We start from the raw sequence: 115343 nt of genomic DNA, 5'->3' as shown, positions 1-115343 counted from the left end.
GCGATGGTTGCAGGTATTCATGCTGTGAAGCAAGGTGCGACGCTTGGTGATATTGGTTATGCCATTCAAACTGTTGCGCACCGTGAAGGTTATAGTGTGGTACGCGAGTATTGTGGTCATGGTATTGGCAAAGTTTATCACGAACAGCCAAGCGTATTGCACTATGGTCAACCAGGTAAGGGGATGCAGCTTAAAGCGGGCATGGTGTTCACAATTGAACCGATGATTAATATGGGCAAAGCGCATGTCAAAGAACTTAAGGATGGTTGGACAGTCGTGACTGCCGATAAGTCTTTAACTGCGCAGTGGGAGCATATGGTACTCGTGACTGAAACCGGTTTTGAGTTACTATCACCTTGGCCTGAAGGTACGGGCAGTTATCCAGAAATTTAAGTTGATGTTTTGTCGGTGATTAAATTTTAGACTTTGGTCTAGCTTTGTGGCCTAAAAGCTAAATTAAGTCTTAAAAGCAATCACTGATATTTCTGAAACCCTTTATTTGTCGTGTTTTTGATATTTTTTGATTAAAACTTATACATGTAAGCTATTGGTCTAGACTTTATTTTGTCACTAAAATTGTTTCCAAGATACTCGCTGTAGTTTCTTATTTTGAAAGTTTATGAGCTTATCCACCTCGGTTAAGCTCTTTTTTTTGTCTCATGGATTGGCTCAATGTGATTGAGCATGTGTAGGGTTTAAAGTGATTTATTTGCGCTGAGGTGTTCAATTAAATAGTCAATAAACACACGGACAGCAGGCAGTAAACCACGACGTGAAGGATAGACCGCATGAAAAATACCGTGTGGTGCTTTCCAGTCGGGTAGTACGCGAACCAGTTCACCACTTTTCACCATATCTTGTACGATGCTGTCTGGAAGTAAGGCAATACCGCAGTTTTTACGCACCAGTTGAGCCAACATACTCAAATCAGAGCCCATCACCACAGGGTTTACACGTATTTTCTTTTGTTGCTGCGCATCATTATGCACGATGATATGTTGATCTAAATGCTCATCAACCATACTCAGTATATGATGTTGGCTTAAATCTTCAGGTTGTTTTAGTTCGCCAAATTCATTCAAGTAGGCTTGGCTGGCAAATAAATGCTGCTCGATATTTTCAAATTTACGAATTACCAAACTTGGATCATCGTCTAGATTGGAGCGAACCCGCAGCGCGATATCAAAACCTTCGTTAATAATATCTACACGGCGATTGGTCACCATCATTTGTACTTTAATTTCGGGATAGGTTTTTAAGAAGCTCGGTAAAATACGTGCAATTTCGTTTTGTGCAATCGATACAGGCAGGCTGAGTTTAATGACACCACGCGGTTGTAAACTGAGATGATCGACCAAATCGTGTGCGGCTTGTGCAGCATTCATCATCACTTGCGCATGACGGTAAATGTTCATACCAATATCGGTCACTGCGAAATGGCGAGAGCTGCGTTGAATTAGGCGTACACCTAAGCGCTCTTCGAGGTTATACACGCGTCGACTAAGTTTGGATTTGGGAATATCTGTTGCGCGTTCGGCTGCGCTAAAACCACCATGTTCAACCACTTGAGCAAAACAATAAAAATCATCTAAATCGCTTAACATTCACGATGTCCATTTGTGCAACGATAGACTTAATTAAAAAGTGATCGTTGCAGTTTGTCAATTTTGAAATTGTAGAGATTTAGTGGAAAATACTCAGTTATTCAAAGGGTTTAACGTTTTTTGCCTGTTTAATTATTTCAAGCACCTCTTTATATTCTTCAAGCCGTGCAAAGTCACGTGCTGTTGGGTTGTTTATGCGCGTAAGGTTCATATTATCGGCTACATCAACATATTTCACTTGGGTTGCAAGAGGGTTTAATGCAGTGCGCTTGGCCGCTTCCAAACGTGATTCACCTGTTTGTTTGGTCAGTGCTTGTATGGATTGAATGATCTCGGCACTAAAGCCAAGCGCTTTTAAGTCTTCAGCAGTCGTTGAGGTGTCTTCCAAAATGTCATGCAACACCGCAATGATTTGTAGGGTAGGATTGGAAAATTGCAACATTAGGCGAAGTGGATGCAAGATGTAAGGTTGTCCGCCCTTATCGAGTTGCCCCGCATGTTGGGTTGCAGCCAGTGCAATGGCTTTTTCTAAAGTCGACATGATTATTCTAGGTACTTTATCCTATGCTAAACTTCGCAGCATCTTTGTTTAAAAGCTAAATTATGACTTATCAATTAATCCCACTAGACTGTGAAGCGACAGATCCTGTAGCGTGTCCACACTGCCAACAACAGGTAATTGATTGGTCTCAGGAACAATACGTTCAGCCTTGTGAGCATACCTTATTTATTGCGATGGACATTGGTTTTGAATATATCACAGATGAATTTGAAGCGACCATGCAGCGCAGTGTTGATGATCTCCATGCACATGATGATCAAGTGATTATGTTTGAAGAGTTAACTCAAGCCAGTTACCCAAAATTTATCATGTTAAAAGCACCACTTGGTGTTGAAGGCTATTCACGCTATTTAGGCTTTACGGCTTAATAAATAAAAGCGCCATTGCGGCGCTTTTATTTGAATCTGTCTTAGTTTTCTAAAGCTTCTTCTTCACTTTCATCATCTGCGGTATCCATACCTAGCTCTTTAAGTTTACGCGTAAGGGTGTTGCGCCCCCAACCGAGTAACTCAGCCGCATGCCGTTTACGGCCACGGGTTTGTTGCAGCGCAGCAATGATCAATGTGCGTTCGAACATTGGGGTGGCGATATCGAGAATTTTCATCTCGCCATTTTTTAGTTTCTGCACAGCCCATTGACCTAATAACTCATCCCAATGGTGGACTGCAATACGATCTAAGTTTTGCGCGGCTTGTGCATCTTCAGCTGAGCGGATAATTGGAATTTGCTTCAGCTCTGATGGTAAGTCTTCAGGATAAACTTCACGTCCTGTAATCATGACCGTTAACCAGCGGCAAGTGTTCTCGAGCTGACGTACGTTGCCTTGCCAAGGCAGCTGTTGCATATATTCTTGCGTTTCAGGGCGAAGGATTTTAGGGCTTACACCTAATTCTTTGCCTGCGCGTGCCAAGAAGTGCTGCGCCAACATCGGGATGTCTTCGCTACGATGCGCCAGTTTTGGAATGTGAATGCGAATCACGTTTAGACGGTGATATAAGTCTTCACGGAAGCGACCATCATGTACCAATTTTTCTAAGTCTTGGTGCGTTGCCGCGACAATACGTACATCTACTTTTACCGGGATATGCCCGCCGACGCGATAGAACTCGCCATCAGCCAGCACACGCAGTAAACGTGTTTGCGTTTCAAACGGCATATCGCCAATTTCATCTAAAAACAGCGTTCCACCATTGGCCTGTTCAAAGCGACCTTGGCGCTGTGTATTGGCGCCAGTAAATGCACCTTTCTCATGACCAAAAAGCTCTGTTTCAATTAGGTCTTTGGGAATCGCGGCCATGTTGAGTGCAATAAAAGGTTTGCTGCTCCGTGGTGAGTGGCGGTGTAGCGCATGCGCAACTAACTCTTTACCTGTACCAGATTCACCATTAATTAACACTGTAATGTGTGATTGAGACAAACGACCAATCGCGCGGAAGACTTCCTGCATAGCAGGAGACTCGCCAATGATTTCGGTCGATTGAATCGGTGGTACCGTTTTTGCCGATTCTTGCTGCTGCATTTTGGTGATGTGCAAAATCGCACGATTCACTAAAGCCAAGGCTTCATCAATATCAAAAGGCTTAGGTAAATATTCAAATGCACCTGTTTGATAACTTGAAACAGCAGACTCTAGGTCAGAGTGAGCTGTCATAATAATGACAGGTAGATCAGGATAGTTGGCTTTAACTTTTGCTAAGAAAGTTAAGCCATCTATACCGGGCATACGAATATCGGTCAAGATCACATCGGGTGCATCTAAACTGAGCTGGTCTAAAGCGGATTGAGCTTCTTCAAAACTTGTGACGTCGAAACCTTCTTCTTTGAATGTTTTTTCCAGCACCCAGCGCATGGCGCGATCGTCATCAATTACCCATATTTTATTTCGCGACATGGTTTAACTCCCAAGGTATATATAAGCTAAAAGTTGTTTTTCCGGGAACAGATTGACATTCAATCATTCCGTTATGTTGATGCATAATATTTTGCGCAATACTTAAACCCAGTCCTGTGCCTTTAGCACGACCCGTGACCAGTGGGTAAAATACGGATTCTAAAATTTCTTCTGGAACGCCTGGACCATTGTCTTCGATATCAATCCGCACCACGGAGCGTTGCAGTACACCATTGATGGTCACTAAACGTTGAATACGGGTGCGTAACATTAGTTCAGGTTGGTGGTCGACAAAGAACTCTTTATTTTCAGTCATGGCTTGCACTGCATTGACGCTAATGTTCAACATGACTTGTATCAGTTGATCACGATCGGCCATCACTTCAGGTAATGACAAATCATAATCACGGGTGATCTTAATTTTCTTTTTGGTTTGGTTGGTAATGAGTGAGCGAACACGCTCTAAAGGCTCATGTACATTGACCAACTCATAACTGGGTAGCTGACGAGAACCAAGCATGGTGTCTGCTAAATTACGTAAGCGATCGACTTCACTGATAATAATGTCGGTGAACTCGCTATATTGAGGATCATTGAGGCTACGCGCTAACAGTTGTGTAGCGCCGCGAATTCCGCCCAACGGATTTTTAATTTCATGTGCAACACCACGAATCAGTTGGCGTGCGACCTGATGCTGTTGTAAGAAGTTTTCTTCCTTGGAAATTTTGAGCATCCGATCAATCGGATTGATCTCAATTAAAAGCAAAGGATGATAGGGTTTATTTGAATTTAGCTGTGACACGGTATAGTCAACATGAATATCTTTAAAGTTGACCTTTATAATGGCTTCACGACGGGTGTAGTGTTGTCCCGAGTTTAGAGTATTGAGGAGTGCTTCTTCTGTATTAAACTCATCATTGGGTGCATGGAGTAAATTAAGCGCAGGTTGGCCAGAGGCACGTAAAAGACTGATATCAAATAATGCTTCGCAAGAGGAATTTAAGTAAAAAATATTTAATTTACTGTCGACCAATAAAATCGCAGTGGTCAAATTGTCCACTAAAAGGCGATAGTCGATAGAAATAGGGTGATCCATTAGCGAATGTATCCTGTATTAAAATAGCGCAATGGCATCTTGATAAAGCATTAACCGTTCCAAATAGCGGACTGAATTGATGCAAATAAAGCAAAATGCACGCCAACTTTGATTTTGTATAGTGAAATGAGCACACTTTTTTTGCGGAATGCGCTGTAAATGAACGATTAGCTAAAGATATAGCGGATTCTAAAAATCAAGTAAACTGAAAGTGACTTAAAATGGTGCGTTATACTGATTCTACTACAGTGTTGGTTTTATTTTGGTGCATTAAACAAAGAGTGTGGAATCGATCTGTTTTTATAAACAGAAAAGACATACAATACGCGCATTCTAGTGGAGCGCAGATTCATGAAATCCCCCAAAGTCGGTTTTGTTTCTTTAGGTTGTCCTAAGGCATTGGTTGATTCCGAACGAATTTTAACTCAGTTGAAGACTGAAGGTTATGATGTAGCATCAGATTATGATGGTGCGGATTTAGTTGTTGTAAATACCTGTGGTTTTATTGAATCTGCAGTGCAAGAGTCTTTAGATGCCATTGGCGAAGCCATGAGTGCGAACGGTCGTGTAATCGTTACGGGCTGCCTAGGTAAAGACGAAGACAAAATTCGCCAAATGCACCCAAATGTCTTAAAAGTGACAGGGGCAGCTGCATATCAAGAAGTGATGGAAGCCGTGCACCAATACGTGCCTGAGCCACCAAAACACAACCCATTTATTGACCTTGTTCCAGAACAAGGGATTCGTTTAACGCCGAAGCATTATGCGTACTTAAAAATCTCAGAAGGGTGCAACCACCGTTGTACCTTCTGCATTATTCCAAGTATGCGTGGTGACTTAGTGTCTCGCCCAGTCGGTTCTGTTTTAGAAGAAGCGGCTGCGCTTAAACGTGCCGGTGTAAAAGAAGTACTCGTTATCTCCCAAGATACTTCTGCTTACGGCCTCGATACCAAATACAAATTAGACTTTTGGAATGGTCAACCTGTTAAGACGAAGTTCTATGACATGTGTGAGGCCTTAGGTCAACTGGGTATTTGGGTGCGTTTGCACTATGTCTATCCATATCCACATGTGGATGCAGTGATTGACTTGATGGCACAAGGCAAAATTTTGCCTTATTTGGATATTCCATTCCAACATGCAAGTCCAAAAGTTTTAAAACTGATGAAACGCCCTGCGCATAGTGAAAATACACTTGAGCGTTTAAAGCTGTGGCGTGAAAAATGTCCTGAATTGGTGATTCGTTCAACCTTCGTTGTGGGTTTCCCGGGCGAAACTGAAGAAGATTTTGAGATCTTGCTTGAGTGGTTGAAAGAAGCACAACTTGATCGCGTAGGCTGCTTTACCTATTCACCTGTTGAAGGTGCGACAGCAAACGACTTGCCAGATCACGTGCCAGAAGAGATTAAGCAACAGCGTTATGAGCGCTTTATGGAAGTGCAACAGGCGATTTCTGCTGCAAAACTTCAAAAGCGTGTTGGTCAGAAAATGACGGTGCTGGTCGATGAACTGGATGAAGAATTCCCAGTTGCGATTGCACGTTCATACGCAGATGCTCCTGAAATTGATGGCAATGTCTTTGTGGAAGATATTGATAAAAGCCAGATCAAATCAGGCGATTTGTTAGAAGTCGAAATTACCGATGCAGATGAATATGATCTGTATGCACAATTGATTTCGATTAAATCGAATTAAGACACAAATAAAATTTTAAAATTTAGATATTGGAGTTATTGCGATGTTGGATTCTAAAAAACCACGTTTTGAACGCATCTTACTGAAACTTTCTGGCGAAGCATTGGCTGGAAATAAAGATATGGGCATTGATGCTCAAGTACTTGATCAAATGTCTTTGGCTATTGCGCACTTAGTAGGTTTGGGTGTGCAAGTCGGGATTGTTGTGGGTGGTGGTAACTTATATCGCGGTAGTCAATTACAAAAAGATGGTTTGGTTGGTCGCGTAACGGGTGACCAAATGGGTATGCTTGCAACCGTGATGAATGGTTTGGCATTACGTGATGCTTTGGTACGCCGGAATATCAAAACGCGTTTGATGTCAGCATTGCCAATTGGTGCTGTAGTTGAATCATACTCAAGCCGTGATGCGATTCGTCACCTAACACAAGGTGAAGTTTGTGTGTTTGTCGCAGGTACAGGTAACCCGTTCTTTACCACAGATACAGCAGCATGCTTACGTGGTATCGAGATTGAAGCCAACCTGATCCTAAAAGCAACGAAAGTTGATGGTGTCTACAACAAAGACCCAAGCAAATACGATGATGCTGTTAAATATGACACCTTAACTTTTGACCAAGTGTTAGATGAGAAATTGGGTGTGATGGATTTAACCGCGATTTGTTTGTGTCGTGACCATAATGTGCCGCTTCAAGTCTTTGACATGAATAAAGCAGGTTCATTGCTTTCAGTGGTTATGGGCGAAAAAGAGGGTACTCACGTAACGAACTAATGTACGTGACCTCGAAAGCTCTTTATACTACACGCTATTTTAGAATTTATATCTTTTCGAATTAAGTAAGGAAGATCACATGATTAACGATCTTAAAAAAGACGCAGAAGACCGTATGAACAAGTCACTTGACTCGTTAGAACACGGTTTTGCCAAGGTTCGTACAGGACGTGCGCATCCATCTATCTTAAACGGGGTAATGGTTCCTTACTATGGCTCAGATGTGCCATTAAACCAAGTGGCAAACGTGGGTGTTGAAGACTCGCGTACATTGTTGATTCAGCCATTTGAGCGCACCATGGTTGCGGCAATTGATAAAGCGATTCGTGAATCAGATTTGGGTTTAAATCCGATTACGGCTGATGCGATTCGTGTTCCAATGGCTGCATTGACGGAAGAAACACGTCGTGACATGCAAAAAGTTGCGCGTAACGAAGCTGAAAATGCAAAAGTTGCAGTACGTAATATTCGCCGTGATGTACTGGGCGACATCAAAGCATTGTTGAAAGAAAAAGAAATTTCTGAAGATGATGAGCGTCGTGCATCTGATGAAATTCAAAAAATCACAGATAAGTTTGTTGCTGAAATCGACAAACGTCTTGCGAATAAAGAAGCTGAGTTGTTGAAGGTCTAACTTGTATAATGACCGATTCAGAAGATAAGCTTACTCTTCCAAAACATGTTGCCATCATCATGGATGGCAACAATCGTTTTGCCAAAAAAAATGCAATGCAAAAGGGCGATGGTCACCGTGAAGGAAAAAATGTCCTTGACCCGATTGTAGAGCATTGTCGAAAAAGAAATATTCAAGCATTAACCGTTTTTGCTTTTTCGAGTGAAAATTGGAAGCGCCCTCAAGCTGAAGTTGATTTGCTCATGAAATTGTTGGAAGACACGATTCATGAACAGTTGCCTCGTATGCATCAATACCAAATGTCTTTACGTTTTATTGGTGATCGTTCTAAATTATCTCCGCAATTGCGTGACTTAATGTTGCATGCCGAACAAGACACTGTTAATTTCGACAAGATGACTTTGACCATCGCAATTAGTTACGGTGGAATGTGGGATATGGCTCATGCGGCTAAGCAGATTGCACTTGCTGTTCAATCTCAAGCATTAGATCCTGAGCAAATTAATGAACATGTTTTTGGCCAATACGTTAGTTTGAGCGATTTACCCGCTGTGGATCTATTGATTCGTACTGGTGGGGATTTTCGTTTATCGAACTTTATGTTGTGGCAAGCAGCTTATGCAGAGCTTTACTTCACTCCAACTCTTTGGCCTGAGTTTAGTGTAGAAGAGTTTGATGACGCCTTGGCTGTATTTGGTGGGCGTGAACGTCGTTTCGGGAAAACGACGGAACAAATTCTACAAGATAAAATTGAGAACTAATAAATGTTAGAGCGGATTATAACCGCATTGGTTTTGGTGGCCGTTGTACTGAGTTGTATGTTTGCAACCCAGTCACACTATCCAATGTTTGTGCTGATGATTATTGCGGCAGGGGTTGCAGGCTATGAGTGGTTTAAACTCATGCCCCGTACAACAAAAAATGTTAATAAACCTCTAGCATGGGGTTTTGGTTTATTAAGTGCTGGCCTTGCTACACTTGCCTTATACTTTAACGATATTGCACTTCTACTTTGGGCTGCCTCTATCCTATGTTGGTTGCTAAGTCTGTATTGGGTTAAATCCTATCCGAATTATGATGCTTGGTATAATTCAACCCTTAAGGTGGTTGGGATTGTTCTGATATCTTCAGCTGTGACCGCTATTTTTGCACTCTGGAAGATGTCTCCATGGTGGCTGATGTACCTGTTTTTATTGGTTTGGGGTGCTGACAGCGGGGCATATTTTGTTGGGCGTAAACTGGGTAAGCGTAAACTTGCACCTGAAGTGAGTCCAAATAAATCGTTGGAAGGTCTCTATGGTGGTGTGATTACGGCCATGATCATCGTGGTCGCTGTTGAAATCCTCTATTTAGACCTAACGTACGCACAGCATTTATTATTTCTTATTTTATCTATAGTGACTGTATTTAGCTCGGTGCTCGGTGATTTGTTTGAGTCTATGATTAAACGTCGGGCTGGAATTAAAGACTCGGGTCGTATTTTGCCAGGGCATGGTGGGGTACTGGATCGCATTGACTCGCTACTGGCTGCTGCACCTATCTTTGCTGCGGGTGTATATGTGTTAAAACTTATTGGCGTAGATTTGTAAATGTCTCAATCTGTTTGTATTTTGGGTGTTACGGGTTCGATTGGGCAGAGCACCTTAAAAATATTGCAACAACATGCTGGACGCTACTCTGTGTTTGCTGTTACGGCGCATAGTCGGATGCAAGAACTTGTTGATATCTGTCAGCAGTTTCAACCGAAAATTGCAGTTGTACCTCAAGCAAAAGTAGATGAACTACGCCAGCTACTAGTCGCAGCCAATTTGCAAAGCATTGAAATTTTGGCGGATGAGGTAGGCCTCATCGCAGTTGCTGAGCATCCGGAAGTGGATGTGGTGATGGCGGCTATTGTTGGCGCGGCAGGTTTAATGCCGACGCTAGCAGCGGTAAAAGCAGGAAAGCGTGTCCTTTTGGCAAATAAAGAAGCGTTGGTGATGTCGGGTGACATTATGATGCAGGCTGCTCACGACCATCAGGCTCTTTTGCTTCCTGTGGACTCTGAACATAATGCAATCTTCCAATGCTTACCGCAGACCTATTTACAAGCTGAGCGTCACGGACAGCCGAAACTTGGAGTTTCTGGTATTCTTTTGACTGCATCAGGCGGGCCATTTCTAAAACATAGTTTAGATGAATTACACAATGTAACGCCTGCACAGGCGTGCAAACACCCGAATTGGTCCATGGGACAGAAGATTTCGGTTGATTCGGCGACCCTTATGAACAAAGGGTTAGAGCTAATTGAAGCTTGTCATCTTTTTTCAATCGAAGAACATTTTGTTACAGTAGTTGTGCATCCGCAGAGTATTATTCATTCCATGGTGCAATATGTGGATGGTTCAACATTGGCGCAAATGGGAAATCCTGATATGTGTACGCCGATTGCACATGCTTTGGCATGGCCTGAGCGTATTCAAACCCATGTTCCAGCTTTAGATTTATTTAAAAATCATCAGTTGGATTTTCAAGCGCCAGATACGCATAGATTCCCTGCATTAAGCTTGGCACGTCAAGCGATGAAAACTGGGGGTACAGCCCCTGCGATTTTAAATGCTGCCAATGAAATTGCGGTTGCTGCATTTTTAAATCAACAGGTGGGGTTTATGGATATTCCTGCTATTGTTGAACACACTTTGAATACCATCCCACATCAAGCAGCAACACAACTTGATGTTATTTTAGAAGCCGATCAAAACGCACGTCATGTTGCTCAGCAATATGTGGTGAATATAGGAATTTAAGCATGAGCGCCTTGTTTATGATTGTTGCGGCAATTTTGCTTTTGGGCCCACTTATTGCAATACATGAGTTTGGGCACTATTTTGTTGCGCGTAAATTGGGTGTAAAAGTTTTAGTTTATTCCATTGGTTTTGGACCGACGGTTTTAAAGTGGACCTCTAAAAAGTCAGGTATTCAATATCAGCTTTCGGCATTGCCCTTGGGTGGTTATGTTAAAATGCTGGATGAACGTGAAGGTGATGTTGCTGAAGAGGATGCGCCCAAAGCATTTAATCGTCAGTCACCTTGGAAGCGTATCGCAATTGTTGCAGCTGGCCCATTGATTAACTTGGTATTTGCAATCTTTCTGTTTTGGATTTTGTTTTTGCCTGCACAAGAGCAGTTGAATACTCGTGTGGGTAAAGTGTTACCTAATACACCTGCCGCACAAGTTCAAATGCAAGTGGGCGATAAAATTACCGCTGTTGATGGCTTAACGACACCGACTTGGGAAAAGTTGAATTTCGCCTTGGTTGACCGTGTGGGTGAAACGGGATCAATCCAAATTCAGGCCGAACGTGCGGGGCAAGTTAAGACGTTTAGTTTACCTATTCAAAACTTCTTGAAAGATCAAACACAGTCTCCGCTTGATGTTTTGGGTTTTACGCCTTATCGGCCAAAAATTCCTGCGGTCGTGACTAAGTTGAGCGAAGATGGTGCAGCCATTCGTCAGGGTATGCAACAAGGTGACAAAATTGTCGCGATTGGTGGCATCAAGATGAATGATTGGTTTGATGTGGTACAAGTGGTTCAAGCCTCGCCTGAGAAATTGTTAAAAATTGATGTACTTCGTCAAAATCAATTGGTACAACTTGAGGTGATGCCGCAAGGTAAACGTGACAACATGGGCAAGGTTTCTGGTGTCTTAGGTGTACAAAGTGACCCTGGGAAAATCAGTATTCCTACAGAATATAAACAAACGATACAATATAATCCTGCCGAAGCCTTCATGATGGCGGTGGATAAAACCGGTCAACTGTCGAGTATGATTTTGAACTCGATTGTAAAAATGGTGCGCGGTTTGATTGGTCTAGACAACCTATCAGGACCGATCACGATTGCCAAAGTCGCAGGACAAAGTGCGGAAATGGGTTGGCAAACTTTTATTTCATTTATGGCATTGATGAGTGTAAGTTTAGGGATATTAAATTTATTGCCTATTCCTATGCTTGATGGTGGACATTTGGTCTATTATTTTATAGAACTAATACGTGGTAAACCTGTTTCTGAACAAATACAATTGGTTGGTTTAAAAATTGGTATGGTATTGCTCGGAAGTATGATGCTTTTGGCACTATTCAATGATTTTATGCGTTTGTAAAAAAGCGTAGATACGGAATTAAATTTTACATCGGAAAAAACTGGCATGCAGCACACACATTTATTTATGCCTTTGGCGCTCATCAGTGCTATGGCAACAGTACAACAAGTATATGCAGCAGAAGATTATATAGTACGTGATATTAAGGTTGATGGACTTGTTCGTTTAACGCCAGCAAATGTCTATGGAATGATTCCGTTGAATAGTGGGGATCGTGTGAGCGATGCAGCACTTGCCAATGCCATTCGTAGTTTATATGCAACAGGTTTGTTTGATGACATTAAAACAGAAAAGCAGGGTGATACGCTGGTTTTCAAAGTTGTCGAACGTCCACTAATTTCTAAAGTTGAATTTAAAGGTAATAAACTCATTCCTAAAGAGGCCTTGGAAGAAGGCTTGAAGAAGATGGGGATTACCGAAGGTGAAGTGCTGAAAAAATCAGCGCTACAGACGGTTGAGTCTGAGCTTGAGCAACAGTACATGCAGCAAGGTCGTTATGATGCTGATGTTAAAGTTGTGACAACAGCGAAGCCGAATAACCGTGTAGATCTTACTATTGAATTTGTTGAAGGTAAGGCTGCAAAAGTTGTAGATATTAATATTATTGGTAATACCGTATTTAAAGAAAGCGAAATTGAACAAGCGTTTGCGGTAAAAGAAAGTGGTTGGACGTCCATTATTTCACGTAATGACCGTTATGCACGTGAAAAGATGGCTGCAAGCTTAGAGTCTTTACGTGCACTTTATTTAAACAAAGGCTATATCAACTTTAATATTAATCACTCAAGCTTAAATTTAAGTGAAGATAAAAAGAATATTTTTGTTGAAGTTTCAGTGGATGAAGGCGAACAGTTTAAATTTGGCGAAACCAAATTTTTGGGCGATGCTTTATACACGCCAGCAGAGCTGAAAGCGTTACAAATATATAAAGATGGCGATATCTATTCACAAGAAAAAGTGAATGCGGTTAAACAGTTGCTTCTACGTAAATACGGTAATGCAGGTTATTACTATGCAGAAGTGAACGTCGTGCCTCAGATTGATAAAGAAACTCATCTGGTGGATTTAAATTATTATGTGAATCCAGGTCAGCAAGTAACTGTGCGTCGTATTAACTTTACCGGCAACACGAAAACTGCGGATGAAGTATTACGTCGTGAAATGCGCCAAATGGAAGGTGCACTCGCAAGTAATGAGAAAATTGATTTATCTAAAGTTCGTTTAGAGCGTACAGGCTTCTTTAAGACTGTAGATATCAAGCCTGCACGTGTTCCGAACACAGCCGACCAGGTTGATTTAAACATTAATGTTGAAGAGCAGCACTCAGGTACCAGTACTTTAGCAGTTGGTTTCTCGCAAAGCGGCGGTATAACCTTCCAAGCGGGTCTAAGTCAAACTAATTTCATGGGTACAGGTAACTCTGTTGCTATTGATTTATCACGCTCAGAAACACAAGATTACTACAACCTAAGTGTGACTGATCCGTACTTTACGATTGATGGTGTACGTCGTGGTTATAACATGTACTACCGTAAAACCAAGTTGGATGAAGACTATAACGTCAACAACTATGTGACGGATAGTTTTGGTGGTGGTATCAATTTCGGTTATCCAATTGATGAAAACCAAAGTGTCAGTGCGGGTTTAAACATCGACCAAACTGAAGTCACCACAGGTCCGTATGTATCGACCTATGTACGTGATTACTTGTTGGCGCATGGCGGTAAGGCAACTGGCAAAGCTGAAGATGTTTGTATTGGTACTATAGAAAACTTGTATGAGGATACTGCTAATCCAACAAAAATAACTGGTACGAAATGTAATGGTCAGACTGTTGATTATGATAATGAATTTAACGGTGATTTCCTAACGTATAACTTAAACTTGGGTTGGTCATATAACACCTTAAACCGTCCGGTGTTCCCGACATCTGGTATGTCGCATCGTATTAATGGTGAAATTGCATTACCCGGTAGTGATGTTGAATATCAAAAGCTGACATATGATGCTCAGGCATACTTCCCATTAGGCAAAGACTTCGTACTTCGTGGCTATGGTAAGTTGGGTTATGGTAATGACTTACCATTCTATAAAAACTTCTATGCTGGTGGTTTTGGTTCGGTACGTGGTTATGACAACAGTACCTTAGGTCCGAAATATCCAGGCGTAACTTATAGTGAATCAAGATCTAAAGATAATGACTATGAGGAAGTGGGTGGTAACGCACTGATCCAATTTGGTACAGAATTGGCTTTGCCTTTGCCATTTAAAGGCGATTGGACGCGTCAGGTTCGCCCAGTTATCTTTGCCGAAGGCGCGCAAGTATTTGATACGCAGTGTGATGTTCCATCTGGTCAGTTATATATGACTGGAAGTAAAACTGATGCAGGTATAGATGCGAAACAATACTGTAAAGACAACTTTGGTTTTGATGTTTCAAACATGCGTTATAGCGTGGGTGTAGGCTTTACTTGGATTACGATGATTGGTCCATTGTCTCTCAGCTATGCATATCCATTGAATGATAAAGATGGCGATGAAACAAAGAACATTCAATTTGAAATCGGTCGTACCTTCTAAGGTCGACCGTTTCTCTACATGAAAGATATAAATATGAAAAAATTTCTTACAGCTTTAACACTTACAGCATTAACTTCTACAGTGGTGAATGCTGCTGGCTATGGTGTAGTGGATCTTGAGCGTGTTGTTGAAAATAGTAGCTATTTAAAACAGCAAAATTCGAGTTTTCAACAGAAAATTCAACCGCAAAGTACGAAGCTTGATCAACTTAGTAAAGAGCTTCAAGACTTACAACAGCGTTTACAAACAGGTGATAAGCTGAGCGCTGCGGATAAGCAAAAAATGGTGACTCAGTATCAAACCAAAATGAACGAGTTCAATACTTTACAACAGACCATGCAAAACAGTGTGCAAAGCTCGATTCAGCAAGTACGTACTGTATTTGATGGTCGTGTGAAGCAAGTTGCTGAACAATTGCGTAAAGAAAATCAATTAGATGTTGTTTTGAATAAAAACTCAGCACTTGCCTATGACGCTAAGTATGATTTAACTGATAAAATGATTCAAAAGGTTAACGCAATTAAGTAATCAATGAATCCTCAACAGTACCGCTTAGAAGATCTTGCTCGTCTAGTCCAAGGTGAGTGTGTAGGTCAAGCTGATTTAATCCTTAAGGGATTAGCAAGTCTAGATTCGGCAGAATCTAGACATCTTGCATTTGTAAATGGTGAAAAGTACTTAGAGCAAGCACAGCAGTCTAAAGCTGGAGCATTTATTGTTACAGCTGATCTGAAAGATCGATTGGTTGAACATCAAAACTTTATTGTTGTTGCCAATCCTTATTTAGCCTTTGCTATTTTGACCCATGCTTTTGAGGTTAAACACACTGAGCAGGGCATTGAAAGCACTGCACAGATACATCCATCAGCAATCATCTCAGATACTGCTTATATTGGTCATTATGTGGTCATTGGTGAAAATTGCGTTGTTGGCGATGATACGATTATCCATTCACATGTCAGCATACATGATGGGGTTGAAATTGGCCGCGGTGGTTTAATTGAATCGCATGTAAATCTGATGTCATGCAAAATTGGTGATCGTGTCCGTATTCATGCCAATACTGTGATTGGTAGTGAAGGTTTTGGTTTTGCCCCTTATCAAGGGAAATGGCATCGAATTGCTCAATTGGGTTCGGTCATCATTGGAAATGATGTACGGATTGGTTCAAATTGTAGTATTGATCGCGGTGCATTGGATGACACAATTTTGGAAGATGGTGTCATTATTGATAACCTTGTGCAAATCGCCCATAACGCTAAAATTGGTGCCAATTCGGCTTTTGCTGCCAATACTGCAATAGCCGGTAGTACAACCATTGGCAAAAATTGCATCGTAGGTGGTGGGTCTGCAATTGCAGGGCACTTAAATATTGTTGATAATGTCACTTTAACTGGAATGTCAATGGTCACAAATAATATTTCTGTGGCTGGAACGTATTCTTCAGGAATTGGGCTGTTTGAAAATCAAAAGTGGAAACGCACCGTTGTTCGTTTAAGACAATTAGCAGATGTGCCATTGACCCAATTGGTAAAAAAACTTGATCATATGCAGGCTCAAATCGAGTCCCTTGAATCAACAATTAAATTGCGTAAATAGAAATATGATGACTGAGTCGAATTCTACTAGTTTCACGAAACCTGAATTGCCAATGACGATTCAAACTATTCGTGAGTACTTACCACACCGCTATCCTTTTTTATTGGTCGATCGTGTTGTTGATGTGACTGAAAATGGAATTGTGGCGTATAAAAATGTGTCTATTAATGAAGAGTTTCTTCAAGGCCATTTCCCTAATTATCCAATTATGCCTGGTGTTTTGATTGTCGAAGCATTAGCGCAAGTTTCAGGTATTCTTGGTTTCATCATGAACGATGAGAAACCAAGTGAAGGTTCTTTGTTCTTGTTTGCAGGTGCAGAGAAAGTTCGCTTTAAAAAGCAAGTCGTTGCAGGCGACCAATTGGTGTTAAAATCAGAATTGGTCATGCAGAAACGTGGTATTTACAAATATAATTGTATTGCCACCGTTGACGGTGTAGTAGCAGCATCTGCGGAAATTATGGTTTCGCATCAGAAAATAGAGCAATCATGAGCAATAACGAATTTATTCACCCAACAGCAATCATCGATGCATCTGCCGTGATTGCAGCAGATGCAAAGATTGGACCATATTGTATTATTGGTCCAAATGTCACTATTGGTGCAGGTACGCAGTTACATTCGCATGTGGTGGTCGGTGGTTATACACGTATTGGAGAACACAATGAAATTTTCCAATTCGCAAGCGTGGGTGAGGTCTGCCAAGATCTAAAATACGCAGGTGAAGAAACCTGGTTAGAAATTGGTGACCATAATAAAATTCGTGAACATTGTAGTTTACACCGTGGTACGGTTCAGGATCACGGTATAACCAAGATTGGTAGCCATAATTTATTGATGGTGAATACACATATTGCGCACGACTGTGTGGTCGGTGATCATAATATTTTTGCAAACAATGTCGGCGTAGCTGGTCATGTTCATGTTGGTGACTATGTAATTGTCGGCGGTAACTCGGGTATACACCAATTCTGTAAGATTGACTCTTATAGCATGATTGGTGGTGCATCATTGATTGTGAAAGATGTACCTGCTTATGTGATGGTTTCTGGTAATCCTGCACATGCTTTTGCAATGAATGTTGAAGGCATGCGTCGTAAAGGTTGGTCCAAAAATGTGATTCAAGGTTTACGTACTGCATTTAAACTGATCTATAAAGAAGGTCTGACGACAGAGCAAGCTTTAGAACGTATCCGTGCAGAAATTTTGCCTGAAGTTGCTGAGGCACAGCTGCTCATTGACTCCTTAGAACAGTCAGAGCGCGGCATTGTGCGTTAAGCTTATTCCAAATATAAAAAAAAGACACTTCGCGTGTCTTTTTTTATATCTATAGGAAAATTACTTTTTAAAGAAAGAGGCTTCTTCAGACTTGGGATATTGTTTAAGGAGTTTGGCTTTGTATTGGTTGGCCTGAGCCGTATTTTTATCCACTTCTTTGGCAATATTGTAGAGTTGATAGACGGCTCGAGGCGCACGCGAAGAGTTTGGATATTGGTTTGCCACAATCCCGTAGTTCTTTTTCGCTTCTGCATAGTTGGTGGGTTCAATCGCTAAATTAAATTCAGCTAACCAGAAATATGCATTGCTGATGTAAACACTGTTGGGGTTGTTTTTAATAAAATTTTGCATGGGTGCAATCGCTTTCTTCGCACCACCTTGCTTATAGGCATCCAATGCGACAGTATACGCGGCTTTTTCTAGCCCAGATGGCTCTGATGTGTTTTGCGTACTGACCACTACAGGTGCTTTGTTTACTGCGGCCGCGGTTGTGCTACTGCTGGCGTTGGTGATTGTGGTGTTACTGGGAGGAGTATCCTGTTGGTTATCCTCCGTTGTATTCCTCGCTTCAGGGTCTATTTTTTGCTGAAGTAACTCTAAGCGTTGATCTAGGTCAGCGTAACGGTTTTCCAACTCATGTTTGAGTTGAGCGATCTCGTTGTCTTGCTCTTCAAGTTTACCGCGTAAGCTACGCAAATCATTTTCTAATTGTTGGTTCTTTTGCATGATTTGCCAATTAATATTGGTTGCTGTTGCACTCGCACCTGTGTCTACTGCGACGCTGGTTGGATTGACACTATTGTTCGTTGCTTGGCTTAAGCCGCGAGATTCAATTGGAATATTGGCGAAAACAGGCGTTGTGCAAAGTAGGGTGAGGGCACATAGGCTATGCTTCTTTAGCATCATAAAATATCCGTGTTATAAGGCTTTGATGGGGGACACATCAAACAAAATTCATTTCCCTCATTAAAAACGGCAACGTTATGAATTGCAATAACCTTTTACATTGTTGTCGTATATTTAGGTAAATGAATGTAGCCTAGTCGTTACCAATAATTGAGCGATTTTTCTTAAGTTTGTTTTATAAATAGTCAATTGAATGAAATGCTTATTGAAAAGTCGTTTATAGGCTTGCAACTTAGGGAAAAATCTCTATACTCTGTTCTTGCAATGGTAGCCCTGCCGGTTACTTCGCAATTGTACTCTACGAACCCCGCCAGGACCGGAAGGTAGCAACGGTAGTAGAAATATGATGTGCCGAAGTCTTGCTGGTAGGGTTGCCACCATATTCATTTATTAAAAATATAATAATCAATACACAAATACATTGTATGTAGACCAAATTTAAAAATATCTTGTCCATTGACTGTTATTACATTTGTAATATTTCCTATTATCTTTACCCTTAACTTTTATTTTAAAATTCATTTACTCTATTCCTCACCTCTTTTTGCTCTCTACCATGTGTATTTTTTCTTTTGGGCGTGATGTATTTCAAGCATTAGAAATCATTGCATTATTTTTTATCTTACACGTCTTGTATATATTTAAGCTTTTCTGAGTTTGGTTTGATTTATACTTATTTAAGAGTGCTATAATTTTATAATTCATTAACGATTACATGTAGTTAATGTTGGGTGTGAATATAAGATCAATATTTATAAAGGTGATTTGGGTATAGCTTGGTCAAGAGCGAATGGTGATTAGTCATCAACCCTGCGATTAATCGCTTTCATAATCGCGTCCATTTCAAAGCCACGATACATTAAAAAACGGATTTGTTTGGCTTTTAGTTTTGGATCTGTTGCGACCTCAGTTCCATACTTTCTAACTTTGAGTTGATAGGCTTGTTCGACCCAATCTGTTTCTTTCAGTTCTTCTAAAATTAAACCAGTGTCAATCTTTTTAGTTTTAAGCGCCATTTTAATGCGATTAGGGCCTTTGCCTTTGCGCTTTTGGCTCGATAAAGTGATCTCAGCCACACGTTGATCACTCTGATAGTTTTGTGCTGAAAGCTCTTCAACCAGTTTAATCACTTCTTCGCGGTGCATCGCCCATGTAGCCAGTTTCTCAATCAATTCTGCTTTTGAATATTCCTTACGTGTTAATACAGCAAAGGCATAAGAGCGTAGACGGGAACCTGTTAAACCTGTGGGTTTGGGTTGATTCTCTTCATCAAAATCTAAAGCAGCAGCAGTTTCTTGTGTTACCTGCGTGTGGCAGTATTGAGTAGCAGGGGATTCTTCCTCACCAAATTGTTGTTTGAGAGCATCATAGTCAAGAAGTTTGGGGAATTTTGAATTAGGCATAATCGGCTATGAAATAGATCTGAATAAACAAAACGCCCCGTAGGGCGTTTCTTAGTGTAAGCCTAAATGTCGTGTAAGAACATTTAATCTTTTTAGATACTTTTAATTAAGCATCTAAAAAGTCCGGCTCTTCTTCATTCTCTTCTACAGGCGCAGCGTTTGCAGTCGTCAGTAGTTTTTCTCGAATGATTTTCTCAATGGTTTCAGCCAACTGAGGGTTTTCTTCAAGGTGACGGATCACATTGTTTTTACCTTGACCAATTTTATCACCTTGGTATGAATACCAAGCACCTGCTTTTTGTACGATTTCTTGTTGAACAGCTAAGTCTACGAGTTCGCCCAAGTGGTTGACGCCTTTACCATATAAAATTTGGAAGAGCGCTTCGCGGAATGGAGGTGCCATTTTGTTTTTGACAACTTTCACTTTGGTTTCAGAACCAACGATTTCATCGCCTTCTTTGACCTGACCTACGCGACGAATGTCTAAACGCACAGACGCATAGAATTTCAACGCATTACCACCAGTCGTGGTTTCAGGGCTACCAAACATTACACCAATTTTCATACGAATTTGGTTAATGAAAATTACCATACAGTTTGAACGTTTTGCATTACCTGTAATTTTACGTAATGCTTGGCTCATTAAACGTGCTTGGAGGCCCATGTGTGAGTCGCCCATTTCACCTTCAATTTCTGCACGTGGTGTCAATGCTGCAACAGAGTCGACAACGATGAGGTCAATGGCACCAGAGCGAACCAGCATGTCTGCAATTTCAAGTGCTTGCTCACCATGGTCAGGCTGAGAAACCAGTAGATTGTCAATATCTACGCCAAGTTTACGCGCATACTGTGGGTCTAAAGCGTGTTCTGCATCAATAAATGCACATGTACCACCTGCTTTTTGACATTCGGCAATCGCTTGTAAAGTCATGGTTGTTTTACCTGAAGATTCAGGACCATAAATCTCAACGATACGACCTTTTGGTAAGCCGCCAATGCCTAGAGCAATATCAAGTGTCAAAGAACCCGTTGATACCGCTTCAACAGCTTGTACGGTGTTATCGCCAAGACGCATTACTGTGTTTTTACCAAACTGCTTTTCAATTTGGCTTAGCGCAGCATTGAGCGCCTTGCTTTTATTATCATCCATCTTACAACCTCAAAACGATGTCACGGATATTTACTGAATATGCTCAGTATAGTGACAGATTTAGTCTGTATCTTCTATAAAAGTCAGATCGTGTGCGACACAATATGACGCATGTCATTCATCATCATTATAAGACCAATATTGGTCAAATTGTTGATCATTTTCTTGTCTAAACTTACTGATATCGCGTCGGTCTTTTTTACTTGGACGATGATCAGGTCGAGCTAGATTATGCAACTTTCTTTGGCTTGCAATCAATTCCCGTCGTGTAATACTGACTTCAGTTTCTTCATATAATTTTTGTGCAACAGGAGCGGGGCCACGCACGTCAGAGAGTTCTTTGATCACTACGGTTTTCTTGTCAATACCTTGTTGTATGGTGAGTTCCATTCCAACCCGAACTTCTCTCGACACTTTGACACGTTCGCCATTGTGGTGAACTTTGCCCCCCTCAATTGCATTTTTGGCAATGGAGCGCGTTTTAAAAAAACGTGCTGCCCATAACCATTTGTCAATGCGCATGCCTACAGCATCTTCCGCTAAAGTGGATTTACGCATATTTGGCCGTGACCTCAGCTTGCTCTAAATAAGGAATTAAATCGGTGAGCTGATTTAAGATCGGATAAGGGCTGGATGTCTTGCTTTGACCTAGTGATGAGGGTTGAGCAATGGTAAATAGGTTTTGAATACCATAACTTTCAGCACCTTTTAATACTTTTTCAGTGTCATCGATAAAGTAACACTGTGTGGCTGCAAAAGGATGGCGTTCATGGAGATGTTGCCAAAACTCAGTAAACTCTTTGGCATGACCGAGGGTTTCGCTGCTAATAATGACATCGAAATATGAGGCTAGTTTCGTGTGTTCGAGTTTGAACTTGAGTCCCTCACAGTCCGCATTAGTGGCAAGCCAGCAAGGGTAGCCGTTACTTTTTAAATAGTCGAGAAGTTCAAGACAGCCTTCACGTAGGCTAACTTTATGCTTAAATTCCTGCTGCAAAGCGAGCGTATCTACGCCAACTTTAGCTGTCCAAAAGCGCGTAGAATACCAATTGAGTGTATGATTATGGGTTTGATAAAACTGAAACAGGGCCTGAGTACTTTGTTCTAAAGAGCACTGGTGTTGTTCAGCATAACGGATAGGAAGCTGATGATTCCAAATAAAATCATCATAGGCAAGATCCAGTAATGTACCGTCCATATCAAAAATGATAATTGGCTTTTCCACTCAAAAAATCTCCAATATTTCAAAGTTCAGCAATGGCTATAGAAAACAGTTAGCAACTGATTTAGCAGTTTTGCTTTATGCAAATATGACGTAATTATAGCGTATAGATGCATAAGATGACGGATTTGCATAGCCCATTGTCAAAAATTGAAGAATATGGGATCTCAATTTTTTTAAGTAAGAGCATATAAGATGTGTTAATCGCACATTGATCCACAACAATATTGAACTTCAGCATAAGAAATGATTCACCTTATGGAGAAGGAAGAGTTTTTGTAAACATCCGATGAGAACACTTAGAGCTGTCATTATTATCGAAAACCTCTACTGTTGCTGCTGACCTAAATCAGCCATGGATTACAACGGACAGCATCATTGGTTTTGTCAGCTTTTCAATACTACTTAGCTATTCGGCTCTCATGTCTATCTAATCTGTTTCATCAAATGTTCATTTTAAATCGATAACATTAAAACCACCTGAGGGTGGTTTTAATGTTTGAGGCTAAATTTAAACCCCTTCAGCTGACGGAGAAAGGTTCGTCGTATCCAGCGCAATAACACAATAAAAGTAAGTTTTCTGACAAAAATGAAAATAAAGTGGTTTTGCTGGTTATTTACACGAGAATCGGTTAAAAAAGATGTGGCGAATGACAATAAAATAGAGAGGAATGGATGAGTGAATTAAATTTAGATTTTTTAGATGAAACCTTAGATAAATATGAAGCAAAAGGTAAGAAAAAGGCCATTAAAAAAATCCGTATTGGTTATATGCTCTATGCAAAATTTATGTCGAATAAAAAATTTGCAGAAAATGTAATGAGTTCATCTTTAGATCCAAATAAGCGGACTTATCGTAATACCAAGATTAAAATTACGCACGATGAATATGAGTTAACCTTTTTACGTAATGATGATTAAATATTCAATTGTGTAAAAAACCTAAAGTTTCATTTGTTTGAAATATTTGGGCTGTAAAGTGTGCGACATAAAGCAATGAAAATATAATGATTAGATGATGTTTGTGCAGTTAAGCCTGTTTATTTGGAGAGAGGTAAACAGGTTTTTTATTATAATAACTTTCTGGTCTAAGTGATTACAGACAAAAAGCCCGATTTGTTTTGATACTGATCGGGCTTTCATTTTGCTATTGAAATGAAAATAGTGAGAAAGATGATTTCTGACATCTTTTGATCATATTGTTCATGGATAATCTTTTTTATTTTGAGTTGCTTCGATATGTCAATTGTTACTGCAAATGAACTAGACGATATTCTAAAAGAATTAGTTTCCAAAAATAAAAAGCCTGAAAAGATTATGATTGGTTATAAAGCATATAGCGAGCTTATGAATGATCGTAAATTTTTGCATGAAGTCGCTAGTTCGGCTATGGATCCGAATAAAAGAAAGTATCAAAGGATTAAGATCAAAGTGACGCAGGATGAGTATCAATTAGAAGTGAAGTGTTCAGATAAAAACGAGTAGCTGTAAAGTAATTTAAAAAATTGCAGGTATACCGCATTTTTTAATTGATGTATTTGAAATACAGGTTTATACTATACTTGAAATTAAAGCGCTGTAGCTTTTCTTGTTTTATATCCCACGCTCCCATGCGTGGGATTTTTTTGCGCGATGATTTTTCCTAAAGAAATCACTTGGATGTATAAAGCTGAAAAGAAGTTAAGAGTAAGCACAAATTAGAAACGGTCAGCTTGAGACTTTCTATAGTCTCAATATTTAAGGTGTTGTAAAGGTAAAGTCAGGTTGATTGGACTACTCAACCTAAAGTCAAAAGAAGAATTGGAATTGAGTGATATTTCCTGAGTGTCTTAGGCGTATAATATTTTTAAGGCAGTGTTGAAAAGTGTTCGCGTGTTCTCACTCTGAGGTGACAGCATACCGTTGAATACGAGGCGATCAGCATGCTGCTATCCCAATAGATGAACTTCTCGATCTATAACTTAATGAATAAAAAGGCGGTCTCATGTTTAAGCCCACAACTGCACCTCAAGATGCACTGATATTGCAACTTGTACCGATTGTGACTCAAGCGTGCGAGATTTTACGAGCAGAGTATCAAGCTTATGTTGCAGGTGGTGATTTTACAGTTGAACGAAAATCCGATCATTCACCCGTCACGCAAGCGGACTATCGTGTCAATCAATTTATTACTGATGCTTTGAACAATACCTTTCCTCATTTGCCTGTTCTTTCTGAAGAAGGGCAGCATGCGCATAGACAGCAGTGGCAGTCTTTTTGGATGCTTGATCCTTTAGATGGTACCAAAGAATTTTTGCATCAACGTCCAGAATTCACCATTAATCTCAGTCTTATTGAGGGTGAGCATACAACCTTTGCTGTGTTGGCTATTCCTTGTGAACAGCAAATTTACTTCTGTCCACTACAAGGTCAGCCTTTAAAATACAATATTGAAAAAGACGTATGGTCTGAATATGTTCCAGTTGAAAACCACAGTGCTGTTCAAGTCGGCTTAAGCCAAAGTAGTCAGAATAAGCCGCAGTATCAAGTATATTTAGAGCAGTTAGAAAAACTTACGCCTATTCAAGAGTATCGCGCAGGGAGTGCATATAAGTTCTGCATGGTGTTGGAAGACCGAGTCGATATTTACCCGCGCTTTCACCCAACGAGTGAGTGGGATACCAGTGCTGGACAGTGTTTATTGGAGCGGATAGGTGGTGGTTTAGTTGATTTTCAGGGACGACCATTCGTATATAACCAAAGATTGAGTTTACTGAATGGCGGTTTTATTGCATATCGAAATAACGATATGAAAAAACTGGCATTACAAGCACTTGAACTAATGCCTTCGTCGGCTTGAGCTAAAAACTGAGCGTGCTATAGTGTTTTTTGAATTATTGAGTTGCTAGTGATTATGGCCTTAGAGTTACTCCCGCCTAGTATGTTGAAGGCAATCGATTTATTGCCAGATGCAAAAACACCAGTGACGTTGTTTACACGTCATTCCATTCGTGAAGTTGTTACGGGTCAGGGGCTTGCAGGCTATGATTTACAGTTGACGCATCAAGGGCGCGATTTGGCACAGGCATGGGGTTCCTATCTGATCGATAATACGGATCGAGTGATACAACACTGTATTTCTAGCCCAATTCAACGTTGTATTGATACCGCTGCATTAATGATTCAAGGGGCAGATGGACAAACCCTTGAGCCGAATACCCACCGTATTGAAATTATCGAACAAGGTTTATTGGTTGAGCCAGGCAGTTTTGTTTTGGATATTAAGCAAGCCGGCCCTTATTTTCAGCGTCAAGGCGCTCTAGGATTTATTAATAGCTTTGTTAATAATGCCTTACCCGGTATGAAGCATCCGATTCATGGCGTAGTAGATGTATTGGAACTCATATATAACACGCATCCGAACAATCCTTATGGTTTGAGCCTTGCGGTCAGTCATGACACGATTTTAGCTGCGATTTTGGCGGTTATTTCAGGGCGTACGATTGTGACCAAAGAAGACTGGCCGAAAATGATGGAAGGTCTTTTTGTGTGGTTTGAGGGGGATGTGTTTTTGGAATCAAAATTGAAATGGATTTGGCGCGGGGAAATGAATGAGCTGAATATTCATGAGTTTCAAAATCTGTAAGTGCTTTGTTTATTAATAAAAAATCAGCTATAAATCTCGTTCATTCATTTAGGCGTTCGTTTGAACGAGAAAAAGAATATACGAGATTTATAGATCGATCATTCGTCAACCTTATTAAATGCTATATCGCATAAGTTTAAATTTTGGCTTTGAGTCGATTGGGAAAATCGAGCAAGTCGATACTCAGGCCTTCATCATTTAAAGGCCATAATGAGGTATTCACTGCTACGCTGTGCTGATGAATGCGATTGTATTTATCTGCAGCAATTAACGTGGCAATCTCATGATTCGAAAGAGTATATGCATTGACAACATCGGCTGGATATTGAGTACGGTCATAAAACTCAGCTTCCGTTTCCCCTTGGTGCAGTGCAAAAATACGTTCAATTGCAGGCAAGTAAACGCCATAACCTAACCATGCATCAACGCCCTGAGAGGCCTGAATTTCTGCGGTTCCGCGCATATTTGAGATGACTTTGGCGAGTATGTCTTTTTCACCTTTGGCATGAAAATACTCAATATATTGTTGTTCTGTCGGTTGGAATTTTTCAAGTGTTGGAAGAAATTTATTAATCATGCTATTCCCCAGTAGAACATTCTATGTGGTTTCATTATAAGAAAACAGAATACCATAATTTATTTATGGGATTTTAATCATTTTGGATCTAAAAATTAAAATAAGCTACGTGCTTATAAAGAAAATTAATTGAAATATCTATTTTTTAAAAAATTGACTGACAAATATTGGCACTATATTGGTGCAAATTCAAAAGTATAACTCATCATTATTTTTCATAAATTCAAGCCCTGTCACAGAACTTTTACTTTTCGGACTTTAGTTTTAAGGTTTATAAAAAATATGTTCTGAAGTGACAAATTATGTAAATTGAATATGAATAGAAAATAGTGTTAAATAATTAAGCTTTTGATTTATATAAATTATTAATGATTTTTTAATTTTATTTGTGACTATTTTGGGGGAAGATGTGAAAAGTGTGAATGAGTTCTTGTATTGCAAGCTAAGTCTTTGTGTTGTAACGCTGATGCTTGCTGCGTGTGGAGGTGGAGAGAGTGGAACCGAAAACTCTACAACGCCTGTAGTGAAAACCTATGCGGAGCCTACACAGGATGTGGCTGATGTAAATACATTGGGTTATTTTGATTACGATGCAAATTCCAATAGGCGTGTGATACGAAATGACTTAACTGGTAACTTCGAAGCAATGCTGCAATTTGGTCAGAGTCATGTGGTTGATCCAAATGGTAATGAAAGTAAAAAAATGCCGCGTCTGACGATGGAAAAAGAAGCGCTATTGTTAGTTACGCCAACTGATAGCATGGGGAAAATTGATGGTCTGAGTGCTGATATTTACATGAATAATCAGTTGCTCCGCACAGTTACATTTAACGATCCAACTCAGATTCCTCAGTCTGATCAAACCAATACCGATGAGCGTGCGCGTGTGCAATATAGTCAGCGTGCGTGGAGTGCTCGACTCAATTGGGATGAAATACGTCCAGGTTTGCGTATTCAGCTCAAAGATTTTCTTGGACGTCAGGGACAAATTACGGAAGATAAAATTGATTTTGCCTCTCCGGGAGAGTTGGTCTTAAATAATATTCGTATCAGTATGTTAACGGCTCCTCCTATTTCCAATGGTCACTATATGCTGAATGATCCTGTTCGGGCAGGTTCAGATTACTTTCAAACGATTCCAGCTGCTGAAATGATCGTTGCAAAATATGATGATATTCAGTTAGATCGCGTCATGATTGCCGACGGGACGATTTACGATACGGCAAGTGCCAGCCAAGGCGGGGTTTATGAGGGTGACATGCGTGAAAACGTGGGTAAGTCGACATTTAGCGTGGGCATTAATCTAGCAAACTGGGGCATTACCAGTGCTTCGATGGTAAATCAAGATCAACCACAATTAACCCAAACCGTAGTTGCACACCATAGTCGTGGAAAATATGCCAATGGCGAAAGTAATCATGGCTTAAGTGGTGGTAACGGCATGCTAACTTTGTATGATTCGGTTGGGAATGAATTTAGTCATGAAATTGGACACCACTATGGATTGGGGCATTATCCTGGGCAGGAGAAGGGTAATGATTTCTGGACGTCACATCATGCGGACAGTGGTTGGGGTTATATTCCGTATCGTAATATGATGCGGGGTAATTTGATTTGGAATAATAAGGATTTATGGGCTGCTTCTACAGGAATTGCAAATTTCTTGAGTTTATATCCACATAGCCGAGATGCAATGTCTGGTGGTTATGCATCAAGCTCAGTTTCACGTTATACCCACTATACGGGTTACAGCACCTTCGAAAAAATTCAACCTCAATTTAATAAACTCTTAGTGTGGGACAAGACTTCACCAACGGGTTATAAAAAGTGGAATGCTAAGACTAGGCAAATGGAAGTGTTTCAAGAGAAGATGCCCAATTCTTCAGCACCTGTCTGGTATCTGCCTAATCAAAACTATCTACGCCCACGTGTTTTTGGTGAGCCTGTAGTGACCATTTTAGGTGGCTATGACCCTGTTGCGCAGGTTGGGTTACTCCATCCTGCGGCACGTTCAAACTGGGGCAATGTTTATGATTTACCCGCTGCAAATACGGCGTTAAATCAGGCTGCATGTTGGTTAAATGTACAGTATCCAAATACAGTGACCAATATTGCACTGGCTCCGACACGATTAGGTAGTAATGCCAATAAATTACATGTCAATTTAGCACTTGCAGATCACCCTCAAAAAGTTGATTTATATTGTAAGCAGGCCAATGCTGTTGCCAAATTATTATCAACTACAGTGATTCCCCAATATGCTACGGCTATTACACCTGCCGTTAAGATTGGTAAAGCACAGGGTTATAAAGCCTTACGCTATGTAGAGTTGCCTCTACTTGAGCGAGAGCTACTGAATCAGGCGGCGAACAATCTTATTGTTTTGTCACCAAACGGTTTAATGCTTTATCAGGCTTATAAATCGTATAAAAATGAGATGAGTTTAGCTGCACAGCAGGTACTTGAGCGTTATGAAGAGCAAGAAACTAGGTGGATGCGTTTAAATCGTTGGGTAGATAGTAATTATGATGGTTTAGCTAAAGAGCTTGTAGATGCGAAGCATGAACTCTTTGCTTTGTTAAATGAGTTAGGGTTACAGAGTGATGATCCACTTGCACAAAGTACTTTGTTAAAAAACAACAAAAACTTTGTAAAAACAGAGCTGGCATCTAACCAGAAAATGGATGTTTACATTAGTGGCCCGTCGGCTTGTGCTGCTGATGAGACCGAGCAGTGGGTTTATGACAGTTTAGGACGTATCCATAGCAAAGCGGCTATGGGACAATGTTTAACGGGTAATGGAGGAAGTGCTAAAGTTACCTTGACTGACTGTGTGGCGAATAATGCAGCACAAGTGTGGTCAATGGATGCCACGACGTCTGCTATTAAACAATCGGGACAGTGCTTAGATCTAAACTCGGGTAATTTGGTAAATAACCGTCAGATTGCAATTCGATATAGTTGCTCTGGAAATAACAATCAAAGATGGACAATGCTGAATCAAAATACGAGCTTGATTTTGGCTGGGGCAACCTCAAAAAACATGGGTATTTTAGTGAAAAACTTGAAAGCTCAATCTTTGAATTAAACCACTGCTCATCTGGCAAATGATTCAACATAGAATGAAAAGAGCTCCCTAAAGGGGGCTTTTTTTGTAAGTAGATGTTCTTATGGGTGCTAGAGAGCGCTTGCTAGATTTTATTTGGGTTTTAAACCGTATTGTTAAGTATAGATGTACTGAAAAGGGTGTGCGCCTTGTGAAGGTTCAAAAAATAGATACAAAAAAAGCCCTTTAAAAAGGGCTTTTTTTAATGCATAAATTAGTTAGCTAAAGCTTTAACTTGTGCATTTAAACGGCTCTTATGACGAGCAGCTTTGTTCTTATGGATGATGCCTTTATCAGCCATACGGTCGATTACTGGTACAGCAGTTTTGTATGCTTCAGAAGCAACTGCGTAATCACCAGCAGCGATAGCAGCTACTGTACGTTTGATGTAAGTACGAACCATAGAACGTAAGCTTGCGTTGTGTTTGCGTGCTTTAACGTTTTGACGAGCACGTTTTTTAGCTTGAGCAGAGTTTGCCACTCGTGCACTCCTTGAAATAGATTGGTCTGGGCGGGCTGAAATTCAAACTGAAAACCACATCAGAAGAACAATCACCAGCCCGTAAACAAGTGGCATATTTTGATTAATATACGCAGTGAAGTCAAGTCTTGACATGCTTTGACTATATTTAAGATACATAAAAATTCTAAAGAAAAGGTAAGATTAGCCATCTGCATGGGAGTTTGTATAAAAATGACACAAAATATAGAACAAGCCATTGTGATTGGAGCAACGGGTTTGGTGGGCTTAAACCTGATTCAACAATTACAACAACTGCCAAGTTGTAGCAAAATACTGGCTGTGGTCAGAAAGCATAATGTGCAGCTCGATCGGTATGACAAAGTTCAGCAACTGGAGCTGGATGATTTTTTATTACTTAACCATGAAGATGTTCAGGGCTACAGTCATGCTTTTAGTTGTTTGGGGACGACTTTAAAGAAAGCTGGCTCAAAAGAGCAGTTTTATGCCATCGACTATGTGGTGAATGCACATTTTGCTGAGTTGTTTGTTTTGACCAAAACCCATTATGTGTTGATCAGTGCCTTGGGTGCGCAAGCCAATTCAAAAATTTTCTATAATCGCGTCAAAGGTGAGCTTGAAGAGACTATTCGAGGACTCGATTTATATAAGGTCAGTATTTTGCAGCCATCCTTACTGATCGGACAGCGTAATGAAGGTCGCATGTTGGAAGATATATTCCAAAAGGCTTATACCAAACTATCGCATTTTATACCAAAGCATTTTAAATATAAGCCAGTGACAGCAGAACAAGTGGCTCATACTATGGTCGAGGCTGCCCAAACGCAGACCGAGAAATTTGAAATATATGATAATTTACGCATACAAAAGACAAAATGAGGGGAAGTGTGGTGACGACAGCATTTGTGACATGCGATTTATTGGATGATCATCCTGAACTTGATTTACAAGTGGTCAGTCCATCGATGGATGGTAAGTTTTTTAGGAGCTATGGTGCGCGTAAAACCTTTGGTGGTCAGGTGGTTACGGTTAAATGCTTTGAAGATAACTCTCGGGTGAAAGAGCTGTTAGCAACAGATGGTACGGGTAAAGTATTAGTTGTGGATGGTGGTGCTTCGATGCGCTGTGCCTTGATGGGAGACTTAATTGCAGAGTCAGCAGTCAAAAATCACTGGAATGGTGTGGTGATTTATGGCTGTGTCCGTGATGTAGATGCCATTGCTGAACTGGATTTAGGGGTGCATGCTTTAGCCGCCATTCCACAAAAAAGTAATCGTAAGGGTGTAGGAGAAGTTGATATCAGCCTGCATTTTGGTGGTGTCACCATTCAATCAGGTCATTATCTCTATGCGGATAATAACGGCATTGTCATTGCAAAAGAAAAACTGGTTGATGAATAAGCACCAACCAGACTCATAACAACATCAACAAAAGATATGGACGTGTAATATGGTGAAGCATCAAATTAAAGTGATTCAGGCTCTTTTTTCGGGGCTTGCGCAAGGTGGGCGTGGTGTAACTGGAACGCCGCATCCTAAACAACCTGAGCAACCTTTAAAGCTCTATGAGTTTGAAGGCTCGCCATACTGTCGTCGTGTGCGTGAAGTATTGACTTTGTTGAACTTAGATTATGAAGTGTATCCATGTCCTAAGGGTGGAACTAAATATCGTCCTTTGGTGAAACAGTTGGGTGGGAAAACCCAATTTCCTTTTTTACTCGATGAAAATACAGACACTAGGCTATACGAGTCTGAAGATATTATTCACTACCTGTTTGAACAGTATGGCCGCAGTGGTAAAACACCGAAAAAGTATGCACATTATCCCAAAACACCTTATGTTGCTTATGTCGGGACATTGGTAAATGGTGCGAGTGGAGTGTGGATCAACAAGAGTATTAAAGATCGCGTAGCGCCAGAACAGCTGTTACAACTTTGGGGATTTGAAGCCAGTCCTTATACTCGGATTGTCCGTGGTTTACTTACCGAGTTGGAACTGCCTTTTAAGTTTCATAATGTGCCTAAAGAACGTTGGCAAGATCAAGGCCCAGCAGTACTGCGTTTAAAGCCGGGCAAATATGTACCTTTGGCAGGTGGAAAGCGTGAGCAAGTCATGCAGGTGATGGGGCGCGATATTCAAGTGCCATATTTGGTTGATCCGAACACTGAAACGGCTTTATTTGAGTCGGCGGATATTGTTGCTTATCTCAAGCAGACCTATGCAGCATAAGAAAAAGGCATCTCTTAGAGATGCCTTTTTTAATTCCTAAACATTGGTGTTTTATCGGGTTGCTCTGATTTTTTGTCATTACAATGGAATGATTAAGTGTATATATATTTAGTTTTTATAAAAATATTCATTATTTGATTGATAATACGACACACATTCAAACATCCGTAGCGTTGAGGAAACGTGTAATTTCTTGGGAGAATTTGCGCGGTTCACTCAATAAAGGCGTATGCCCAGATTTTTTAAAGATCACCGTTTTGGCATGCGGTACGCTTGAGGCAATCAGCTTTTGTCCTTGAGCAGGATAAAGTTTTGAATCTTCACCAATAAAAAATGTAGCTGGTCGGTCAATCTGACTGAGCGCACTGCGATAGTCTTCTTGATGGTCAAGATAATTTTGAATATACCAAGCCATATAGTCTAAACGCTGGATTGGGAGCATGAACTTTTGCAAGTATGGCTGTTGAAATGCTTTTTGAAATAAGGCCGCAGTTCGAGATGGTGTGGCTTGCAGTTGAATAAAAGCCAACCATTGCTTAACCAGTTCTGTACGCATAGATGCTGTTAAGTCTGAGACCAAACGGTACTGTGCATTTTGGGCCAATAAGTCTGTAATGTTTTGTAGGATGACTTTGAAGTCAGCATGCTTTTCAGCAAATAAACCATGTAGCCAGTCTGCATCGACGCTAATCTTGGGGGTTTGGTCAATGTGTAAATAGCTGCGGATATGGTCTTTAAAGTGACCATATTGTATACCATGCATGGCTGTCGTGGCGCCCATAGAGTAGGCAATCACATGGAATGCTGTATCAGCATATTGATTTAGAAAGCAGTTTAAATCTTGCCAGTGGCTGGAAATCGCATCCAGTGTAGGAATTTTGCACTGTGCTGAACCACCAAAACCCCGCCAGTCAGGAATGTAAAAGCGGTACTTTTTACGGTGTTGATATAAAAAAGGCAACCATTGCCAACTTTGCATCCCTAAGCCAGATAAAACCAGTACAGGTGTGCCTTGTCCAAATTCTCGAACATAGAGTTTTTCGCCATCTGGCATTAAATAATGTGGCATGATTAATCCTTTGCGTGGTTTTTTATTTTTCGAAGTTTTTAAGTGCTGGAATCATGGTCTCTAGCCACTCAATCCAACCACATTCTAAATTAATTCCAAGTTGTAAAATCATTCTATGAATATATAAGGTACGATCATTTTCTTCAGCATGACCAAAGTCTTTGGCAAAAATGCTTTGGTAAATTTGTAGTTTTTCTTTGTGTAAGATGAGATGTCGTTCAAGTTCAGGCAAAACCGTGTTGCCGCCAAGCTGAGCTTCAACACGCAGTCTCACCATCAGTTCTTCACGGAGCTGGGCAGGTGGGCTTTGTTTTACCAGCCAGTCGGCAAGTTCTGTACGTCCGAGCTGTTCTGCCTGATAGGTTTTTTTACGCGAGGTTGCACCATCGTCTTCTATCGTTGAAATCCAGCCTTTGCTCTGCATAGCGCTGAGTTCTCTATATATCTGTTGATGTGTTGCATTCCAAAAGAAGCCCATTGAACGGTCAAAACGACGCGCTAACTCAATGCCTGTGCTTGGTTTTTCAATCAAACTGGTCAATAAAACATGAGCTAATGACATTTCGGTAATATTTCACAATTAAAATGGACGTAGAGTCATTATGCAACATGTTGCATAAAAAACAAATCTCGATTATAAAGATAAACATTATGCAACTTGTTGCATTAAATAATTTGATCTAACCTTGTATTTAAAATACCAGCCAGCGAAAGCACGCCAAGGAGTACACATGTCTAATTATCCGCATTTACTTGCGCCTTTAGATTTAGGCTTTACCACATTAAAAAACCGCGTATTAATGGGATCTATGCACGTTGGACTTGAAGAAGTTGAAGGTGGTTATGATCGCATGGCGGCATTTTATGCAGAGCGTGCCGCTGGTGGTGTAGGGCTCATTGTAACAGGTGGTATTTCACCGAATGATCATGGTGTGACTTTTCACGGTGGTTCTAAGTTAGATACTTTAGAAGAAGCGGAAAAGCATAAAGTCATCACACAAGCCGTACATAATGCGGGTGGTAAAATCGCATTACAGATTTTGCATACCGGTCGTTATTCGTATCAGGCTGAAAACGTTGCACCTTCTGCAATTCAAGCGCCGATTAACCCTGTAAAACCCCATGCTTTGACTTCTGCTGAAGTGAATCAGACTATTGCGGACTTTGTGAATTGTGCAAAATTGTCGCAAATCGCTGGCTATGATGGCGTTGAAATCATGGGTTCAGAAGGCTACTTAATCAATGAATTTATCGCGGCACGTACCAACCATCGTGATGATGAATGGGGTGGAAGTTATGAAAACCGTATCCGTTTTCCGATTGAAATCGTAAAACGGACTCGTGCAGAAGTGGGTGAAAACTTTATTATTATTTACCGTCTTTCAATGTTGGATTTGGTTGAAGGTGGTTCGACTTTAGAAGAAGTGATTCAGCTTGCCAAAGAAATTGAAAAGGCAGGTGCAACCATTATCAACACAGGTATTGGTTGGCATGAAGCGCGTATTCCAACGATTGCAACCAAAGTGCCACGTGCGGCATTTACATGGGTGACCAAGAAGCTAAAAGGTTCGGTTCAGATACCTTTAGTGACATCTAACCGTATTAATACCCCTGAAATGGCTGAACATGTTTTAGCTCAGGGTGATGCAGATATGGTGTCGATGGCACGCCCAATGCTTGCAGATGCTGAGTTTGTACTCAAAGCAGAACAAGGCCGTAGTGATGAAATCAATACTTGTATTGGTTGTAACCAAGCCTGTTTAGATCAAATTTTCTCCATGCAAATTGCGACGTGTTTAGTCAACCCGCGTGCATGCTATGAAACTGAACTGATTTTTAAAGAAAGTGCAGTTAAGAAAAATATTGCGGTGATTGGTGCTGGGCCTGCAGGTTTGAGTTTTGCGACTTATGCCGCTGACCGAGGACATCAAGTGACTGTTTTTGATGCAGCCAGTCAGATTGGTGGGCAGTTTAATATTGCGAAAACTATTCCTGGTAAAGAAGAGTTTTACGAAACACTGCGTTATTTCAAACGTAAAATTGAATTACAACCGAATATCAAGTTGGTGCTGAATCATACCGCAACTTATGAGGAACTGAGCGCTGAGAACTATGATGACATCGTGGTTGCAACAGGCGTTACTCCACGTGAGCTAACTATAGAAGGGATTGATCACCCGAAAGTGTTGAGTTATATCGAAGTTCTACGTGAGCGTAAGCCTGTCGGTAAAAAAGTCGCGATTATTGGTGCGGGTGGTATTGGTTTCGATACAGCAGAATACTTAAGCCATGAAGGTGAAAGCGGTAGTTTAAACCCACAAAAATTCTATGATGAATGGGGAATTGATACCAGCTATGCGCATGTCGGTGGCTTAAAACAGCCAGTCTTGGAGCAATCGGATCGTGAAATTTACCTTCTACAGCGTAAAGCGAAGGCAGTCGGTGCAAGCTTAGGTAAAACCACGGGCTGGATTCACCGTACAGGGCTAAAACATCGCGATGTAAAAATGATTGCAGGCGCAAGCTACGACAAAATTGATGATCAAGGTCTCCACATTACAGTGAATGATCAGCCAACGGTTTTAGAGGTTGATCACGTGATTATCTGTGCAGGACAAGAGTCTTATACTGCAATGTATGATCAGTTAAAAGCCGATGGTAAAAATGTGCATTTGATTGGTGGTGCGAAAGAAGCAGGTGAGTTGGATGCGAAGCGTGCGATTCGTCAAGGTGCGGAATTGGCTGCGACCATTTAATCGATAACAATCATTTATCAGCTTAAAATTTGTAATAAAGCTCCCTCTCCTACACGGCATAGGTATCTACACATCTTGATGTACCTAATGCAATTGTTGCGATTTCATTCAGTTCATCTATTGAATATTCTGAGAGCAGTTGAAGAGTGTTCAGTAAAATCGAAAGTCCTGCCAATATTGCAGGTGCACTTTCCAACTTACCTCTCTTCTGCTGTCGGCCTGAAAGACGGGCCAGAAATATACGAATTTTCTGATTTTGTTCATCTTCAGAACGCTGTATTCGCCAAGTCAGTACACACGCCATACTGCTGATCAGGAGCCGTCTTAAAATCGCTGCAGGTGTGGTCTGAAGCCATGATTCAACGTTATGGCCTGCCTGCTTCAGAAGCTTGAAATAGCACTCAATTGTCCAGCGCCAGTAATACCAGGTGGTTAATTCTACCGCATCAATCTCTGAAGAAACATTGCTGATCAGCGACCATCTCGCGACTGTTTTACCTTGAGCATCTTTCACCACAGCAACAATTAATCTGGCTGTAACTGCCTTGCCTGGCTGGGGAGCAACCCGTTGGCCTAAATCATCTTTTCTCTTCGGTTTTGCTGCACGCGTTATCCGAATATCGGTTTCTCCAACATGCAGCATATGCCTGTTTCCTTTATAAGCAATCGGCTTAACTTGCTGAGTTACTACTTTTTCTGCGACTTCTGCAACTTTGTAGGTTTCCCCTTGATGCTCAATCCGATGGCTTTCTTTGGCCCGAATCAACCATTTGAAACCATGGCTGCTGATTTCCCTCAAGTGGGCAATCGAGTCTCCTTCACGGTCAATGATATGGACTTTTGTTTTCTCAATCGGATACTGTTCAATCGTTTTGATTTGTTCTGCGAGTGAGTCCAAATGGGACTTGCGCTCGCTGTATTGTTCACTGAATGTGGAATAACAGCCGGATGCATCTGTTAGCGTCTGAGCTAATGGCGCAATTGGGAGCCCTGATGACGCATCGACAAGTAAACTGCTTTGCAATTCATAGCCTGAATTCGCCTCTGTTCTTTGAAGACGCTGAACCTTATGACTGTGCTTCACATACTGCAGTTGAGACCAGTCATGAACGATTAATGCATACTGATGCGGTGATGTCTTGATCTGTTCGCATGCAAGAAGCTTAATCGGCTGGTTTAATTGACTAAAAGAGATTTTATTATTATTCAGGAATCGCCAAACAGCCTGTGTAGTTGAGAAACTCGACTTTTGGGTAGAGGCCAGGTCTTTGATTGCGGGAGCAAGTGAAGCAAGAGGATTCATATAGAGTTTTACAAGGCTGTTATAACGTTTGACAAGACGCTGATCCAGACCAGAGATGTTAAATTGAAGAGCATGCTCTTCAATTTAACGCAAAGCTCGGAAATTGTGTAGATACCTATGCCTACACGGAGAGGGTTTGGGAGAGGTATTTTCTAAAATCTTATCTTTTCCCTCGTGTTGCCTTTTCCATGAAACGTATGTGGTGCAAGAGAAGGTGCCTTTATTGCAGATTTGAGTGGATTCACTTTCATAAGGACATAAGAATGAGTTTAGCAACAACAAAACAAGCCTTGGTACGCTGGCATGATATGGTCACGACACGTGATATGAGCATCTTAAATGAGCTTTTAGCAGAAGATGTCGTGTTCCGTTCACCGGTGGCGTTTAATCCTTATCCGGGTAAGCAAGTGGTTTTTTTTATTTTAAGTAATGTGATTCAGGTTTTTGAAAACTTTACTTACCATCGTGAGTTTTTTACAGAAGATGGTTTAAGTGTTGTCCTTGAGTTTTCTGCCAATGTCGGCGAAAAGAAACTCAAAGGGATTGACATGATTCGTTTTAATGAGCAAGGTCAAATTGTAGATTTTGAAGTGATGATCCGTCCTAAATCTGGGCTAGAGGCCTTAGCTGTACAAATGGGACAGCGAATGGCAGCTTTTGCACCTCAAGTTGGATGATAAACGTGTGACTTGTTATTTATAATTAGGCACGAAAATTGATGCATCACCAAGAAAGATAGGAAAAAGAAGTTACTGATATGAATGCTGTGTTCAGTTTGCTAAACCAATTAAGCCAAACGGCGTGGGATCGAGTGACTGGTGCGGAACAACCGAAGCTCTATATTAACCCACAAGGGCAAATTCAAGAGACTGTTGGGGCGCTTACACAGCTTCAAGAAAAGTACCGACCAACACCGTGGTTATCCAACACGCATGCCCATCTTTTGTATTTTGATGTGATTCGAAAGCGTCGGATTCAATTGGAATACGATCATTTTGATCAATTAGAGATGCAAGACGGTGGGGTCACTGGCATTATGTGGTTCGGTTATGACTTGCCTGAAGCGACGCCAACGGTTGTGGTTATGCATACGATTACGGGCTCTCCTGAAAGTATGCGTGAAGTGGTGCGTGACTTAAATCGTTATACGGGTTGGCGCGTTGCACTGTGCTTACGCCGTGGACATGCAGACCTTCCAATGCCTGTACCCAAAATGAATCTTTTCGGTTCAACCGATGATTTACGTGAGCAAATTGCCTTTATTCAAAGCACATTTCCAAGTTCAACGTTGTATGCGGTTGGCTCTTCTGCAGGAACGGGGCTTTTGGTGCGTTACTTAGGCGAAGAAGGGAGTCAAACCCCTTTTAAGGCGGCTTTTGCGCTGTGTCCGGGCTATAACACTGAGTTGGGTTTTGTAAATGTGCATCCCTTTTATAGTAAGGTCATGACTAAAAAGCTATTTAAGAAATTTATTTTTCCTTACCCGCAAACATGGCAACAAACAGCATCTGTGTCGCAAGTTTTAATGACCAAAACCTTGGCTGAGTTTGAGTCGAGTTATTATGAAATGGGGGGTTATGTGGACTATGACAGTTATAACCAAGCCACAAATCCAATTTATGTATTTGAAAATGTCACCATTCCATTGCTGATTTTAAATGCAGAGGATGATCCCGTTTGTCACATTAAAAATTTTGAACCGTATAAAGACATGATCCGTCAAATGCCGAATATTGCCGTTGTGACCACCAAAAAAGGCAGCCATTGTGGTTTCTATGAAGGGGCGCTCAATACCGAGTCTTGGGCAACTAAGCTGATTGCGAACTTTTTGAAACTGGAACAACAAAAACACTAAGTATAAAAAAGACCTACAGCAGTGTAGGTCTTTTTTTGATTGGTTCAGTAGTGTACGGCTTAAACGGCTTCACAAGCTTTCTTGCTGAGGCCAAATTTCATCTGCAGTAAGACCAAGATCAAGGCCATAAAGCTGAGTGTGGCACCTGCATATGAAACCGCTGCATAGCTGAGTTGCATACTCAGTACCGTTGCACCTGCAAAGGCACCTAAGGCATTGCCTAAGTTAAACGCGCCAATGTTAACGGAAGAGGCGAGACCAGGCGCATCTGCTGCAACTGACATGACGCGCATTTGCAGTGGCGGTACTACCGCAAATGCTGCCGCACCCCAAATCACTAAGCCAATCGCTGCACCAACGGTTGTTTGCGCTAATACTGGGAAAACAAGCATCATCACCATCAAAAGTACAAGGAAGCCTATCAGGGTTTTCTCTAGGGATAGATCGGCAAACTTTCCACCAAAATGGTTACCAATGGAGAAGCCAATCCCGATTAACACCAACATCAAGGTAATGGTTTGCGGTGATGCCTGCATAAATACGTGTAGGCTCGGAGCAATGTAGGTATATAACGCAAACATTGCGCCGCGCTCATGACTGTGGTTAATAAAGCAAGGACGACAGGCGCACGTGTTAAAACGCGCAATCCTTTTGCTACATTCGGTTTAACCACATCGTGATCTTGCGGGAGTGCTTTCCATAGTGCCAACATGGTCATAATGCCTAAGATTGAAATCGCAGCAAAAGCCATGCGCCAACTGGTATTCTGACTGAGCCACGTTGCAAGTGGCACACCGCCAATATTGGCAATGGTGAGACCCATAAACATCATGGCGACCGCACTGGCTTGTTTATCTTTAGGCACAACACTGGCTGCCACCACCGAACCTAAGCCAAAGAATGCACCATGGTTTAAACTGGTAATTAAACGTGCCCCCATGAGACTCATATAATCAGGTGCAACGGTTGCCAACACATTCCCAATCGTGAAAATAGCCATCAATAGGATTAAAGCTGTTTTCTTAGGAAAGCGTGCCAGCCATAAGGTCATGAGCGGAGCTCCAATCATGACGCCTACTGCATAGGCACTAATCAGCAGTCCAGCTTGTGGAATTGAAACGGACAAATCATTGGCAATTTCAGGCAAAAAGCCCATGGGTGAAAACTCGGTGGTTCCAATGGCAAAAGCACCCACCGCAAGCGCCAAAAGTGGAAAATTAATTTTCATAGCGATGCTCAATCCCAAATTGGTGCTAATCCCTCAGGATTAACTTCACGTTGATTTCGGTCTAATTGCGTAATTGCCATCATTTCTTCAGTCGACAATTGAATCTCTTGAGCCTTTAAGTTGGACATCAAGTGTGCACGTTTGGTTGAAGAGGGTATGACTGCAAAACCACGTTGTAATGCCCAAGCCAAACTAATTTGTGCAGTCGATACCTGATGTTGCTGTGCGATGTGCATTAAAACAGGATCATTCAAAACCTTACCGTAAGCCAGTGTCATATATGAAGTGACATCAATGTTTTGAGCTTGGAGGAAATCAACCAGTTGATGGTTTTGTAGGTAAGGACTGAGTTCAATTTGGTTGGTTGCGATGTTTTCCAGCCCAATACTCTCAATTGCCTGTTGAGTCAGCTCAATATTGAAGTTAGAAATACCAATGTGTTCGGTCAAACCTTGTTGTTTTGCCTCCAATAAGTTCTGCATGAGTTCTGTAATGTTCACACCTGTACTTGGGGCAGGCCAGTGGATCAAGGTTAGATTCACGGTATCGGTTTTTAGTTTATGCAAACTTTCTTTTAAGCTTGGAATCAATTTTTCTGCTGAATAATTTTCCGTCCAAATTTTTGTGGTGAGAAAAAGATCGTGACGATTGATACCACTGAGTTCAATGGCTTGACCAACTTCGGTTTCATTACCATAGATTTGAGCAGTATCGACCGCACGATAACCGACTTCTAGTGCAGTTTTCACAGACTCAATGACAGTGTCACCTGTTAAACGGAAAGTACCTAGGCCGAATTGAGGAACGATATTCATTTTTTACTCGATAACTTGTTTTATGGAATGAGGCTATTTTGTAGAAAAAAGACTTGCTTAAAAACTGGGTAATTTGCAAAATATTATTGACTATTAATCAATAATTACACATGAAATCAACCATAGAAGAATTAACGGCTTTTGTGAGCATTGTTGATAGTGGCTCTATCGTCAAAGCTGCGCAGCAGTTGGGTCAAACCACATCGGGTGTCAGCCGTGCCTTGCAACGTTTAGAGTCGAAGTTGAATGTGACTTTGCTGGAGCGAACGACACGGAAGCTCAAGTTGACCTATGAAGGGCAGCAGTTTTTGGCAAAGGCACGTAAAATTTTACTCGACCTGACCGAAGCTGAAGAAAGTCTGCAAAATACTGATGCAGAGTCATCTGGTTTAATTCGGATTGATTCGGCAACGCCTTTTGTACTGCATGTGATAGTGCCGTTGATTGAAGAGTTTATGCAGCGCTACCCAAAAATTGATATAGAAATTACCAATCACGATCAGGTTATAGACTTACTTGAACATAAAACCGATGTCGCGATTCGGTTTGGTGAGTTAGCGGATTCCAGCTTACATGCCAAGCTGCTTTGTAAAAGTCGGTTATATATTGTGGCTAGTCCTGTTTATGCGCAAAAACATGGTCTACCTAAAAATGCAGCAGAATTAAGCTCACATACTTTGCTTGGTTTTAGTCAGCCTGCACATTTAAATACGTGGCCTATTCAGTTGGAGGATGAGCCTTTAATTATTCAGGCCAAAATTAAATGTTCAAATGGAGAAACGGTTCGTCAGTTGGCATTGCAAGGGGCAGGGATTGCGTGTTTGTCACGTTTTATGGTCGAGCAAGATATTCAAGATGGGCAGTTCATTGCTTTGTTGGAAGATCAAATTCAGATCAAAGAGCAGAAAATACATGCGGTTTACTATCAACAAAACTATGTGCCAAAGCGTATTCGCTTATTTATTGACTTTCTTGCCGAAAAATTAAAAGCCTACTTATAAATCAGCAATAAAAAACCCGATATCAATCGGGTTTTTTTTTAATCATTTAAATAGTGATAATTAGTTTTCTAAAGCTGGTGTTGCTGCTGCAATTGCTGCTGCAACGGCATCGTCTTCAGTTTGTGTATTTGGGTTTGTATTACTTGGACGTGCTTGCGTTGGTTTTTCTTCAGCTTTTGGTGCTTCTGCTTTAGGTGCAGGCTGAGCTGCTGGAGCAGGTGCTGGCGTTTCACGGCGGATTTCAGTAGTTGTATTCGGCGTTTCTTCGCGAATCACTTCAACTTGCGCTGGAATCTCAGGCTCAGACGCTGCTAAAGGTTGAAGTTCAACAGTTTGTTGTTGCTCTGTAGTAACGACTTCAACTTGTTCTTGTTCATCTTCTTTAGGTGCTTCTTTCTTTACACATGCTGTTAATAGTAAGCCTGCTGCAATGGCACCACAAATTAAAAGTTTTTTATTCATAATTACATAAAATCGAGTGTTTGAAGGATCGCGCCATTATAACAGCAAAATGCAAGATGAAAATCCTATGAACTTAGCTTAATTTTATCTGCCAAATGCTGATAGAATATCCAATTGTTTATTGTTCTATGAATTGATGCGGATTGACTTTGCTTTATTGGTACAAGGTAAAGTAAAATTGCGCAACATTGCAGGCCGAATTAGGCTCGATTGTACGAGAAACCCAATGACCCATTTTATTTTCGTGACTGGTGGTGTAGTTTCATCACTAGGTAAAGGTATTTCAGCTGCTTCAGTTGCTGCGCTTTTAGAAGCCCGTGGATTAAAAGTAACCATGGTAAAAATGGATCCATACATTAATGTCGATCCAGGGACTATGAGCCCGTTCCAACATGGTGAAGTTTTTGTCACAGAGGATGGTGCAGAAACCGATTTAGACTTGGGTTATTACGAACGTTTCTTGCGTCGTGCGAAAATGACCAAGTTAAATAACTTTACTTCTGGTCGCGTATACCAAGACGTTTTAAATAAAGAACGCCGTGGTGACTACCTTGGTGGAACTGTTCAAGTTATTCCACATATTACAGACAACATCAAAGAACGTGTACTTCGCGCAGGCGAAGGTTATGACGTTGCGATTGTTGAAATTGGCGGTACAGTAGGTGACATCGAATCTCTCCCATTCATGGAATCTGTACGTCAACTTATGGTTGAACTAGGTCATAAGCGCACTATGCTTATGCACTTAACTTTGCTTCCATATATCAAATCTGCGGCAGAGTTGAAAACTAAACCAACTCAGCACTCGGTAAAAGAATTGTTATCGATTGGTATTCAGCCAGACATTTTAATTTGTCGTACTGAATATGATGTTGATGCAGACACGACCCGTAAAATTGCCTTGTTCACAAACGTTGAAGCACGTGCAGTTGTGGTGTGTAAAGATGCACGCAGCATTTACCAAATTCCGCGTACCTTCTATGAACAAAATGTTGACGATTTAATCTGTGAACGTTTTGGTTTCAATGACTTGCCTGAAGCTGATTTAACGGATTGGGACAATGTTGTAGAAGCACTGCTAAACCCTGAATACACGGTTCGTGTTGCAATGGTTGGTAAGTATGTTGAACTTCCAGATGCGTATAAGTCTGTGAATGAAGCGCTTTTACATGCGGGCATTCAGAATCGCGTTAAAGTTCAAATTGATTATGTCAATGCTGAAGAACTTGAAAGCCAAGATGTCAATGAAGTATTGAAAGATATGGATGCAATCTTGGTACCAGGTGGTTTTGGTGAACGTGGTACTGAAGGCAAAATGCAGGCGATTAAATTCGCACGTGAAAACGGTGTTCCATTCTTGGGTATCTGTTTAGGTATGCAGTTGGCTGTAATCGAATATGCACGTAATGTCGTGGGTATTAGTGACGCGAGTTCGACTGAATTCAACCGTTCGACTAAGTCTCCATTGATTGGTCTAATCACTGAATGGTTAGATGAGCGTGGTGAAGTTCAACAGCGTAATGTTGACTCTGATCTTGGCGGTACGATGCGTTTGGGTGCTCAAAAATCAGAATTGGTTGAAGGGACTAAAACACGTGAAGTGTATGGTTCAGCAGATATTATTGAACGTCACCGTCACCGTTATGAGATGAATAACCGTTTTATTCCAGCGCTTGAAGAAGCTGGCATGAAAATTTCAGGTTATTCACCTGTACAGCACTTAGTAGAAACAGTTGAAATTCCTCAACATCCTTGGTTTATTGCTGTACAATTCCACCCGGAATTTACAAGTTCACCACGTGATGGACACCCATTATTTGCTAGTTTTATTGATGCTGCGAAAGCACAGTACAAAAAAGCGAAGTAATTGGGGTTAAGCAATAAACTAGGAAGTTTAAATGTCACAATTAAAACCACAAGAAATTGTACGTTTAGGCGATATACAAATGGCAAACCACTTGCCATTTGTACTATTCGGCGGCATGAACGTACTTGAGTCTAAAGATTTGGCTTTTGAAATTGCAGAGACTTATGTCGATATCTGCAAGCGTTTGGAGATTCCTTACGTATTTAAAGCCAGTTTTGATAAAGCCAACCGTTCAAGCTTGAACTCGTTTCGAGGGCCAGGCCTAGAAAAAGGGATTGAGTGGTTAGCTGACATTAAAAAACATTTTAATGTACCCATCATTACTGATGTACATGAACCTTACCAAGCTGCACCTGTAGCGGAAGTTGCGGATATTATCCAACTTCCCGCTTTCCTAAGTCGTCAGACTGATTTGGTTGAAGCGATGGCAAAAACTGATGCCATCATTAACATCAAAAAAGCACAATTCCTTGCACCACATGAAATGCGCCATATTTTGCATAAGTGTTTAGAGGCCGGGAATGACAAGCTCATTATTTGTGAGCGTGGTTCGGCATTTGGTTACAACAATTTGGTTGTAGATATGTTGGGCTTCGACATCATGAAAGAAATGAATGTTCCTGTGTTTTTTGATGTGACCCATGCGCTTCAAACTCCGGGTGGTCGTGCTGATTCTGCGGGCGGTCGCCGTGCGCAAATCACGACACTTGCTCGCGCGGGAATGGCAACAGGTCTAGCAGGTCTATTCTTAGAAGCGCATCCAGACCCAGAAAAAGCCAAGTGTGATGGGCCATGCGCATTGCGTATGTCTCAACTTGAGCCTTTCTTGGCACAGCTAAAAGAATTGGACACCTTGGTTAAAGGTTTCAAAAAGTTAGATACACACTAAATTATAAACTCATTGATGCCATCTAAAGCATCTCGTTATTAATCAACTGAGGAATTGTTCATGAGCCAAATCGTTGACATTCGTGCACGTGAAATTTTGGACTCTCGTGGTAACCCAACCATCGAAGCAGACGTAATCTTAGCATCTGGCGTAGTTGGCCGTGCATGTGCACCATCTGGTGCTTCAACTGGTTCTCGTGAAGCTTTAGAACTTCGTGATGGTGACAAAGCACGCTATTTGGGTAAAGGTGTTAAAACTGCGGTTAACAACGTAAACACGATTATCCGTGATGCTTTAGTGGGCAAATCAGTATTTGAACAAAAAGACATCGATAACACGATGATCGAACTTGATGGTACTGAAAACAAAGAAAAATTGGGTGCGAATGCAACTTTAGCTGTTTCGCTCGCTGCTGCACGTGCTGCTGCTGATGAAAAGAAAATTCCTCTTTTCCAATACATCGCAGACTTACGTGGTCAAACCATTTTGACTATGCCTGTACCAATGATGAACATCATCAATGGTGGTTCACATGCAGACAACAATGTGGATATTCAAGAGTTTATGATTGAACCTGTAGGCTTCACTTCATTCTCTGAAGCATTACGTGCGGGTGCTGAAATCTTCCATTCTCTAAAATCAGTTTTAAACAAAAAAGGTTTAAACACTGCTGTAGGTGATGAAGGTGGTTTTGCGCCGAACTTACGTTCAAACGAAGAAGCAATCACAGTTATTCTTGAAGCGATTGGTCAAACTGGCTACAAAGCGGGTTCTGACATTATGCTTGCGCTTGACTGTGCATCTTCAGAATTTTACAAAAATGGTCAATACATTCTTGCTGGTGAAGGTAATAAAGAATTCACAAGCAACCAGTTCTCTGACTATTTAGCGGGCCTTGTAAACCAATATCCAATTATCTCAATTGAAGATGGTTTAGATGAGTCGGATTGGGAAGGTTGGTCTTACTTGACATCTATCCTTGGCGACAAAATCCAATTGGTAGGTGATGACTTATTCGTTACAAACCCGAAAATCCTTCAACGTGGTATTAATGAGAAAGTAGGTAACTCTATCTTAATTAAATACAACCAAATTGGTACGTTGACTGAAACTTTAGATGCAATCTATCTTGCGAAAGAAAGTGGTTATTCTACAGTAATTTCACACCGTTCTGGCGAAACTGAAGATTCTACGATTGCGGATCTTGCGGTAGGTACTGCTGCTGGTCAAATTAAGACAGGTTCACTGTGCCGTTCTGACCGCGTAGCGAAATACAACCAATTGCTTCGTATTGAAGAATTGACAAATGCTGCTTACCGCGGTAAAGCTGAGTTTAAAGGTTTAAACTAAGCGACTGATGTCAATGTTCAATGTATTCGACTCGTTGATGAGTAAAGTACTACTAGGCCTTGCGATCATTTTGATCGCAGGGTTTCAGTATTTATACTGGTTTGGTGAGGGTGGTTATCAAGACCATTTACAACTCACACAAAAAATCCAACAACAAACTGAAATTAATAACGACTTAAAAGAACGTAATCGTGTCTTGGCGGCAGAAGTGTATGATTTGAAAAATGGTATTGAAGCCATTGAAGAGCATGCGCGCTTAGACTTGGGTTTAATCAAACCTCGAGAAACGTTTATTCAAATGAGTACTATCAGTACTCAATATAAGCCTGTTTATATTGATCCTAACGCCCAAATTGATTTGCGAACCAATGAAGACGATGAGCCTGAAACCCCTCCAGCTACCCCATAAATTGTGGGCTATTATTCCTGCTGCTGGCTCGGGTAGTCGCTTTTCTCAAACAGAACTAAAACAATATCAAATGATTGGACAAAAGACCGTACTTGAACATACGGTTTTACGTCTTAATCAATTGCCCTTGCAGGGCTATGTTTTGGCGATTGGTTTAGATGATGATGTTGCTCAAAGTTTGCCTTTTACCAACATGGAAAAAGCACATTTCTGTGAAGGTGGTGCTGAGCGTGTAGACTCAGTGCTCAATGCGCTCAATTATCTTTCCATAATCGCTGATGCTGATGACTGGGTCTTTGTGCATGATGCAGCTCGTCCATGTGTCACGCAGGATTGTTTGGTGAGACTGGTTGATACTGCTATTCAGTCCAATACAGGGGCAATTTTAGCTATTCCTGTTAGAGACACTTTAAAGCGTGTAGCCTCAGCACAAGATATTCAAGAAACCGTTGACCGTTCACAGCTTTGGCAGGCACAAACCCCGCAGATTGCTAAACTGGGGGTACTGAAGAAAGCAATTGAGCATGCACTAGAGGCACAAGCTTTAATTACAGATGAAGCCAGTGCTTTAGAGTTTGTAGGTGAAAAGGTTCAAGTCGTACAAGGGCGCTCCGATAATATTAAAATTACCTATCCAGATGACCTTGAGCTTGTACGCCTGATTTTGGCGGCACAATAAAAAATTAGGTGGTGTATCAAAAAGTATGCTAAAAAAAAGCAGGTTGAATTTTGATAAAATAGAGAAATGCAAATAACTCTAGAAATCAAATGTCCAACCTGCCTCAGTGACAGTATAAAGAAAAATGGCATCAAAGTAGATGGGAAACAAAACTACCAATGCAAAGACTGCAAACGTCAGTTTATTGGTGACCATGCTCTGAGCTATCTAGGATGTAATTCTGGCATTACTCGTAAAATATTACAGTTAATGGTCAGAGGCAGCGGTATACGAGATATCGCTGAAGTTGATCGCATTAGTATCGGTAAAGTCTTCCGGACTTTAACTGAATCGGCCTATCAAATTCAGCCTAAACAAAGTCATTATGAATCTCTCGAAGTAGATGAATTCTGGACTTTTGTTGGAAATAAAAATAATAAACAATGGCTTATTTACGCCTACCATCGAGAAACAGGTGAGATTGTTGCTTATGTTTGGGGTAAGAGAGATTTAGCTACAGTCCAAAGGTTGAAGACAAAGCTTAAACAATTAGGTATTCACTACACCCGAATTGCAAGTGATCATTGGGACAGTTTCATCACTGCTTTTAAAAACTGCAAGCAAAGTATTGGTAAGTTGTTTACTGTAGGAATTGAAGGTAATAATTGCAAAATAAGGCATCGAATAAGGCGTGGTTTTAGAAGAAGTTGCAATTTCTCCAAAAAGCTTGAAAACCATTTTAAAGCCTTCGACTTAACCTTCTTTTACATCAATAATGGCTTCATTTAATGTCAGCATACTTTTTAAAACACCACCAAAAATTATTTGGATTTATTGAGCTAAAACTACAGAAATATGGGTTTGAATGATGTTATCTAAAACACTTTGAACTTATAATTTGCCCTGTCTTTAGCTCATTCAATTTACGCAAATGATACCATCACAGCAGTATCGTTTTTTACGTCAGTCTTTACGTGACGGTAGAAGCATTAAACATGACTCATCTCGCTGGGCTAAATTGCATTTAGATCCATGGCTTTTATGCTTTCTGATTTTAAATGCCGTGTTGGGATTGTTGGTCATTTATAGTGCTTCAGCGCAAGATATGGGTATGGTGTTTCGCCAAGCCACAAGCTTTGCTGTGGGCTTCATTGTGATGATTATCTGTGCGCAAATCCCTCCCAAAGTCTATCAGGCCATTAGTCCTTATTTTTTCATCTTTGCTGTGATTTTAATGGTATTGGTCTTGGTGGTGGGCGAAACCCGCATGGGAGCCAGACGTTGGATTAGTCTACCGGGTATTGGGAGTATGCAGCCTTCTGAGTTTATGAAGTTTGCCATGCCTTTGATGATGGCGTGGTACTTTGCAGGCCGCGCATTCCCGCCTAAGTTTATGCATATTGTGATTTCGTTGGGCATTATGATGTTGCCGTTTTTATTGGCAGCTTTACAGCCTGACTTAAACCTAGGTCTCTTGATCCCTGGTGTGTGTGTCATTTTCCTTAGCGGGATCTCTTGGCGGCTCATTGCGTTGGCCTGTGGTGCATTGGCAGTTGTCGCTCCCTTACTTTGGATGTTCTTTTTGCAAGAGTACCAAAAAAAGCGAGTGCTCACTTTATTTGACCCAGAGTCAGATGCATTGGGTGCGGGTTGGAATATTATCCAATCCAAGATTGCCATTGGTTCAGGTGGTTTAATGGGGAAGGGTTTTACAGAGGGCACACAGTCACATTTGGGGTATTTGCCTGAGCACCATACCGACTTCATTATGTCTACGTATGCGGAAGAGTTTGGCTTTATTGGGGTGTTCTTGCTGTTTAGTTTGTTTGCGGCCATTATCATTCGTTGTTTGATTATTGGTATGAACAGCTTTCATAATTTTGGGCGTTTATACGCGGGTGCTGTGGGCTTAACATTCTTCTTCTTTGTGTTGTTAAACTCGGGGATGGTCAGTGGGATTTTACCTGTAACAGGTGATCCATTGCCACTGATGAGTTATGGTGGAACCGCGGTGATTACCATGCTAGCGAGCATGGGCATCGTGATGTCGATTCATACTCATCGCTAAAGTCTAGAAGAATCAAGCCAGCGATATTGCTGGCTTTTTGTGCTTAAAATAAGAAGAAAAGTCTAACGGTTTTTTTGATCTTTATAAAGCACCATATTGCTGCCATGTTTCACCTGTATGCAGGCTATTATAATAGTTTTGTAGAGTATTCAAGTCATGGTATTGCGTATAGGCTAATACTAAAAGCCCAAAAATTAAAGCCGCCTTCAATAGATTTAAACGCGAATGTTGCTGTGAAAAATAGCCTAAGCTAAGTAAGGTGAGTATGACTGAGGGAAGAATGGCAATACTTTCAGTCTGAGAAAGAAACATCCAATGATTGAGATAAACCAGACTTAAAATGAGTCCAATCAATCCCATATAGTTATAGATCTTTTTATTTACAGATGCTTTAAAAACAGTAATTGTTTGAAATATTAAAATCAGACTACTGAAAAGGTATACGCTTTTTCCACCAATAATCACACTATAGATTGCATTGAATAGGCAATAAGCTAATAACACGGATAGTACGAGAGAATAGAGTTTGGCATAGAGTGTGTGTGAAAAGGGGAGTATCTGTTTCATAATTTGCTCTATTGAAAACTCACATCATATTAAAAGAAGATTTGAAGCTTAACATGCTATTCGATTCTTGTGACGGTGGTATGTTTTTGTTGTGTTGGAGGTGGTTTGAATAAATGTCGAGTACGAGTAGAGCTTAGACCGCAGATTATTAAACACAGCGTCCCTCCAATAAGTACTGCTGGCACTACCGAAAAATAGCGCGTCATTAGGCTCATGTGTAGGGCACCGAGCTGATTGCCTGAAGTGACTAAGATGCCATTTAAAGCGGCTACACGTCCTAATAGTGCTTTGGGGGGGATTTGCTGTAATAAAGTTTGTCGAATGATCATACTGATGCTATCAAAGGCGCCAATCAAAACAAGGAAGAACACTGAGAGCCAAATATGGGAGGATAGTGCGAAAGCTAAAGTACACAAAGCAATTGCAAAACTACTATAGAGCATGTTTCTCCATGCATTTTGCATCGGAGAATAACAGGTCAACATCAACATCATGATACAGGCGCCAATGGCTGGAGCCGCTCTGAGTATACCTAAGCCTTCAACACCTAGATGCAGGATCTCGTGTGCAAAAATAGGCAGTAAGATAATGACACTACAAAAAAGCATGGCGCTGAGGTCAAGTAACATACTCCAAAACATCAGTGGATGTTTAAAAATAAACAAATAGGCTTCTTTCAAACTTTTGCTTAAATGCTGTTTATGTGGGCTAGGGAAGTCGCGAGGACTTAATCCGAATAAGCAGATGCTACCCATGCAACATAACAGAAAAACAATAAAGAGGGTTTTTTCAAGCCCAAGTTGGCTGAGTAAAAGTCCTGCGCATAAAGGCGCTAAAATGCCGCCCATTTGCCAAATGAGGGCAGTCCATGTGGCTGCATTGCTATAGGCTGACTCTGGGGTTAGAAAAGGGCGTAATGAATTAAAAGATGGGCTGTAAATACCTCTAAGTACGCCTAAGCAAAAAATGAGGCTATAAATGCCGCATAAAAGTGTATTTTGTTGAATGTGCTGTTGTTGGTACTGAGAAAAAAGAACAATAAATAATAATGGAATTAGAGTGCTACAGCTAAAACTCCACTGCACAATTTTTTGTCGGTTATAGCGGTCAGCCCAATCGCCACTGATCAGGGAGAGGCAAATAAAGGGGAGTAACTCAATTAAGGCAATCATGCCAAGGCTGAGTGGATTCTGAGTGAGTTGGTAGACGCTATAGGCAATGACGACTTCTTGAATCATGATGGCTAGAATTAAGCACAACTGATTGACACTCAGAAGTGAAAAATCACGTGAACGAAAAGCCAAAAAAGCATCGGAATGGAAAAGCGACATACACAGAATAGTTTCAAATATGAATTAAAAAAGGATGGCGAAAAGTCCATCCTTTTTAGTGTTTAAAGCAGATTACTGTGCTTTTGCTACCGCAATAGTTTCGTCATTTGCAGCTTTAGCCATAGGTGTATATTTCAAACCAAGGGTTGTGCTGGTGTATTGGCGAACTTGGTCAAGAAGCACAGGATTAGTGCTGAGTTCTTGTTGGTACGATTTTACAATTTCATGTAATTTCGGATTCCATTTACCTTCTACTTGTTGTGGGAATGCTTTCTCAAGCAAGCTCAACATAATATAAGGAGAGGTCGAAGCACCTGGTGAAGCACCTAATAGGGCAGTCACAGCACCGTCTTGTGATGCAAAAATCTCGGTACCAAATTGCAAGCTTGCAGGTTTTCCTGGTTCTTTCTTAATGATTTGAACACGTTGACCACCTTGATTCATGCGCCAGTCTTCTGGTTTTGCATCAGGGTAGTATTTTTTCAATTCATTAAAACGGTCTTCATCGGTCATCATGACTTGGCTAACTAAGTATTTCACCAAATCAAGATTTTCCATACCAACAGCAGTCATTGGTAAAACGTTGTTCTTCGTGGTTGATTTCAATAAATCAAGCTGAGAACCTTGTTTTAAGAACTTGTTTGAATAAGTCGCAAATGGACCAAATAATACATATTTTTTACCGTCGATATAACGTGTATCAATATGTGGAACAGACATTGGAGGTGCGCCTAATTCAGCACGACCATAAACTTTTGCAGTATGACCTTCAGTGACTTTCGGGTTGTCGGTCATTAAGAATACGCCACCTACAGGGAAGCCAGCATATTGCTTCGCTTCTGGTAAGCCTGTCATTTGTAAAAGCTTAACCGCTGCACCGCCTGCACCAATAAAGACAAAGCGCGTTTTCACGTGATCTGTTTTACCTGTAGTGAGGTTTTTAAATGCAACAGTCCAAGTTTTATCATCGTTTTGGCTAATGCCAGTCACTTCAGTCGATGTTTGTAGTTTGAAGTTAGATTGTTTTTTAAGGTGATCGACCAATTGAGTGGTGATCGAACCATAGTTCACATCCGAACCTACATCCATGCGTGTTGCAGCTACTTTCTGTGCAGCATCACGGCCATTCATTACCAATGGTGCCCATTGTTTAATTTCAGCAGGATTCTCAGAGAATTTCATGCCATAGAACATTGGGTTTTTAACCATTGCAGCATAACGTTTTTCTAGGAAATTCACGTTATCGCCCCAAACGAAGGCAATGTGCGGTACAGGATTGATAAAGCTATTTGGTTGACCCAAAACGCCTTCTTTCACCTGATAAGACCAGAACTGTTTTGCAACTTCAAATTGTTCCGCAACGTTCACAGCTTTAGAAATGTCCATTTTTCCATCTTTTTCAGAGGTATAGTTCATTTCCATAAAGCCAGAGTGGCCTGTACCAGCATTGTTGAAGCCGTTTGAGCTTTCTTGGGCAACATTGTCTAGGCGTTCATACATGCGAATTTGCCAGTTTGGCTCAAGCTCGCTTAGATATGTGCCTAAAGTTGCACTCATGATCCCACCGCCAACTAAGACTGCGTCAACAACAGGCTCATTGCTGGTGGTTTGAATTTTTTTAGACGTGATGGGTCTAAATAAGAAAATTACGACTGCAATAATAAGCAGTACGATTAATACCAAAAGGTATTTTAAAAATTTGTTCATGCGATTATGACCTTGGGGAGCAGGTTTTGGATCGCTTTATAGCGAATAGAATAAAAATAAGAAGAATGATAGAGCTGCTTATAAATGATCAGCTTGGTATAGTTGAAGTAATACTTAAAAGCTGAAAAGCGCACAAAAAATATAAGTTTTGAGCCTATCACACAGTTCTGATTTATGAATATTTTAGACTAAATATGTATTGACTTAGTAATTTTTATTGTAAATGAGTTGAGTTAAACTATAAATATGAGTGATGTGTAATATTAAGCATTGTTTTTATTGATGTTTATTTTTGTTAAGATTTGATAATTAAGATGCTGATGTTGAATATATATACAGGCATTCAATTTTTTAAAAGCTAAAATGTATAAATTGGATGCTAATAGAAATAGCACTGTTTATACAAAACTCAGCATTGTTGTTTAAAAAAAATGAATAATCACCTGACCTTATTATTTTAAAGCTAATTAAAGTCAGGTGTTGAACTATTAAAACTTATTCAGTTTCAGCTTGATAGAAAGGTGCACGAGAACGAGGTAGGGCTGTGCGGCCACGGATTTGATCCGCGATTTTTTCAGCCATCATAATGGTGGTTGCATTTAAGTTACCCGTGATAATCAGCGGCATAATTGATGCATCCACCACACGTAAACTTTGCAGGCCATGCACGCGACCTTGTCCATCAACTACCGCCATATCATCTTCACCCATTTTACAACTACAGGATGGATGATAAGCCGTTTCAGCGTGATTACGCACAAATTCGTCTAATTCAGCATCGCTACTCACATCTTTTCCGGGACTGATTTCTTCGCCACGGTAAGGATCAAGCGCAGGTTGCTGCATAATTTCGCGGGTGATTCGAATCGCGTCACGAAGTTCCTGCCAGTCTTGTTCTGTCGACATGTAGTTAAATAAAATACTTGGATGGTCGAAAGGGTTTTTAGATGTCACCTGTACTCGACCGCGTGAAGGTGAGCGCATCGAACCGACATGGGCTTGGAATCCATGCTCTTTGACGGCATTGCTGCCATTATAGTTAATTGCAACAGGCAAGAAGTGGTATTGAATATTTGGCCAAGCAAACTCTTTAGATGATCGAATAAAGCCGCCTGCTTCAAACTGGTTGCTTGCTCCAACCCCTGTTCCGTTAAATAACCACTCCGCACCAATTGCAGGTTGATTTTGCCATTTTAAAGCAGGGTAGAGAGAAACAGATTGTTTGCACTTATATTGTAAGTACATTTCTAAATGGTCTTGCAGGTTTTCACCGACACCCGCTAAGTCATGCACGACTGGAATGTCGAGAGACTGAAGTAAAGTACTTGAACCAACACCTGAACGTTGCAAAATTTGCGGTGATGCTATCGCCCCTGCACAGAGTAGGACTTCTTTATTGGCATAGACCTGAAGCAAGTTGTTTTGATTAGCACCTTGAATATATTCAACACCAATCGCTTGTTTGCCACTAAACAAAATTTGATTGGTCATGGCATGGGTAATAATGGTTAGATTCGCTCGACCTTTGGCCATATCCAAATAACCACGTGCAGTGCTTGAGCGTCGACCTTTGGGGGTCACGGTTCGATCCATTGGGCCGAAACCTTCTTGTTGATAACCATTTAAGTCATCGGTGCGTGGATAGCCTGCTTGCACACCCGCTTCAACCATGGCGTGGAATAAAACATTATTGTTTGCTTTAGGTGTGGCGACAGAAACAGGACCAGCATCGCCATGATAGTCATTGCCACCAATATCACGGGTTTCAGCCTTTTTGTAGTAAGGCAGACAGTCCGCATAGCTCCAGTCTTCAAGACCTTTAAGGGTTGCCCATTGTTCTAAATCCATGGCATTTCCACGGATATAACACATGCCATTAATGAGGGACGAACCGCCTAAGCCTTTGCCGCGACCACATTCCATACGGCGGTTGTTCATATGGGGTTCTGGGTCGGTTAAATATGCCCAGTTATAACGACGGCCTTGCAGAGGATAAGCCAAAGCCGCAGGCATTTGAGTACGAAAATCGAGACGATAATCAGGTCCACCCGCTTCGAGTAAGAGCACCGAAACATCTGGATCTTCGGTTAAACGAGCAGCCAGTACATTACCTGCTGAACCTGCGCCAATAATAATATAATCGTAGTGTTGAGAATGCATAATGATCCTTTTTCTATGGCAGGGCCACGTTGCATGAGAACGTGGCCACATGTTGAGTTGAGGATGAAAAAGAGAATAATCGATAGGGGGAATTGAATTAGATAGTTAAAATTGAGACTTTAAAAAATACTTTGGTATTCACCCAGTTCAACTTGAACCGATTTGATGCGGGTATAGTGTTCAAGTGTGGTGATGCCATTTTCACGTCCAACGCCCGACTGTTTATAACCACCCACAGGCATTTCAGCAGGGGATTCGCCCCATGTATTGATCCAGCAAATACCTGCCTCAAGCTGATGAATAATGCGATGCGCTTGGGAAATATCTTGTGTTACGACACCCGCAGCTAAACCATAACTGGTCTTGTTGGCACGTTGAACGGCTTCTTCAATACTGTCATAGCTTAAAATGCTCATGACAGGACCAAAGATTTCATCTTGCACAATGTGCATGTCGTCATGACAGTCGGTGAACACGGTTGGTAATACATATGCACCGTGAGCAAGTGCTGCTTCGGTGGCACGTTGTCCACCAATCAATAAGGTCGCACCTTGTTGTTTTCCCGACTCAATATAAGACAAGACTTTTTCCATATGGGGAAAGCTGACTAAAGGTCCAAAGTTGGTTTCAGCCTGCATAGGGTCACCTATGCGGATACGTTTTACACGCTCAATCACTGCTTGTTCAAATGCAGCCTTGAGGGTTTGTGGTACAAACACACGGGTGCCATTGGTACATACTTGACCTGAGCTAAAGAAGTTCGCCATTACTGCGATATCGGCTGCACGGTCAAGGTTGGCATCGGCACAAATAATCAGAGGTGATTTGCCACCGAGCTCCATGGTGACTTCTTTGAGACTAGAAGCCGCAGCACTGGCCATGACCTTTTTACCCGTTGCCACACCACCTGTGAACGAAATTTTTTGGATATCTGGGTGTTCAGTCAACCATTGACCCACTTCAGCACCAAAACCTTGTACTACGTTGAAAACCCCAGCAGGTACGCCTGCTTCAGTGTAGATCTCTGCCAATTTTAAGGCAGTAAGAGGGGTCACTTCGCTGGGTTTAAAAATCATGGCATTCCCAGCAGCGAGGGCTGGAGCTGATTTCCAAAGTGCAATTTGGATGGGATAATTCCAAGCACCAATGCCTGCCACCACACCTAAAGGTTCACGGCGCGTGTAGAAAAAACTACTTTCACGTAGCGGCACTTGTTCACCTTGAATGGCCGTTGCAAGTCCTGCGTAGTACTCTAAAACGTCTGCACCAGTGACAATATCGACGGTAGAGGTTTCACTGAACGCTTTACCTGTATCCAGTGTTTCTAGGCGTGCTAATTCGTCATTACGAGCGCGTAAAATATCGACTGCACGACGTAAAATACGGGCACGTTCGACCGCTGTTTTGGCAGCCCATTCACGTTGCCCTTGTACAGCACTGTGTACGGCTGCATCGACGTCGGCTTTAGAGGCTTGTTGAATGGTAGTAATGACCTGTCCTGTGGCAGGATTGATACTGTCAAAGGTTTGACCACTGGTGGCATTGAAATATTGTCCGTGAATATAAAGCGAGTGAAGCTGTACATTATTCATTTTGTTGTTCCTGCCGTATCTGTTGAATTAAGCGAAGTTGCATATCGACATAGTCGTATGCAATAGAACGTGCCAAATCACGATCAAATGCTTGATGACCACTTAAACTTCCACGTAACCATAATCCATCAATCAGTGCTGCTAGCCCTTTAGCGGCTTGGCTTGCTTGAGACTTTGGCATGAGCTGCAAGAAGTGAAACTTCAAATTTGAATAAAGACGTTGGTCATTGATTCGTTGCAGTCGACCTAAGTCGGGTAGGTGCATACTGGCAGACCAAAAATCCAGCCAAACCCGCATAGCAGTGTTGTTGACCTGACTGATGTCAAAGTTGGCATCAATAATGGCTTTGAGCGAATGTTCCGGACTGGGCTGCACTACCTTTGCCTTATAGCTTGCCGTGGTCTCGGCTAAGACATTGAGCATTTGGCGCATGCAACTGTGAATGAGGCCTTGTTTATCGCCAAAATAATGACTCACAATGCCCGTAGAAAGCTGTGCTTTTTTCGCAATTTGAGCAATGGTGGTGTTGGATAAGCCCACTTCATAAATGACTGCATAGGCAGCATTAATGATTTCTTCACGGCGCTCATGCTCAGGTTTTACTCTACGTTTATTCATGACAATCCAGAACAATTTGCCTTAAATTTAAAGGCGTTAGATTCAATAACTTACATGGAAAGCATCATAGCATTTTTTTATGATACTTTTTATTGATTGAACGTTCAATCAATAAAAAGTACACTTATGGTTAAATTCAAAGCAAAATACTGCTAAATTGCTTTGAGTATTCAACATAACTTTTTATTTATCAAAAGGATGTGCCATAAGGGTTTAATTGCAGAACATCATTCAGAAAAGTGAGCTGATGAGCTATGGGCTTACGGTTTTATACTTTTTTCGAGTTGAGAAAGCTCTTATAGTCATGTTGAAGGGAGATATGTGTAGGATTCCTATCGGAATATCGATGAACAAGGGGGGCTCACATTTTAAGCCTGTGTAGCAAATGCACCTCATAAATGATTTAAACCTTCAGGTTTAAAGAAGATAGCGTTTTTATTTCTGATAAAAATACTGTCGATTTCGTTAGTCGATTTTTAAGCTCTCGACCACGAGAAGTTTAAAAATTGGCTTTTGTCTTTTTTTATTTACTTTCTTGAGGATTGTATGGCAACAGATAATCCAAGAGCAGTTGATGATCAAACATTAGCGCCTAAAGACCGTTTAAATGGTGTGGTCTTTTATATTTCAGCTCTCATTATTTTAATTTTTTCTATTACCACCATTTTGTTTAATGACTTTGCTAATAGGACCTTAAATACAGTCTTGGCGTGGGTGAGTTCAACTTTTAGTTGGTATTACTTACTCGCAGCGACTCTGTATATGGTCTTTGTCATTTTTATTGCCTGTTCTCGCTACGGCAACATTAAATTAGGCCCCAAACATTCCAAGCCAGAATTTAGCCTTTTAAGTTGGTCTGCAATGTTGTTCTCAGCTGGGATAGGCATCGATTTGATGTTTTTCTCGGTAGCGGAACCTTTATCTCACTATATGCATCCACCCGTGGGTGAGGGGCAGACCCTAGAGGCTGCACGTCAAGGCATGGTGTGGACCCTGTTTCACTATGGATTAACGGGATGGTGTATGTATGCCTTGATTGGCATGGCATTGGGATATTTTAGTTATCGCTATAACTTACCACTGACTATTCGCTCTGCTTTATATCCGATCTTTGGCAATAAGATTCATGGGCCGATCGGTCATAGTGTCGATACGGCTGCGGTCATCGGGACTATTTTTGGTATTGCGACAACCTGCGGGATTGGGGTAGTACAGCTGAACTATGGCTTACACGTGTTGTTCGATTTACCCGAAAACCTCTGGATGCAAACCGCATTAATTGTGGTTGCGGTGGCAATGACCATTATTTCAGTGACTTCAGGGGTGAATAAGGGACTGCGAGTTCTCTCTGAGATCAATATTTATGTTTCTGTCGGGTTGATGCTGTTTATTTTGTTTTTAGGCAATACCGAATTTTTACTGAATGCTTTTGTGCAAAATATTGGAGACTACATTAACCGTTTTCCAAGCATGACTTTAGAAAGTTTTGCCTTTCAACAACCGAAAGAATGGATGAACAGTTGGACTTTGTTCTTTTGGGCATGGTGGGTGGCTTGGTCGCCATTTGTAGGTTTGTTTTTAGCACGGATTTCACGAGGTCGAACTATTCGTGAGTTTGTTAGTGGGACCCTTATTATTCCTCTGTTTTTCACACTTACGTGGTTATCAATATTTGGAAATAGTGCACTACATAGTGTGATTTTTGATGGTAATTTAGCCCTTGCACAAAGTGTCATTGCCAACCCAGCGCATGGTTTTTATGACTTACTGGCTCAGTATCCGTGGTTTCCGTTTATTGCAGGTGTAGCCACAATCACAGGTTTACTTTTTTATGTGACCTCGGCGGACTCTGGTGCACTGGTGTTGGGTAATTTCACCACTCAATTTACCAATGTCGATCATGATGCACCGCGATGGTTGAGCGTGTTCTGGGCCGTAGCGATTGGTTTGTTGACCCTTGCAATGTTGATGGCTAACGGGATTACGGCACTACAAAATGCCACGATTATTATGGGGTTGCCGTTTAGTTTTGTGATGTTCTTGGTGATGGCAGGTTTGTATAAATCACTGCGGTTAGAAGACTACCGACAAGCCAGTAGCAGTTTAAATGCCGCACCCGTGGTGGGCAATGTCGACATCCTCAACTGGAAAAAACGGTTGTCCCGAGTCATGCACCATCCAGGAACAACTGATACTCGGCGTATGCTCGATGACATCTGCCGACCTGCGGTAATGGCGGTTGCAGAGGAAATGCAAAAACGAGGTATCGACATCAGTGTTCAAGAGAGTGCGCTAGAAGAAGACCCAAATCTGTATCACTTAGATTTGATGATTCATTTGGAAGAAGAACAAAACTTTGTCTATCAAATTTGGCCAGTTCGCTATATTGCACCGACCTTTAGTGAACGTGGCAAACTGGGTAAACGCTTCTATTACCGTCTTGAAACTTATTTGTATGAAGGTTCTCAAGGCAACGACCTTGTTGGTTATACCAAAGAGCAAGTGATTAATGATGTGCTGGATCGTTATGAACGTCACATGACCTTCTTACATATCAATCGAATCAGTCCGGGGAATCGTCCCTTATTTCCAGACCCTCAAGGATAATTAGGAGGAACCATGTTGACTTCATATTTACATGCTTTTGCTTTGTTTTTCTCATTGCTGAATCCGTTTTTAATGAGTATTTACATGATTGGCATGATTCGGAACTCCGAAGCTAAAGTGTTTAATAAGGCCTTGATTCAGGGCTGTCTCATTGCTTTTATAGTATTTATGCTGTTTGCATGGGGTGGGGAAGCGATTTTTAGTAAATATTTAAATGTACGTTTTGAAGCCTTTCAAATATTTGGTGGTCTGATCTTCTTGGTGATTGGTTATCGTTACGTATTTCAGGGGGCAGATACCATTGGTGAAATGCGTGGTGCGCCTGAGCATTTGGCAGGAACCATTGCGATGCCTTTTATGATTGGTCCAGGAACCATCAGTGCTGCTGTGGTGACAGGTATGGCACTGCCAATCAGTGGCGCGGCCATGATTATTTTCCTGACTTTGGCGTTGACCTGTGGCTTGATGATTTTAATGAAATTTGCACATGATCATTTACGCTATAAGCATGCCAAATATATTGACCGTTATGTTGATATTGTTGGGAGACTGTCGGCCTTACTGATTGGAACCATTGCGGTAGATATGATTATTAATGGCATTATTGGTGTCATGGCTGAAATGTAGAATCCACGAATAGCGGACCATAAAAAAGCCCTCAGTCAATGAGGGCTTTTTCATTTAACTGAAGAACCAAGTGTAATAACCCCAGATCATCAGTGGCCACGATAGAAACGGGCTAAACAGCCATTTCCAAATCCAGTGGCGTGGCACGAACCCGACGCCGTGGATAAAGCCGCCTGAGATACCAATCATGATATACATCAGCGCACTGTGGCTATAGTGACCATTGTCATCCAACATAGCAGCTGGATGCACTAACAACACCGCTGCAAGTGGAAAGGCCAATAGGCAGGAAATTAGCATCGCAAATTTGTTCGGCTTTTTATCTACAGTTTGGTTTTCCATAGCAACGTCTGTCATGGTTTATTCCTCATCAAGGTCTTGATGATGTTCGATATACAAAGCACTGAGTACACCTGCAAAGCAAGCCATCAAAATGCCGAGAATCCATGCAAAATACCACATAATTTGATCTCCTTAGACACAGCCTTAGTAAAGGCTGTGTGAATTCTCTTTAATGTGTGTGTTGGTAATAACACCCCACATTTTGTAGTAACACCAAGTGGTATAGCACAAAATGAGTGGGACAAAGATACATGCCGCAACTGTCATTACAGTTAACGTCGTTTTACTTGAAACGGCATCCCACATAGTCAAGCTTGCAACAGGTTGAATGCTTGATGGCATTAAGAATGGGAACAGCGCAAAACCAGCAGTTAAAATTGCACCCACGACCGCTAAACTCGAACCTAAGAAGCTAAAGCCCGCTTTGTTTTTGCCAGCTGCAAGCACCACAATCAAACCACCTAAGATACCTGCGATAGGCGCAATCATGGTAATTGGGTAAGTCGAGTAGTTGTTCATCCAGCCATGGTTCGCATTGGTCAACACTTCTTTCGCCAATGGGTTAGCAACACCGTTGGTATCAAATGGAGTCACTAAGGTATAACCTTCGATTCCACCAAAGTACAACCAAGCACCAGCACCTAAGAAACAGATGAGATAAATAATGCCCATAAGTTTCGTTGCTTGTGCTGAGCGTCTGCGTAAGTCACCATCGGTACGAAGCATGAGCCATGCACCGCCGTGTGCGCACAGCATCGATAAACTAACTAGGCCGCAGACTAAAGCAAATGGGTTGAGTAGAGCAAAGAAGCTCCCTGTATAAGTTGAACGGACAGTGTCATCTAAGCTAAATGGTACGCCTAAGAACATGTTCCCAAAAGCCACACCGAAGACCAGTGCAGGCACAGCACCACCGACTGCTAAACCCCAGTCCCATGACGTACGCCATTTGGTATTTTGCAGTTTAGAGCGGTAGTCAAAGCCGACAGGTCGTAAGAATAGGGCAAACAGTACCAACAGTAGCGCCCAATACATGCCTGAGAATGCTGTTGCATAAACCATTGGCCATGCGGCAAACAATGCGCCGCCAGCAGTAATGAACCAAACTTGGTTACCGTCCCAGTGCGGAGCGATAGTGTTGATGGCTGCGCGACGTTCTTCGTCCGTTTTACCTACAAATGGCATGATCGCCATAGAGCCCATATCGAAGCCATCAGTGAGGGCAAAGCCAATCAATAAGACCCCGACCAAAACCCACCAGATAATTTTGAGTAATTCATATTCGATCATGCTTGAGTCTCCTCGTTGCGAGCTGCTTCAAGTTTTTCAAAATGGTATTTGCCTGTATGAAGTGAACTTGGGCCAAGGCGTGAGAACTTGATCATCAAATACATTTCAATAATCAAAAGTACGGTATAAAACGCAGCCAATGCAGCGATAGAACCCCAAACATCACCTGTGCTTAAGCTCGATGCTGACAAGTGTGTCGGTAAAACTTCACCAATGGTCCACGGTTGACGACCCACTTCAGCCACATACCAACCTGTTTGCGCTGCAATCCACGGTAGAGGCAGAGCGAAAAGTGCAAATTTCAGTAACCAAGGTTTGTTTTCTGCATTGCGCTTTGCCACCGCAAAGGTTGCTAAAGCGAATAGCAATAACATTAAGAAACCAGATGCAACCATGGCACGGAAGGCCCAGAACAAGCTTGGTACGTGTGGAATGGTGTCTTTAGCTGCAGCTTTAATCTGATCTTCAGAGGCATCGACCACATTTTCTGTGTACTTTTTCAAAAGTAAGCCATAACCTAAGTCTTTTTGAGTTTCAGCAAAAGCAGCTTTGAGCTCTGGAGAGGTATCACCAGCACGGAGTTTTTCCAGTTGTGAATAAGCGACCATACCGTTACGAATACGTGCTTCGTGCTGGACAATCAAATCTTTAATGCCAGTCACTTCTTTGTCTAAAGAACGTGTTGCGATAATCCCCATCAGGTACGGCACTTTCACTGCATAATCTGTGGTCATGGTTTCTTTATTTGGAATACCAAACAAAGTAAAGGGTGCAGGTGCAGGGTGAGTATCCCATTCTGCTTCAATCGCTGCAAGTTTGGTTTTTTGAACATCACCGAGCTCATAGCCTGACTCATCACCAAGTAAAATCACAGAGAGGGTTGAAGCCAAACCGAAGATAGCAGCGATAGCAAACGAACGACGTGCAAACGGTAAGTCACGTTTTTTCAGCAAGTAATAACTTGAAATCGCCAGTACAAAAATAGCACCCGTGACATAACCTGCCGACACAGTGTGTACAAACTTTACCTGAGCAACGGGGTTAAAAATAAGTGCCCCAAAGTCGACCAACTCCATGCGCATGGTTTCATAGTTAAATACAGAACCGACAGGGTTTTGCATCCAACCATTTGCAACCAAAATCCATAAGGCAGACATATTAGAACCGAGTGCAACCAGCCATGTCACACATAAGTGCTGCACTTTGGATAAGCGATCCCATCCAAAGAAGAACAGACCGATGAATGTCGATTCTAAGAAGAATGCCATTAATCCTTCAATGGCTAATGGAGCACCGAAAATATCCCCCACATAGTGTGAGTAATATGCCCAGTTAGTCCCGAACTGGAACTCCATGGTTAAGCCAGTAGTGACCCCTAAAGCGAAGTTAATACCGAAGAGTTTCCCCCAAAACTTGGTCATGTCTTTATAAATTTCTTTACCTGAAATCACATAGGTGGTTTCCATAATGGCAAGAATAAAAGCAAGACCCAGTGTAAGTGGAACAAAAATAAAGTGATACATCGCGGTCATAGCGAACTGGAACCGCGAAAGATCGACCACGCTTTCAGATATCATCAACGTGTCTCCTTGATTGGGGATGGATTGCCTGCAATACGCTCAGCAACTTGATTGTCAAAATTTTTAGGAATAGTCGGGGCGTCAAACCAGATGTTCTTAATGACCATTAAAATAATCACCTTAATGATTAAAATGGCCACAATTTCTCTGGTGACTTTTTGATTGAGATTTTTGGGGACTAAGCTCATTTCACAAAGCCTATTTTTTAACTTGCTTTATATTATTAAACAAAAACATACAAAAGATAAATAGTCTTTAAACTTAAATAAAAAATATATTATTAAGTCATTTAAATACAGATACTTAAAAAAATGGTGTGATGAAAAATAAACTAATATTTTTGTATTTTAAAGTTGACCAAATTACTTATGTTTATATTTAAATACCTGACTAAAATACTTGTATATATTTATTTTAAATCCGACTAAAACGCTTATATTTAACGTTCATCGTTATTTTATTGATAATTCGTCTTAAGATGATAAAAGTGATAGGGCTTTTAAATGATAGATTTTAACGGATATGAATCATGGATGATTTGATCTGTCGCATACATCACAAGGAAATTAGGAGTTGAAAATCGAATTCATATTAAAAAGTCTTTTATTGTGTCATATAAGCTTGAAGGCAGAGGCGGGGAGTAAAATTCTCATTCTGAGCTTATTTTTGCGCAAATATTTTAAATTGTAGAAAGCTGGATTGTGACTGACTGATTCCTTTAAAAAGATTGAGCAAGAAGATGATGCAAGGCTTTGATTTAAACAGCGCGTTGTGAGGCGTTTGTTGGAGACTGACGCAGTAAGTAGGTATGGCAAAGGATAGACATGCTTATATAGACGTGCAACGTTGAAATAGGATTGGATTTGGTGTTTGTTTAGCGCGTACTTTCACCACTAAAAAGTTGATTGGATTTTGAAATTTTCTTTGCTATGTAATGCGACTTTTTTAGACGAATGAGAATAATTTGTGACTGAAATTCAAGTTCACCAAACTCAGGTTCAACTTGGACATAGTGTAGCTGACCATATTCATCGCGAACGCGAGCTTGAGCCGAAAAACCAGGACGTGCATTCCCGCTGGAGATAGTCGCCAGACGACCCAGTAAGTTGGTTTGTTTTTTATCTGGTCTGGGTTTAATAACTTGATCCAAACAGTGGATCATAAAAACGGTAAAGAAAATTGCAATAATCAGCGCAGGCAAAATCAGGTAGTAAGCCGAAGTAAAGGCCTGTTCTTTGGCGTAGATGCAGAACTGAAGGAAATAACCTGCAACACTAAAATTAAGTAAGAGAAAAACTACAATCAGTACTTTAGAAAACTTAACGTCCAGCAGCGGAGATTCAGTCAGTTTTTGTGGCGAGAGCCTTTTAAGGAAATGACTTGGGCGAGATTTAAAAAAGTAGCCTAAGGTTTCCACCATGCTGAGTATGACTAAAGTCAATAAGCTGAAATGAAAGAGCATCAAGTCAGGGTGATGTAGCAACTCATACATGGTGAACGTCCAATTTCATTATTCTTCTGTGAGATAAATCCCGCCGTCAGAATGCACGGTAATCGCTACTTTTTCAAGTGCTTCACCTTGGCATGGGCCAGAAATGCATTCACCTGTTTCCACCATAAACAACGCACCATGGGTCGAACATTCAATAAATTCTTGGTCGCGGTCTAAAAACTGGTTTTCCAAAAATTCAAGTTCAACTTGCAAATGCGGGCAAATGTTTTGGTAAGCAAAGAAGGCACCGTCACGTTGGGTGATAAAAATCGTATCCCCTTTAGGTGTTTCAAAAGAGCGCGCTTCGCGTTCTGGGATGTCTTCCGTCATGCAAATTTTTTGCATCATGCACATTCCTTTTGCAGTTGTTGGAACAATTCAGCGTAATTTGCCACAGCCAAACGAGGGCCAAACTGTGACACCACTTCACTTGAAATCAAAATTGCAAGTTGCGCAGCTGTATGTAAGCCTAAGCCCGCATTCACTGCATAAAGGAAGGCACCAGCAAAGGCATCACCTGCACCATTGGCATCGATAGCGTGTACTTTACGACCCACGACATTAAATGTTTCCTGTGCATTTGAAATAAGTGCACCTTCAGCGGAAAGCGTAATCACCACATGCTGGCTCAGTGTTTTAAGTTTTGCTAAAGCCGCCTCAACTGTTTCAGTTTCAGTGTACATCATGGCTTCTTGCTGATTACAGAACAATAAGTCCACACCATCCGCAATCATTTCATCTAGACCATGACGCGCGTATTGCACCATCGCAGGGTCAGATAGGGTTAGTGCAATTTTAACACCATGAGCTTTGGCAATTTCACGGGCCTGCTTAACAGCCAAACGTGCGCTATCGCTGGTTGAAAGATAACCTTCGATATAGAGCCATTTCGCGGTTTTTAAGGGTTCAAAGTCAATCTGTTGTTCAGTTAACTCGGCCGTGATCCCCAAATAGGTATGCATAGTGCGTTCAGAGTCTTCACTGACTAAAACCATACACGTGCCTGTTACGCCTTCACTGATTGATTTTTCAGTGTTTTTAATGCCTGCTTCGTGTAAACCATTGAGGTAAGTTTGCCCTAGTTCATCATTACCCACGCGGCATGCATAAAATGCTGAACCACCCAAGGCACTAAAAGCAACGGTGGTGTTGGCTGCTGAACCACCTGAAGCTTGACCTTTATAGCTTTGCGTTTCTTTTAATTTTTTATAAAGATCTGCTTGTGTTTCACCATCAGTTAACTGCATAGTGCCTTTTTGCAAATGTTGTTGAATAAGGAAGTCGTCAGAGACTTTAAATTCTTGGTCGATTAGTGCATTACCAATTGCAAAAAGATCAACAGTTGCCATGTCTTTTTTCGTCACGTATTGAAAATAAAGCGACATTTTACACCAATGCTCAAGATTGCTGTAGTTTGTTGAGGAAAATTCATTTTATTTACGCGGCAAATGTAGTGAAATGGCTTTGCTCATATTCAAGGAAGTTTAGATGGAAATTTTAATTCAAGCGGCAGAACAATTACCTCCTCAAATACAAGCTTTAGCACAACTTGCGGCAAAAGAAGGATATGAACCGTTGACCCGCTTGATCGAAGAATATCAAAGTGGAAAAAATCGTTTTGATCAAAAGGGTGAAGTGTTGTTATTGGCCTATGATCAAGACCAATTGATTGCCTGTGGTGGTTTAAATCAACAATGGGGTGAAAATGAAATCGAGGCGCGGATTGGGCGTGTACGTCGTTTTTATGTGCACCCTAAATACCGTAAGAGCGGTGTGGGTCGTCAGTTGTTGGTGCATCTAGAAAAATGTGCGCGTCCAAACTTTTCTGCACTGTGTTTAAATACCGCAGACTTATCCGCAGCCAGTTTTTATCAAAAGCAAAACTATGTTTTTGTGGAAAATCACCCGAACTATAATTATTTTAAATATCTCATCTAGTTTTACTTTTTGAGAACGCTTCCCTCAAAAAGACTGAAATTTGGAAAGCAGTGAGATGCTTTTCAAATTTCCAGCAAATTACTCGGGTTTTCAGCGTGAAATCTTTTGACAACTAAAGCTATAATGCAGGCAGTGTATTAATTATTGTTAGGAGATCACATGACTGTAGATGTCACTGAAACCATTTCTCAAACTGTACATCCTGCGTTTCAGTTGGTACGTCAACACCATGTTGAAGCTTTAGACATTTTAGTGTCTGAATATAAACATAAAGTCACTGGGGCAGTGCATTATCACTTGGCCACCAATCATGATGAAAATGTATTCTTGGTTGCATTTCGCACCCAACCTATGGATTCAAAAGGCGAAGCGCATATTTTAGAGCACACAGCACTGTGTGGTTCGGAAAAATTTCCTGTTCGTGATCCGTTCTTCTTAATGATTCGTCGTTCACTGAATACGTTTATGAACGCCTTTACTGCGGCGGACTGGACAGCGTATCCATTTGCGACTCAGAATAAAAAAGATTTCCAAAACTTACTTGAAGTATATTTAGATGCGGCTTTTGCAGCCAATTTGAATCCGCTGGATTTTGCCCAAGAAGGAATCCGCATTGAGCTTGAAAACGGTGAGCCTGTTTATAAAGGTGTGGTTTTCAACGAAATGAAAGGGGCAATGAGTTCTCCTTCAGACCAGTTGTATCATCAGTTAGCCCATCACTTATTCCCTGAAACCACTTATCACTACAACTCAGGTGGCGACCCTAAAGATATTCCGGACTTGACTTACCCTGAGTTGGTGGATTTCTACAAGTCACATTATCACCCAAGTAACGCAGTTTTCATGACCTTTGGTAATGAACCTGCTTACAATCTACAAGAGCAGTTTGAAACTTTAGCCTTGGCCAAGTTTTCAAAAGGTGAAACGCTATTCTCTAAAGAAGAGCGTCGTTTGACTGCGCCACTAGAAGTGACTGAAACCTATGCGGTAGATGCGGAAGATTTAAAAGACAAAACTTATCACATTATTTCGTGGTTATTGCCTAAAGCCAGCGAGATCAAACTACGCTTAGGTATGCGCCTTGTAGAAGGTGTACTGTTAGAAGATTCAGCTTCTCCATTGCGTCATTATTTAGAGACGTGTGGTTATGCACAGTCTACTGGCCCGATTATGGGGGTAGATGATTCAAACTACGAAATGACCTTCTACTGTGGCGTACAAGGTTCAAACCCTGAACATACAGCTGAGTTTAAAGCAGGTGTGTTTAAGGTTTTAGAAGACGTCGCTTCAAAACCTGTCGATCAAAATATGGTAGATGCGATTTTACATCAAATTGAATTGCACCAACGTGAAATCAATGGTGATGGCATGCCTTATGGTCTAAGCCTGATTTTAAATGGTTTGGGGAGTGCCATTCACCACAGTGACCCAGTCACTGTATGGGATGTAGACTCAGCCATTGCTGCGGTGAAAGAAGAACTGAAAGATCCAATGTGGTTGTCAAACTTAATCAAAACCTATTTGATTGATAACCCGCACCGTGTACAAATGACGTTGGTGCCTGATGCCAATAAATCTGCGGTGGAAGCGGCGGCAGAAAAAGCACGTTTAGCCGAAATTGGTGCGCAGCTAACAGAAGCTGAAAAAGCAGAAATTGAAGCACAAACTGAAGCACTTAAAGTCCGTCAAGATACCCCTGATGACCTTAATCTTTTGCCAAAAGTGGGCTTGGAAGATGTGCCTGCTGAACTGCAAATTGTACAAGGGCAGTTGCGCGAGATTATTTCAAATCGTATCGATTATCCGTTGAATCTTTATCATGCAGGTACCAACGGTATTTACTACAACCAAGTGCTGATCCAGATTCCGCAAGATGTAGTGCAATCGCCATACTTTAACTTGCTGTCCATTTTGATGGGTGAAGTCGGTGCAGGTCAATATGACTATCTTGAACTACAACAACTGCAAACAGCGGTGAGTGGTGGTTTAGGTATGGGCGCCTCTTTGCGCTCTCAAGTGAATGATAAAAATCAAATCAGTGCATGGTTAACGCTGACCACAAAATCGTTGGTGAGTAATTTTGACAGTATCGCTTTGTTGAAACTGGCATTTGAACAACTGCGTTTTGACGAAAAAGATCGCATTGTTGAGTTATTGCAACAACGTAAAACCCGTTGGGCATCACGTCTTTCAGGTTCAGGTCACAGTTATGCCATGCAAATTGCAGGACGTAACCACAGTGCTTTGGCAAAACGTGATTATCACAACACGGGCTTGGGTGCATTAAACTGGTTAGGCGATTTAGTCAGCCGTATTGAAAATGATGCAGCAGCTTATGATGATTTGATCAATGAATTAAAAGCGATTCATTTGAAACTTTTACAAGCACCAAAACAGTTCTTACTAGTGTGTGAAGAACATCAGTCAGACCGTTTGGTTGAAGAAGTTCAAAATGTGTGGGACAAGTTAGCTATTCCTGAGCAAACTGTGACTTTAAAAGCTACTGAGCAGGTTGATACCGATGCCGATGAAGCATGGCTAATTCAAGCCAATGTTCAATTCTGTTCATCGGCTTATCAAGCCGTTGAGGTGTCACATCCAGATGCTGCACCGCTGATGGTGCTGGCAGCGTACTTGCGTAATGGTTTCTTACACAGTGCAATTCGTGAAAAAGGTGGGGCTTATGGTGGTGGCGCAAGCTATGACGGCAATGCATGTTCATTCCGTTTCTATAGCTACCGTGACCCGCGTTTGGCTGAAACCTTCAATGACTTTGAAGCCAGTGTGCAATGGTTGCTAAATACTGAGCAAAAACCACATCAGCTTGAAGAAGCAATTTTAGGTTTGATTGCGGGTATGGACAAACCAGGTTCACCAGCGGGTGAAGCGATTACGGCATGTTATGCACTTTTACATGCACGTACACCAGCCTTCCGTAAGCAGTTACGTAGCCGTCTTTTGGCTGTGGGTTTAGAGGACTTGCAACGTGTGGCGGTACAATACTTGCTTGAACAAAAACCAACGAAAGCCGTAGTTGCACCTATGGCGAAGCGTGATACTTTAATTGAGTTAGGTTTTAGTATTCAACAAGTTCAGTAAAACAATAAGAGGGTCGTATGGCGTTCAAATCATTTGAGCGTTCAACTTTAGTACTGAGCATGACTGTGCTCAGTACTTTGGGTGTCGCTAAAACACATGCACAAATTTCCGAAGTACCTGCAACTCCTGCAACAGCCGAGGCATGTGTTGCATTAGCATCGAATGCAGACCGTTTGGCTTGTTATGATGCATTATTCAAAATTCCTGAAGCAGTAAAGCCGCGCATTGTTTCTGAGCAACGTGCAGCCATGGAAATTGCGCCAGAACCTGAAAATATCACAGGGAAGATTGCTCAAGGTGTGAGCTCTGTTTTCGCTTCTGAAGGTCCTAAAATATCCCCAAATTTATCTTTAATGGGTAGCCGTTGGGAGCTTTCACCCGAAAGCAAACTGGGAACTTGGAATATTCGTGCCTACCAACCAGTGTATTTAATGCCTGGTTTTTGGACGACAGATAAAAATGAACGTCCATCGAGCCCAAATGAAAACAATACTGTAAATGCCGATCGAGAGCAAAACCTGAAGTCGATGGAAGCGAAATTTCAACTGTCTTTAAAAACTAAAGCTGTGGAAAACCTATTTGGGGACAATGGTGATGTTTGGTTGGGTTATACCCAGTCTTCTCGTTGGCAAGTGTATAACAGCGAAGAATCCCGTCCGTTCCGTGAAACCAACTATGAGCCTGAAGCCAGTTTAGTTTTCCGCACCAATTATGAATTGTTAGGTTTAAATGGGCGCTTATTAGGATTAACTTTCAACCACCAGTCTAATGGTCGTTCCGATCCGCTGTCGCGTAGTTGGAACCGTATCATGTTGAATGTGGGTTTTGAAAGAGACAACTTTGCGCTCATGCTGCGCCCTTGGTACCGTCTAGATGAAGATGCAGGTGATGATAATAACCCTGATATTAAGGATTATGTCGGACGGGGTGATTTAACAGCATTCTACCGTTGGAATGAACATGATTTTTCACTCATGCTACGTCATAGCTTAAAAGGTGGCGATGATTCGCGCGGTGCTGCACAGTTTGACTGGGCTTTCCCTATTTCAGGGAAGTTGCGTGGTCATTTCCAGTTGTTTGATGGTTATGGCGAAAGCTTAATAGATTATAACCACCGAGCGACTTATGTGGGCTTGGGCGTGTCCTTAATGAATTGGTACTAATTTAGAAACATAAAAAAACCACGTTTGATACGTGGTTTTTTTATGTTTAAGTGTTAGGTGTTTTAACCAATTTGAATATCGGCAGCTGGGTGTTTTAGGCGGCTCTTTTTCGGCGTCGCTATCAGGTAGGCCAGCGTTAAAGGACCTAAACGACCTGCAAACATCAAGAGCATCAAGATAAATAAACTTGCAGGTTGAAGTTCACCCGTGATGCCGCGTGACAAACCGACAGTACAAGCAGCGGAAATGGCTTCAAATAACAAATCCATAAACTGATGATTAGGTTCGATTAAAGATAAACTAAAGATGCCTAAGAAAATAAGTGCTGCGGTAATAGAGACGACAGCCATTGCCTTAAAAGAGGTTTTTTGAGAAACAGAGTGATTGAACACACGAATTTCATCTTCACGTCTAAGGAAGCTAATCACGCTGAGTAAAACAATAATAAAAGTACCTACTTTAATCCCGCCTGCGGTACTCATCGAGCCGCCTCCAATGAACATCAGTAACATGGTCACGAGGGTCGAGGCATCTTTCATTTGTGCCAAATCAAGACTGTTAAAGCCCGATGAACGAGGTACGGTGGCATGGAACCATGCATTTAAAGCTTGGTCACCTAAGCTCATTGGCGCTAAGGTGAGGGGATTATTCGATTCAATCGCCCATAAAAGAACAAAAGCGATGAGGTTCAAGCCTGCAATGGTGGATAAAATCAGTTTGCTATTGGTACTTAAGCCTTTCCAACGTTTGCTGCGTTTAATATCCATTAACACTACAAAACCTGTCCCACCAATGATGTATAGCATACTGATGGTAAAGGTAATGAGATACTGACCCGAGAAGCTCATTAGACTGTTGGGAAACAGTGAAAAGCCGCCATTGTTAAATGCGGATACACTATAAAAAGCCGCATAGAACAAAGCTTGATTGAAGTTGTAATCCTCTAACCATGCAATGGTCAAAATAACCGTGCCGATCGCTTCAAAAAATAAGGAATACAGCAGTACCCCTTTAATGGTGAAGGATACTTTGGATAAGCTGGTTTGACCAATGGTCTCTTGCGCCATGATTTGTTGCTTTAAACCCAGTTTAGTCGACAGACTTAGTGCTGCTAAAATTGCGAAAGTCATAAAACCTAAGCCACCAATTTGAATCAGTAGCATGATGATGATTTTACCTGTTACGGTAAAAGTTTCACCGACATTCACCACAGACAGTCCCGTAATGGTGACTGCTGAGCTGGCGGTGAACAAAGAGTGAATCCAACTGAGTTCACCGTGGTGCGAAATGGGTAACTTTAATAATAGAGTCCCAATAATAATAAAGCTCAAAAAACCCAAAGCCAGCAGGCTGGGCGGGCTTAAATTAATGGTGCTGTTTTTTGGGGTTTGCCAGTCTTTGACTTTTTTCATGATTTGAACCGTGCTGAAAGACGACGTAATGTTTCAACTAAACCTTCAACAACAAGAATATCACCCACTTGTAAAATTAAATTGGGGTCAATGCTGTACAAAACGTCTTTGCCGCGTTTATGGAGTAATGTTTTCACATCAGGTGCTTGATCCATCAATTGGCGGAAGCGAGTCCCTTGTAGTTTTTCATCAATTTCAATTTTGACAATATAGTGGTTATCTTCAAGCGCCATATAGCGACTGACCATGGGATAGCATAAAGACTGCGCAATCCGCACGCCCATGTCTTCTTCAGGGTGAATAATTTTACTAATCCCTAAATGGCTTAAAATCATATGGTGCGACTTTGATTTGGCTTTGACCCAAATTTTTTCAACCCCAATATTTTTGAGGTGCAGCACACACAAAATACTGGCTTCAATATTTTCACCAATTGCGACCACCACGGCATCGCAGTTTTTAATATTGAGTTCATCGAGAACATGTTCATCTGTTGCGTCGGCGATGACAGCATGGGTCACCTGCTCAGAAATATTTTCAACATATTTTTTTTCACTATCGATACCAATGACATCATGTCCCAGTTCAATGAGTTGAGTTGCAACTGTGGCTCCAAAGCTTCCTAAACCAATCACTGCAAATTGTGCCATGTCATCTTTCCTTTAAATTTTTTTATACGTCGATTGTTAACGAATGTTGTGCCAAATTTCACAAGATGTCATCTTTATACAGACACGCTTTTTTCGATCAACCGCGCTTTGCCTTATACCAATATATCACTCATCCAAAGGAGTATATAAATGCGGAAGACACTGTATGAATCCCTGAGGATCGCGTTTCCAGAATTGAATGATACCGCAATTCCAGAAGAACAAGATGAGTTCGAGCACTTTGTACGTTGGTTGAATAGCTATTATTCAAACATTCAAAAAATAGAACTCGATGATTTTCGACAAAATGGTATTGATGAATGCCATCGACTTCAACAATTAGGTATTGATTTAGACGAGCTGAAAAACCAAATTAATGATGATATGGCGTCTTTTTATCAAATGTATGACAGTGAGGAAGAAGAAACCTCAGACATGCATGGTTATGACTTTGAGTTTAGTTTTGATGTTATTTTTAATCACATTAAAATTTTTATTGAGCCTTATGAACTCAGTTTATTGGTTATTGAGCGGGAAAACCCTTATTGGCTATTGGTACCGCATAATGATGAGCTGATCGATAGAATTATTGTTACGTATAACCACACGTTTGGTGATGAAGAGCCGATGCAGCTCATAGAATAAAACCGCCTCGAAGGGCGGTTTTATGTATGTATTGAATCTTTTATTTTAAGAAACGTTGATAACCTAGGTTATTGGTAATTTCTTCATATGGATACGAAATACTTTCTAAAGTTTCAATCAAACCATCTGGGTTTTGTTTCGCATCACTTGCTTCTAAACCAACGAGGACACGACCTTCAGCCGCGCCGTGGTTACGGTAGTGGAACAGGGTAATGTTATGGGTAGGGCCAAGGCGCTCGAGGAACATTAACAGTGCACCTGGACGTTCAGGGAACTCAACACGGAACAGACGCTCATTTTCAAGGTCTGCATGACCACCAATCAGGTAGCGAATATGCAGTTTTGCCACTTCATCATCAGATAAGTCATCGACATCGAACTGAGTTTTGAGTGCTTCAAAAATATCGTGACGCTCTTTTTCACCGCCTTTTAAGCTAATCCCGACAAAGACTTGCGCTGCACTGGCATCGCTCGCACGATAGTTAAACTCGGTGATATTACGGCCTTGTAGCGCTCGGCAGAAATTCAGGAATGAACCTTTTTTCTCTGGAATGGTCACAGCAAAAATAGCTTCTTTACGTTCACCTAATTCAGTACGTTCTGCAATATAACGTAAACGGTCAAAGTTCATGTTTGCACCACATACAATTGAGACGATGTTTTGCCCAATCAGCTCGTGTTTTTCAATATAATTTTTAATCCCTGCCAAGGCCATTGCACCTGATGGTTCAACGATGCTACGACATTCATCATAGGTGTCTTTAATGGCGGCACAAATTTCATCGGTATTGACTAAAACCACTTCACGCTCAACGATCGGGCCTGAGTTATCCGACTTCTGTAGTTGAATCACTTCAAATGGTTTTTCACCAATTTGTGCTACAGCTGTGCCATCAGCAAATAGACCAACTTGAGGCAGTACTACGCGTTCGCCTGCTTCAAATGCGGCTTTTAAACAAGCAGATTCGTCATATTCAACAGGAATGACTTTGACATGTGGTGCAACATCGCCTAAGTAGGCTGCTACACCAGCAATTAAACCGCCGCCGCCAACAGCGACGAAAACGTAGTCGACATCGCGCCATTGGCGCAAAATTTCATTGCCAATCGTGCCTTGACCTGCCATGACCAGTTCATCGTCATAGGGTGGAATAAAGCTCATACCATCTTCTGCAGCACGTTGAATTGCGTATTTGTTTGCAACATCAAAAGAGTCACCGTGGAGAACCACTTCACCGCCTAAGCGTTTGACTGCCTGAACTTTAATATCTGGGGTGGTTTTTGGCATCACAATAATGGCACGAATCCCTAGTTTTTTACCTGACAGTGCTACGCCTTGGGCATGGTTGCCAGCAGATGCAGTAATCACGCCACGTTCAAGTTGAGCTCTAGGAAGTTGGCTAATGCGGTTATAGGCACCGCGTAGCTTAAATGAAAAGACTGGTTGTAAGTCTTCACGTTTAAAACGAATGTTGTTATTGAGTTTCTCACTAATTCGAGGTGCCGCTTCGAGTGGAGTTTCGATTGCAACATCGTAGACTGTTGCTTGTAATATTTGTCGAACCAAACGAGACAGCATGTTAATTTCCCATTTAACAGTTTAAAATAGAGGATCATTGTAACAAACCCCTGTACATTTGGGCTGTAAAATCAGCAACAAATGTCAAAAAATAGTTGAGCCAAATTATGAGTCTGTATGCTACCCAAGATGAAAAAAAGCAAGCTGCTGCAAAAGCTGCCTTAAAGCACTTACCTAAAGGTGGCATTTTAGGGGTGGGTACAGGCAGCACCGTAAATTTCTTAATTGAACTTTTACCAGAGCTTCAGCTTGAAGCAGCTGTGGCAAGTTCAGAAGCAACGGCTGAGCGTTTAAAGAAATTAGGCATTGAAGTGGTTGATATGAACTCTGTCGGCGGTTTAGATGCCTATGTCGATGGTGCAGACGAAATTGACCGTCATATGCATATGATCAAAGGCGGTGGCGCCGCACTTACTCGCGAGAAAATTGTGGCTTCAATTGCGAGAAAATTTGTTTGTATCGTTGATGATTCTAAGTGGGTTGATCAATTGGGGCGTGACTTCCCACTTCCGATTGAAGTGATTCCAATGGCTCGTTCAGCTGTGGCACGTAAAATTGTAGCGCTCGGTGGTGATCCTGCTTACCGTGAAGGCGTGGTGACGGATAACGGTAACGTGATTTTAGACGTCTATAACCTGAACATCTTAAATGCGCTTGAGCTTGAAAAAACCATTAACGACATTCCAGGTGTGGTGTGTAATGGTATTTTTGCAATCAATAAAGCAGATGTGGCAGTTGTTGCAACAGACAGTGGTATTGAAGAGCGTACCGCTGTTTAATTTTAAATCTTCCCTGAGCTCTTCTTTGAAAAAGAGGGGCTAAAAGCAAAAACATTTTTATCTTATGTTTTTCTCCCTCCTTTCAAAAGGAGGGTCGGGAGGATGATTCAATAAAAGAATAATATTAATGACCTTAGCAGACCTACCTGAAATTCAAATCACCCATCATGCACGTGCGACTCGGTTACGACTTCGTGTTGAACCGACTCAAATTCGTTTAACCGTGCCTAAATTTTGTAGTAAACGGCAAATTCAGGATTTTTTAAATCAATCTGAACAGTGGATGGTTGAAACGTGGCAGAAGCAGCAAGCCAATCTGGTACAGATAGATCAAACCCTTCCCATAGATTTATGGTTGTTTAATCGCCAAAATGCTTTAACGGTGAGCTATAAAACACAAAAAAATGCGTATATTTTGGATGAGGATAATCACCAGCTTTGGATCAGTGACCGTCAGCCCGAAAGTTATTTAAAATCTTTTGTAATTGCATATGCCAAACAGCACTTGCCTGTTTATTTGCAACAGATTAGTCATGAAACTGGTTTAAAATTTGCACAATGCTCAATTCGTCAGCCCAAGACCCGCTGGGGGAGTTGTAGTGCCAAACATGACATCATGCTTAACAGTGCTTTAGTGTTGTTTCCTGAAGTCATTACCCGTTATGTCTGTGTGCATGAACTCGCACATACGCAACATTTTGATCATAGTGCACGTTTCTGGGCGGAAGTTGCTAAATATGATGCCGCTTTTCAGCAGCATCAAAGAACCTTAAAAACAACCGCATTGCCGTATTGGTGGGCAAGCGCTTAAAGTTAATTTTACGTACAAAATTGAAAAATAATTTCTTCTGATTGATTGAGCGTTAGTCAAAAAATGCTCTAAACTTCATGATCTAAGGTAAACATTCCTCAATTTCAGTCCAAAGACCTCAAATGTAAATTTTACAGATATCCACTATTTTATATTAATCGTTCCAGCTTGCCTGATTTTAATGGGAAGCTTGCTTTTAATATGTCATTTTGCTTTTAGAGCTCCCTCATATTTATTGTGGCTCGGGCTTGGATATATTGTGCCTTCGTTTTCTGTGGCGGCACAAAGTTTTATGTCGAATAAGCAGTTGGCTTTGTCGGCACCCATTTTAGGTAGTATGTATTTGTTTGGCGCATGGGCCAGCGCCTACGCCATGGGCTTAAGAAAGAATGCCAATGCACGTCCATATTGGTGTTTGGCCTTGATCATCATGGCTTTATTTTCACTCAGTTATTATTCCTATGTAGATGATCAACTGTGGATCAGGATGCTGATTCTGAACATTTCAATTGCATTGGTTGAGTCTTTGGTTTTGTTTTCAATGTTTAAACATTATCAAGGGATTGATTTGCTCAATAAAATAGTCGACTTTTCCTACTTGTTTATTGTGCTGTATACCTTTGTTCGCGGAATCATTATTTTTCTTTTTTTAAGAAATATCGAAGCAGACATGCTGGCAAATTCAGTTTGGTGGCTGATGATGCTTGCTGCGAGCATTATCTTAAGTATGTGGTTTGCAATAGTGCTGCTCGGAACCTTGGTACGCGATATTATCCATCAACTCAACGATGAGCGGCTAAGAGATCCGCTAACGCATTTATTCAATCGACGTGGCTTTAACGAAGCCGCTAAACGAAAGTTGCATCAGCTCTCTAAACAGTCTTATTTCTTGCTTATGTGTGATATTGACCATTTTAAGAAAATTAATGACACCTATGGGCATTTGGTGGGTGATCAAATTTTACAACAAGTCGGTCAAATTATTGGGCAAAACGTCCGTGATCATGACTTGGTAGGGCGTTTTGGCGGGGAAGAGTTCATTGTCTTATTGCAAATTGATGACCCCACGCTGGCTTATAACATTGCCAATCGTATTCGTTTAGGTATTGCCGATGCACGATTATCCTCAAAAAGTATTGCCGTGACAGCAAGTTTTGGACTGGCTGCAGTACATCAACCCAACTTAAAATATGCCATACATACTGCCGATCAATTGTTATATCAGGCGAAACATTCGGGACGAAATCAGATTGGTTTTGAGCCTGCACAGAGTATATTGGATGTGTCTCATTAGGTGTCGATAGCACTAAAAATGCATAAATTCCAAGTAAAACAGTTTAGAAAGCAGAAACTTCCTGTCATACTAGGCAGTTACGAAATGGACAGTTTAAGTTTGAGGTAATACACGTGATTTCAGTTGGTATTGTCGGCGGTACAGGTTATACAGGCGTTGAATTGTTGCGTCTTTTACTACGACACCCAAATGTGCAAGTAAGCGTATTAACATCGCGTACAGAAGACGGTCGCCGTGTAGATGATATGTTCCCAAGCCTACGTGGACATACCGAACTTAAATATTCAGATTTGAATATTGATGAACTGAAAAAATGTGATGTGGTGTTCTTTGCGACACCGCATGGCGTTGCCATGAAGCATGCCGAAGAGTTGGTGGCTGCAAATACTAAAGTGATTGACCTTGCCGCAGACTTCCGTTTACAAGATTTAGAACAGTTTGAAAAATGGTATGGTATGCAACATGCGTGCCCTGAACTACTGAAAGACTCGGTTTATGGTTTGTCAGAATTAAACCGTGAGCAGATTAAACAAGCCAATGTCATTGGTAACCCTGGTTGTTATCCAACAACAGTACAACTGGGTTTAGCGCCGTTATTTAAGCAAAACGACACATTAGTTAAACCTGAAAGCATTATTATTGATGCAAAATCGGGTGTGTCTGGTGCAGGTCGTAAAGCCAGCCTTGGTATGATCTATTCTGAAAATGCTGATAATTTCAAAGCTTATGGCGTTGCAGGTCACCGTCATCATCCTGAAATTGTGGAAGCATTGGAAAATATTTCAGGCTTAAAAGAGGTGTTTAACCACATTTTGTTTGTTCCGCATTTGGTGCCCATGATTCGTGGCATGCTGAGCACGATTTATGTGGACTTAACCGATGCGGGTGAAGCTGCTGATGTGCAAAGTTTATATGAACAGTTTTATGCCAATGAAGCTTTTGTCGATGTGATGCCTGCTGGAAGCTCACCAGAGACACGTTCTGTGCGGGGTGCAAATCAACTTCGTATTGCGTTGTATAAACCGCAACCGAAAAAGTTGGTGGTCATTTCAGTACAAGACAATTTGGTTAAAGGGGCAGCAGGTCAGGCCGTTCAAAATATGAACTTAATGTTTGGATTTGCTGAAACTGCAGGCCTAGACGGAATTGGTTTATTACCATAAAAAACGTTTTAGAACTTCACACACATTTAGATTTCGATTTAAATGTGTGTTTTGAATTGAATCAAAATAAGAGATGACGATGCCGAACACTGACACAAATATGACGTCACAACAGCCTGAACCTGCAAAGCCGTTTTTACAGACCAATAAGCCCTTGGCAATTGGTGCTGCAATATTGATGGTTGCAAGTGGGGTATTGGGCTATACCGTCGGACATCGTCAAGGTTTAACGGTAGTAGGTTTTGATGCAGATGCTGAGCAACTGGTGGAAGTGGTACAAAAGCAAAAGACCAGTTTGGATGCTTTAAATAAAAATTATAATGCTGCTGTTCAGGAGCGTGACGTTGCTGTAACCAATTCAAATGAGCTGTATTTGTCATTGCAAAAAGCGCTGGATCAACAAGCGCAATCTGAAACCACTGCTGTGATTTACCGTGAGGTTTTGCGTCAACGCGGTGGTATTCCACTGGCTGTGCAGCATATTGCGATTAAACCTTTGCCTGAAAATGCATTTGAATATCAACTTGACTTGGTTCAAGTCAGTCCATCTAAACGTGCAGCTTCAGGTACAGTTGAACTCCGACTCATTCGTGGTACAGAGGTTTTAGTTGTGCCTCTTGAAGACAAAAATTTTAACTTTGAAAACTATGAGCGTTTAACAGGTCGTTGGACAATGCCTAAAGGCTTTACGCCACAGTTTATCGAAGTCCGTTTAACAGGTAGCACACCAGTGACACGACGCTTTAGTTGGTCACGTGGTGAAGCCGTAGAAAGTCAATCAGCATTTGTCTCTGAAATTCCTCAGGCTGAGGCGAATGCACAATAATTGTGAATTGTAAGTTTATGGGTATTTCTAAGCGTTCAACGTGTTTAATTGAAATCAAGCAGTCTTTTCATGAATCTGGCTATGTCGACTGGCATATCAGCCCGCGCTTGAGCAATGATGAACCGCATGAAGAAGAAAATGGGGATGTCGCTGTCCAAACCGCACCACCTGAACTTAAGCGTCCTCCACTCTATGCTGTCGTTTTAATGAACGATGACTATACCCCAATGGACTTTGTTATTGAAATTTTACAACAATACTTTGCTTTGAATCTTGACCAAGCCACTCAAGTAATGCTAACTGTACATTATGAAGGAAAAGGTGTTGCAGGCGTTTACCCGAGAGACATCGCGGAAACAAAAGCAAACCAAGTCAATAATTACGCTCGGTCTCAAGGTCATCCTTTACTTTGTCAGATTGAGCCGAAAGATTAAGGGGGTTCCATGCTCAGTCGTCAATTAGAAGTATCCTTACGTTTGGCTGTTAGTATGGCTCGACAAAAGAGACATGAATTCCTAACCGTTGAACATTTATTATTGGCTTTACTCGATAATGATTCGGCCGTAAATGCATTGAAAGCCTGTGGTGCAGATATTATTGTGCTTCGCAAAGAGCTTGAAGAATATGTAGAGCAGCACACCCCTAAGCTGGGCGAAAACAGTGACCAAGCTCCGCATCCAACCGAAAGTTTTGACCGTATCTTACAACGTGCAATTTTCCATGTGCAATCAAGTGGTGGTGATCGTACAGTTGAAGGTGCAGACATTTTAGTGGCGATGTACTCTGAGCGTGACTCTTTTGCAGTCTACCTCTTGAAACGCCATCAAATTAACCGTTTAACACTGACACAATACTTGGCCCACGGCACACGTAAAGACGAAGTGCAAGTGGAAGAAGAAATTGAAGATCTTGATGGTGAATCTGCTAGTTCAAGCAACGCAGGCCCTTTAGAGCTGTATACAACCAACTTAAATGTTGAGGCACAAAAGGGTAAAACAGATCCTTTAATTGGTCGTGAAAAAGAAATTGAGCGCGCAGCACAAATTCTATGCCGTCGCCGTAAAAATAACCCGTTATTGGTCGGTGATCCTGGCGTCGGTAAAACATCGATTGCTGAAGGTTTAGCTTGGCTCATTGTTAATGGTAAAGCACCGAAACCATTGGCAAATGCTGAAGTGTATAGTTTGGACATTGGGGCTTTGGTGGCAGGAACCAAATATCGTGGTGACTTTGAAAAACGTTTAAAACAGCTTTTGAACGCGTTGAAAAAGAAACCAGAAGCAGTTTTGTTTATTGACGAAATCCACATGATTATTGGTGCTGGCTCAAGTATGGGCAGCACAATGGATGCGTCAAACTTGATTAAACCTGCGTTGGCAAATGGCACTCTACGCTGTATTGGCTCGACTACATTCCAAGAATATCGTCAGGTATTTGAAAAAGATCATGCGCTGTCACGCCGTTTCCAAAAAATTGATGTCAATGAACCTTCAATTTCAGAAACGGTTGATATTTTACGTGGTTTAAAATCGAAATTTGAAGAATTTCACCATGTAAAATATGACGATAAAGCCTTGGTATCTGCGGTAGAGCTATCGGCTAAATTTATCAATGACCGTTTCTTGCCAGACAAAGCCATTGATGTGATTGATGAAGCGGGCGCACAGCGCCGTTTAAGAGCCGAGCAGGATGACACCTTAATCACAGTTGAAAACATTGAAGATATAGTGTCGAAAATTGCACGTATTCCACCAAAAACCGTATCTAAAGATGATAAGACCGTGCTTGAAAATCTTGAACGTGATTTAAAACGTGTGGTCTTTGGTCAAGATGAAGCCATTGAAGCTTTAGGCTCAGCAATTAAACTGTCGCGTGCAGGTTTAAAATCGCCAGATAAACCTGTGGGTAGTTTCGTTTTTGCAGGCCCAACTGGGGTAGGTAAAACAGAAGTCACCAAGCAGCTTGCGAAATTACTGGGTGTTGAGCTGGTTCGCTTCGATATGTCGGAGTACATGGAGCGCCATGCGGTTTCACGTTTGATCGGTGCGCCTCCAGGTTATGTGGGCTTTGACCAAGGTGGTCTGTTGACTGATGCGATTCATAAAAATCCGCACTGTGTATTATTGCTAGATGAGATTGAAAAAGCGCATCCAGACGTGTTCAACTTATTGCTACAAATCATGGATCATGGTTCATTGACCGATAACAATGGTCGTAAATCAGACTTCCGTAATGTGGTGTTGGTCTTGACCACAAATATTGGTGCGGAAAGTATTTCTCGCGTGAGTATTGGCTTCATGGACCAAGACAACAGTAATGATAACCAAGATGCGATGAAAAAAGCGTTTTCTCCAGAGTTCCGTAACCGTTTAGACAGCGTGATTCAGTTTAAAGCTTTACCAACGACAGTAATTGAAAATGTAGTGGATAAGTTCTTAACTGAACTACAAGCGCAACTGGATGAGAAAAAAGTCATTCTAGAAGTGGATCAAAGTGCGCGTGAGTGGATGGCTGAAAATGGCTATGACCGTTTAATGGGCGCTCGCCCAATGCAACGACTCATTCAAGAGCATTTGAAAAAACCACTGGCTGAAATGATTCTATTTGGTGAGCTTGCAGAACATGGTGGCAATGTTGCGGTCTCTGTGAAGAACGAAAATGGTAAAGCGGTGGGTCTAAAACTTGAAGTTTTTGAAGACCAAACGGCTGAACCTGCTTAAATATTGCTACATAATTTAAAACCCGTGTTCACACGGGTTTTTTATTGAAGAAAGTATTTAACAGTTAGAACTAATAAAAGTAGGTTGCATGGATTTTCAATTGACGAAAGTTTTAAGTACATTTGTACTGTTTTTGGTAACCGCTGTGATGGAAATATTAGGCTGTTATTTCCCTTATTTGATTTTAAATCAGGGAAGAAGTCATTGGTTGTGGTTTCCTACAGCTTTAGCACTAGGTGCTTTTGTGTGGTTGTTGACTTTACATCCGGCTGCGTCAGGACGTATTTATGCCGCTTATGGCGGAATTTATATTTTTACCGCATTGCTATGGTTGCGTTATGTCGATCAAGTATATTTGACACGTTGGGACATAATGGGTGGGGCAGTGGTCTTGATTGGTGCGGCCATGATTATCTTACAACCGCAAGGATTTGTTCGCTAAAGTAGAGAACCAATCGCTAGAAAGGTACTATTTGATACCACAATCTTTTTGCTTTAATTCTAAATCGTAGCTATTTTTCTCAGAGCTGAGCTGTAATTTTACAATGTAGGGGTTATGGCGTTGATATTGATGCTCGAAGAAAATATTGCAGTTTTGCACAACATTCTTTTTAATCACTTTTTGAACTTCTTTCGTACCTAAATCCTGTTCAAACTGCGCAAAATCAGGGGTAATGATCAAGCCTTTAAGCTCGGTACGGTCTGCATATAGATTAAATTGTTCAATGATAGTGTTGTTATCAATTTCAATTGGGAGGGTTCGAGAGTCTTCTGCAGTTAATACCGTTAAGATCTCGTTCAACGTTTCTGGTTGTTTAATTTTAAAATTCTGATCAATGATTTGTTTGGACTGTAAGTAGTCATCAAATTCTGAGGCTTGGACCTGAAAAAAAGTAGAGCTTAGGATTGTAGCAAGGCACAGGCCTGTTTTTTTGAAATGCATGGAAAGTGTCGCTTATAAAAATTATGTTCTGATTATAGCTTTGCCCGTATAAAAAAAGCACCCTTAGGTGCTTTTCGTTGGGAAAATTAATCAATCTTTCTTGGTATTTTCATTGATTAAAAACTCAATCAATGCTTTTTGTGCATGTAAGCGGTTTTCAGCTTCATCCCAAACCACGGCATTTTTATGGTCGAGCATCTTTTCAGAAATTTCTTCGCCGCGATGTGCTGGTAAACAATGCATAAATAAACAATCAGGATGAGCAAGATCCATAAGACGTTCATTTACTTGATAGTCTGCAAACGCAGCTTCACGAATTTTTTGCTCTTCTTCTTGGCCCATGCTTGCCCATACATCGGTCACGATAAGGTCTGCATTTACGGCAGCATCTTCAGCTGAGTTAACTAGTTCAGCACAATGCGCAAATTCACTTAAAAATTCTGCTTTGGGTTCATAACCTTTAGGCGCAGCAATTTTTAACTTAAAGCCCCACATATGTGCAGCTTCAATATATGAATTACACATATTGTTGCCATCACCAATCCACGCGACCGTTTTGCCTGCAATGGGTCCACGGTGTTCAACAAAAGTTTGAACATCTGCAAGTAGTTGGCAAGGGTGGTGATCATCAGTCAAGGCATTAATCACAGGAACTTTTGAATAAGAGGCAAAACGTTCAACAATGTCATGTCCAAAAGTACGGATCATCACAATATCCAACATGCTTGAAATCACGCGTGCTGAATCTTCAATCGGTTCACCACGACCCAATTGGGTGTCTCGTGGAGAGAGGAAAATTGCACTGCCACCAAACTGGCTCATGCCTGCTTCGAACGATACACGGGTACGGGTGCTCGATTTTTCAAAAATCATACCCATGACTTTACCAACAAACGGTTGGAATACTTCGCTGTTGTGCTGTTTACGCTTTAGTTCGATACCGCGTTGCACAACTTGGTTCAGTTCTAAAGTAGATAAATCGCGTAAGGTAAGAAAGTGACGTAGAGCCATTGTTACTCCACAATAATTGCTGAAAACCGAAATAGGTACAGAACAACAATTAGTTGTTGGTTGGTGGAAAGAAAAAGAGAGTCGATTAATATACTATATGCAAAGGAAATTGCAAAAAAACTAGACTTTTTGATGACCTGCTAAGAAACGATCTACACAATAATGAACATATTCTAGATTTTCTTTTTCATTTTCTTCAACATAGATGTTCATGAGTACTCGCCACTCTAATTCACGCACAATACCAAAAAAAAGCTGCGCAGAGTAATTTGGATGTTCACATCGAATAATGCCTATTTCATCTGCTTTGCTTAAAACACAAGCCACGGCATCTTCAATATGTTTAGGCCCTTGTTTGTGAATATGAAAGGCTAACTGTGGATTACGTTGTACTTGTTCCATAATGAGTCTTAAAAAAGAAGCATTTTCTGGAAGCACAAGATGCGTTTGAATATTTAAAATGGTTTGTATTAAATAAACGCGCAAATTGTCCTTAGTAAAATCAAAAGGCATACAAATATCTTTAAAAAACAGCTCACGACGGTAGTCACAAATGGCTGTAAAAAGACCGTCTTTATTTCCAAAATATTTGTAAATCGATGCTTTTGAACCACCCGCATGATTGACAATATCATCAAGTGAAACTGCATCGTAGCCATGTTGCAAAAACAACTCGTTTGCACTTAATAAAAATGCAAGACAGCGTTCATGACCTCGTTTTGTGTGAGGTATGTCACGTGTAAGGGGTTCTAGTTGAACTGAGTCGTGCATATAACTAACAACAGCCTAATAAATGTGGATCTCTGGTTGCTATCATAGCAAAAATATGCATACATTGTTGTTTTGGGGCTTATCTGTTTACCACTAAACCCCAATGCATGGAAGAAAATTACACAATAAAAACGTGAACCATGGGACTAAAGTTTTAGAGTGATCATTCTAAAATGTCATAGCCAATTCAGTCATTATGGCTATACTCAAAACTCGAAAATTAAAGCAAATGCCGTGGAAAGGACGATGACAGAACAAAGATCTGCAGGCTTAAGATTTAGACAAGCACTGGAAGTGGAAAAACCATTACAAATTATCGGTACAGTCAATGCTTATGCAGCAATGATGGCGAAACAGGTGGGCTACAAGGCCATCTACCTTTCGGGTGCTGGTGTAGCCAACTACTCTTATGGATTGCCTGACTTAGGCATGACCAGTCTGGATAATGTTTTGGAAGATGTACGCCGCATTACCGAACGTGTAGACACTCCGTTACTGGTCGATATCGACACGGGTTGGGGTGGGGCATTTAACATTGCGCGTAGCGTTAAACAAATGATTGCCGCAGGTGCAGCCGCAGTGCACATCGAAGACCAAGTGGCGCAAAAACGCTGTGGCCACCGCCCCAACAAAGAAATCGTCACCCAACAAGAAATGGTCGACCGCGTCAAAGCAGCTGTTGATGCTAAAACCGATGCAAACTTTGTGGTGATGGCACGTACCGATGCCTTACAAAAAGAAGGCCTACAAGCGGTAATTGATCGTGCCTGTGCTTGTGTCGAAGCGGGTGCCGATGCGATCTTTGCCGAAGCAATGACTGACATTACCATGTACAAAACCGTCTGTGATGCAGTCGGTGTTCCAGTACTGGCCAACATTACCGAATTTGGCGATACCCCATACTACAGCAAAGAACAACTGGCAGAACAAGGCATCTCGATGGTGCTGTATCCACTGTCACCGACCCGTGCCATGCAAAAGGCAGCACTGGAAGTCATGCATGCCATTCGCAATGACGGTACCCAAGTCAACGTCCTCGACAAAATGCAACAGCGCAAAGAACTCTACGAATTTCTGGATTACCACACCTTTGAAAACACATTAGACAAGCTGTTTAAACAGGAGAATTAAAAATGGCTGAAGGAAAAGTCCTCACAGGCGCAGGATTGCGCGGACAAGTCGCAGGAAAGACAGCACTATCAACCGTAGGCAAAAGCGGAGCAGGTCTCACCTACCGTGGTTATGACGTCCAAGACTTAGCAGAAAACTGCCAATTCGAAGAAGTGGCTTACCTGATCTTCTTTGGTGAACTACCAACAGCAGTACAGCTCACCGCTTACAAAGCTAAACTCAAATCACTGCGTCAACTGCCACAAGCACTTAAAGAAGTCCTTGAGCGTATCCCAGCAGATTCACACCCAATGGATGTGATGCGCACAGGCGTATCAATGCTGGGCAACCTAGAAACAGAACAATCTTTTGCAGAACAGCAAGATGTTGCAGACCGCATTCTCGCAACTCTTCCAGCAATCATTTGCTACTGGTACCGTTTTAGCCATGATGGCGTACGTATTGAAGAAAATACCGATGACGACTCAATCGGTGCTCAATTCTTACACCTGCTGCGTGGTGAAAAGCCAAATGAACTGCATGAACAAGTGATGAACGTATCACTGATCCTTTATGCAGAGCATGAATTCAACGCATCGACTTTCACCGCACGTGTATGCGCATCCACCTTATCCGATATGCATTCATGCATTACCGGTGCAATTGGTTCACTGCGTGGTCCATTACACGGTGGAGCAAACGAAGCAGCGATGGAAATGATTGAAAACTGGACGTCACCTGAAGAAGCTGAGCGAGAAATGCTGGGTAAATTGGAACGTAAAGAAAAGATCATGGGCTTTGGTCATGCAATCTACAAAGACAACGACCCACGTAATGGCATCATCAAAATCTGGTCAGAGCGCTTAGCCAAAGATGTCGGTGACACGGTCCTGTACCCAGTATCAGTACGTTGTGAAGAAGTGATGTGGCGTGAGAAGAAACTGTTCTGTAACGCAGACTTCTTCCATGCATCGGCATACCACTTCATGGATATTGCGACTAAGTTATTCACACCAATCTTCGTGATGAGCCGTGTCACGGGTTGGGCAGCGCATGTGATGGAACAACGTGCGGACAACCGTATTATTCGCCCAAGTGCGGATTATACGGGGCCTGAACTGCGTAAAGTGGTGCCAATTGAAGAACGTTCAGCGACTTAATATAAAGCTCTGATACATTATTAAAAAAAGCCTCTTCGGAGGCTTTTTTTATATGCAATTTTTTTGTTGATTTTTCTCAGGGGTTAATTCATATAAATATTTAATTTTAATGAAATAATAGATAATTAAAAGAAAAGAATTGCTATAATCGCGACCGTTTATTTCTTCATTTTTTATTGTAATTTACTTTATGAAACATAAGTTTTTGTGTGCATCAGCACTGTTTTTGGGGTTGTCTCATTCTGCTTTCGCCATGCCATTTGACCCACTTATTGGAACATGGAAAGTGATTGATGATCGGACAGGGTATTATATTTCAGATATTGTGATTCGTAAGAATTCTAAAACATCGCAATATAGCGCAGTGGTGACCAAGTACTATCCTTTGGCTGGAGCGCCTGTGAGTGATGTATGTAGTAAGTGTCAGGGTGGGCTTAAGGATAAACCGATTTTTGGTATGCAAGTGCTGAATGGCTTAATGGGTGATGCAACAGGTCAAAAATTCGCAAAAGGCCAATGGCTGAATCCTCAAGATGGTCGTGTGTATAACATCAATACTGCGCAGTTAAATGCTGGTAAAAATCAGATGAAGGTACAAGCCACAGCAAAAGATGCGAAAGGTTTGAGCAACATGACATGGAAAAAGCTTTAAGTTTTTTGATTGTGTCGATAAAGCCATTGCACTTTCATAGTGCGGTGGCTTTTTTTAGGGATAAAAAAGCTGGAAGGGTATTTGCTAGACTTGTTGAATCCGTATAAAAAGGAAAAATCATCTTTCGGAGTGCTTGGTCAAAGAAAATGTAGTCTTTTAATCGATGAGATGTACGTCATGACAGAGAGATGATTAAGATTTACTTAATTGATAATGATAACTATTATTGTGTGTTAAGCTTCGGTATCTCATGGCTGTATATACGAAAAATGACTCATCTTTATAGAAAGATTTTTACTACTGTGCTTTCGCAAATTTTTGGCTCGTTGTTGATTTTGGGTGCCAGCTTAAGTATTTATGCAAAACCTGAAATGAAACCTTTACCTGCCAATATTGCTGAAATTGGCTCGGCGTATTACAGTTTTAAAGTCAAAAAATTTACAACTACAGATCAAAATAAAACTTATCGCGTTTGGTTAGGTATTCCAAAGACCGTACAGAAGACGCAGAACGCCTATGCATCGGTCTTTATGCTGGATGGGAACGCTGCGATGTCCCATCTGAAGGAAGAAATACTCAAGTCTTTGTATGAAAATGATGCCCCTGTATTGGTTGCCATTGGTTATAAAACCAATTTGCCATTTGCCACAGCTTTTCGTTCACTTGACTATACTCCAGCAGATTTATTAACGGGGAAACCCGCTCAAGACCCAAGAAATCCAGAGCGGATGAGCGGGGGAAGTGCTGATTTTAGAAATGTGATTTTGAAGGATATTGCCCCTTGGGTTGAGCGGAATGTAAAGCTGGATGCGCAAAAAAGAGCGTTATGGGGGCATTCCTATGGAGGGCTTTTTGTGCTTGATAGCTTGCTCGATGGTCGTTATTTCAGCCATTTCTTTGCTGCAAGTCCATCACTTTCTTGGGCAGATGAGCGCATGATGCAAAAAATTAGAACAGTAAAATTAGTCAAAGAGCCACAAAAACATGTATGGCTGATGGAAGGTGATCTTTTAACACATAGTGGAACACAGCAAAGTGCTAATTTTGATGCAAATGGCATCAATAAAAATAGAGAAATTTTGTCTATATTCGATCAGCAGGGCATAGAGTCTAAATTTTGGTGGTGTATCAAAAAGTATGCTAAAAAAAAGCAGGTTGAATTTTGATAAAATAGAGAAATGCAAATAACTCTAGAAATCAAATGTCCAACCTGCCTCAGTGACAGTATAAAGAAAAATGGCATCAAAGTAGATGGGAAACAAAACTACCAATGCAAAGACTGCAAACGTCAGTTTATTGGTGACCATGCTCTGAGCTATCTAGGATGTAATTCTGGCATTACTCGTAAAATATTACAGTTAATGGTCAGAGGCAGCGGTATACGAGATATCGCTGAAGTTGATCGCATTAGTATCGGTAAAGTCTTCCGGACTTTAACTGAATCGGCCTATCAAATTCAGCCTAAACAAAGTCATTATGAATCTCTCGAAGTAGATGAATTCTGGACTTTTGTTGGAAATAAAAATAATAAACAATGGCTTATTTACGCCTACCATCGAGAAACAGGTGAGATTGTTGCTTATGTTTGGGGTAAGAGAGATTTAGCTACAGTCCAAAGGTTGAAGACAAAGCTTAAACAATTAGGTATTCACTACACCCGAATTGCAAGTGATCATTGGGACAGTTTCATCACTGCTTTTAAAAACTGCAAGCAAAGTATTGGTAAGTTGTTTACTGTAGGAATTGAAGGTAATAATTGCAAAATAAGGCATCGAATAAGGCGTGGTTTTAGAAGAAGTTGCAATTTCTCCAAAAAGCTTGAAAACCATTTTAAAGCCTTCGACTTAACCTTCTTTTACATCAATAATGGCTTCATTTAATGTCAGCATACTTTTTAAAACACCACCTAAATTTTTAATCTATCCAAGTCTAAAGCATGGTGAGGTCTTTAAAGCGTCTTTATTGGATGTGCTTTCAAATAAATTGTATTGATGGTATTTACACTATCCGAACATAAATAAAAGCCTGACTATAAGATCAGGCTTTTATTTTACACAACCTTAAACAGGATTTTGTTCCAGTAGTACTTGGCCATATTGAGCACGGAGTTCACGTTTTAGCATTTTACCCGTACCGCTCAGTGGAATACTGTCGACAAAGATCACACGGTCAGGGATCTGCCATTTCGCAATTTTGTCCGTATAGTAGTCTAAGACACCTTGTTCAGTGACCGTGCTATCGGGTTTCTTCACAGCGATGACAATAGGACGCTCATCCCATTTTGGATGTTCAGCTGCAATAACGGCTGCCATAAGAATATCTGAATGTCCCATCGCAAGGTTTTCAAGTTCAACCGATGAAATCCATTCGCCACCAGACTTAATTAAATCTTTAGAGCGGTCACTGATGCATAAGAAGCCGTCTTCATCTAAGGTTGCAATATCACCTGTGTCAAACCAGCCATCGGTCGTGAGTGCAGATTCATCTTTACCAAAGTAACTGTCAATAATCCAGTGCCCTTTAATTTGTAGATTTCCAATCTGCTCACCATCGCGGGCAATTTCATGGTTGCCTTTTTCTTCATCGGTAAGACGTAAATCCACGCCAAAAGGCGGGCGGCCTTGAGAAAGACGTAGCTTGAAACGCTCTTGTTCAGAGAGCTGTTGATGTTTGGCTTTAAGTTGGTTGGCAGAACCGAGTGGACTGGTTTCGGTCATGCCCCATGCATGGATGGTGTCACAGTTATAGTCATTTTTAAAGGCCGCTAACATGGATGGTGGGCAGGCTGAACCACCGACAACGTTACGGTTCATACTTGCTAGCTGGCTGCCTGTTTGTTTGGCTGCTGCCAGTAAACCTTGCCAAATGGTTGGTACACCCAAAGCCACAGTGACTTTATATGTGTCAATCATATTCACTAAACTTGGCCCATCTAAGCCTGGCCCTGGTAATACAACCGTACAACCGACCATAGCTGCTGCATAAGGTGTACCCCAAGCATTAACATGGAACATGGGCACTACAGGCAACATAATGTCATTTGCAGACAGATTGAGAGAATCGGGTAGGCTGATAGCAAAACTATGCAATATGGTAGAGCGGTGGCTATATAGTACACCTTTTGGATTTCCAGTTGTGCCTGAGGTATAGCACAAAGAGCTTGCAGTTTGCTCATCAAAGCTTGGCCAAGTGAACTGTTCAGACTCTTTACTGACCAAGTCATCATAAAATTTCACATCGGCAATTTTTTCTGTAATAGCGTCATCTGCAGCATCTAAACAAATAAAGTGCTCTACATGGGGTAAATGGGCTTTTACTGCAGCAATAAGTGGCGCAAAGGTTTTATCAAATAACACCACGCGGTCTTGGGCATCATTGATAATAAAAATCAGTTGTTCTGGAAATAAACGTGGGTTGATAGTATGGCAAATATAACCACTGCCAGAGATCGCATACCAAGATTCTAGGTGACGATGGTTGTTCCATGCGATGGTCGCCACGCGGTCACTTTGCGAAAGCCCTAAATCTTTGAGTACATTGGCAAATCGCTTGGAATTGGCTGCGACATTGGCCCAGTTGGTTTCAGTGATACTGCCGTCTGTATTTTTAGAAATAATGGCTGTATCCGCATGGTAGCGTTCTGCGTGATCAATAAGATTGCTAATTAATAGCGGTTGAAACATCATACGTCCAAGCATGTATAAATATCCTTATCGTTGCTTTTTTATCAAACTCTTTATTGGTTGCTCGAAACATCTGTTTTGAGCATTGATTGTATTTTTATCCTAGCTTGATCCAAATTTAAATCAAGCATTGTTTCATTCTCAGCCGCATTTTTAAAAGCGATGTGAAGCAGAACAATAAGTAAATAAAAAGCATCATTTAAAAAAGTAAATGACCATTTATCACTTTATGATGTTATTCGACAAAAGGCACTTGAAATTTATAAAAAGTATGTTTAAAACTGTGTATAGCTCATGAGATATGAGTTGTGGGTATTTCAGGAAGATATACCTATTTTAAGAAGTGAATTTTTAAAAAATCATTTACAGGAGTTAAAAATGCTTCAGTTGTTTAAAAAATTATTTTGCATCCACGTTTATGAATATGAACAAATGACTGAAATAGGAGAGCATATGGAATGCCGAAAGTGCGGTGATTCTAAAACTGACTAATCATCTTAAGGAAAAGTGAGCGTAGGCTCACTTTTTAATGCCTGTATTTTTTTATGGCTTAGTTCGACTGAATTGACGCAGAACGGCTTACAATAGCTGAATAACAGTGTTTAGCGTATACAGATAATGACTAAAAATTTTCAAGCACAGACTTATATTGTCGATGATAATCTGACTGATACCTTAACCTGGCTGTGTCAGCATCAAGAGTGTTTTGATTCTTTTCACTATGACGCGATGTGCCAAACCTTAACCGTATGCCATGCCAATGGTGAAGATGAGATCTTCCAAGGCGATTATCTGAATGCCAGTTACGGCATTTTAATTACTGCGCATAATTTTGCTCAGTCGCCTGAAGGTTAAATAGATGTCTTGTCCTGAAATAGATTGACAGTATTCCACTTCAAACCGAGTTAAGCAATTAGCTCGGTTTTAGTTTGCTCATACATCTGATTCGGGGTGTTCATATTTAAACTTAAATGTGGTCTATAGTAATTATAAATCATGATAGATTCCGTAATTAAGTGATCTAACTCCTTCATGGTTTGACATCGTGTAGTTAAAAACTCCTGCTTTAATATTCCATTAATCCGCTCTGCTAATGCATTTTGATATGAGAAACACTGTTTCGCAAGTGCGCCATCTGTCATGGAAGGACATATCCCATAATGGCGCAATGCCGATTGATATAGCTCAGAGCAATACTGAGAGCCTCTGTCTGAATGATGAATCATCCTAGTCGCTCGATCCGTCACATGCTGCATCGCCATATGTAGAGCCTGCATAACATTCTCCGCACGCATATCATTCGATAACTTATAACCTTTAATCTGACGGGTATAAGCATCTGTCACCAATGATAAATAATGTACGCCTTCAGCACTCTCAACATAAGTAATATCACTAACAAAGACTTCGTTGGCTTGCACTGCTGAATAATCCTTTAATAAATTTGGATGCTTCTTCATCCAATGCTTGCTATCCGTAGTTTTTGTATAGCGACGCTTGGGGCGAATCAATAAATTATGCTCTTTCAATATTTTAAATAACTGATCCCGTCCACACTTTAAACCACGCTGCAACAATTTGCCTTTAATAAGCCAATACAACTTACGTGTTCCGATACTTGGCATGAGACAACGATATTCCATAACCAACTCAAGTATTTGTTCAGTTGCTTGTGCAGTCATTTGAGCACGTTTTTCTGCTTGATAATAAGCTTGTCGGGTGATTCCCAACCACTGACAATAACGTGAAACGCTTAGTCCTCTTTGGCTTTGCCAATCTTTGAAACGTGCTCGGTATACTTTTTTCCAAGATCAGTCCCACATTCTTTATCAATGTGATAAATCACATCCTGAATAAATTCAGTTTTAAGCTTTTCTGCGGCTAACTGCTTTTCTAATTGGCGGATTCGTTGTTGGGGTGTTAATTGGCGTTTAGAAGAAGGCGGCATATTCGAAGTCCAGTCCTGTTGTCCGTGCTTGCGTAACCATACCAGCACAGTTGATCTTCCTTGAATACCATATTTTGCCTGAGCTTGTTTATAAGTAATTTGCCCTTTTTCTACTTCATGTACAACCATCATTTTAAAGGCAAAGCTATAATCACCTTGTGTACGTTTAACTCTTTGTTCTCGTTCATGTTCCATAAAATAAGCCTCTTAAAGGTGTAAACTTATTTCAGGACGGGACACGCCATTGATATAAAAAAGCGCCCTGTTTAGGGCGCTTTTTTATTGATCATTCGCTGGGTTGTAATTGCTAACCCGTCGATCATTTTCTGCATAGTAGGTTTTTTTGTGTTCATACATCGCAGTGTCGGCACGTTTAAGCATATCTTCAACCCGCTCATTTGGCTGGCTGGTAGCAGTGCCAACCGACACACTAATAGGTTGATGATTATTAAATTGGTTATCCACCATTAAAAGTTCATGCAAAATTTCAATACAGTGGTTCAATGCGGCTTCATCGGCGGCAGGTAATAGCACCACAAATTCATCTCCACCGATCCTTGAAGCAGAGTATTGGGTATTTTCAATTAACTGATTCAGGGTATTCCCCATACGGCGTAATAAGCTATCGCCTTGATCATGACCAAGGTTGTCATTGATAGCTTTTAAGCCATTCATATCTAGGAAAATACAAGACACAGGGCGTAGGTTATTGCGCTCAAGTCGATTAATTTCGGTGCTGTAGAAAGAGCGGTTATAAAGTTTGGTTAAGACATCATGTTTGCCTAAGTACTCAAGATAATTCTCGGCTTTTTTACGTGCAGTAATATCGGTGAGCGCCAGTTGAACCATACCCCAATCGTCTTCGAAGCCTGGAAACACGGCAAAATGTAACAGCACATGGCGAATACTGCCATCGAGCGCGTAGTTGACCGCTTCGCAGTTATGTTGAATATTGCCATCCCACAGTTCGAGCAACTGATGTCGAAAGGTCTGTTGGGTTTCGTTCTGAAAGACTTTATGCAAATTTTTAAGTAAATGGTCTTTGTCACGTGCAGCAAACAGATCGAGTGTGGCTTGGTTGACATCGGTAACCATGATGTCTCTGAGACATTCATTAATAAAGTCATTGTGGACATCAAGAAAGGTTTTAAAGTCACTGATCCCCAAACGACGTAAATGATCTAAACGTGCTTTGACTCGGCTAAAGTCCTCAACCCAAAGCGAAGTAGGCGAGTATTGAAAACGTGCCTCAGCAATTAAACGACTTTTTTTTCTAAACGTTGTGCATTGGCATAAGGCGTGATGTCTTCTGTGGTGATCAGAACCAACGAAAGATCGTGTTCATGACCAGGAAGTACTGTCCCTCGCAGGCGAATGTCAAGGCGATGACCTGTAAGCGTATAGTTTACAGCAGTATTTTCAAATAAGGTCTCACCATTCCAAAGCGCGACCAGCTCATTTAAATGAGTGCTTGACATATCTGCTTTAAAAATTTGCGCAAGGTTTGCGGTTAAGTCTTCAAAATTTTGGGCTTCAAATTGTTTTAAGGTTTGCGGGTTGACATGCAGGACTTTAATTTTATGCGCACAACTTAAAATACGTGATTTGTCTTCCAACAGAAAAGACGCAATATCTTCAACACCTTCACTCCGCCAAAGATCGAATTGTTTTTGTACTTCGCTAAAGTCTTCTAACCACATGGCAATGGGAGATAATTCAAAAATAGGAGAGTCCAATAATTGCATTTATATCTCGTTTTTATGTTGGAATTTAAAGCAGTATAAGCCTTAAAAAAACTTTTTAAAGTAGGGTCTGTTGACATTTACTGTTCATAATTAACCCTATAAAGGTAGCCATAAAAATATACAGGCTAAAGCAACAGAACTTTGATAATTTCTTTTGAGCTTGTCATATCGAGTAGCTATTCCTCTAAATTGCTTTAATCTACAAAACATATTTTCAACTAAATGCCTGATTTTATATAAATACCAGTCCATATGGTCATTGTTAGATTGGCTATTCGTTTTCTTTGGTATATTCGCTTTAGTCCCTGTTTTCCTGATCTGTTCACGCAGTGGTTCTGAATCATAGCCTTTATCTGCGCATACCACTTTTGTCTCTTTTAAATCTAATGTTGATATTAAATCAGGTGCAACTTTAACATCATGTGTGGTTCCATCGGTAATTATGAAATCAATAGGATTGCCATGTGCATCAACAATCAAATGTATTTTTGAGGAGTTTCCTCCTACACTTTTAGAAATAGATTGATTCGCTATGCCAGCAGAATGTTGATGAGCACGTACATGAGAGCCATCAATAAAAATCCACTCCATATCGGGGCATGAGGCTAGCAATTTGAATAATCTAAGTAACTTACCGCTGCTTGACCAACGATTAAAACGTTTGAAAATAGAGTTTGAATGACCAAAACAACAAGGAATATCTCGCCACGGACAGCCTGTTCTAATTCTATAGAGAATAGCTTCAATAAAATTGCGTAAATTTGAGTTGTGGTGAATGGATAAATTACGCAGAATAGCTTTCAACTTTTGCCAGTGTTGATCTGTCAGCATGGTACGAGGCATAGCGAATAGTAAAATTGGGTTTGGCGATTTGATTTTACTACTTCGCTATTTTTTAAGCTAAAAGTGTCAACACACCCTAATGTGATAAAAAAGTTATTTTAAATTTTTTTGTGATTTTATTGGAGTTCTTTACAGGCTAAAAGTGTTTAAGCCTAATGAATAATATGATTTAACGCCGATATAAAAAGTGTATTGCTTTAAAACCGTTGGTAGATTTGCATGAAATCTTGATTGCTTGTGGTTTAGCAAATAATGTGCAAGATGCACAGCCGAATAGTCTACGAATTTGCTGAGCCTAGAAAGTGCAAAACCATTAATGATGATGAAGGGGGCTCTCATGAATAAAATATTTAAGAGGAGGTTGTTCTTTTTCGGTTGTTCGTTCTTTGCCTTCTCGAAGAAAGATAAGCATACTATGACGACAAAGTAGACTGGGGATAGATTTATAAAATTAAAATACTGAAATTGAGGCAGTTGATAAAATGCAATCAGAATGACAACGGCAATAACCATACTGAAAAGTGCATGCTTGTTTCTTCTGGATTTTAGAGCTTTAAGCTGTCTATTTATTCTCATGATTTATTTAAATTTTTGAAAAGTATGATTATGATTCAGAGTGTAAGTGAACTTTTAAAAGTTAAAAAGGGAAAAGCAGGTACAGTACCGTCACATATTTTTTGTCGTAGTTGGCGATTGGAGGATATGTGAAGTGTTCAACAGCTCTATTATTTTTAACTAAAAAAGCCAATCTGATGGATTGGCTTTTTTGAGAAGATTGGATTTAACGTGAGGCTTTTCGCGCACGATGTTCGGGCTTCGGTGGTGCGATTTCTCGTGTGCCTTGCCAAACCTCAATGAAGTCTTGTTCATTGATATTATAAAGCTCCAACAGCGCTAGAATGGCACCACCAAAAAGCATGCGCCCCTCAGCGTTGGTCTCAAAATCAAATATTTTCCCAGACAGCGCATGTAAAATATCTTCAATTTCAAAAACACGATCGCGACCATTACTGTCGGTTGGATACATGCGTGTGTTGAGAATAATTTTGGCTAAACTTTTTTCATTATCGGTTAAGGCCAAATGCTGAATCAGCATGTCATCATTTTGAGTGCTGAAAATCACAGCATCGTTAAAAATAGTATGCAAAAATTTTTTACTTAGGCGTGGCAGAGTTCTTTCCACAAATGGGCGAAATGATGCGGGGAAAATAACATTATGAGAAATGCCTTTAAACATAGGAGCAATTTCTTCAACTTTATAACCCGCAATACCACAGCCGATAGAGGTTAGAAAGTAAGTCATTTTAGGGTGATTTTTAGTATAGATTTTAAAGTCATCAATATAGTGTTGAATTTGCGAGAGCGGCATTTGTTGTAAGTGTTCGTTCATGGTGGGAATGGCATAACTTTGCCCTGACCATCCACGTCCGACGCCTTTGATTGCGCCAAAGTGCTCAAGTGCAGTTCGGGCAGCGCCATCCGCATGTTGACCTGCCATGTTACTACCAAACACAAATACGGTATGTTCATCTAGGTTTTTGACGATGCTTTCGTCATGATATTGGTATGTCATAGGCTCTGATTTTTCGCTCTTCTTCACTTCATGTTGCCCTTGAAATACGGGGGGGTCAAGTGAAAAATCTTTGTAATATTTTCAGTAAATTACATTAAAAATCTAAAAGCAAGAATTGCTCTGGATTGAATCTGTTAAAATAGACGGTTGAAGAAGCAAATCTTGGGATATGTCTGTGAGTGAGAAACAACCTTTTGATTTAGTCACCAATTACCAACCCGCAGGTGATCAGCCGCAAGCCATCGAAAAGCTTGTTGCTGGAATAGAAAAGGGCTATCACGACCAGTTGTTACTTGGGGTTACCGGTTCTGGTAAAACCTACACCATGGCCAACGTGATTGCACGGACGCAACGTCCGACCATTGTCATGGCACATAATAAAACCTTAGCTGCACAGCTTTATGGTGAGTTCAAATCTTTCTTTCCGAACAATGCCGTCGAATATTTTGTCAGTTATTATGACTATTACCAACCTGAAGCCTACGTGCCATCTTCAGACACATTCATTGAAAAAGATTCTGCGATCAATGATCACATTGACCAAATGCGTTTATCTGCGACGCGTTCGCTCTTAGAGCGTCGCGATGCAATTATTGTTGCTTCAGTTTCTGCTATTTATGGTTTGGGTGACCCTAATGCTTATATGAGCATGTTGCTACATATTGTACAGGGCGATCGTATCGCACGTGATGACATCATTCGTCGTTTGGTGGAAATGCAATATAGCCGTAATGAGCTTGAGTTTTTACGTGGTACCTATCGTATCCGTGGGGAAATTATTGATATTTTCCCTGCTGAATCGGATCAGCATGCGATTCGAATCGAGTTATTTGATGATGAAGTCGATTCGATTCGTTGGTTCGATCCACTGACAGGCAAATTGGTACGTAAAGTTCCGCGTGTAACCATTTATCCAAAAAGTCACTATGTAACACCGAAAGATAATTTAGAGCGCGCCATCGGCACGATTCGTGAAGAGTTAAAAGAGCGTTTAGGTTTCTTTCGTGCACATGACAAATTGCTTGAAGCTCAGCGAATTGAGCAACGTACCCGTTATGATCTAGAAATGATGCAGCAGTTGGGCTATACCAACGGTATTGAAAACTATTCACGTCATTTGTCAGGTCGCCCTGCGGGTGAAGCGCCGCCAACCTTGTTTGATTATGTCCCTGATGATGCCTTGCTGATTATTGATGAGTCACACGTGACTGTGCCGCAAATTGGCGCGATGTATAAAGGTGACCGTTCGCGTAAAGAAAACTTGGTGAATTATGGTTTCCGTCTTCCTAGTGCTCTAGATAACCGCCCAATGCAGTTTGAAGAGTGGGAACGGATTACCCCAGCTACAATTTATGTCAGTGCCACACCAGCCAAATACGAGCTTGAAAAAGCCGAGCAAATAGCTGAGCAGGTGGTTCGTCCTACAGGGTTGATTGACCCCGAAATTGAAGTACGTCCGGTATTGACTCAAGTTGATGATGTCTTGTCTGAGATCAATATCCGTAAAGATCTAGATGAGCGTGTTTTGGTAACCACCTTAACCAAACGTATGGCAGAAGATTTAAGTTCGTACTTAAAAGAATATGGCGTCAAAGTTGCCTATCTGCACTCAGATATTGATACCGTTGAACGGGTGAAAATTATTCATGACTTACGTTCAGGTGTCTACGATGTTCTCGTCGGGATCAACTTACTACGTGAAGGCTTGGACATGCCTGAAGTATCTTTAGTGGCTATCTTGGATGCGGACAAAGAGGGTTTCTTGCGTTCTGAGCGCTCTTTGATTCAAACCATTGGTCGTGCAGCACGTAATGTAAAAGGCAAAGCGATTTTATATGGTGATCGGATTACCGATTCGATGCAAAAAGCCATCGATGAAACAGCCCGTCGTCGTGAAAAACAAATGGCCTTTAATGAACTGCATGGCATTATTCCGCGCAGCACCATCAGACAAAATAAAAAGGATATTGATACAGGCGAAGTGCTGACAGATGATCAAGTTGAAAGTGGTATTGCAGATCAACACCAAACGCTCAGTGCAGATGAGCAGCACTTGCTGTCCGATCCGAAACTTCTTGCCAAGCACTTAACCAAGCTGGAAAAAGAAATGTTAAAAGCTTCTAAAGAGCTACAGTTTGAGCAAGCTGCACGTCTGCGAGATGAAATTTTGCGCTTAAAAGCACAACTTCTAACCTAAGTTGCATTTACATAACGCTACAGTAATTTGGGCAGAAAGCATTATTTTTTAAAGAGATGTTCATTTTTAGATCATAAATTCTGAAATATTAAAGGTACAGTTTATGTCTGCAAATCTTCCAAAGGCGGGTTTTACGCTTGCCAAAATTGCTGTAGGTGGTGCTGTTTTAGTAGGGTTAGGCATGGCAACCATGGCTTATGCCCAGAGCAAACCCTTAGCTGTGGTGGATAAGGTTGAATTAGACCGTTATTTGGGTGTTTGGTACGAAATTGCACGTAAGCCCATGTACTTCCAAAATAAATGCGGAAGTAATGTCTCGGCTACTTATACCCTGAATGAAAATGGCAATGTGACAGTAGATAACCGCTGTTATGCCCAAGATGGTAAGCTGATGCAGTCCATAGGTGAAGCATTTGTACAAAACCCACCTTTTAACAGTAAGTTGAAAGTGAGTTTTTTACCTGAAGTGGTGCGTTGGTTACCTGTGGCACGAGGGAATTATTGGATTTTAAAAATTGATGATGACTATCAAACGGTTTTAATAGGTGAGCCACGACGTAAATATATGTGGGTACTTTCTCGCTCGCCGCAACCAGACCAAAAAGTCATTAATGAATACTTAGAATATGCAAAGTCAGTGGGTTATGACTTGAATGATCTGATTCATACCAAACAATTGCAAAAGTAAAATCTATTAAGCCTTGAAAGCCATGCTGAAGCATGGCTTTTTTAGTTTCATATACGTATTTTAAAACTTGAATAATAAAGCTTTATACAGGCGAACGCTTTATAATCGGCACCTATTAAAATCGCGTAAATCAATGTGGAGTGAAGGATGTATAAAGGTGTTGCACTATCGGTTTTAGCATCCGTCACTTTTGGGGTTTTGTATTTTTATACCTTTTTTTTAAAGCCCTTAGATAGTGAGCAAACTTTTGCTTGGCGTATGCTTTCGACCTTACCCTTTTTAACCGCATTCATGTGGTGGAGTGGCGATTTAAAACTCATTTCGGAGTTGTTTAAGCGTATCTTTAAAGAACCTTGGATGTTTGCTTGGTTATTGTTTAGTTCGGTTTTATGTACCACGCAGTTGTGGCTATTTTTATGGGGACCTATGAATGGTCGCGGCCTACAGGTGTCGCTTGGCTATTTTTTGCTGCCTTTGGTCATGGTGTTGGTTGGTTGCATCCTTTACAAGGAAAAACTATCCCGCTGGCAAATGGCTGCGGTAGCCCTTGCAGTGCTAGGGGTAGGACATGAAATTTGGCGTATTGGTAGCATGGCATGGGAAACAGTCTATATCGCTTTGGCTTATCCTTTGTATTTCTTCCTGCGCCGTGTTTGTAAAACGGATCATTTGGGTGGCTTCTGGTGGGATCTGTTTCTAATTTTACCTGTCGCGTTCTATTTGGGCTTTGTGCATGGCGATAGTTTGGCTTTGATACAACAGTTTCCACACCTGATTTTGGCGGTCATCGGACTGGGTTTCTTAAGTGCGATGGGACTTGGAAGTTATATACTTGCGAGTCGTTATTTACCTTTTGTGATCTTTGGTTTGCTGAGTTATTTGGAGCCTGTTTTATTAGCAGGAGCATCAGTTGCCATGGGGGAGCGTATAGAGGCAGGTGAGTGGTTTACTTATATTCCAATTTGGTTCGCAGTCTTATTGCTTATTATTGAAGGTGTGTTGCATTTATATAAGCAGCAACAAAATAAAAAACAGCTCGAACGAAATATTAAGAATTTTGAAAAACAGCAACATTCAGACTAATTTAATGATGTTCGGAGCTGTCATTGCGCTGGAATTTGGGCAATAAGCATGTTTCTTATTTGTTTCTTGGCCTTTAAGAATAGTTGACTGTTTGATAAAACATCATTTGCGTAACTGTTTATTTTTTATCTAAAAAATAATTTTTTAATTTTTATACTGTAAAATCATAAGACTAAATGCAATCATTTCTTAAATTAATAATGGATATACGACAAAAAACATCATGCATTTACAGCTTTCGATTCAAACTTGGCGCTAAATCCTTTACAATTGTTGGGTTTTAAAATTTACGCTTAGATTAAATTAATTAGAGGACGTATCTGTGAGCAAAGAGACTATCATCGCCCTACACGCAGAACACCAAGGTCGCTGGAAAAACCGTGAAGAAATCGCGGAACAAATGATCGCTTTGATCGGTCAGCTTTACCGTGAAAAAAATATTGTGGTTTCAGTGTTTGGACGTTCTTTAGTTAACCGTTCAGTTATCCAAATTTTAAAAGCGCACCGTTTCACTCGTATGATGGACGTTGAGCTTTCAGTTGTACACACGTTCCCAATTCTTGAAGCGTTGGCTAAAATTGAAAATATCGGTACTGCTGAAATTGATCTAGGCAAATTAGCCGTTGCTTTTAAAGAGCAAGGTGGCGATGTTGACGCATTTGTTGCAGCAGCTGTTAAATGTGTAGAAGGTCGTGCGACTTCAGTGGAAGGTCGTGACGTTGTCCTTTACGGTTTTGGTCGTATCGGCCGTATCCTTGCACGTTTAATGATTGGTCAGTCTGGTCTTGGCCGTGGTTTGAACCTAAAAGCGATTGTGGTTCGTAAGTCATCTGATGGTGATTTGGAAAAACGTGCGTCTTTATTACGCCGTGACTCAATCCATGGTCCATTCTCTGGTACGATTTCTGTTGATGAAGAAAATGAAGCAATCATTGCCAACGGTCAATTCATCAAAGTCATTTATGCGTCGAACCCAACTGAAGTTGATTATACTGATTATGGTATTAGCAATGCATTAGTGATTGACAACACAGGTAAATGGCGTGATGCGGAAGGTCTTGCTCAACACCTTAAGTGCCCAGGCGCTGCACGTGTGATCTTGACTGCACCTGGTAAAGGCGACATGAAGAACGTAGTTTTTGGTGTGAACCAAGCAGACATTCTTGATGAAGATACCATTATCTCTGCTGCAAGCTGTACAACCAACGCAATTACACCAACACTTAAAGTATTACATGACAAATACACAGTGTTGAATGGTCATGTTGAAACAGTTCACTCGTTCACAAACGACCAGAACTTAATCGATAACTACCATAAAGCAGACCGTCGTGGTCGTGCTGCAACGTTAAACATGGTAATTACTGAAACTGGTGCGGCTAAAGCAGTAGCTAAAGCACTTCCAGCACTTCAAGGTAAACTGACAGGTAACTCTGTACGTGTTCCAACACCAAACGTTTCACTTGCGATTTTGAACTTAACTTTAGATAAAGAAGTTGATCGTGATGAAGTGAACGAATACATTCGTAAAATTTCAATCAGCTCTAGCCTTCAAGGTCAGATCGGTTATACCAACTCGACTGAAGTTGTATCATCTGATTTTATCGGTTCGCGTACAGCAGGTGTATTTGATGCGCAAGCAACAATCACTTCGGGCAACCGTTTAACTGCATATGTTTGGTACGATAACGAAGTAGGTTATAGCTGCCAAGTTTTACGTATTGCAGAGCAAATGGGCGGCGTAAGCTATCCAAAAATTCCAGCTGAAACAAATGCATAATTTGTAATAGCGACTAAAAAGAGCCTCAATTGAGGCTCTTTTTTTTTGCGCTGCTGTTGTGGGGTGAGGCTGATCAGGTGCATTGGGGGTGACATAAGTATTCGCTTGAGTCCTAAGAATTGCCAATGTTTAATCCCTACTAATTTACTTAGAATAATCAAAATGTACTGTGTAAAATAGGACGATAAAAATTAAAGAGTCTGGTTGGTATACCGTCCCAAATGACTTTCTAAGCTGACAACCGGATGATATTTGTCAGATAAAAGAAAATAAAACAAAAGGAATTTGAATTTGCAAGTGAAGCATGTGCTAAGTGGATTGGCATTCATTGTGTTAGTATCTGTATGCGGTGTGCTTATCGCTATTTGGATTTTTAAACACTTTAATATTTATATTCCATTAGAAAATCAAAAAGTCAGTATTGATCTGCAAGAGCCTTTACAAGCTGAGGTTAAAATTCATGATGCCTTAGATGTGGATGTCACAGGGCGTGTCAATGCAGAAATTCCGATTCGTGAAAACCTGAATATTCCCCTAACCCAAACGCTGACTCCACGGGTGTATTTTGATAATCAGGTTCCGATTAAAACCACCATTCCAGTGCGTGAAACCTTGAAAATTAATCAGAGCATGTCTGTGGATACCAAGGTACAGGTGAAAGTCATGGGACGAGATGTGACTTTACCTTTAAAAGGAAATATTCCCATTCAGTTGGATGTGCCGATTCATATCGATGTGCCACTTGAGCAGCAAGTAGACCTCAAATTTGATGCGCCTGTGAAAACTGTACTGAAAGAAAATCTACAGATTCCAGTCAATACAGTGGTTAAGAGCAATATTCCCATACAGGGACATTTAAACGTTCCCATTAAAACAGCGTTGAAAGCGTTGGTGGATGTGCAAAATACATTACCAATTGAAATTAAGCAGGGTGAGTTGAAAATTCCACTCAATAGCTTGCAATTACTGCCTGAAAAACCTCTACCTCAAGAACACGTGAAGCCATAGGAGGGAGTATGTGGATATTCCAGTCTGCGAAGCGGTTGATACTGAGTTTTGTGTGCGTTGTAATTTTAGTGGGTGCGCTGTTTTGGTTGTACCTGAATATTCAAGCAGTATGCAAGTGTCTGCGAGTGAAGCCCAAATTCAACTGTCAGACGCCTTACCGACAAAAATCCAAGTGGGTAATTATTTAGAAACCCAATCCGTTGGGACTTTGGATACGCAACTGAAAATCGATCAGAAAATCAACCTACCTTTGACTGGGAAATATTTGGCAAATTTAGAGTTTGAAGTAGAACTACCCGTTTCAGTATCTTTTGATTATCAAACCGAGGTGCTCATTGATCAAAACATGCCGTTGGAGACAACTACGGATTTAATTTATCAAAATAAACTGTTGCCTAAGTTTCCACTCACTTTAGATATTCCGATTAAGCTGGCTGTGCCATTTCATTTAAAGCAAGACTATCACATCCCGATCAAAATTATGTTTAATGGCTTGGTCTATTTTGAGTTTGATGAGCAAGTGCATCTGCATGTGTTGCATCAGTTTGCGCCACAGTTAAATTTGAATGACCCAATGACTATGCGCAAAATAGCAAGCTTCAATGCCACTATGTACAACATAGAGCGAAGTACGACGGCGAACTTGGAGATGAATATGACTCTACCCGTGAAGAACATTCACCCATAAAAAACACCACCAATGATTGGTGGTGTTTGAATGTGAAGATTAAATGATTGGTTTAAAGTGCTGCTTTAATCGCATCTTGAATGCTGGTGGTCTTACGCCCAATCAATTGTTCTAGGTCTTTACTGTCGCAGTACATCGCGCCTTTGGCGGTTTGCACATCGGCATCCACAATCACATCAATCAAGTGTGCTGGGAGGCTGGCTTGAATTAAGCCTTGCGTGTATTCTTCCGCACTTAGGTTCTGATAAATAATGTCTTTATTTACAGCTTGGCCAATGAAAGTTGCAAGGTCTGAGAGGCTAAAACTTTCAGAACCTGCCAATTCATAGGTTTTATTCTCATGACCTGTTGAAGTTAAGACTTTGGCTGCAGCTTCAGCATAATCTATACGTGATGCTGAGCTAATTCGGCCATCTTGAGCTGCGCCAAAAAGCGTCCCAATTTCAATAGTGTGAGCAACACCTGCAAGGTAGTTTTCGCTATACCAGTTATTTCTTAAGAAGGTATAAGTGATTCCACTGTCTTGAATTAGTTTTTCGGTTTCACGGTGTTCTTGGGCTAAGCCGAGTGGGGACGTATCTGCACGAAGTAAGCTGGTATAAGCAAGATAAGGTACGCCTGCCACTTTCGCAGCATCAATCACTGCTTGGTGTTGAGGTGTACGGCGACCAATTTCATTGGCTGAAATCAGTAATAACTTATCTATTCCTAATAGAGCAGGAACTAATGTTTCAGGGCGGTCATAATCAAACTCACGCGGCTCAATACCTTGGACTTTGAAATGTTCAGCTTTATCAATTTTACGAACCAGCGCAACAATATTCTGGGCAGCGGTCAGCTGCAAAAGTTGCTCTATAACGAGGTTACCAAGTTGTCCTGTTGCACCTGTGATTGCAATTTTCATAATTCACCTATGTTGGTTGTTTTCTATACTTGATGATTGTATCTTAATCTGTTAACTTACTAAATGTAAGTACATACCAAAAAGTAAGTAATAAACCAAATGGAGAGAAATGATGCACACCTATGCGACAAGCAAATTGTTAGGTCAAGTTTTATCCACGGAGTGTCCGTCTCGTGAAATTTTGGAGCATCTTACGAGTAAATGGTCGGTACTGGTGTTGCGCTGTTTAAGTGATGGCGTACATCGTTTTAGTGAGCTCAAACAGCGTATAGAAGGAGTGAGTGAGAAAATGCTTTCTCAGACGCTCAAAACGCTTGAGCATGATGGCTTTATTCTACGGACGGTCTATCCTGTGGTGCCGCCCAAAGTAGAGTACCAATTGACGATCTTGGGTTCTCAAGCCGCTGAGAAAACCATGTATTTGATTGGTTGGATTGAAAAAAGTTTGCCTGAAATTCTAGAAAGCAAGGAGCGAGTAGCAGCTTTAAAATAAAAGATGACAAGTATTGTGGATTGGTTGTGAGAATCCTTAATTGCATTTTAAGAGTGAACTCCTCAGGCGTGCGGAAGTGGTTTAGAGCTGATTAGAATTTCAGCCTGTGAAAAAGTCTTGTTATCAAACAAGCTATTCTTTTAGTGCGCTATTTTGATGTGAAAATCCTTTTTGAAAGTAAAAGTTGAGGAGGATTGAATAAAATGAGTCGAAGAGCGATCTAACGACTAAATGGTCAGCACATTTAAATTAAAAAATGAATAAAATCAGGTGAAAAGTGTCGAAAAGTTAGATTTTGGTATTTTTGTGACTAAATTTCATGTTTCGCTGAATAATTCTATTCGAGAAATTTTGTAAAATATGGCAGAATATGCGGTTTTAAAGTATTTAGAGGATTGGCAGCATGCGCTTTGTTGATGAAGCAGTCATTACCGTAGAGGCTGGCGACGGTGGCAATGGCGTAGCCAGTTTTCGCCGTGAAAAATTCGTACCTTTTGGTGGTCCAGACGGTGGTGATGGTGGTCGTGGTGGTAGCGTATTTATCGAAGCTGATGATAATACTAGTACCCTTGTAGACTTCCGTTATACGCGCCGCTTCCGTGCGGAGCGAGCTAAAAATGGTCGTGGCGCGAACTGCGCAGGCCGTGGTGGTGAAGACACAGTATTAAAGGTTCCTGTAGGTACAACCATTGTTGATACTGACTCGGGTGACATTATTGGCGACTTGGTTGAAAGTGGTCAGCGTGTGCTTGTCGCAGCGGGTGGTGATGGCGGTTTGGGTAATACTCACTTCAAATCATCGACGAACCGTTCGCCACGTAAGTGTACCCATGGTTTTAAAGGCGAATTCCGTGAAATTCGCTTAGAGCTAAAAGTACTGGCCGATGTTGGCTTACTGGGTATGCCAAACGCAGGTAAATCGACGTTTATTCGTGCCGTATCAGCAGCAAAACCTAAGGTTGCAGACTATCCGTTTACTACGATGGTTCCAAACCTTGGTGTGGTCGATGCAGACAGTCATCGTTCATTTGTAATGGCGGATATTCCTGGCTTGATTGAAGGGGCTTCTGAAGGTGCGGGTCTGGGTATTCGTTTCTTAAAGCACTTGGCGCGTACGCGTATTTTGCTTCACATTGTGGATGTTCAGCCGATTGATGGTTCTGATCCTGCATACAATGCAAAAGCGATCTTGGGTGAATTAGAAAAATTCTCTCCGACACTTTCAAAGTTACCTATCGTTCTAGTGTTAAACAAAGTTGATCAACTTGAAGACGATACGCGTGATGAATGGTGTCAGCATATCTTAGATGAAATGCAGTGGGATGGCCCTGTATTTAAAACTTCAGGTTTGATGTCTGAAGGGACAAAACCAGTTGTATATTACCTGATGGATCAAATTGAGCAACAACGCGAACGTGAGCTTGAAGATCCTGACTATGCAGCAGAAGTGAAAGCATTCCGTGAGCAGCTTGAAGCTGAAACACGCGAACAAACGATTGCCGCTAAAGAAGCATATCGTGAAATGCGTCGCCAACAACGTCTTGCTGGCCTGTTGGCTGATGATGATGAAGACGATGATGAAGATGACGGCGAAATGGAAGTGTTTTACGTACGTTAAGCTCGTAATGAGTAACTGAGGACAAGATGATAGAAGTGGTAGATGGGCAACGTAAGCTCGAAGCTTGTAAACGAATCGTTGTTAAAATCGGATCATCTTTACTCACAGCAAATGGGCAAGGTTTAGATATAGATGCAATTTCGCATTGGGCGAAACAAATTGCAGATCTACACAATGCAGGACATGAGATTATTCTGGTGTCGTCAGGAGCTGTGGCTGAAGGTATGGTTCGTATGAAGCTAGACAGCCGACCCACCGATCTACCCAGTCTTCAGGCGTGTGCTGCGATTGGTCAAATGGGGCTTATTCATACGTGGTCAAGTGTGCTTGAAAAACATCACATTCAGACTGCGCAAGTGTTATTAACCCATGATGACTTGGCAGACCGTCGTCGTTATTTGAACTCATGTGACGCGTTACAGAACTTGATTGAATGGCATGTCATTCCTGTAATCAACGAGAATGACACGGTTTCGACCGATGAAATTCGCTTTGGTGACAATGACACACTGGCCGCGATGGTTGCAGGTCAAGTCCATGCAGATTTGTTAATTATTTTGACAGACCAGCAGGGGATGTTCGACTCAGACCCACGTTCAAATCCAGATGCAAAACTGTTCCATACCGTGCGTGCTCTAGATGAGAGTTTATTTGATATGGCTGGCGGTGGTGGTAAGTTTGGTCGTGGTGGGATGTTAACTAAAGTCCGTGCTGCACGCTTAGCTGCAAAGTCTGGCTGTCCAACGCTGATTGCCAGTGGTGAAAGCGACAATGTGCTTGCACGTTTGATGGATGGTGAAATGCTTGGGACATTGTTTATTACTGACAATGACCGCATTACTGCTCATCAACAGTGGTTAGCAGCTCACTTACAAACTGCGGGTCGTTTGGTGTTGGATGATGGTGCTGTCAAAGCGATTAAAGACAATCATCGTAGTTTACTTCCGGTTGGCGTGAAAGCTGTGGAAGGGCATTTTGAACGCGGTGACGTGGTTGAATGTGTTGATATACAAGGTGGTCGTGTTGCGGTCGGACGTGTCAACTTTAGTTCGCGCTCTGCGGAGCTGGTAAAGGGCTTGGCGTCAGATAAAGTTCATCAAGTCCTAGGTGAAGCCCGTTCACTTGAGATGATTCATCGAAACCACATGGCGATCTACTGATTTAAACGCATTAAAAAATCCCGCTTTCGAGCGGGATTTTTTGTTTTAAAGCAAAAGTTATTTGATATAGCCTTTTTGAATGAGGGGCTTAAATAAGTAAAAGTGAATGGTGAGTGCCCATTGCATGATTTTATCTTTATAGAGATTCCAAAGCTTTAATCCAAAGAAGTTTAAGGCAAAAGCCAATAGAAAAGCACCGAGCATATCTAAAGGGAAGTGTACACCAAGATAGACACGTGACCATGCAACCAGCCAAGCCATGACCAAGAGAGAAATTCCCAGTTTACGCTGTGCAGAGAAGAGATAAGAAAAAGCGATACTGCTAAAAATCAGCATATGGTCACTCGGGAAAGAGCCATTGGGTGCATGGTAAATGAGAGTGCGTCCGACCTCCATGACGAAAGGCCGTGGGTGATAATACACATGAGAAATACATTGGCTGATCAAAATGGCGATACTAGTAAAGATAAACGCCTTCAATATCTGTTTTTTAGTGTCGTAGTTACCACGTAGCCAAAACCAAGCAAACAGTAAAATCATGCAATAGAGCAGGTCATTGGCGATAAAAATGGCAAAATGAATACTGGTATTACTGGCTTCAGGGGAAGCATTAATCCATGAAAAAAGCGATAAATTAAGTTCTGAAAGAGTCATGAAAGCGGATTGTGTTTATCAAGTACGGAAGAGAGTCATAATTTTGTCATATTGTTAAAATAAAAAAGACCACAAAAATGTAGTCTTTTTTAACAGTTCAATATAGTTGAACGAATTGGCTTTAAGTTTTAGAAATCAAATGACGTTTGAAGGTAGAACGTACGTGGTTGCCCTACATATTTTCCGCCTGTTGAGTCAGTAGAACGTGTGAAATATTGTTTATCAAACACGTTTTTAACGCCACCCGCGATTTTTAAACCGTGGAATTGCTCACCAAAGTCATAGGCTGTACGCACGGCAAAAGTGGAATAACCAGGAATATCACCTAATTTTCCATCAGCCGATTCGTCAGTTTGATAGGTATCACCCGAACCTGGAGAATGCTGCTTAGATTGGGCAAACATATCTGCATTGACGCTCCATTGATTCACTTTATAGCCTAAACCAACATTTGCGGTGTGGCGTGAGTAGAACGGAAGATCTTTGTCTTCAAAGTCGCCTGCTTCAGCCACAGCTTTGGTGAAGGTGTAGTTGCTATAGAGTTTTAAGCCCTCAAGCGCATCGGTTAAATAGGCAAAGTCATAAGCCAGACCAAGTTCTACACCTTTGTGGCTGGTTGCGCCTAAGTCTGTCCAAATGCCATTGTTCTGGGCATCGCGTTCTAAAATTAACTCTTTTTTGAAGTCTAAATAAAACGCGGTTAATTCTGCATTTAGACCATTGCCTAAATATTTCGTCCCAATTTCATAGTTATTGGACTTTTCAGGATGTAAGCCATCAGTTGTGCTTTGCGCAACCCCACCTTCTAAACGTGCCAATTGGTTGTATTGCTGTGGGCCGAATGAAACGCCAGCATTGGCAAAAATGTTCCAATTGTCTGTCGCTTTATACATGACCGATAGGCTGGGTAAAAACTCGGTGGTGTATCAAAAAGTATGCTAAAAAAAAGCAGGTTGAATTTTGATAAAATAGAGAAATGCAAATAACTCTAGAAATCAAATGTCCAACCTGCCTCAGTGACAGTATAAAGAAAAATGGCATCAAAGTAGATGGGAAACAAAACTACCAATGCAAAGACTGCAAACGTCAGTTTATTGGTGACCATGCTCTGAGCTATCTAGGATGTAATTCTGGCATTACTCGTAAAATATTACAGTTAATGGTCAGAGGCAGCGGTATACGAGATATCGCTGAAGTTGATCGCATTAGTATCGGTAAAGTCTTCCGGACTTTAACTGAATCGGCCTATCAAATTCAGCCTAAACAAAGTCATTATGAATCTCTCGAAGTAGATGAATTCTGGACTTTTGTTGGAAATAAAAATAATAAACAATGGCTTATTTACGCCTACCATCGAGAAACAGGTGAGATTGTTGCTTATGTTTGGGGTAAGAGAGATTTAGCTACAGTCCAAAGGTTGAAGACAAAGCTTAAACAATTAGGTATTCACTACACCCGAATTGCAAGTGATCATTGGGACAGTTTCATCACTGCTTTTAAAAACTGCAAGCAAAGTATTGGTAAGTTGTTTACTGTAGGAATTGAAGGTAATAATTGCAAAATAAGGCATCGAATAAGGCGTGGTTTTAGAAGAAGTTGCAATTTCTCCAAAAAGCTTGAAAACCATTTTAAAGCCTTCGACTTAACCTTCTTTTACATCAATAATGGCTTCATTTAATGTCAGCATACTTTTTAAAACACCACCAAAAACTCATCTGAATCAATTTTGGGTGAAACGGTATTAACTGCTACGTCTTGGTTATAGGCAGTAAAATTGTTATGCGTTTCAATTGATTCAAAACGTAGTCCCGGTGTGATGACCCAGTTACCTAAATCGAAGCGGTTATCTGCATAAATTGCATGTGCTTTAGTGCCACCTTCACTCGTGGTACGTGCTTTAATTTCGGTCACAGGTGCATTCAATGCATATGTCGATGAGCGACCTGAGAACTCAGAACTATCTTCATTTAAATAACGATAGCCGATAGTGAATTCGCTATTTGAGTTACCTAATTGGTATGCACGAGACCAGCGCGGTTCAATGGCAAAAACTTTGTAGTCGCGTGGAGAGGTATCCATACGCGAAGTGGTCGCACTAACATCTGTCTCTAAGTCACTCGTGCGAAATGAGTCAATATAATAGGTCAGCAATTCAAAGTTATTTTTTTCATCTTGATGTGTATAACGGAATGACACATCTGAGCGACGACCAGAGAAATAATTACGTGACTTATTTGACTGATAAGGGTTTTGTGCATATTTTTCGGCAGTTAAGCCTTCAGGCATTTCACCATAACCTTCATAGTGATGTAGGTTTAAGGCAATCGCATCCGCATCTGTAATTTGATAGGCCGTTTTTAACATGACATCATCAATGTCAGTTTTATTATTGGCTTCACGGTAGCCATCACCTTTTGTGCCCGAATAAAGCAGAGCAAGGCCTAAACCATTATCTAAGGTACCGCCTACAAATAGGTTCGGGCTGTATTTAACTTGATCTGTACCCGAAGCATATTCGGTTGTTAGGCTGACATTAGCTGCAAACTCTTGAGGAATCGCGCGAGTTGCAAAATTAATGATACCGCCAACGTTCTGCGGCCCAAAACGTACAGAACCTGCTCCACGAACCACATCCACAGATTCAATATTGCCTAATGATACCGGTGCTAGAGAAAGCTGAGGTTGTCCATAAGGCGCAAATGATAGCGGAACACCATCAAGCAGTACAGTAGAACGAGGCGATAAACGAGAGGCTAAACCACGGACACCAATATTGAGTGAAACATCACTGCCACCAGTACCATTATTTTCTTGAACTTGAACACCAGGCACTTGCTTCAGGGCATCTTTAATTGAAGTCGCAGCAACTTCATCTAAGCGATTGCGATTAATAATCGTACGGGCGCCTGCATGCTTTTGCACTTTCTCTGCATTGGCATCTTCTAACCAGTTGCCTTGTGCTTCAAGTTTGATGGTCGGAAGCACATTGTTGCTCGTTGCTTCAGTGAGTTCTTCTGCTTGTGCATAGGTCAAGCAGCTCATAGAAAGCCCAATCGCAATACTGAGTTGTTTGGCTTTGAATAATCTGCGATCCTGCAGATGAAGACGTGATAAAATCATTCTTTTGTGCGCAATCCATAATAAATAGCGCGGCTATCATATGCTGAACTTTGATGAAATCAAATAATAACCATTATCACTTGTTGCAATTAAAACGCTAAAATTAATAGGCGAATTAAAGTTTTTTTGATGGGGCACACAATAAAAAAGCCATGTTTAACATGGCTTTTTAGATGAATTTGAATGAAATCTGTTATTTAAGTTGAACAGTACCATTCGCATTCACAGTGATTT

Annotated in this window: 105 protein-coding genes, 1 other RNA gene and 5 pseudogenes (2 of these 111 only partly in view); 64 read left to right on the top strand and 47 right to left on the bottom strand. The window is 41.1% G+C overall.

The window, feature by feature from the left end:
* On the top strand, window positions 1-393 hold the final stretch of the coding sequence (gene map, locus HUK62_RS11060; RefSeq protein ID WP_005400725.1) for a type I methionyl aminopeptidase. 402 nt of this gene lie to the left of the window's left edge; only the last 393 of its 795 coding nucleotides appear in the window; the start codon falls outside the window, past its left edge; the stop codon is at window positions 391-393.
* A gap of 302 nt (window positions 394-695) precedes the next feature.
* On the opposite strand, the gene HUK62_RS11055 is transcribed toward map, so the two are convergent.
* Together HUK62_RS11055 and HUK62_RS11050 are read right to left on the bottom strand one after the other, a co-directional pair.
* Entirely contained in the window at window positions 696-1604 is a 909-nt protein-coding gene (locus tag HUK62_RS11055) for a LysR family transcriptional regulator (RefSeq protein ID WP_010326995.1), read from the bottom strand.
* Between the two features lie 97 nt (window positions 1605-1701).
* Window positions 1702-2145 (bottom strand): phosphohydrolase, encoded by a 444-nt coding sequence (locus HUK62_RS11050; RefSeq protein WP_176537867.1) that lies wholly within the window; start codon window positions 2143-2145, stop codon window positions 1702-1704.
* A gap of 62 nt (window positions 2146-2207) precedes the next feature.
* Here HUK62_RS11050 and HUK62_RS11045 point away from each other — a divergent pair, with 62 nt between their 5' ends.
* Window positions 2208-2534 carry a hypothetical protein gene (locus HUK62_RS11045; RefSeq protein WP_004696551.1) on the top strand — a complete coding sequence of 109 codons (327 nt, stop codon included), beginning with the start codon at window positions 2208-2210 and terminating at the stop codon, window positions 2532-2534.
* A 41-nt stretch (window positions 2535-2575) separates the two neighbouring features.
* Here HUK62_RS11045 and glnG read toward each other — a convergent pair whose 3' ends face one another.
* Window positions 2576-4057, bottom strand: coding sequence for a nitrogen regulation protein NR(I) (gene glnG / locus HUK62_RS11040; protein ID WP_176537866.1), 1482 nt, complete (start codon window positions 4055-4057; stop codon window positions 2576-2578).
* Entirely contained in the window at window positions 4044-5153 is a 1110-nt protein-coding gene (gene glnL / locus HUK62_RS11035; RefSeq protein ID WP_004696555.1) for a nitrogen regulation protein NR(II), read from the bottom strand. Before glnL ends, glnG begins: the two co-directional genes overlap by 14 nt.
* Window positions 5154-5504: 351 nt before the next feature.
* Here glnL and rimO point away from each other — a divergent pair, with 351 nt between their 5' ends.
* The 12 genes from rimO to lpxA all read left to right on the top strand — a co-directional run bounded on the left by rimO (window position 5505) and on the right by lpxA (window position 17855).
* Entirely contained in the window at window positions 5505-6848 is a 1344-nt protein-coding gene (gene rimO / locus HUK62_RS11030; protein ID WP_004981943.1) for a 30S ribosomal protein S12 methylthiotransferase RimO, read from the top strand.
* A gap of 43 nt (window positions 6849-6891) precedes the next feature.
* The gene (pyrH, locus tag HUK62_RS11025; protein ID WP_004696558.1) at window positions 6892-7620 is read left to right on the top strand and encodes a UMP kinase; all 729 of its coding nucleotides are present in this window, start codon (window positions 6892-6894) and stop codon (window positions 7618-7620) included.
* A gap of 79 nt (window positions 7621-7699) precedes the next feature.
* Window positions 7700-8254, top strand: a complete 555-nt coding sequence (frr, locus tag HUK62_RS11020; RefSeq protein ID WP_176537865.1) for a ribosome recycling factor — start codon at window positions 7700-7702, stop codon at window positions 8252-8254.
* An 8-nt stretch (window positions 8255-8262) separates the two neighbouring features.
* Entirely contained in the window at window positions 8263-9015 is a 753-nt protein-coding gene (uppS, locus tag HUK62_RS11015) for a polyprenyl diphosphate synthase (protein ID WP_176537864.1), read from the top strand.
* Window positions 9016-9018: 3 nt separating this feature from the next.
* The gene (locus HUK62_RS11010) at window positions 9019-9843 is read left to right on the top strand and encodes a CDP-archaeol synthase (protein WP_176537863.1); all 825 of its coding nucleotides are present in this window, start codon (window positions 9019-9021) and stop codon (window positions 9841-9843) included.
* Window positions 9844-11040, top strand: a complete 1197-nt coding sequence (gene ispC / locus HUK62_RS11005; protein WP_176537862.1) for a 1-deoxy-D-xylulose-5-phosphate reductoisomerase — start codon at window positions 9844-9846, stop codon at window positions 11038-11040.
* Window positions 11041-11042: 2 nt separating this feature from the next.
* The gene (rseP, locus tag HUK62_RS11000; protein ID WP_176537861.1) at window positions 11043-12398 is read left to right on the top strand and encodes an RIP metalloprotease RseP; all 1356 of its coding nucleotides are present in this window, start codon (window positions 11043-11045) and stop codon (window positions 12396-12398) included.
* 45 nt (window positions 12399-12443) lie between these two features.
* Window positions 12444-14978 (top strand): outer membrane protein assembly factor BamA, encoded by a 2535-nt coding sequence (bamA, locus tag HUK62_RS10995; RefSeq protein ID WP_176537860.1) that lies wholly within the window; start codon window positions 12444-12446, stop codon window positions 14976-14978.
* Window positions 14979-15011: 33 nt separating this feature from the next.
* Window positions 15012-15506: an OmpH family outer membrane protein gene (locus tag HUK62_RS10990; RefSeq protein WP_125273300.1), complete on the top strand. Its 495-nt coding sequence runs from the start codon at window positions 15012-15014 to the stop codon at window positions 15504-15506.
* Between the two features lie 3 nt (window positions 15507-15509).
* Window positions 15510-16577 carry a UDP-3-O-(3-hydroxymyristoyl)glucosamine N-acyltransferase gene (lpxD, locus tag HUK62_RS10985; RefSeq protein ID WP_125273301.1) on the top strand — a complete coding sequence of 356 codons (1068 nt, stop codon included), beginning with the start codon at window positions 15510-15512 and terminating at the stop codon, window positions 16575-16577.
* A gap of 7 nt (window positions 16578-16584) precedes the next feature.
* A complete protein-coding gene (gene fabZ / locus HUK62_RS10980) occupies window positions 16585-17070 on the top strand; it encodes a 3-hydroxyacyl-ACP dehydratase FabZ (protein ID WP_125273302.1) in 486 nt (161 codons plus the stop codon).
* Window positions 17067-17855, top strand: a complete 789-nt coding sequence (gene lpxA, locus HUK62_RS10975) for an acyl-ACP--UDP-N-acetylglucosamine O-acyltransferase (protein WP_125273303.1) — start codon at window positions 17067-17069, stop codon at window positions 17853-17855. The genes fabZ and lpxA overlap by 4 nt, the downstream gene beginning before the upstream one ends.
* A gap of 60 nt (window positions 17856-17915) precedes the next feature.
* On the opposite strand, the gene HUK62_RS10970 is transcribed toward lpxA, so the two are convergent.
* Window positions 17916-18761, bottom strand: a complete 846-nt coding sequence (locus HUK62_RS10970) for a YbgF trimerization domain-containing protein (protein WP_125273304.1) — start codon at window positions 18759-18761, stop codon at window positions 17916-17918.
* Window positions 18762-19035: 274 nt separating this feature from the next.
* On the opposite strand from HUK62_RS10970, the gene ffs reads away from it, so the two are divergent.
* An RNA gene (gene ffs, locus HUK62_RS10965) (signal recognition particle sRNA small type) lies at window positions 19036-19132 on the top strand.
* Window positions 19133-19558: 426 nt separating this feature from the next.
* Here the strand turns inward: ffs and HUK62_RS10960 are convergent.
* The 4 genes from HUK62_RS10960 to HUK62_RS10945 all read right to left on the bottom strand — a co-directional run bounded on the left by HUK62_RS10960 (window position 19559) and on the right by HUK62_RS10945 (window position 22539).
* A complete protein-coding gene (locus HUK62_RS10960) occupies window positions 19559-20164 on the bottom strand; it encodes a regulatory protein RecX (protein WP_176537859.1) in 606 nt (201 codons plus the stop codon).
* A 106-nt stretch (window positions 20165-20270) separates the two neighbouring features.
* Complete coding sequence (recA, locus tag HUK62_RS10955) at window positions 20271-21314, bottom strand: recombinase RecA (RefSeq protein WP_005401034.1); 1044 nt, start codon at window positions 21312-21314, stop codon at window positions 20271-20273.
* A gap of 114 nt (window positions 21315-21428) precedes the next feature.
* Window positions 21429-21872, bottom strand: a complete 444-nt coding sequence (locus HUK62_RS10950; RefSeq protein WP_004696588.1) for a S4 domain-containing protein — start codon at window positions 21870-21872, stop codon at window positions 21429-21431.
* Complete coding sequence (locus tag HUK62_RS10945) at window positions 21865-22539, bottom strand: HAD-IA family hydrolase (RefSeq protein WP_004981908.1); 675 nt, start codon at window positions 22537-22539, stop codon at window positions 21865-21867. Before HUK62_RS10945 ends, HUK62_RS10950 begins: the two co-directional genes overlap by 8 nt.
* 672 nt (window positions 22540-23211) lie before the next feature.
* Here HUK62_RS10945 and HUK62_RS10940 point away from each other — a divergent pair.
* From HUK62_RS10940 to HUK62_RS10925, 4 genes are all read left to right on the top strand, one after another.
* Window positions 23212-23457: a hypothetical protein gene (locus HUK62_RS10940; RefSeq protein ID WP_004696593.1), complete on the top strand. Its 246-nt coding sequence runs from the start codon at window positions 23212-23214 to the stop codon at window positions 23455-23457.
* A 318-nt stretch (window positions 23458-23775) separates the two neighbouring features.
* A complete protein-coding gene (locus tag HUK62_RS10935) occupies window positions 23776-24021 on the top strand; it encodes a hypothetical protein (RefSeq protein ID WP_126036987.1) in 246 nt (81 codons plus the stop codon).
* 499 nt (window positions 24022-24520) lie between these two features.
* Entirely contained in the window at window positions 24521-25375 is an 855-nt protein-coding gene (locus HUK62_RS10930; protein WP_078424905.1) for a 3'(2'),5'-bisphosphate nucleotidase CysQ, read from the top strand.
* 54 nt (window positions 25376-25429) lie between these two features.
* A complete protein-coding gene (locus tag HUK62_RS10925; protein ID WP_078388778.1) occupies window positions 25430-26161 on the top strand; it encodes a histidine phosphatase family protein in 732 nt (243 codons plus the stop codon).
* Between the two features lie 136 nt (window positions 26162-26297).
* Here HUK62_RS10925 and HUK62_RS10920 read toward each other — a convergent pair whose 3' ends face one another.
* Window positions 26298-26738, bottom strand: a complete 441-nt coding sequence (locus tag HUK62_RS10920; RefSeq protein ID WP_058951778.1) for a hypothetical protein — start codon at window positions 26736-26738, stop codon at window positions 26298-26300.
* 466 nt (window positions 26739-27204) lie between these two features.
* On the opposite strand from HUK62_RS10920, the gene HUK62_RS10915 reads away from it, so the two are divergent.
* Window positions 27205-29826: a M66 family metalloprotease gene (locus tag HUK62_RS10915; RefSeq protein ID WP_176538482.1), complete on the top strand. Its 2622-nt coding sequence runs from the start codon at window positions 27205-27207 to the stop codon at window positions 29824-29826.
* Between the two features lie 232 nt (window positions 29827-30058).
* Here the strand turns inward: HUK62_RS10915 and rpsT are convergent, their stop codons facing one another.
* Entirely contained in the window at window positions 30059-30325 is a 267-nt protein-coding gene (rpsT, locus tag HUK62_RS10910; RefSeq protein WP_004696602.1) for a 30S ribosomal protein S20, read from the bottom strand.
* 213 nt (window positions 30326-30538) lie between these two features.
* Between rpsT and HUK62_RS10905 the strand changes: the two genes are divergently transcribed.
* Genes HUK62_RS10905 through HUK62_RS10895 form a run of 3 tightly spaced genes read left to right on the top strand, consistent with a single transcriptional unit; the run spans window position 30539 to window position 32554 of the window.
* Window positions 30539-31204, top strand: coding sequence for a nucleoside-diphosphate sugar epimerase (locus HUK62_RS10905; protein WP_010326976.1), 666 nt, complete (start codon window positions 30539-30541; stop codon window positions 31202-31204).
* Between the two features lie 8 nt (window positions 31205-31212).
* Window positions 31213-31725, top strand: a complete 513-nt coding sequence (gene rraA / locus HUK62_RS10900) for a ribonuclease E activity regulator RraA (protein ID WP_125281733.1) — start codon at window positions 31213-31215, stop codon at window positions 31723-31725.
* A gap of 49 nt (window positions 31726-31774) precedes the next feature.
* Window positions 31775-32554, top strand: coding sequence for a glutathione S-transferase N-terminal domain-containing protein (locus tag HUK62_RS10895; RefSeq protein WP_176537858.1), 780 nt, complete (start codon window positions 31775-31777; stop codon window positions 32552-32554).
* A 157-nt stretch (window positions 32555-32711) separates the two neighbouring features.
* Here HUK62_RS10895 and HUK62_RS10890 read toward each other — a convergent pair whose 3' ends face one another.
* Together HUK62_RS10890 and HUK62_RS10885 are read right to left on the bottom strand one after the other, a co-directional pair.
* Window positions 32712-33623 carry an alpha/beta hydrolase gene (locus HUK62_RS10890; RefSeq protein ID WP_176537857.1) on the bottom strand — a complete coding sequence of 304 codons (912 nt, stop codon included), beginning with the start codon at window positions 33621-33623 and terminating at the stop codon, window positions 32712-32714.
* 22 nt (window positions 33624-33645) lie between these two features.
* Window positions 33646-34185, bottom strand: coding sequence for a PadR family transcriptional regulator (locus HUK62_RS10885; protein ID WP_010326972.1), 540 nt, complete (start codon window positions 34183-34185; stop codon window positions 33646-33648).
* A 169-nt stretch (window positions 34186-34354) separates the two neighbouring features.
* Between HUK62_RS10885 and HUK62_RS10880 the strand changes: the two genes are divergently transcribed.
* The gene (locus HUK62_RS10880) at window positions 34355-36379 is read left to right on the top strand and encodes an NADPH-dependent 2,4-dienoyl-CoA reductase (protein ID WP_176537856.1); all 2025 of its coding nucleotides are present in this window, start codon (window positions 34355-34357) and stop codon (window positions 36377-36379) included.
* 49 nt (window positions 36380-36428) lie between these two features.
* Here the strand turns inward: HUK62_RS10880 and HUK62_RS10875 are convergent, their stop codons facing one another.
* The gene (locus HUK62_RS10875; protein ID WP_176537855.1) at window positions 36429-37682 is read right to left on the bottom strand and encodes a transposase; all 1254 of its coding nucleotides are present in this window, start codon (window positions 37680-37682) and stop codon (window positions 36429-36431) included.
* Between the two features lie 263 nt (window positions 37683-37945).
* Here HUK62_RS10875 and HUK62_RS10870 point away from each other — a divergent pair, with 263 nt between their 5' ends.
* Complete coding sequence (locus tag HUK62_RS10870; RefSeq protein ID WP_176537854.1) at window positions 37946-38359, top strand: nuclear transport factor 2 family protein; 414 nt, start codon at window positions 37946-37948, stop codon at window positions 38357-38359.
* 80 nt (window positions 38360-38439) lie between these two features.
* Window positions 38440-39537 carry an alpha/beta fold hydrolase gene (locus tag HUK62_RS10865; RefSeq protein WP_176537853.1) on the top strand — a complete coding sequence of 366 codons (1098 nt, stop codon included), beginning with the start codon at window positions 38440-38442 and terminating at the stop codon, window positions 39535-39537.
* A gap of 59 nt (window positions 39538-39596) precedes the next feature.
* On the opposite strand, the pseudogene HUK62_RS10860 reads toward HUK62_RS10865, so the two are convergent.
* Window positions 39597-40765, bottom strand: a pseudogene (locus HUK62_RS10860) (MFS transporter).
* Between the two features lie 8 nt (window positions 40766-40773).
* Window positions 40774-41580, bottom strand: coding sequence for a 2,5-didehydrogluconate reductase DkgB (gene dkgB / locus HUK62_RS10855; protein WP_176537852.1), 807 nt, complete (start codon window positions 41578-41580; stop codon window positions 40774-40776).
* A gap of 110 nt (window positions 41581-41690) precedes the next feature.
* Between dkgB and HUK62_RS10850 the strand changes: the two genes are divergently transcribed.
* Entirely contained in the window at window positions 41691-42581 is an 891-nt protein-coding gene (locus HUK62_RS10850) for a LysR family transcriptional regulator (RefSeq protein ID WP_176537851.1), read from the top strand.
* A 60-nt stretch (window positions 42582-42641) separates the two neighbouring features.
* Here the strand turns inward: HUK62_RS10850 and HUK62_RS10845 are convergent, their stop codons facing one another.
* Entirely contained in the window at window positions 42642-43043 is a 402-nt protein-coding gene (locus HUK62_RS10845) for a hypothetical protein (RefSeq protein ID WP_004696625.1), read from the bottom strand.
* 226 nt (window positions 43044-43269) lie between these two features.
* Here HUK62_RS10845 and HUK62_RS10840 point away from each other — a divergent pair, with 226 nt between their 5' ends.
* The 7 genes from HUK62_RS10840 (at window position 43270) to rodA (ending at window position 50284) form a co-directional block, all read left to right on the top strand.
* A complete protein-coding gene (locus HUK62_RS10840; protein ID WP_004696627.1) occupies window positions 43270-44910 on the top strand; it encodes a CTP synthase in 1641 nt (546 codons plus the stop codon).
* A gap of 31 nt (window positions 44911-44941) precedes the next feature.
* The gene (gene kdsA, locus HUK62_RS10835; RefSeq protein WP_005401052.1) at window positions 44942-45799 is read left to right on the top strand and encodes a 3-deoxy-8-phosphooctulonate synthase; all 858 of its coding nucleotides are present in this window, start codon (window positions 44942-44944) and stop codon (window positions 45797-45799) included.
* Window positions 45800-45859: 60 nt separating this feature from the next.
* Window positions 45860-47149 carry a phosphopyruvate hydratase gene (eno, locus tag HUK62_RS10830; protein WP_176537850.1) on the top strand — a complete coding sequence of 430 codons (1290 nt, stop codon included), beginning with the start codon at window positions 45860-45862 and terminating at the stop codon, window positions 47147-47149.
* Window positions 47150-47162: 13 nt separating this feature from the next.
* Window positions 47163-47558 carry a septum formation initiator family protein gene (locus HUK62_RS10825; RefSeq protein WP_005401054.1) on the top strand — a complete coding sequence of 132 codons (396 nt, stop codon included), beginning with the start codon at window positions 47163-47165 and terminating at the stop codon, window positions 47556-47558.
* Window positions 47518-48237, top strand: a complete 720-nt coding sequence (gene ispD, locus HUK62_RS10820) for a 2-C-methyl-D-erythritol 4-phosphate cytidylyltransferase (protein WP_176537849.1) — start codon at window positions 47518-47520, stop codon at window positions 48235-48237. The genes HUK62_RS10825 and ispD overlap by 41 nt, the downstream gene beginning before the upstream one ends.
* A 66-nt stretch (window positions 48238-48303) precedes the next feature.
* Window positions 48304-49005, top strand: coding sequence for an IS1 family transposase (locus HUK62_RS10815; RefSeq protein WP_176537817.1), 702 nt, complete (start codon window positions 48304-48306; stop codon window positions 49003-49005).
* Between the two features lie 142 nt (window positions 49006-49147).
* A complete protein-coding gene (gene rodA / locus HUK62_RS10810) occupies window positions 49148-50284 on the top strand; it encodes a rod shape-determining protein RodA (protein ID WP_004696637.1) in 1137 nt (378 codons plus the stop codon).
* A gap of 81 nt (window positions 50285-50365) precedes the next feature.
* Here rodA and HUK62_RS10805 read toward each other — a convergent pair whose 3' ends face one another.
* The 6 genes from HUK62_RS10805 to betI all read right to left on the bottom strand — a co-directional run bounded on the left by HUK62_RS10805 (window position 50366) and on the right by betI (window position 58260).
* Window positions 50366-50851 carry a hypothetical protein gene (locus tag HUK62_RS10805; protein WP_176537848.1) on the bottom strand — a complete coding sequence of 162 codons (486 nt, stop codon included), beginning with the start codon at window positions 50849-50851 and terminating at the stop codon, window positions 50366-50368.
* Between the two features lie 56 nt (window positions 50852-50907).
* Window positions 50908-52182, bottom strand: a complete 1275-nt coding sequence (locus HUK62_RS10800; protein ID WP_176537847.1) for an MFS transporter — start codon at window positions 52180-52182, stop codon at window positions 50908-50910.
* A gap of 72 nt (window positions 52183-52254) precedes the next feature.
* A complete protein-coding gene (gene mqo, locus HUK62_RS10795; protein WP_176537846.1) occupies window positions 52255-53889 on the bottom strand; it encodes a malate dehydrogenase (quinone) in 1635 nt (544 codons plus the stop codon).
* A gap of 495 nt (window positions 53890-54384) precedes the next feature.
* Complete coding sequence (gene betA / locus HUK62_RS10790) at window positions 54385-56049, bottom strand: choline dehydrogenase (RefSeq protein ID WP_176537845.1); 1665 nt, start codon at window positions 56047-56049, stop codon at window positions 54385-54387.
* 119 nt (window positions 56050-56168) lie between these two features.
* On the bottom strand, window positions 56169-57641 hold the full coding sequence (gene betB, locus HUK62_RS10785; protein ID WP_176537844.1) for a betaine-aldehyde dehydrogenase: 1473 nt from the start codon (window positions 57639-57641) through the stop codon (window positions 56169-56171).
* Window positions 57634-58260, bottom strand: a complete 627-nt coding sequence (gene betI, locus HUK62_RS10780) for a transcriptional regulator BetI (RefSeq protein ID WP_159152803.1) — start codon at window positions 58258-58260, stop codon at window positions 57634-57636. Before betI ends, betB begins: the two co-directional genes overlap by 8 nt.
* 546 nt (window positions 58261-58806) lie before the next feature.
* On the opposite strand from betI, the gene HUK62_RS10775 reads away from it, so the two are divergent.
* Window positions 58807-60867 carry a choline transporter gene (locus tag HUK62_RS10775; RefSeq protein WP_126036950.1) on the top strand — a complete coding sequence of 687 codons (2061 nt, stop codon included), beginning with the start codon at window positions 58807-58809 and terminating at the stop codon, window positions 60865-60867.
* A gap of 12 nt (window positions 60868-60879) precedes the next feature.
* The gene (locus HUK62_RS10770) at window positions 60880-61494 is read left to right on the top strand and encodes a MarC family protein (RefSeq protein ID WP_004981851.1); all 615 of its coding nucleotides are present in this window, start codon (window positions 60880-60882) and stop codon (window positions 61492-61494) included.
* A 54-nt stretch (window positions 61495-61548) separates the two neighbouring features.
* Here the strand turns inward: HUK62_RS10770 and HUK62_RS10765 are convergent, their stop codons facing one another.
* The 8 genes from HUK62_RS10765 to HUK62_RS10730 form a co-directional block, all read right to left on the bottom strand.
* The gene (locus tag HUK62_RS10765; RefSeq protein WP_004696655.1) at window positions 61549-61851 is read right to left on the bottom strand and encodes a cyd operon YbgE family protein; all 303 of its coding nucleotides are present in this window, start codon (window positions 61849-61851) and stop codon (window positions 61549-61551) included.
* A 3-nt stretch (window positions 61852-61854) separates the two neighbouring features.
* Window positions 61855-61956 (bottom strand): cytochrome bd-I oxidase subunit CydX, encoded by a 102-nt coding sequence (gene cydX, locus HUK62_RS10760; protein WP_002120988.1) that lies wholly within the window; start codon window positions 61954-61956, stop codon window positions 61855-61857.
* A gap of 24 nt (window positions 61957-61980) precedes the next feature.
* A complete protein-coding gene (gene cydB / locus HUK62_RS10755) occupies window positions 61981-63126 on the bottom strand; it encodes a cytochrome d ubiquinol oxidase subunit II (RefSeq protein ID WP_078388800.1) in 1146 nt (381 codons plus the stop codon).
* A complete protein-coding gene (locus HUK62_RS10750) occupies window positions 63123-64703 on the bottom strand; it encodes a cytochrome ubiquinol oxidase subunit I (protein ID WP_176537843.1) in 1581 nt (526 codons plus the stop codon). The genes cydB and HUK62_RS10750 overlap by 4 nt, the downstream gene beginning before the upstream one ends.
* Window positions 64703-64894, bottom strand: coding sequence for a cytochrome oxidase putative small subunit CydP (gene cydP, locus HUK62_RS10745; RefSeq protein ID WP_004696660.1), 192 nt, complete (start codon window positions 64892-64894; stop codon window positions 64703-64705). The genes HUK62_RS10750 and cydP overlap by 1 nt, the downstream gene beginning before the upstream one ends.
* 686 nt (window positions 64895-65580) lie before the next feature.
* Window positions 65581-66198: an OB-fold-containig protein gene (locus HUK62_RS10740; protein WP_010326962.1), complete on the bottom strand. Its 618-nt coding sequence runs from the start codon at window positions 66196-66198 to the stop codon at window positions 65581-65583.
* A gap of 18 nt (window positions 66199-66216) precedes the next feature.
* Complete coding sequence (locus HUK62_RS10735; protein ID WP_010326961.1) at window positions 66217-66528, bottom strand: Rieske (2Fe-2S) protein; 312 nt, start codon at window positions 66526-66528, stop codon at window positions 66217-66219.
* A 14-nt stretch (window positions 66529-66542) separates the two neighbouring features.
* Window positions 66543-67547 carry an adenosine kinase gene (locus HUK62_RS10730; protein WP_176538481.1) on the bottom strand — a complete coding sequence of 335 codons (1005 nt, stop codon included), beginning with the start codon at window positions 67545-67547 and terminating at the stop codon, window positions 66543-66545.
* 139 nt (window positions 67548-67686) lie between these two features.
* Between HUK62_RS10730 and HUK62_RS10725 the strand changes: the two genes are divergently transcribed.
* The 3 genes from HUK62_RS10725 (at window position 67687) to HUK62_RS10715 (ending at window position 72398) form a co-directional block, all read left to right on the top strand.
* Window positions 67687-68136 carry a GNAT family N-acetyltransferase gene (locus tag HUK62_RS10725; protein WP_176537842.1) on the top strand — a complete coding sequence of 150 codons (450 nt, stop codon included), beginning with the start codon at window positions 67687-67689 and terminating at the stop codon, window positions 68134-68136.
* A 159-nt stretch (window positions 68137-68295) separates the two neighbouring features.
* On the top strand, window positions 68296-71235 hold the full coding sequence (locus HUK62_RS10720; RefSeq protein WP_176537841.1) for an insulinase family protein: 2940 nt from the start codon (window positions 68296-68298) through the stop codon (window positions 71233-71235).
* 17 nt (window positions 71236-71252) lie between these two features.
* Entirely contained in the window at window positions 71253-72398 is a 1146-nt protein-coding gene (locus HUK62_RS10715) for a phospholipase A (protein WP_176537840.1), read from the top strand.
* 62 nt (window positions 72399-72460) lie between these two features.
* Here the strand turns inward: HUK62_RS10715 and HUK62_RS10710 are convergent, their stop codons facing one another.
* Both HUK62_RS10710 and HUK62_RS10705 read right to left on the bottom strand, forming a co-directional pair.
* Window positions 72461-73810, bottom strand: coding sequence for a TrkH family potassium uptake protein (locus tag HUK62_RS10710; RefSeq protein ID WP_176537839.1), 1350 nt, complete (start codon window positions 73808-73810; stop codon window positions 72461-72463).
* A complete protein-coding gene (locus tag HUK62_RS10705; RefSeq protein ID WP_058869788.1) occupies window positions 73807-74460 on the bottom strand; it encodes a TrkA family potassium uptake protein in 654 nt (217 codons plus the stop codon). The genes HUK62_RS10710 and HUK62_RS10705 overlap by 4 nt, the downstream gene beginning before the upstream one ends.
* Before the next feature lie 150 nt (window positions 74461-74610).
* Here HUK62_RS10705 and HUK62_RS10700 point away from each other — a divergent pair, with 150 nt between their 5' ends.
* Window positions 74611-75105, top strand: a complete 495-nt coding sequence (locus tag HUK62_RS10700; RefSeq protein WP_004981827.1) for a hypothetical protein — start codon at window positions 74611-74613, stop codon at window positions 75103-75105.
* A gap of 40 nt (window positions 75106-75145) precedes the next feature.
* On the opposite strand, the gene ilvA is transcribed toward HUK62_RS10700, so the two are convergent.
* A complete protein-coding gene (gene ilvA, locus HUK62_RS10695; protein ID WP_176537838.1) occupies window positions 75146-76684 on the bottom strand; it encodes a threonine ammonia-lyase, biosynthetic in 1539 nt (512 codons plus the stop codon).
* Window positions 76685-76791: 107 nt separating this feature from the next.
* On the opposite strand from ilvA, the gene rpiA reads away from it, so the two are divergent.
* The 8 genes from rpiA to HUK62_RS10655 all read left to right on the top strand — a co-directional run bounded on the left by rpiA (window position 76792) and on the right by HUK62_RS10655 (window position 84719).
* Window positions 76792-77463, top strand: a complete 672-nt coding sequence (rpiA, locus tag HUK62_RS10690; RefSeq protein ID WP_004696685.1) for a ribose-5-phosphate isomerase RpiA — start codon at window positions 76792-76794, stop codon at window positions 77461-77463.
* Between the two features lie 127 nt (window positions 77464-77590).
* Window positions 77591-78274, top strand: a complete 684-nt coding sequence (locus HUK62_RS10685; RefSeq protein ID WP_176537837.1) for a SprT family zinc-dependent metalloprotease — start codon at window positions 77591-77593, stop codon at window positions 78272-78274.
* A gap of 259 nt (window positions 78275-78533) precedes the next feature.
* Window positions 78534-79568 (top strand): GGDEF domain-containing protein, encoded by a 1035-nt coding sequence (locus tag HUK62_RS10680; protein ID WP_228723681.1) that lies wholly within the window; start codon window positions 78534-78536, stop codon window positions 79566-79568.
* 107 nt (window positions 79569-79675) lie between these two features.
* On the top strand, window positions 79676-80731 hold the full coding sequence (gene argC / locus HUK62_RS10675; protein ID WP_171304193.1) for an N-acetyl-gamma-glutamyl-phosphate reductase: 1056 nt from the start codon (window positions 79676-79678) through the stop codon (window positions 80729-80731).
* A 79-nt stretch (window positions 80732-80810) separates the two neighbouring features.
* Window positions 80811-81557, top strand: coding sequence for a DUF6776 family protein (locus tag HUK62_RS10670; RefSeq protein WP_004696694.1), 747 nt, complete (start codon window positions 80811-80813; stop codon window positions 81555-81557).
* Between the two features lie 17 nt (window positions 81558-81574).
* Window positions 81575-81991, top strand: coding sequence for an ATP-dependent Clp protease adapter ClpS (gene clpS / locus HUK62_RS10665; RefSeq protein WP_176538480.1), 417 nt, complete (start codon window positions 81575-81577; stop codon window positions 81989-81991).
* A 9-nt stretch (window positions 81992-82000) separates the two neighbouring features.
* The gene (gene clpA / locus HUK62_RS10660) at window positions 82001-84277 is read left to right on the top strand and encodes an ATP-dependent Clp protease ATP-binding subunit ClpA (RefSeq protein WP_176537835.1); all 2277 of its coding nucleotides are present in this window, start codon (window positions 82001-82003) and stop codon (window positions 84275-84277) included.
* A gap of 88 nt (window positions 84278-84365) precedes the next feature.
* Window positions 84366-84719 carry a YnfA family protein gene (locus HUK62_RS10655; RefSeq protein ID WP_176537834.1) on the top strand — a complete coding sequence of 118 codons (354 nt, stop codon included), beginning with the start codon at window positions 84366-84368 and terminating at the stop codon, window positions 84717-84719.
* Window positions 84720-84746: 27 nt separating this feature from the next.
* On the opposite strand, the gene HUK62_RS10650 is transcribed toward HUK62_RS10655, so the two are convergent.
* From HUK62_RS10650 to HUK62_RS10640, 3 genes are all read right to left on the bottom strand, one after another.
* Window positions 84747-85220, bottom strand: coding sequence for a hypothetical protein (locus HUK62_RS10650; protein WP_176537833.1), 474 nt, complete (start codon window positions 85218-85220; stop codon window positions 84747-84749).
* A 90-nt stretch (window positions 85221-85310) separates the two neighbouring features.
* Complete coding sequence (gene argF, locus HUK62_RS10645) at window positions 85311-86231, bottom strand: ornithine carbamoyltransferase (protein ID WP_176537832.1); 921 nt, start codon at window positions 86229-86231, stop codon at window positions 85311-85313.
* Window positions 86232-86351: 120 nt separating this feature from the next.
* Window positions 86352-87002 (bottom strand): TetR/AcrR family transcriptional regulator, encoded by a 651-nt coding sequence (locus HUK62_RS10640; protein WP_004981800.1) that lies wholly within the window; start codon window positions 87000-87002, stop codon window positions 86352-86354.
* Window positions 87003-87248: 246 nt separating this feature from the next.
* Here HUK62_RS10640 and prpB point away from each other — a divergent pair, with 246 nt between their 5' ends.
* The 5 genes from prpB to HUK62_RS10615 all read left to right on the top strand — a co-directional run bounded on the left by prpB (window position 87249) and on the right by HUK62_RS10615 (window position 91804).
* Window positions 87249-88133, top strand: a complete 885-nt coding sequence (gene prpB, locus HUK62_RS10635; RefSeq protein ID WP_176537831.1) for a methylisocitrate lyase — start codon at window positions 87249-87251, stop codon at window positions 88131-88133.
* Window positions 88134-88135: 2 nt separating this feature from the next.
* Window positions 88136-89272: a 2-methylcitrate synthase gene (gene prpC, locus HUK62_RS10630; protein WP_176537830.1), complete on the top strand. Its 1137-nt coding sequence runs from the start codon at window positions 88136-88138 to the stop codon at window positions 89270-89272.
* A 190-nt stretch (window positions 89273-89462) separates the two neighbouring features.
* Window positions 89463-89924, top strand: a complete 462-nt coding sequence (locus tag HUK62_RS10625) for a DUF2147 domain-containing protein (protein WP_176537829.1) — start codon at window positions 89463-89465, stop codon at window positions 89922-89924.
* A 302-nt stretch (window positions 89925-90226) separates the two neighbouring features.
* Complete coding sequence (locus HUK62_RS10620; protein WP_228723680.1) at window positions 90227-91090, top strand: alpha/beta hydrolase-fold protein; 864 nt, start codon at window positions 90227-90229, stop codon at window positions 91088-91090.
* A gap of 12 nt (window positions 91091-91102) precedes the next feature.
* A complete protein-coding gene (locus HUK62_RS10615) occupies window positions 91103-91804 on the top strand; it encodes an IS1 family transposase (RefSeq protein WP_176537817.1) in 702 nt (233 codons plus the stop codon).
* 180 nt (window positions 91805-91984) lie between these two features.
* Here HUK62_RS10615 and HUK62_RS10610 read toward each other — a convergent pair whose 3' ends face one another.
* Complete coding sequence (locus HUK62_RS10610; RefSeq protein ID WP_176537828.1) at window positions 91985-93622, bottom strand: long-chain-fatty-acid--CoA ligase; 1638 nt, start codon at window positions 93620-93622, stop codon at window positions 91985-91987.
* A 603-nt stretch (window positions 93623-94225) separates the two neighbouring features.
* On the opposite strand from HUK62_RS10610, the gene HUK62_RS10605 reads away from it, so the two are divergent.
* A complete protein-coding gene (locus HUK62_RS10605; protein WP_176537827.1) occupies window positions 94226-94462 on the top strand; it encodes a hypothetical protein in 237 nt (78 codons plus the stop codon).
* 50 nt (window positions 94463-94512) lie between these two features.
* Here the strand turns inward: HUK62_RS10605 and HUK62_RS10600 are convergent.
* From HUK62_RS10600 to HUK62_RS10585, 4 genes and pseudogenes are all read right to left on the bottom strand, one after another.
* Window positions 94513-95750 (bottom strand): IS3 family transposase gene (locus HUK62_RS10600; protein WP_176537826.1). Its coding sequence is split into 2 segments (ribosomal slippage): window positions 94513-95414 and window positions 95414-95750, totalling 1239 coding nucleotides; the frame shifts between segments, so codons are not numbered across the junction.
* A gap of 84 nt (window positions 95751-95834) precedes the next feature.
* A pseudogene (locus HUK62_RS10595) lies at window positions 95835-97300 on the bottom strand (sensor domain-containing diguanylate cyclase).
* A gap of 96 nt (window positions 97301-97396) precedes the next feature.
* Window positions 97397-98143, bottom strand: coding sequence for an IS5-like element ISAba31 family transposase (locus HUK62_RS10590; RefSeq protein WP_176537513.1), 747 nt, complete (start codon window positions 98141-98143; stop codon window positions 97397-97399).
* Window positions 98144-98924: 781 nt separating this feature from the next.
* Window positions 98925-99716: a hypothetical protein gene (locus tag HUK62_RS10585; RefSeq protein WP_058869426.1), complete on the bottom strand. Its 792-nt coding sequence runs from the start codon at window positions 99714-99716 to the stop codon at window positions 98925-98927.
* 175 nt (window positions 99717-99891) lie between these two features.
* Here HUK62_RS10585 and uvrB point away from each other — a divergent pair, with 175 nt between their 5' ends.
* The 6 genes and pseudogenes from uvrB to HUK62_RS10555 all read left to right on the top strand — a co-directional run bounded on the left by uvrB (window position 99892) and on the right by HUK62_RS10555 (window position 107160).
* Window positions 99892-101913, top strand: coding sequence for an excinuclease ABC subunit UvrB (gene uvrB / locus HUK62_RS10580; RefSeq protein ID WP_176537825.1), 2022 nt, complete (start codon window positions 99892-99894; stop codon window positions 101911-101913).
* A gap of 103 nt (window positions 101914-102016) precedes the next feature.
* The gene (locus HUK62_RS10575) at window positions 102017-102601 is read left to right on the top strand and encodes a lipocalin family protein (protein ID WP_176537824.1); all 585 of its coding nucleotides are present in this window, start codon (window positions 102017-102019) and stop codon (window positions 102599-102601) included.
* 147 nt (window positions 102602-102748) lie between these two features.
* Window positions 102749-103684 carry an EamA family transporter RarD gene (gene rarD / locus HUK62_RS10570; protein WP_176537823.1) on the top strand — a complete coding sequence of 312 codons (936 nt, stop codon included), beginning with the start codon at window positions 102749-102751 and terminating at the stop codon, window positions 103682-103684.
* Between the two features lie 322 nt (window positions 103685-104006).
* Window positions 104007-105464 (top strand): glyceraldehyde-3-phosphate dehydrogenase, encoded by a 1458-nt coding sequence (locus tag HUK62_RS10565; protein WP_176537822.1) that lies wholly within the window; start codon window positions 104007-104009, stop codon window positions 105462-105464.
* A 291-nt stretch (window positions 105465-105755) separates the two neighbouring features.
* Entirely contained in the window at window positions 105756-106472 is a 717-nt protein-coding gene (locus HUK62_RS10560) for an MFS transporter (protein WP_176537821.1), read from the top strand.
* 8 nt (window positions 106473-106480) lie between these two features.
* A pseudogene (locus tag HUK62_RS10555) lies at window positions 106481-107160 on the top strand (hypothetical protein).
* A gap of 52 nt (window positions 107161-107212) precedes the next feature.
* Here HUK62_RS10555 and HUK62_RS10550 read toward each other — a convergent pair.
* A complete protein-coding gene (locus HUK62_RS10550) occupies window positions 107213-108064 on the bottom strand; it encodes an SDR family oxidoreductase (RefSeq protein WP_176537820.1) in 852 nt (283 codons plus the stop codon).
* A gap of 112 nt (window positions 108065-108176) precedes the next feature.
* Between HUK62_RS10550 and HUK62_RS10545 the strand changes: the two genes are divergently transcribed.
* The 3 genes from HUK62_RS10545 to proB all read left to right on the top strand — a co-directional run bounded on the left by HUK62_RS10545 (window position 108177) and on the right by proB (window position 111335).
* The gene (locus HUK62_RS10545) at window positions 108177-108557 is read left to right on the top strand and encodes a helix-turn-helix domain-containing protein (protein WP_004980366.1); all 381 of its coding nucleotides are present in this window, start codon (window positions 108177-108179) and stop codon (window positions 108555-108557) included.
* Window positions 108558-108960: 403 nt separating this feature from the next.
* Complete coding sequence (gene cgtA / locus HUK62_RS10540; RefSeq protein WP_176537819.1) at window positions 108961-110175, top strand: Obg family GTPase CgtA; 1215 nt, start codon at window positions 108961-108963, stop codon at window positions 110173-110175.
* A gap of 26 nt (window positions 110176-110201) precedes the next feature.
* Window positions 110202-111335 carry a glutamate 5-kinase gene (gene proB / locus HUK62_RS10535; protein ID WP_005399671.1) on the top strand — a complete coding sequence of 378 codons (1134 nt, stop codon included), beginning with the start codon at window positions 110202-110204 and terminating at the stop codon, window positions 111333-111335.
* Window positions 111336-111392: 57 nt separating this feature from the next.
* On the opposite strand, the gene HUK62_RS10530 is transcribed toward proB, so the two are convergent.
* Together HUK62_RS10530 and HUK62_RS10525 are read right to left on the bottom strand one after the other, a co-directional pair.
* Complete coding sequence (locus HUK62_RS10530; protein ID WP_176537818.1) at window positions 111393-111989, bottom strand: phosphatase PAP2 family protein; 597 nt, start codon at window positions 111987-111989, stop codon at window positions 111393-111395.
* A 128-nt stretch (window positions 111990-112117) separates the two neighbouring features.
* Window positions 112118-112906: pseudogene (locus HUK62_RS10525) on the bottom strand (TonB-dependent receptor); the annotation flags it as partial.
* A 59-nt stretch (window positions 112907-112965) separates the two neighbouring features.
* On the opposite strand from HUK62_RS10525, the gene HUK62_RS10520 reads away from it, so the two are divergent.
* Window positions 112966-113667 carry an IS1 family transposase gene (locus tag HUK62_RS10520; RefSeq protein ID WP_176537817.1) on the top strand — a complete coding sequence of 234 codons (702 nt, stop codon included), beginning with the start codon at window positions 112966-112968 and terminating at the stop codon, window positions 113665-113667.
* Window positions 113668-113693: 26 nt separating this feature from the next.
* Here the strand turns inward: HUK62_RS10520 and HUK62_RS10515 are convergent.
* Both HUK62_RS10515 and HUK62_RS10510 read right to left on the bottom strand, forming a co-directional pair.
* Window positions 113694-115031 (bottom strand): annotated as a pseudogene (locus HUK62_RS10515) (TonB-dependent receptor plug domain-containing protein); the annotation flags it as partial.
* A gap of 271 nt (window positions 115032-115302) precedes the next feature.
* Window positions 115303-115343: the 3' portion of an SIMPL domain-containing protein gene (locus tag HUK62_RS10510; protein ID WP_078388995.1), read on the bottom strand. Its footprint extends 661 nt past the window's final position; the window shows 41 of its 702 coding nt (coding positions 662-702); its start codon lies off the right edge, out of view; the stop codon is at window positions 115303-115305.

This window comes from Acinetobacter sp. NEB 394 (assembly GCF_013374795.1).
Lineage (GTDB): Bacteria > Pseudomonadota > Gammaproteobacteria > Pseudomonadales > Moraxellaceae > Acinetobacter > Acinetobacter johnsonii.
This window is presented reverse-complemented; position numbering and strand designations above follow the sequence as displayed.

Coding starts and splice junctions, on each gene's coding strand:
- HUK62_RS10905 (WP_010326976.1), top strand. CDS start 30,539: ATGACACAAAATATAGAACAAGCCATTGTGATTGGAGCAACGGGTTTG.
- HUK62_RS10715 (WP_176537840.1), top strand. CDS start 71,253: ATGGCGTTCAAATCATTTGAGCGTTCAACTTTAGTACTGAGCATGACT.
- dkgB (WP_176537852.1), bottom strand. CDS start 41,580: ATGAATATCGTTCCTCAATTCGGCCTAGGTACTTTCCGTTTAACAGGT.
- cydX (WP_002120988.1), bottom strand. CDS start 61,956: ATGTGGTATTTTGCATGGATTCTCGGCATTTTGATGGCTTGCTTTGCA.
- HUK62_RS10925 (WP_078388778.1), top strand. CDS start 25,430: ATGGCCTTAGAGTTACTCCCGCCTAGTATGTTGAAGGCAATCGATTTA.
- prpB (WP_176537831.1), top strand. CDS start 87,249: ATGACAGAACAAAGATCTGCAGGCTTAAGATTTAGACAAGCACTGGAA.
- HUK62_RS10750 (WP_176537843.1), bottom strand. CDS start 64,703: ATGATATCTGAAAGCGTGGTCGATCTTTCGCGGTTCCAGTTCGCTATG.
- HUK62_RS10850 (WP_176537851.1), top strand. CDS start 41,691: ATGAAATCAACCATAGAAGAATTAACGGCTTTTGTGAGCATTGTTGAT.
- HUK62_RS10610 (WP_176537828.1), bottom strand. CDS start 93,622: ATGCTTGGACGTATGATGTTTCAACCGCTATTAATTAGCAATCTTATT.
- cydP (WP_004696660.1), bottom strand. CDS start 64,894: ATGAGCTTAGTCCCCAAAAATCTCAATCAAAAAGTCACCAGAGAAATT.
- HUK62_RS10870 (WP_176537854.1), top strand. CDS start 37,946: ATGAGTTTAGCAACAACAAAACAAGCCTTGGTACGCTGGCATGATATG.
- HUK62_RS10875 (WP_176537855.1), bottom strand. CDS start 37,682: ATGAATCCTCTTGCTTCACTTGCTCCCGCAATCAAAGACCTGGCCTCT.
- HUK62_RS10725 (WP_176537842.1), top strand. CDS start 67,687: ATGGAAATTTTAATTCAAGCGGCAGAACAATTACCTCCTCAAATACAA.
- HUK62_RS10705 (WP_058869788.1), bottom strand. CDS start 74,460: ATGGCACAATTTGCAGTGATTGGTTTAGGAAGCTTTGGAGCCACAGTT.
- HUK62_RS10775 (WP_126036950.1), top strand. CDS start 58,807: ATGGCAACAGATAATCCAAGAGCAGTTGATGATCAAACATTAGCGCCT.
- HUK62_RS10670 (WP_004696694.1), top strand. CDS start 80,811: ATGCCGAACACTGACACAAATATGACGTCACAACAGCCTGAACCTGCA.
- HUK62_RS11045 (WP_004696551.1), top strand. CDS start 2,208: ATGACTTATCAATTAATCCCACTAGACTGTGAAGCGACAGATCCTGTA.
- recA (WP_005401034.1), bottom strand. CDS start 21,314: ATGGATGATAATAAAAGCAAGGCGCTCAATGCTGCGCTAAGCCAAATT.
- betB (WP_176537844.1), bottom strand. CDS start 57,641: ATGAATAATGTACAGCTTCACTCGCTTTATATTCACGGACAATATTTC.
- HUK62_RS10950 (WP_004696588.1), bottom strand. CDS start 21,872: ATGCGTAAATCCACTTTAGCGGAAGATGCTGTAGGCATGCGCATTGAC.
- HUK62_RS10545 (WP_004980366.1), top strand. CDS start 108,177: ATGCACACCTATGCGACAAGCAAATTGTTAGGTCAAGTTTTATCCACG.
- HUK62_RS10625 (WP_176537829.1), top strand. CDS start 89,463: ATGAAACATAAGTTTTTGTGTGCATCAGCACTGTTTTTGGGGTTGTCT.
- HUK62_RS10880 (WP_176537856.1), top strand. CDS start 34,355: ATGTCTAATTATCCGCATTTACTTGCGCCTTTAGATTTAGGCTTTACC.
- HUK62_RS10940 (WP_004696593.1), top strand. CDS start 23,212: ATGAGTGAATTAAATTTAGATTTTTTAGATGAAACCTTAGATAAATAT.
- HUK62_RS10655 (WP_176537834.1), top strand. CDS start 84,366: ATGGATTTTCAATTGACGAAAGTTTTAAGTACATTTGTACTGTTTTTG.
- HUK62_RS10575 (WP_176537824.1), top strand. CDS start 102,017: ATGTCTGCAAATCTTCCAAAGGCGGGTTTTACGCTTGCCAAAATTGCT.
- HUK62_RS10915 (WP_176538482.1), top strand. CDS start 27,205: ATGCTTGCTGCGTGTGGAGGTGGAGAGAGTGGAACCGAAAACTCTACA.
- HUK62_RS10640 (WP_004981800.1), bottom strand. CDS start 87,002: ATGCACGACTCAGTTCAACTAGAACCCCTTACACGTGACATACCTCAC.
- proB (WP_005399671.1), top strand. CDS start 110,202: ATGATAGAAGTGGTAGATGGGCAACGTAAGCTCGAAGCTTGTAAACGA.
- uppS (WP_176537864.1), top strand. CDS start 8,263: ATGACCGATTCAGAAGATAAGCTTACTCTTCCAAAACATGTTGCCATC.
- betI (WP_159152803.1), bottom strand. CDS start 58,260: ATGAATAAACGTAGAGTAAAACCTGAGCATGAGCGCCGTGAAGAAATC.
- HUK62_RS10530 (WP_176537818.1), bottom strand. CDS start 111,989: ATGACTCTTTCAGAACTTAATTTATCGCTTTTTTCATGGATTAATGCT.
- HUK62_RS11010 (WP_176537863.1), top strand. CDS start 9,019: ATGTTAGAGCGGATTATAACCGCATTGGTTTTGGTGGCCGTTGTACTG.
- HUK62_RS10805 (WP_176537848.1), bottom strand. CDS start 50,851: ATGAAACAGATACTCCCCTTTTCACACACACTCTATGCCAAACTCTAT.
- HUK62_RS10765 (WP_004696655.1), bottom strand. CDS start 61,851: ATGACAGACGTTGCTATGGAAAACCAAACTGTAGATAAAAAGCCGAAC.
- HUK62_RS10865 (WP_176537853.1), top strand. CDS start 38,440: ATGAATGCTGTGTTCAGTTTGCTAAACCAATTAAGCCAAACGGCGTGG.
- lpxD (WP_125273301.1), top strand. CDS start 15,510: ATGAATCCTCAACAGTACCGCTTAGAAGATCTTGCTCGTCTAGTCCAA.
- ispD (WP_176537849.1), top strand. CDS start 47,518: ATGAAGACGATGAGCCTGAAACCCCTCCAGCTACCCCATAAATTGTGG.
- HUK62_RS10960 (WP_176537859.1), bottom strand. CDS start 20,164: ATGCCTAATTCAAAATTCCCCAAACTTCTTGACTATGATGCTCTCAAA.
- HUK62_RS10710 (WP_176537839.1), bottom strand. CDS start 73,810: ATGAAAAAAGTCAAAGACTGGCAAACCCCAAAAAACAGCACCATTAAT.
- HUK62_RS10590 (WP_176537513.1), bottom strand. CDS start 98,143: ATGCCTCGTACCATGCTGACAGATCAACACTGGCAAAAGTTGAAAGCT.
- HUK62_RS10550 (WP_176537820.1), bottom strand. CDS start 108,064: ATGAAAATTGCAATCACAGGTGCAACAGGACAACTTGGTAACCTCGTT.
- HUK62_RS10815 (WP_176537817.1), top strand. CDS start 48,304: ATGCAAATAACTCTAGAAATCAAATGTCCAACCTGCCTCAGTGACAGT.
- clpA (WP_176537835.1), top strand. CDS start 82,001: ATGCTCAGTCGTCAATTAGAAGTATCCTTACGTTTGGCTGTTAGTATG.
- rseP (WP_176537861.1), top strand. CDS start 11,043: ATGAGCGCCTTGTTTATGATTGTTGCGGCAATTTTGCTTTTGGGCCCA.
- glnL (WP_004696555.1), bottom strand. CDS start 5,153: ATGGATCACCCTATTTCTATCGACTATCGCCTTTTAGTGGACAATTTG.
- HUK62_RS11055 (WP_010326995.1), bottom strand. CDS start 1,604: ATGTTAAGCGATTTAGATGATTTTTATTGTTTTGCTCAAGTGGTTGAA.
- HUK62_RS10920 (WP_058951778.1), bottom strand. CDS start 26,738: ATGATTAATAAATTTCTTCCAACACTTGAAAAATTCCAACCGACAGAA.
- HUK62_RS10685 (WP_176537837.1), top strand. CDS start 77,591: ATGACCTTAGCAGACCTACCTGAAATTCAAATCACCCATCATGCACGT.
- betA (WP_176537845.1), bottom strand. CDS start 56,049: ATGCATTCTCAACACTACGATTATATTATTATTGGCGCAGGTTCAGCA.
- fabZ (WP_125273302.1), top strand. CDS start 16,585: ATGACTGAGTCGAATTCTACTAGTTTCACGAAACCTGAATTGCCAATG.
- HUK62_RS10970 (WP_125273304.1), bottom strand. CDS start 18,761: ATGATGCTAAAGAAGCATAGCCTATGTGCCCTCACCCTACTTTGCACA.
- bamA (WP_176537860.1), top strand. CDS start 12,444: ATGCAGCACACACATTTATTTATGCCTTTGGCGCTCATCAGTGCTATG.
- HUK62_RS11050 (WP_176537867.1), bottom strand. CDS start 2,145: ATGTCGACTTTAGAAAAAGCCATTGCACTGGCTGCAACCCAACATGCG.
- glnG (WP_176537866.1), bottom strand. CDS start 4,057: ATGTCGCGAAATAAAATATGGGTAATTGATGACGATCGCGCCATGCGC.
- cydB (WP_078388800.1), bottom strand. CDS start 63,126: ATGATCGAATATGAATTACTCAAAATTATCTGGTGGGTTTTGGTCGGG.
- rimO (WP_004981943.1), top strand. CDS start 5,505: ATGAAATCCCCCAAAGTCGGTTTTGTTTCTTTAGGTTGTCCTAAGGCA.
- rodA (WP_004696637.1), top strand. CDS start 49,148: ATGATACCATCACAGCAGTATCGTTTTTTACGTCAGTCTTTACGTGAC.
- cgtA (WP_176537819.1), top strand. CDS start 108,961: ATGCGCTTTGTTGATGAAGCAGTCATTACCGTAGAGGCTGGCGACGGT.
- HUK62_RS10990 (WP_125273300.1), top strand. CDS start 15,012: ATGAAAAAATTTCTTACAGCTTTAACACTTACAGCATTAACTTCTACA.
- HUK62_RS10735 (WP_010326961.1), bottom strand. CDS start 66,528: ATGACGGAAGACATCCCAGAACGCGAAGCGCGCTCTTTTGAAACACCT.
- pyrH (WP_004696558.1), top strand. CDS start 6,892: ATGTTGGATTCTAAAAAACCACGTTTTGAACGCATCTTACTGAAACTT.
- HUK62_RS10605 (WP_176537827.1), top strand. CDS start 94,226: ATGACTAAAAATTTTCAAGCACAGACTTATATTGTCGATGATAATCTG.
- HUK62_RS10840 (WP_004696627.1), top strand. CDS start 43,270: ATGACCCATTTTATTTTCGTGACTGGTGGTGTAGTTTCATCACTAGGT.
- eno (WP_176537850.1), top strand. CDS start 45,860: ATGAGCCAAATCGTTGACATTCGTGCACGTGAAATTTTGGACTCTCGT.
- HUK62_RS10700 (WP_004981827.1), top strand. CDS start 74,611: ATGCGGAAGACACTGTATGAATCCCTGAGGATCGCGTTTCCAGAATTG.
- argF (WP_176537832.1), bottom strand. CDS start 86,231: ATGGCTCTACGTCACTTTCTTACCTTACGCGATTTATCTACTTTAGAA.
- HUK62_RS10720 (WP_176537841.1), top strand. CDS start 68,296: ATGACTGTAGATGTCACTGAAACCATTTCTCAAACTGTACATCCTGCG.
- rarD (WP_176537823.1), top strand. CDS start 102,749: ATGTATAAAGGTGTTGCACTATCGGTTTTAGCATCCGTCACTTTTGGG.
- HUK62_RS10585 (WP_058869426.1), bottom strand. CDS start 99,716: ATGACATACCAATATCATGACGAAAGCATCGTCAAAAACCTAGATGAA.
- ilvA (WP_176537838.1), bottom strand. CDS start 76,684: ATGCTGTCTCGTTTGGTTCGACAAATATTACAAGCAACAGTCTACGAT.
- rpiA (WP_004696685.1), top strand. CDS start 76,792: ATGAGTCTGTATGCTACCCAAGATGAAAAAAAGCAAGCTGCTGCAAAA.
- HUK62_RS10650 (WP_176537833.1), bottom strand. CDS start 85,220: ATGCATTTCAAAAAAACAGGCCTGTGCCTTGCTACAATCCTAAGCTCT.
- HUK62_RS10740 (WP_010326962.1), bottom strand. CDS start 66,198: ATGTATGAGTTGCTACATCACCCTGACTTGATGCTCTTTCATTTCAGC.
- frr (WP_176537865.1), top strand. CDS start 7,700: ATGATTAACGATCTTAAAAAAGACGCAGAAGACCGTATGAACAAGTCA.
- HUK62_RS10890 (WP_176537857.1), bottom strand. CDS start 33,623: ATGCCACATTATTTAATGCCAGATGGCGAAAAACTCTATGTTCGAGAA.
- HUK62_RS10520 (WP_176537817.1), top strand. CDS start 112,966: ATGCAAATAACTCTAGAAATCAAATGTCCAACCTGCCTCAGTGACAGT.
- HUK62_RS10930 (WP_078424905.1), top strand. CDS start 24,521: ATGTTTAAGCCCACAACTGCACCTCAAGATGCACTGATATTGCAACTT.
- kdsA (WP_005401052.1), top strand. CDS start 44,942: ATGTCACAATTAAAACCACAAGAAATTGTACGTTTAGGCGATATACAA.
- HUK62_RS10615 (WP_176537817.1), top strand. CDS start 91,103: ATGCAAATAACTCTAGAAATCAAATGTCCAACCTGCCTCAGTGACAGT.
- ispC (WP_176537862.1), top strand. CDS start 9,844: ATGTCTCAATCTGTTTGTATTTTGGGTGTTACGGGTTCGATTGGGCAG.
- HUK62_RS10825 (WP_005401054.1), top strand. CDS start 47,163: ATGTTCAATGTATTCGACTCGTTGATGAGTAAAGTACTACTAGGCCTT.
- HUK62_RS10770 (WP_004981851.1), top strand. CDS start 60,880: ATGTTGACTTCATATTTACATGCTTTTGCTTTGTTTTTCTCATTGCTG.
- prpC (WP_176537830.1), top strand. CDS start 88,136: ATGGCTGAAGGAAAAGTCCTCACAGGCGCAGGATTGCGCGGACAAGTC.
- HUK62_RS10730 (WP_176538481.1), bottom strand. CDS start 67,547: ATGGCAACTGTTGATCTTTTTGCAATTGGTAATGCACTAATCGACCAA.
- HUK62_RS10800 (WP_176537847.1), bottom strand. CDS start 52,182: ATGTCGCTTTTCCATTCCGATGCTTTTTTGGCTTTTCGTTCACGTGAT.
- clpS (WP_176538480.1), top strand. CDS start 81,575: ATGGGTATTTCTAAGCGTTCAACGTGTTTAATTGAAATCAAGCAGTCT.
- HUK62_RS10845 (WP_004696625.1), bottom strand. CDS start 43,043: ATGAATAAAAAACTTTTAATTTGTGGTGCCATTGCAGCAGGCTTACTA.
- mqo (WP_176537846.1), bottom strand. CDS start 53,889: ATGAACAAATTTTTAAAATACCTTTTGGTATTAATCGTACTGCTTATT.
- HUK62_RS10895 (WP_176537858.1), top strand. CDS start 31,775: ATGGTGAAGCATCAAATTAAAGTGATTCAGGCTCTTTTTTCGGGGCTT.
- HUK62_RS10885 (WP_010326972.1), bottom strand. CDS start 34,185: ATGTCATTAGCTCATGTTTTATTGACCAGTTTGATTGAAAAACCAAGC.
- HUK62_RS10935 (WP_126036987.1), top strand. CDS start 23,776: ATGTCAATTGTTACTGCAAATGAACTAGACGATATTCTAAAAGAATTA.
- lpxA (WP_125273303.1), top strand. CDS start 17,067: ATGAGCAATAACGAATTTATTCACCCAACAGCAATCATCGATGCATCT.